Genomic DNA, 115343 nt, shown 5'->3' on the forward strand with positions numbered 1-115343 from the left:
TTGTCGAAAAGAATGTCCGCGGCATCATCGAGCCCTATTGGGACAACGCGCCGGTGACCTGCGAGACGATCTGGAACGCGCTCGCCAAACCCATCCGCGTGCCTGCCTCCCATGCGATGTTCGCTGGTCCCGAGATCATGACCGGCCTGCCGAAGGAAGCGCAGAACTTCGACCCGCGCGGTGTTCCCGCCGAGAACCAGACCTGCTTCCCTATCGCGGGCGAATGCTTGTGGTTCTATCAAGCGCCTAACCTGATGAAGGGCCTGACCGACGAGTTCTGGGAAATCGGTATGTTCTATGACAACGGGGGCCGCATTTTCGGACCGCTCGGCTGGACGCCCTGCAATATCTTCGGCCGCATGACCGAGGGCCTCGAGGAAGTTGCCGAGGCTTGCCGCTCGATCCGTGTGGAAGGCATCAAGACCGTCGAGATAGGCCGTCTCGAAGGCTGAGGCTGACAACTGCATCTGGAAGCCGGGAGCGACGAGATTTCGCTCCCGAGCCATCTGAAGACCTTCCGATCCCAACACCGAGCGATTTTCCTGTTGGGGTGGCTCCACGCCATGCACATCTTGCCTGAACGATAAACGAGAGGGGATCTCATCGATGTCAAAGATTGTAGCGACGAGACGGGTTGTCCTGAATGTGGGCCTGGGCCTCACCATGGCATTGGCTGTGAGCGGTGTGATTTCTCCGGCCGCGGCGCGCGAGAAACTCGTCATCAACTCATACGGGGGCGCCTACGAGCAGATCCATCGCAAGCTCGTGATCGAGCCGTTCTCGAAGAAATACGACGTCGACGTCCAGGTCATCACGGCCTACTCGGCCGACGCCTTGGCGCAGTTGCGAGCCCAGAAGGCCGCGCCGCAGTTCGATGTCATCCATTTTTCCGGCGGTCAGGAAGTCGTCGCGGCGCGTGAAGGCCTGATCGCGCCGATCAAGCCGGACGAACTCACGAACGCCAAGGACCTTTATCCCTTCGCCATCGAAGGGCTGTCCCGTGGCGAAGGCCCGGTCCATGCGGTGGCCGCCATCGGCCTTCTCTACAACAAGGAAAAGGCCAAGAAACCGGAGAAATGGGCCGACCTCTGGAACGCGGATTACAAGGACCACGTCGTCCTGACGGACCTGTCGAACAGCTACGGCCTCCTTGGCTTCCTGATGATCAACAAGGTCAAAGGCGGTGACCTGACCAAGGTTGACCCGGGCTTCGATGCCGTGAAGACGCTGCTCGACAGCGCGGTTGTCGTCGCGACTTCGCCGGAGATGCAACAGAACTTCGCGCAGAACGACGCGTGGATCGCGCCTTACGCACAGGACTATGCCTATACGCTCCGCAAGGCAGGCCTGCCGATCGAATTCGTGCAAGGCGCGGAAGGAACGCCGGCGGTCTATCTCACCGCCAATCTGGTCGCCAACCGCCCGAACCAGGACCTTGCGAAAAAATTTATTGATTTCTCCCTGTCGGCGGAAGTCCAGGCGGGTTGGGCGCAGGAATTGCGCTACTCACCGACCAATAAAGCCACGAAGCTCGACGAGACAGTGTCTAAGGAAGTGGTCTATGGGCCGGACGCGGTCGCCGGTCTCGTCCGCTTCGATCCCGTCGCGGTGGATGCGAACCGCGCGGCCTTGGTCGAGCGCTGGAAGAAGTTGATTGCGAAGTAATGTGGACCGCCGCGTGAGTCCGTCCACAGACAACGGAGTTGTCGACACGCCGCCCCTCCCCCCTCAAGGCGTGTCGACACGCGTCCTCGGCGGTATCGCCGAGGACGCTACTCTCTCCGCGCCAGGTGTCTTCCTCATCCTCCTCGCCTTCATCCTGCCCATCGGGCAGATGCTGCTGTTGAGCCTTGAGAATACCACCGGCGGCCTGACGGTGGAGCATTTCACCCGTTTCCTGGGCGATGGCTATTATCTCGGCATCGTCTGGCGCACCCTGCGCCTGTCGCTTCTCATCACCGTCATTGCCGCCGTCATCGGCTTTCCGCTCGCCTATGTCATGGCGCATGTCGGGCCGCGACTGAGACTGTGGCTCATTATCCTCGTCATCCTGCCGCTGATGACCAGCGTCGTGGTCCGCACTTTCGGCTGGATGGTGCTGCTCGGGCGCGGTGGGCTCATCCCCTTCACGCTCTGGAAGCTCGGCTTCGTCAATCGCAATTTCACCCTGATGCAGACGGAGAGCGCAATCGTCATCGGCATGGTTCAGGTCCTCCTGCCCTTCATGACGCTCTCCGTGCTCGGCGTCGTCATGAAGGTCGACCGGCGGCTGGAAGAAGCGGCGCGCACCATGGGCGCGAGCTTCCTCGCGACGCTGCGCACGGTGGTTCTGCCTCTCGCGATGCCCGGCATTGTCGCCGGCTCCCTGCTCGTCTTCACCCTGTCGGTCAGTTCCTTCATCACGCCCTCGCTGCTGGGCGGCGTGCGCCTGCCGGTTGTAGCCGGCTCGATCTACGAGGCCGCGACGAAGACGCTGGAATGGAACTTCGCAGCCGCGCAGTCGGTCATCCTCCTCATTGGCGTGTTCCTCGTGCTCCTGCCTTATCTCAAGCTGACGGGACGCCGGCATGGTTAGAGCCGTCCCGACCACCGTGCGCATCACGGCGTTTCTCTTCGTCGTGCTGACGCTCGTCTTCGTGCTTGCGCCGCTCGTGGTGGTGGCCGGGGTATCAGTGTCGGAGAGCCAGTTCATCGCTTTTCCGCCAGCCGGCTTCAGCCTGCGCTGGTACAGCGCCATCCTGACCTCGGGCGCCTATCTCGGCGCCGCCTGGACCAGCCTGAAGCTTGCTGTTCTCGTGACGATCTGCGCCACCGTCATCGGCGCGGGCGCCGCGATCACGCTGCATCGCCGGCGTCTGCCCGGTGCGGCCTTGCTCGCCGGCCTTTTCCTGTCGCCGCTCATCCTGCCGACCATCATCTTTGCCATCGGCCTCTTGATGCTCTGGAGCGCGACCTTCGGGCCGGTGTCGTTCACGGCGCTGTGGATCGGCCACACGGTGGTCGCCTTGCCCTATGTGGTGCGGACCACGCTCGCCGTGCTCGCCGAGTCCGACCCCTTTCTGGAGGAGGCGGCCGCGACGATGGGCGCGCGGCGCTGGCAGCGACTCGTGTTCGTGGTGCTGCCCCAGTGCCTGCCGGGGCTCGCCGCCGGCGCCTTCTTCGCGTTCAACATCTCCTTCGACGAGGCCGTCGTGGCGCTCTTCCTGCGCACCCCTGACCTCGTGACACTCCCCATCCAGATCTACAACCAGCTCGAGTTCAGTCCCGATCCATCGGTCGCGGCCGTATCGACCCTCATGATCGGCGTGACCATTCTGCTGATCGTCGTGATCGACCGCCTGCTCGGCATTCAACGTTTTACTGGCGCCTGAGATGACCCCGACAGCCTCCCCCGCGGTAAGCCTTGCCGGCATCGAGAAGACATTCGGCCGCACCAAGATCCTGCACGGCATCTCGCTCGATATCCCGAAGGGCACGTTCCTCAGCCTGCTCGGCCCCTCCGGCTGCGGCAAGACCACGCTCCTGCGCATCGTCGCGGGCCTGGAAAGCGCGACTGTCGGACAGGTCACCATCGCCGGCCGCGATGTGACCCGGCTGCCGCCGGAAGACCGGGACATCGCCATGATGTTCCAGTCCTACGCGCTGATGCCGCATATGAACGTGCGCGAGAACGTGCGCTTCCCGCTCAGAATGCGCCGTCGGGGCTCGCGCGAGGAACAGGAGGCGCGTGCCACCGCGGCGCTGGAAACCGTGCAGCTCGGCCATCTCGCCGACCGCATGCCCCGCCAGCTCTCCGGCGGCCAGCAGCAGCGCGTGGCGCTCGCCCGCGCCATCGTCTCCGACCCCGCCGTGCTCCTGCTCGACGAGCCCCTGTCCAATCTCGACGCGCGCCTGCGCGAGGACATGCAGGTGGAACTCATCGAGCTGCACCGCCGGCTCGGCCTCACCACCATCTTCGTCACCCACGACCAGGAGGAGGCGCTCAGCCTCTCCGACCACGTGGTCCTGATGAACGCCGGCCGCATCGAGGAACAGGGGCCACCACTCGCCATCTACGAGACGGCTGGCTCGCGCTTCGCGGCGAGCTTCATCGGCTCGGCCAATGTGGTGCCGGTCGAGGTCGAGACGGCAGGCGGCGTGGTGACGGCGCGACTGCCCGACGGCAGCAGGCTTGCCGTGGAGACGCCTGCCCCTCAAGGCGCCAACCACCTAGCCCTACGCCAGGAGGACCTGACGCTCGCTGCGGATGATGCCCCCCGCGCCGAGGGCCGCTCCTTCGCGGCAACGGTCGAGACCCGCGTCTTTCTTGGCGCCCGTGTACGCTACGTCCTGAAGGTCGGCGACCTCAGCCTGAAGGCGCTGGCGGAGCCGGGCCGCCTCTATCAGGCCGGCGACCGGGTCCTAGTGACCGTCCCGCCCGGCAAGGCACGTCTGGTGGCATGAGGCGCGGTGCCTCTAACGGTTGAGGAGCAGAGCCTCGGCCGTCATCCCGGAAACCGCAAAGCGGCTGTCCGGGATCCATGAGCCCGCATCAACTTTAACACACTGATAAATCTTCTACATTCATAGCGCCAAGGCTCACATCGCCTCACGCGGCGCGGTGCAGCTCGCCGCCAGGCATGGGATGCGACACGCCGGTCGTGGTGGGCAGGCTGAGCGGCAATCCGCGGCGCGCCCGCACGGCGAGATAGGCGAACGCCTCGGCCTCCAGAAAATCACCATGCCAGCCGACCGCTTCGACCGGCTCGACGGCGACGCCGAGACGCTGTTGCAGCCGGTGCATGAGATGCGTGTTATGGCGACCGCCGCCGGTGACGAGCCAGCGCGCCGGCGGCGTCGGAACATGGCGGAGGCTCGCAACCACGGATTCCACCGTGAACGCCGCGAGCGTCGCCGCCCCATCGGCGTCGGACAGCGCCTCCACTCCGGCCGCGCGACGGTGAAAGTCGTTCCGATCCAGGGATTTCGGCGGCCTGCGGGAGAAGAAAGGATTATCCATGAAGGCCGCGAGGAGGGCCTCGTCGACTCGGCCGGAAGCGGCAAGCGCGCCATCCGCATCATAACTCAGGCCGCGCCGGCGCATCACGAAATCATCGAGGAGTGCGCTCGCCGGGCCGGTGTCGAAGGCGATCGCCGTGTCGCCATCGAGATAGGTCACATTGGCGACACCGCCCAGATTCAGCACCATCAGCGGCTGCGCAAGCCCCGACGCAAGAGCGCGGTGGTAGAGCGGCGCGAAAGGTGCGCCCTCGCCGCCCGCCTCTACATCCGCATGGCGAAAGCGATTGACGGTGTCGATGCCGAGCCGGCGCGCCACCTCGGCGCCGAAGCCGAGCTGGCGCGTAAACTTGAGGTCCGGTCGGTGATAGACGGTCTGGCCGTGGAGGCCGATCAGCGACACGGTGTGGCAATCGATGCCGGCATGGGCCATGAACGTCTCGATCGCCGCGATATGCGCGTCCGTCACCGCCTGTTCGAGGTCGTCGAGGGGCTCTTTCAAAGCGCGCTCGGCTTCTGCCACGATACCGATCAAGGCGCTGCGCACGTCATCGGGATAAGGGACGGTCAGCCCGGCGCCCGGCTCAACCTTGAGATCGCCATCAGTGCGAACCACGGCAACGTCGATGCCATCCATCGAGGTGCCGCTGATGACGCCGATTGCCGTGACCACGTCCGGTCCGCCCAACTCCGTTCCATCCATATTCGCGCTCCAGCCGATGGGTAGCCTTCTGGCCGTGGCCGTTCTCCGTGGAGAGCGAATCACGCACCGTCCGCGCCGCCCCAATCCGCCTCAGGCGTAGCGCAAGCCATGAGGCTGGCCAACGGCAATCAGCGTGATTGGCATATCCGCTCTGGCAAGACGTGCACCAAGCCCCCGAATCTGGGCATAATCCAGCCGGAAGACGACTCAGCGTGTGCCGTCCCTCAGCCGCGACAGCTTGAGAATGTTCGGCACGCGCTGCATGGGACGGCAAAGACCGCAGTGCCGTTTGGACCATGATCGCCACGCGCCGGTCAGGCTCCGATGAAAGGACCGGATGGAGCGCGATCTGTTGAGTAGGACATAGCGATGACCGCAGTTTCGCCGAAGATCCAACAACCCTCGCCGCCGCCTTCCATCGAGACAATCGTGCAGAGGCTGTCGCTGCAGGCCGCGCGCCGCGCCGAGGATCTCGACGACGACGAGACCTTTCCCGCCGAAGACATCGCGGGCCTCGTCGCCGGCGGGATGATCGCGGCGCCCCTGCCGGAGGCGTTAGGCGGACGCGACCTCGGCTTCGGGCGCGCCGGCGTGCAGCAACTCGCCACCGTCCTCAGCGTGCTCGGGCGGGGCAATCTTTCGGTCGGCCGTCTCTATGAGGGCCATGTCCACGCGCTGAAGCTCACCCTCACCTATGGCACGAAGGCGCAGCGCGAGGCCGCCGCCGCGGACGCGCATGCCGGCCATCTGTTCAGCCTGTGGACGGTAGACGGCAGGGAGCCCTTGCGTCTCGGCGATCCCGCGACCGGCGGCAAGCTCACTGGCGCCAAGCTGACCGGTTCCAAGACCCAGGCACCGGGGGCTGGCTATGTCACGCGGCCGCTCGTTACCGCCCTGCGCAGCGATGGCAGGACGCAGCTCGTTCTGGCCCGGCTGCCGCTCGGCGCCCGGGCCAGCCTTGCCAGCTGGCGCCCCCACGGCATGCGGGCCTCTGCCAGCGGAACGGTCGACTTCACCGGTTTCGAGATCGACCGCACGGCCCTCATCGGCGAGCCTGGTGCCTTCGGCCGCGAGCCTCTGTTCTCCACCTCCTCCTGGCGCGTCGCGGCCGTGCAACTCGGCGGAATCGAGGCCTTGTTCGACGCGATGCGCCTGAACACGAGGGGGACTGACGACGCCCTCCAGCTGGCGCGTATCGGCGAAACCGCGATCGCGGTGGAAACCGCGCGCCTGTGGGTACAGCGCGCCGCGCTGACGGCCGAAAATCCCGAAGGAGACGCCGAGACGAAGGCCGCCTATGTCCGGCTCGCCCGCCTCGCTGTGGAAAGAGCCGGCCTCGACGTCATCGAAAGAGCCCACCGCGCGGTCGGTCTTGCCGGCTTCATGCGGCCTCATGTGGTGGAGCGCCTGACCCGCGACCTCGAAACCTACCTCCGTCAACCCGATCCCGATGGTGCTTTGATACGGGCAGCTGCCCATATCGTCGCCAAGGACACCACTCCGGCAGCAGGCTTGTGGCGGTAGGGGGCATATACCACAACCGGTACGGTTCATTCGGGGCGCTGCGAGACAGTGAACCCGGAATACATGGACGACGACGACAGTACTTATCCGGCATCGGCGTGTTCGTGGATTCCCTCCCGTCGCTGCGCGACGCCGGGGATGACACGAGGCGTGGACGGCTGACGCCGATCCGTCCCCTGAGGGGAGAGGTCGAAACCATAGCGTCCACAGAAACCCGGTTCAGCGACCTGTCCTAAACGCGCTTGTCCCGGAGGTAATCGACCAATCCGACATGTGTGTATTGGTCGAGTTCCTCAGCGGCCCTGGTGAAGCGGTCCTGCATCGCGAGGAGCGCCCGCACGAGCTGGGCCGATTCCTGCGGGACACCGAGGCGCATCCAGGCATCGATGGTGCGGATCGGCAGCCCCACCGCGTGGCCGAAGGCATAAACCGAGGAGTAGCCGAGCGCGAGCGCCGCCGCTTCGAGTTCCGCCGGAGCCATGCGGGGCTCCAGCGCGTGGGCGTGAATGCGATCGAGCACATGACGGATGTCGCGCGGCTGAAAACCGAAAGCACGGTCGACGATCCGTCCGAGATCAGGCGGAAAATGGCTGGGCATCGGTGGCTCCTTCCGCGTCGGGTCGTCTACTCTTGAGCGGAGCAAAGTCCGCAACAGATGGACTTGCTCCAGCCCTGGCTGAGTTTAGCGGGCTCCGACCGCACGTTAAAGATTACACCGGCGCTCGGCTGCCGTCACAAGGCAATGAGATCGCCGGTACGGGGCTCGGGATCAAGCGTCGGAAGGCGGCCGGCCATGGCCACGAGGCCGGCCCGGTCGCAGGAATGGCCGAGGCTGAGCCGCGCGCCGCTTGCCGTGACGATGGCCACGTTCTCCGACCAGGTGGGATGCGTCGGCAGGCGCAGCCAGTCCGCCTGCCCCGCTTGGCGGATCGCATGCGCCGGGCTTGCCGCCGGCACATGCCCTGTGAACAGCATCGGCAGCCCATCCCGAGCAGCGCGCGGCAGATGATCCGCCGCCGGCCCACCGAGGCCCATTGCATCATGGGTCAGGAGCGGCCGGTCGGGCCAGCTCTCGCCTTCACTCCAGTCGACGGCTTCTTCGAGCTTGCCGGCTAGCCCGGCCTGCAGACCCGGCCAGAGCCATCGCGCGTCGCCGATCTGCGCCTTAAGCGCATCACGCAGGCCCGGCGCCAAGGCGAGCGGCGGGAGCAGTGCCAGAAGCTCGAGCGAGCGGCCGGACAGCGGCACGGGCAGGAGGCAGCGTGGATGCGCGGCAACCCAGTCCACGACCGCCGCGGCCCGAGCGGCCGGCGGTACATCGTCATCGCCGTAGGACGCATCGAAGAGCACCACGTCGGCAGGCGGTGGCGCGTTATAGGCGAAAACGCTGCTCTTCGGTACGACGTCGCCGCAATAGAGCACCCGCTGTCCTTCCCCGTTGACGAGGCACCAGACCCCGCCGACCACATGGCCATTGCGCCCCGTGGTGATGGTGAGATCGCCGATCGTCAACGCCTCGCCCGGCGCGATGAGCGAGATCGGCGCGGCCAGGGCGAGGGCCGCGTCAGTAGGTTGGGCATAGTCCCTCAGACAGGCCGGCATATCGGCGCGCGTTTCCGCCGTCATCAGGATGCGGCCGCGAAAGCCGTGGCGGAGGCACCAGCCGAGAGCCCCGAGGTGATCCTCATGGGCGTGAGTGATAAGGAGGGCATCGGCAGTGACCAGATCCGCCGGGCTGATGACAGGATGGTAAGCGCGCTCCCAATCGACGTCGCGCGGGGCATTGGTGTTGATGCCGACGTCGATGATCAGGCTTGTCGACGCACTCTCGATGCCAAAGCTGGTGCGCCCTTTCTCACCGAAACCTCCATAGAGCCTGAGCTTCATGCGGCGACCCTCGCCCCTGCCGTCGGTATTGCCCAGCCCTGTCCCGGCTTCACCGTGATGGTCACGGCATCGCCCACCTCGACGGTGGCCGGCTCCGGCACGTCGAGCGAAAGGATCCGATCGTCTGCGGCGTCCACCGCCGCCTCGACACGGAACAGGCCGCCGCGATAGACGACGCGGGTGACGCGGCAGGCGAGGCCTTCGCCGCCTGCATCAGCCAGAGCGAGATCACCGGCGCGCACGCAGAGCTCGCCCTGCCCGGCCGCGCGTTGGTCCCTGGCGCAGCGGAGCATCAGCTCGCGGCCGAAGAGGCGTGCCCGCGCCCGCCCCTCCCCCTCGGGGAGGATATTGGTGAGCGGCAGCACCATGCCGTGGCCGATAAAGGAGGCCACCATGGCATTGGCCGGCTCGCGGTAGAGTTCGCTCGGCGTAGCGAGCTGCATCAGGCGCCCGTGGTCGATCACCGCGATGCGGTCGGCGAGTGCCATTGCCTCCGCCTGATCATGGGTGATGTAGATCATCGTGTTGCCCGTGCGGCGGTGGAAGGCCGCGAACTCGTCCTCCATGGCCGCCCGCAGGTGGACATCGAGGTTGGCGAGCGGCTCGTCGAGCAGGACGAGCGACGGCGCCGCGACGAGGCAGCGCGCGAGCGCCACACGTTGGCGCTGGCCGCCGGAGAGGTTCGCAGGCCGGCGGTCGCCGAAGCCCACGAGATCGACCAGCGCCAGGGCCTCCTCCACGCGTCGGCTCCTCTCGGCCGGGGGCACACCGGCGACGCGCAGGCTGTAGCCGACATTCTCCGCAACGCTCATATGCGGCCACAGCGCATAGTTCTGGAAGACGATGCCGACGCGGCGCAGCTCCGTCGCGACATGGGCGGCGGCTGAGGAGACCAGGCGATCCCCGATGCGGATCGTCCCGCCGGTCACCTCGTCAAAGCCGGCGATCAGCCGCAGCAGCGTGGTCTTGCCGCAGCCCGAGGGTCCCAGGACGGCGATGAACTCGCCGTCGGCCGCGTCGAGGCTGACGCGATCGAGCGCCTTGAACGGCCCGAAATCCTTCGTGACGGTGTCTATGGTCAGTCGCGCCACGGCAGGACTCCAGGAGGAATGCGCTTAGCAAAGGCGAGCGTCGCCAGCATCAGGACCAGCGTGACCAGCACCGTGAGCACAGCGACCGCCGCCGCATAGTTGGAATCGCCGGCCTGCTCGAAGGAAAAGACGATGACACCCAGGGTTTCCGAGCCCGATGACCACAGCAGGGCGGAGACCGTGAGCTCGTTGAAGGCCGTGAGGAAGACCAGCAACGCGCCCGCCGTCGCCGCCGGCGCCACGAGCGGGAAGATCACGGTGCGAAGCCTATAGACGAGGCCGGCACCCGCCACCTGCGCAGCCTCCTCCAGCGCCCGGTCCACCTGATGATAGCCTGACATCGCGGGGCGCAGGCCGAGCACCAGGAACCGCGCGAGATAGGCGAAGAGGATGATCCAGATGGTGCCGTAGAGGCTCACGCCGAGGATGGGCAGCGGCTTGAGGAAGATGAGGATTGCCGCGATGGCCAGCACCACGCCCGGCAAGGCATAGGGCAGTTCCACGAGGACGTTCAGTGCCCGCAGGAGAGGCGAGCGCCGCCACACCAGGAAATAGCCGAGCGGCACGGACAGGAACATGATGACGACAGCCGCGACGGCCGACAGCGAGAAGCTGTTGAAGAAGGCGCGCTTGGCCGCCGCATGCTCGAACAGCACGAAGGCATAGTTGCCAAGCGTGGCGGTGGTCGCATTGAGCGGCACACCGAACGCCGGCACCAGCGAGGTGAGGAACAGCCCGACCATCGGCAGGACGAGGACGATGAGGGCGATCCCCCAGAGCGCCGCCTCGACGGGAAGCCGCCACCTCCCCATGGTGAAAGGCCGTGCGGTGATGGACGTCGTTGTGACGGAAGTCGCGCCGGCGCAGCATGACGTCCTGCAGAATGATGCCAGCCATGGCGATGACGCCGATGAGCATGGACAAAACCGCCACCTCCGACAGGACGGACGGCCCCAGGCCTGAGAGCCGCTGGTAGATCAGCGTCGGCAAAACGACATAGCGGCCAGGAATTCCGAGAAAGGCTGGGATGCCGAAGTTACCGATCGAGGAGACGAAGGCGAGCGCCGTGCCCGCGACCAGGCCCGGCGTCATCAGGGGCAGGATGATCGTGCGCAGGATGAAGAAGCGGCCGGCGCCGGCCGCCCGCGCGGCCTCCGTGAGTTCGCGCGGCAGACTGCGCAGGCCGGCGCGCAGCGTCAGGAAGACGAGCGGCGCATATTGGATGCCGAGGAGCAGAATGATGCCCTCGCGCGAATAGAGAGGGTTGCGCGCGCCGATAGGCGGGGCAAGGCCAAGGAGCTTGAGCAGCGGACTCGCCGGCCCGACCACCTGCAGCCAGGCAAGCGCGGTCACCTGCGGCGCGATCATCAGCGGGAGCACGAAGCACAGCACGAAGGCGTTGCGGCCGCGTATGTCGGTGAGCGCAACCACCAGGGCCACAACGGTCCCCAGGACGACGGCGATCACAGTGCCGCCGATGGCGGTTTCGAGGCTGTGGAGGGTGGCCGTCCAGGTGTTGGCGTTGGCGAGAGTGGCGGTCAACGCCCTCAGGGACGGCGCGCCGCCCGGCGCGAAGGCCTCAAACAGAAGCCGCGCCAGCGGCATCAGGGACAAGAGCCCGATGACAACGCAGAGCACCGCGAAGAGAATGCGATCCTGGCGACGTCCCGAATTGTCCGCAACCAGGCTCATGAAACGAAAGCGCCTCTACTGCTGCTGATCAGCCGCCGAACATCTCGGCGAAGCGCTTCTTATCGGCTTCGGTCGCAGAGAGCACGGCCTGAATATCGATCGGCATCAGCTTGATCTCGGTGCCCTCAGGCAACCAAGCGGGGTTAGGAATGCCTTCCTTGGCCGGGATGTAGCCTTGCGACACGGCGAGCTTCTGGCCGTCGTCGGACAGGATGAAGTCGATGAAAGCCTTGGCGGCCTCGGGGTTCTTGGTGGCCTTGAGAATGGCGACAGGCTCGGTGACCGCAGGCGCGCCTTCCTTGGGGAAGACGAACTCCACCGGCGAACCCTTGGCCTTTGCATTCAAGGCCATGAAGTCGACGAGCACGCCATAGGCCTTTTCGCCGCCAGCGACGGACTTCAGCACGGCGCCATTGCCGCGGACGGTGACGGCGTCGTTGGTCTTCAGCGCGTCGAAGAACTTCCAGCCGAGATCGGGACGGGCGGCGAAAGCCGACAGCATGATGGCGGCAGCGCCCGAATAGAGCGGGCTCGGCGCGACGATCTGGCCCTTCAGCGCCGGATCGGCGAGATCGGTCCAGGAGGTCGGCTTCTTGGCGGCAGCCGTGTTGTAGGCGATGCCGGTCGTGATCAGCTTGGAGCCGAAATAGGTCTTGTCCTTGTCGAAGGAGCCCGCGCGCAGGCCGTCGACCTTGGCCGCGTCATATTTCATGAGGCGGTCATCGCGCTTCAGGGCTTCCATGGAAACAGCATCGGCGATGAGCAGTACGTCTGCCCCCGGCTGGCCGCCTGCGAACTCAGCGGCAAGCTTGGACATCACCTCGACGGTCCCGGAGCGGAAAATGTCGACCTCGACATTCGGGTAAGCCTTCTTGAAGGCTTCAACCGTCTTGGCCGCGTCGGCATCCGGCTGTGACGTATAGAGCGTGATCTTGCCCGACTGGGCCGAGGCGGTTCCAGGGCCCAACGCCAGGGCACAGGCAGCGACGGCCGCGAACAGGGCCGAAAATCTCAGCGACATGGATATCTCCCGTCATGATCGTGCCGCCTTATACGGCGTTTCGCATTACAGTTTGGCGACAGTCATCAACCTGTCATTCAGCCAAGGTGAGCGTGGGGATTGGCGCTGAAGCAGCCCGGTGATTGCCAACAACTAGCGGGTTTGCACAGCAGCCTCCAGACCAATCGAGCGCAAAACCCGCATTGACGCGGACCGAATAGGCGGATGAGTGAGGCGGCCTTTGCGTTGCCCTGCCCGTCGTGCCATGGCAGAGCTAAACACGCAGGCCAACAAAGCATGTCGGTCCAACCGGTGCGGATCACGGCGTGCATGTACAAGGTGTAGACGCATGGGAAGCGCCATGGGGAGTGCCATGACCACGGGCAAAGCTGATAAGCAAGGCGTCAACGCGGACCTCACGACGGATTTGGCGAAACGCCAGGCGGAGGGGCGGCCGGTACGTGTCGGCCTGATCGGTGCGGGCGAAATGGGGACGGATATCGTGACCCAGGTTTCGCTGATGCCCGGCATCGAGATCGCCGTTCTTGCCGAGATGCGGACCGACCATGCCTGGCATGCGCTCGATGTCGCGGGCCTGTCCCACGACACGGCACGCGCCGCCGACAGCAAAGGCGCCGTGGAAGATGCCATCCGCGCCGGCCGTATGGCCATCACAGGGGACGGCTCGCTCGCCTGCACCGCCGACCAGGTTGACGTGATCATCGACGCAACCGGCAATCCCGGCGTCGGGGCCGAGCTCGCGATGACCGCCATGCGCCACGGCAAGCATGTCGTGATGATGAATGTGGAGGCCGACGTCACCGTGGGCGCGTCCCTGCGGCGCGCGGCCGAAGAGGCCGGCGTCCTCTATTCGCTCGGCGCCGGTGATGAACCCTCCGCCGCCATGGAACTCATCCGCTTCGCGCAGAGCCTCGGCTATCCCATCATCGCGGCGGGCAAGGGCAAGAACAATCCGCTCAAGTTCGACGCGAAGCCCGCCGAGTACATCGAGGAGGCCACACGCCGCAACATGAACCCGCGCATGCTCGTCGAATTCGTCGACGGCTCCAAGACGATGATCGAGATGGCGGCCATCGCCAATGCCACCGGTCTTGTGCCCGACAAGCCGGGCATGCACGGTCCGGCAGCGACCGTGCCGGAACTTGCCAAGACACTGATCCCCATTGAGGACGGCGGTGTCCTGTCGCGCACGGGCGTCGTCGACTACTCCGTCGGCAAGGGCGTCGCCCCCGGGGTGTTCGTCGTGGTGAAGGCTCCGCATCCGCGTATCCATGAGCGGATGCGGGACCTGAAGATGGGGGACGGTCCCTATTTCACCTTCATGCGCCCCTATCATCTCACGAGCCTCGAGGTGCCGCTGACGGCCGCCTCGCTGGTGCTGCATCATCAGCCCCACATGGTGCCGCTGGAGCGGCCAGTCGCGGAAGTCGGGGCGCTCGCCAAGGAGAACCTCGCCCCGGGCGTCACGCTCGGCAAGATCGGCGAGGATCACTACCGCGGCTGGATCACCACGGTCGCGGCCGCGCGCGAAGCCCGCCTTCTGCCTGTCGGGCTCGCAGAGCGCGCAGTCGTGACGCGGCCGATCCAGGCCGGAGACTATCTGACGTATGACAATTGCCGGCCGGACGAGACTATGGAGATCGTGAAGCTCCGCCGCCGTCAGGATGAGCTGCTCGGCACGGGTTGACCCCCCTTCCGCGTCCCATCGCAAAAAAATCTCAGGTCCATGGGATTAAGGGGCGAGGGCGCTTCGTATATGGGACATGACGCGCGATACCAACCGCATGAATGTCCTCGGTCTCCTCCCGGCGCTCCGGCGCTACGCCCGCGCTCTCACGCGCGACGCGGCGAGCGCCGAAGACCTCGTGCACGACACGTTGGTCAAGGCCTACGAAAAGAAGAGCAGCTTCCGCGCCGGTCGCAACCTGCGTACGTGGCTGTTCGCTATCCTGCACAACCATTTCGTCGACGGCGTCCGCAAGACCCGCGCCGACACCCTGCGCATCACCAGCGCCACCGAAGCGGCCGAGACAATCATGCCGCCAGTGCAGGAGCATTCCGTCCGTCTTGCGCAGGTCCGCCAAGCCTTCATGGCTTTGCCGGACGAGCAACGCATGGCGCTTCACCTCGTCGCCATCGAGGGCATGAGCTACCAGGAGGCCGCCACGACGCTCGGCATCCCTGTCGGCACGCTGATGTCGCGCCTCGGCCGAGCCCGAGCCACCCTGCGCGGTTTTGAGGAAGGCGAGCAGGCGGCTGACAAGACCGTCCATTCGGAAGGCAAGGGCCCCACGGCTCCGGCAACGCCGGGACGCCCTGATCATCTGCGCGTAGTGGGAGGAACAGATGATTCGACCCATTGACCCGATCACGACCTACGACCTTAACGCTTATGTGGACGGTCAGCTCGATATGCACCGCCGCATCGAGGTGGAGGATCATCTGGCGCGGCATCCGGAGGCTGCTGCGCGTGTGATGGCTGACATGCGCACCCGTGACGAGCTGCGTCTGGCCTTCGCGGAACATTCATCCCTTGCGCGGCCCCAAACCATGGAGACGGCTCGGCGGCTGGAGCGTGGCCTGGCGAGAGCGCGAGCACTGAGCCGCCTGCGTCGCTTCGCGACCGCGGCAGTGATCGCGGCCGCCGGCTGGATTGCTCACGCCGAGGTCACAGGCTCTTCGAGCACCGCCGCCCCCATACCCGCGGCCTTTGTGGATGATGCGGTCAAGGCCCATCGGATCGAAGCCGCGCGGATGGCTATGACGGTCGCTCCGCCGACCGCGACCTATGATCCAGCCGCGATCCGCGCCTCGACGGCGCTCGCCATGCCTGTCCTGCCGGCTGGCTGGCGCGTGCTCGATATCCAGATCCTTCCCGCCGCTGCCGGCTCGAGCGTCGAGATCGTTTTCGATGCCGAGGACCTCGGGCGTGTCTCACTCTTCGCGGCGCGTGCGGACAGCTTTGCCGTGGTCTCGCCGGCCGCGACACGGCGCAATGCGGAAACCGTCGCCTATTGGCAGATGGGCGACATGGCTTACGCGCTAACCGGCCCCGCCGACCGCGAGCTCGTCGCGGCGGCGCGGACGCTCGCCAACGCCCTTTATTGATTGGTTACCAGGAGACAACCGGAATGAACCCCAATCCCGCATGGCAGACTGGCGCAGCCCGCGCCGGTGGTGCGATTTTCGACGAGGGCCTTCGGCAGCACATGCTGCGGGTCTACAACTACATGTGCCTCGGGCTCGTTCTCACGGGCATCGTGTCCTATGTGGTCGGGACAACACCCGCGCTCTACGTGCCGATCTTCCAGACCCCGCTCAAGTGGGTGGTGATGTTGGCACCGCTCGCCTTCGTGTTCTTCTTCTCCTTCCGCATCGAGAAGATGTCGGCAGCCTCAGCGCAAATGGCCTTCTGGGCCTTCTGCGCGGTGATGGGCCTGTCGCTGGCGTCAGTGTTCCTCGTGTTCACCGGCACGAGCATCGCCCGCACCTTCTTCATCACCGCCGCGATGTTCGGCGCGACGAGCCTCTATGGCTACACGACGAAGCGGGATCTCTCGCAGTTCGGTTCGTTCATGATCATGGGCCTTATCGGCGTGATCATCGCAAGCCTCGTGAACCTTTTCCTTGCGTCGAGCGCTCTGCAGTTCGCCATCTCGGTGATTGGCGTGATCGTCTTCATAGGCCTGACCGCCTGGGACACGCAGTCGATCAAGGAGCGTTACGCCGAACATTTCAGCGATGAATCGCGGCAGAAGATGGCCGTTTTCGGCGCTTTCTCGCTCTACCTGAACTTCGTGAACCTCTTCCAGCTTCTGCTGCAGTTCACCGGGCAGCGTGAGGAATAACGACAGGATCCCTGTGCGATGCCTCGGGATCGTCAAGATCCCGGGCTATCGTCGGGACTGCTTATCCAAATAGTGTCCTTCGGGATGTTGGGAGGCACCGCAAGTCCGGTGCCTTTTTTGTGGGCGCGCCACCGGCCGCGCCGGAGCACCCTTTTAGATGCATGACCTAAGTCAGGTACCTCGCGACGAGCCCCGCCATCTGGGAAGACTGATCCCCGTTCCGACCGCCGCCAACGCGACCGCAGAACACGAACCTGTCCGCCTATCGGCTATCCTCAAGGATATCGCCGAGGATGCGTCGCGTGATCGCATTTCCCTGCGCGATCTTCTGACCATCGGACGAGATCGGGCCTTTGGTGCGCTGCTCTTCATCTTCGCCGTACCCAATGTCATGCCGGCACCGCCAGGCATGTCCGCGATCCTCGGCCTCCCGCTGCTGTTCCTCGCCGCGCAGCTCATGGTCGGCTATCCCCACCCCTGGCTGCCGAAGATCATCGCGGACAGGTCCATGAGGCGACAGGATTTCGCAACCCTCATCAACAAGCTCGCGCCCTGGATCGCCCGTTCCGAGCGCTTGCTCAAGCCGCGCCTCAGCCTTCTTGCGATCACCGAACGCTTCATCGGCCTTGTCGCGCTCTGCCTTGCGATCATCCTGTTTCTGCCAATTCCGCTCGGAAACATGCTGCCCGCTCTGGCGATCTGCTTCTTTGCGCTCGGCATTCTGGAGCGTGACGGCATCGCCGTTCTGCTCGGCTATGCGACCACCATCGTGTCGGCCGTTGTGGTATCGGGGGTGCTCTATGCGCTCATCAAGAGCGCGCTCTTCATCCTGAGCAATGCGTTCTAAAGCAAATCCGATATGAGCGAACTCCGTCCAAGCTGCCTCTATCCGGCTCACCCAGGCAGGCATAAGAAAACGGCGACCCGATGTGCCGGATCGCCGTAATGTGTATCGGAGGCCGCTCTGAGAAGCCTGACGCTTCCCAGACTTCGCTCAGGTTGCCGCCCCGTTGACCAGCGGCCAGACTTCGAGGGCACCGCGATAGATCATCTCGATCGCGACATAGAGGATGACGGCAAGGCCGACATAAGCGATCCAGCGGAAACGCTGCAGCAGATTGGCGATGAAGCTCGCGGCAATGCCCATCAGGGCGATCGACAGCGCAAGGCCAAAGACCAGCACGCCCGGATGCTCGCGGGCGGCGCCCGCCACGGCCAGCACGTTGTCAAGCGACATGGAGACGTCAGCGATGACGATCTGCCAAGCGGCCTGAGCGAATGTCTTGCGCGGCGCTCCGCCGGCGATGGCGCCGTCGGCGTTGAGATCTTTGTCGGCAAGCGCCTCGGCGGCAGCTTCCTCCTCAGCATGAGGGGTGCGAAGCTCGCGCCACATCTTCCAACAGACCCAGAGCAGCAGGATGCCGCCCGCCAGGAGAAGGCCAACGATCTGCAGGAGCTGAGTTGTCAAAGCCGCGAAGATGATACGCAAGACGGTCGCGGCGGCGATTCCGATAAGGATCGCCTTGGCACGCTGATCCTTGGGAAGGCCGGCGGCAGCCAGGCCGATCACGATGGCATTGTCGCCGGCCAGCACCAGGTCGATCATGATAACCTGGAGCAGTGCGGTAAGAGCTTCGCCCGTAAAGAACTCACTCATCAATGGTTGTCCTCTTTCGCCTCGCTGGAAAGAGTAGCCAAGGATGATGACGGCATCGCCAGCCTGCGATCCTCAAAGCCGGGATGGGACAACCCAGCCCTCACTGCTTGATACGTCGCATGAGCTGATGACGAATGTCTCAGGCCACTCCGTTCCGATGTCCAGTCCGACATCACAGTCCGTTGACGAACTGCCAGAGGGGCCCGGCCTGGTCGCGAAGCTTTAGCGCACCATGTGCCGACTCTCAAGGCCCGGGGACGCTGATCCCGGAGCCGAACTACCGGTTTTGACGCAAGGCATCCGCAGGCGCTTTGGTGAGAAGATCGCCGGTCGATTTCGTGGTATCGGCGAGGTTGTCGCCGAGCGATTGCATGTGGTTGCCGTAGTTGTCGCGTGTGTTGGGGTCGAGAATGGCAACCGGGGCTGAGATCACAAGCCCCGCCGCCGTCCCGACAGTCGCCGCCGCGCCCGCCGTCATGCCGATAATGTGGTCGCCGAGCCCGGAACGGGAATCGGTGATCGTCTGACCCGACGCGAGACGCTGGCCGATAAGCTGCACAACCTCCGGGCTTTCGGCGAATTTTCCGTGATTGAGGCTATCGCCGCCTTTCAACTTCGTCAGGTCGAGCACGGTGAACTTATAGTCAGCGAATTCTTGCTTATAGGGGTCAACCTCCGGATTGACCGCGCCCAGGCGGTTGACATTGCCCCATACACGCCGGGAAACGGCAAGAGCCCTGTCGTCCTGCGAGACGAACAGGGTGAAATTGGGCCGGGGCTTGCCCATGTCCACCATCTGACTGCGGAAGACGTCGACATCGACGTCAGGCGCGGCCAGCATCACATTGCGGATCTTCGACGGGATATGCCCGTTGCGAATGGCCATCTGCCTCAGTGCTTCAAGCGTGACCCAGTTGCCCATCGAATGCGCGAGGATCGATATTTCCCCGACGGCCGGATCCCGCGCCAACCATTGCAGCAGATTTTCGAGCGCGTTACGCGAATAGTTGCTGCTCTCGCGGTCATAGCCGTAAGCGAGAATGCTGCCACGCGAAGGCCAGGTGAACAGGACCGGCGTCACGTCCATGTTGGAATCATGGATGATCTGGGCAAAGCGATACACCGCGTCTTCAAAACGGTTGTTGAAGCCGTGAATGAAGACGAGAACGCGCCGCTTGGGGGTCTTCTTCACCGCACGGCTGAACCAGGCGATGGCTTCTTTCTGCGTCAGCTGCTCAGCCTGCAGGGTCACGAAATCCGTGGCGGGATTCCCGGGCAGGCTGCGAGGCCACTGCACCTCACCCACCTTGCGGGCGTTCTCCGGCGGGATTGACACGGTGATTTCAGCGAAGGAGGCCATCGTGCCCCGTTCACCCGTGAACATGGTGCCCGGATCATTGGCGGCCTGACGAGTCGTGGCAACGATCATCGAGACTTTGGAAGCGCCCGGCACCGTTTCAGCCACAGGCGCAAGCACGCCTCTCGGGGTCCCGCAGCCAGCCAGAATGACGGCGAGGCCAGCTGCGACGCACAGGCCTCGCAACACAGTGAATGCGTCCCGCCGTAGATGCATCGGTGCAGGCTGTCCGCCAACCTTTGCGCAAAGGAAGTCAGCTCGCTTCCGGGTCGACACGATGTTGGCAAGCCACATGACGGATCGCACTCCACTCGTCGCCGAACAACTCGCAGGTTGAGCTGTCGAGATCAAGCCGCAAAGCGGTGTGGCCTGCGTATCTTCGGAGATGTAGCATACATGCTGCAGGGAGAACGCGGGCGGACGCGACATGAAGCACCAGCCCATAAAGCACAACCCCGCATTGGAGATGGCCTCATGAATTTTCAGCCTCATGCCAAAGACACGCCGATGCCGGTGGTCGATCTCGCCATCGTGGAGGCCAATCTGAAGCGCATGCAGGCCTACTGTGACAAGCATGGACTGAAGCTCAGGCCGCATATCAAGACCCACAAGATGCCAGGCCTCGCCAAATGGCAGATGGAGCTCGGCGCTGTGGGCATCACCTGCCAGAAACTCGGCGAAGCCGAAATCATGATCGATGCCGGCATCACCGAGATCCTGATTTCCTATCCGCTGATCGGCCCGGTCAAAGCCGCGCGCCTTGCAGCCTTGGCGCGGAAGGCGAAGCTCGCGGTCGTGGCGGACAATCCGCTCGCCATCGACACTGCCGCTGAGGCAGCGCGGGCCACTGGCGCGCCGATCGGTGTCCTCATCGAGTTCGAGAGCGGAGGGCAGCGCGCCGGCGTGAGCTCCCCCTCCGATGCGCTCGTTCTCGCGAAAAGGATCTCGGACGCGCCGGGCCTCACCTTCGGAGGCCTGATGACCTATCCGCTCGGCCCTGAGGCGGCCGGGTTCATCGCGAGCGCCAAATCGCTGTTTGCAGCCGAGGGCCTCGCGATCCCGGCCGTTTCAGCGGGCGGCACGCCGCGGGCCTTCCATGCCCATGAGGTGCCGGGGGTCACGGAACTCCGGGTCGGCACATACATCTACAATGATCGCAACACCATGGACCAGGGGGCGGCGACTTTGGATGACTGCGCCCTCCATATCGAGGCAACCGTGGTGAGCCGACCCACCGCCGATCGCGCCATCATTGATGCGGGCTCCAAGACCCTCTCCAGTGACCTGACGCCGGGAGGGGCGGCGCGCGGCTATGGCCTGATGCGAGACTATCCCGAGGCTGTCATCGTCAAGCTCAACGAAGAACACGGTATCGTTGATCTCTCGGCGTGCACCGGACGTCCCGAGATTGGCGAGACGGTGCGTATTATTCCAAACCACGTCTGCGTGGTGGTGAACCTGCACGACGAGATTCTCATGACGCGGCCCGGAGCACCGGACGTCCTCATGCCGGTGGACGCACGGGGTCGGTCACGCTGATCGCTTGCCATTCCCCCGCTGTGGTGTCGCAGTCATTCTGATCGACCCCGGAAGCCATGTCCCTACCGATGAACCCTCACCCTAATGGGAGAGGGAACGCTCACCATTCACTTCATGGCAAATTCACCTTTCCTCGCCGGGGTGAGGTCGGGCGCGCAGCGCCCGGGTGAGGGCGCCGGGATCACAAGCCGAAAACCACGTGCCATCCTCGGCGGCGCGCAGCCGGGAAGAGGATCCATGAACACCGACAATCTTCAATGTTCACGGCCGGTTAGCGTCTCGCTCCCCTCCCGTCATTTCGCCTTGGTCAAGCGCGTGATCAGGCTCGAGGTATCCCAGCGGCTGCCGCCGTTCTTCTGAACCTCGCCGTAGAACTGGTCGACGAGCGCGGTCACGGGCAGCGTCGCGCCGTTGCGCCGAGCCTCGGACAGGCAGATCGACAGGTCCTTGCGCATCCAGTCCACGGCGAAGCCAAAATCGAACTTCCCCTGGTTCATGGTCTTGCCGCGATTTTCCATCTGCCAGGAACCGGCAGCGCCCTTGGAGATGACATCGAGCACCGCCTCGACATCAAGGCCAGCGTTCTGGGCGAAATGAACCCCTTCGGAGAGGGCCTGCACAAGGCCGGCGATGCATATCTGGTTGACCATCTTGGTCAATTGCCCGGAGCCCACCGGCCCCATCAGCCGCGAGGCGCGCGCGAAGCTGAGGATCGCCGGTTCGGCCCGCGCATAGGTCTCGCCGTCGCCGCCGCACATGACGGTCAAAACCCCGTTCTCGGCGCCAGCCTGGCCGCCGGAAACCGGCGCGTCGATGAAGCCGACGCCCTTTTCCGCCGCCTCGGCCCCGATCTCACGGGCGACATCCGCTGATGCTGTCGTGTGATCGACGAGGATCGCGCCCTCCTGCATGGCCGAGAGGGCGCCGTCGGCCCCGAGGATTACGGCGCGCAGGTCGTTGTCATTGCCGACGCAGCTCATGACGATGTCCTGGCCGGCAGCAGCCTCCGCCGGGGTCCGGCCCAGACGTCCGCCATTGTCGGCCACCCAGGCCTCGGCCTTTGCGAGCGTGCGGTTATAGACGGTGACCTCATGGCCCTTCGCGGCCAAATGGCGCGCCATAGGCGAACCCATCACGCCGAGCCCCAAGAACGCGATCTTCATGCTGCACTCCCTCGCTATGGCGGCCGGCGGCATCGCGATGCGCGCGACCATCGTTGCCCATCACTCGACCATAGACATGCGTCAGGTCAAGCCATGGTTGCGCGGAGTGGCTCGGGCCACGGTGTTCAGGCGATGTCGGCCTGCCCCCAGAACGGGAAGGGATCGCGCAGTTGCCGATAGGCGGCGGGATCGAAGCGAATGGGATTGGCGGGCCCGACGAGGCAATCGTCCAGGGCGGCGCGAATGGCCGCTTCATCCATTCCCGTTCCGATGAAAACGAGCTCCTGCCGGCGATCGCCCCATACCGGGCTCCAGTGGCGCGCGAGCAGCTTCTGCCAGTCCGGATGGTCCGGCCAATGCCGCTTGGGAATGGCCGCCCACCAGTGGCCCATGCCGGTCACGCGGGCGATGGCTCCCGCGAGCGAGAAATCTCCGACCCATTGGGGCCGTGTGGCAAGCCAGAAATGGCCTTTGGCGCGGATCAGCCCCGGCCAGGTGCGATTGATGAAGGCGCTGAACTTCGCGGGATCGAACGGCCGGCGGGCCCGATAGGCGAAGGTCTGGATGCCGTATTCCTCCGTTTCCGGCACATGCGTCGCGAAGCCGTAGAGCTCCTTGTACCAGAGCGGATGCTGCTTCGCCTTCTCCTCATCGAACAGACCGGTATTCAGGACGGCATCGAGCGGCACCTGGCCGAAATCGGCCTCGACGATGCGCGCATCAGCGTTCAGCGCCGTCACGACCTTGCGCACCAGGGCCAGCTGGTCCCGCGAGACCTCGGACTTCTTGTTGATGACCACGACATCGGCAAATTCGATCTGCTCGACGAGAAGGTCGACGATCGTCCGGTCGTCATCCTCGCCGGCCGTCTCCCCGCGATCGCGCAGGAAGGCGTTGGAGCCGTAGTCCTTCAGGAGGTGCGCGGCGTCGACGACGGTGACCATGGTGTCGAGCCGGGCCACGTCCGAGAGGCTCTGCCCGTCTTCGTCGCGGAAGGAGAAGGTGCTGGCGACCGGGAGCGGCTCGGCGATCCCCGTGCCCTCGATGAGGAGATAATCGAAACGGCCCTCCTCGCTCAGGCGGCGCACCTCCGCGAGCAGGTCGTCGCGCAGCGTGCAGCAGATGCAGCCGTTGGTTATCTCCACCAGCTTCTCGTTGGTGCGCGAGAGGTCGGCGCCCCCGTCGCGGACGAGGTCGGCGTCGATGTTCACTTCCGACATGTCATTGACGATGACCGCGACTTTCCGCCCTTCGCGATTGTTGAGGACGTGATTGAGAAGCGTGGTCTTGCCCGCCCCGAGGAAACCGGACAGCACGGTAACGGGGAGGCGTTGGTCGTTCTGGGCAATCATTCTCATGGGTTCGATCTTGGTTTCGATCTTGGCTGGGATCTGCAGGGATCCGACAGGGATGCCAGCTAAGAAGAAATGTAACGTTATATCGTATCAATCATTAGCAAGGCGCCCCTTGAGAGGTCAACGCGGGATCCGCCGATGCATTTGGTCGCGCCCCCACGTCAACTCTGATCAACAGGCGGGGATCGAGCCGGAAATCGACGCTGGGAACGGCCATTGGCCCCCCTGGAACCACCGCGCCCAACACCGGCCCAAAATGCCCGCATTGACAATTTTGTTATGTTATAGTGTTACATTGTCGTCCATGGACAGAGGCATTCCCCTACAGGAGACAATGGTGATCCGACCTGATCTTTCCGCTCTGCTAGCGTCTACCGCCCTGGCCGCCGCCTTCGCCTGCGCAATGCTCACGGGCGCAATGGCCCACGATCATGTCGTCAACCGGGGACGACTCGTTTTTGCCGACCATGAAAAGCCGGTTGTCCGCGTGCTTGATCTGGACACGGGTGAGGTCACGCACAGCTTCGATGTGCCGAAGCCCAATCCCATCTTCGCGACGGCCGAAGACCGCCGCCACGTGGTCATCAAGACAGGCGACGATGCGGGCACCGTCCGCATTCTCGATAATGGCCTCACCTTCGAATCCCACGGCGACCACGAGGACGTGGAGAAGGGCGAGGTCAAGCTGCTCGACCTGACCTTCAAGGGGGATCGCCCCGCCCATGTGGTCTCGGAGAACGACTGGCTCGCCGTGTTCTACGACGGCTTGCGTCCGTGGGAGGCGAAGAGCAACGCCAAGGCCTATCTCGTGCCCCTGGATGAGCTTGGCAAGGCGAAGCCCGCGGTCACCGAGTGGCAGGGCCCGGCGCCCCAGCACGGCATCGCGATCCCGCTCGACGAGAAGCAATGGCTCATCTCGGTGACGAAGCCGGCCTATGCCAAGGGCGACAACCAGAAGGTGTCCTCACGCCCGGACGGCTACGAGATTCTGGATCGCACGAAGAACTGGGCGCCCATCGCCTCGTTCAACGACACGAGCGACCCGGCGAAGTCCTGCAAGGAATTCCACGGACATGCCTCGCTCGCCAATACCCACGTCTTCGGGTGCAACCAGACGATCGCCGGGGATGAGCGCGGCGACGGCGGCGTTCTGGTCATCGGCCAGGCCGCGGACGGCACATGGGGCTCGCGCAAGATCGCCTATCCCGACGAGCGGCGCTCCAGCACCATCAAGGCGCGCGCGGGCGGGCAATACATGGTCGCCAACTACGGCCTGAAGTCCCCCTACGACGCGTTCCTGCGCATCGACCCCAAGGCCGCCTCGCTCTCCAAGGCCGACGTCTTCGCCGTCCCCGACGGCCAGCCGACCTGCCAGTATGAAATCAGCCCGGACGGGCGCCGGGTGGTCAACCTGACCCAGGATGGCAAACTCAGGATCTATGCCATCGCGCCGGAGTGGAAGGAGGTCGCCACCTTCGAGGCCGTCGGCAATTTCGACTGCGCCTATGGCGCGAAAACGCCCGTGCCGAGCCTCGCCATCGTCGGCGACAGCGCCTTCGTCAGCGATCCCGAGAACGGCCGTATCCGCGAGTACCTCCTGAACACGCTGAAACAGGGCCTCGACATTCCCGTCAATGGCAAGCCCGCCAATCTCGCGGGCGGTGGCGACGCCGGCTAAGGCACATCACCCCGCAGGGACGGCAAATGGACGAACCGGCGTTCTCCGGTTCGTCTGTCGCCCGTAGCATACCTCGGTTCAGTTGATCGTTGGGTATGGAATGAAGGTGGTCTGACCCGCCTCATTATCGTAGGCCGCGCCATAGAGCCGGCCTCCGATAAGCCGCAGCGCGAGCTTGCCCGGGGTAGCTTTCGCCGTGCTGAACAACGCGTCGAGAGAAGGCCCGATCTCGCGCGGCGCAAGCGTCGGCTCCAGCGTCGCGACAACCGCACGCAGATAAGGCGCGACCTTCGCGCTGTCATCGGAACAGGAGTCCGGCACTGTCAGCGAGAAGGTCAGCAACACGCCGCGGCGGGTCGTATGCCCCTGCCCCTTCACGCAGTTCCCGCCCGTGAAGAAAACGAGCGAGGAGCCATCGGGGGCTGCCATGGTCTTGTCTACCGTGAAGGCGAGCTTCGCCTCGGTCATCGCCGGCTGGGAGTTCAGCGCCTTGAGGAACGCTTCCGCCTTCAGGTTGAAGCCATCGTCCGCCTGCGCAACAGACGCCAGCAGGGTGGCCAGCGCGAGCCCCGCTGCGAAGGTCGCTGCGCGGCAGAAACCGGTCCACTGACCAAGCACACGATAAGACGACGCCATTACGCAACCTCTTGGGAAAATCGCGGGAAAATCTCGCACAAACCTTGGCCCGGACTGGGGAAAGTCGTGCCGGTCAAGTGGTATCCGGCACGAGCACAATACAGATCTAGCGATCCTTGAAAACAGCCGCCCGCTTCTCCACGAAGGCGGCGCAGCCTTCCGCCGCGTCCTGGGTCGAAGAGACGAGGCCAAAGAGCTCGGCTTCGATGCGCAACCCCTCGTCAAGCGCGACGGAGGCTCCCCGTTCCACGGCCGCCCGTGCCAAGCTCTGGGAGGACAGGCTGAACCCTGTGAATTCGCTGGCGAAGGCAAGCGCGGCGGCGACGACATCGTCGCTGGCGACACGGTTGACGAGGCCGAACTTCTCGGCTTCCGCGGCATCGATGAACCGGCCGCTCATGATCAGCTCGAGGGCGCGGGCTTCCCCGATCAGACGCGGCAGGCGCTGCGTGCCGCCGAAGCCGGGCAGGAGCCCGAGCTTGACTTCCGGCAGACCCATCTTGGCCGACGCCAACGCCACGCGGAATGTACAGGCCAAAGCCAGCTCGAACCCGCCGCCGAATGCGAAGCCATTGATTGCCGCGATGGAGGGGACGCGCAGGCGGCCGAGCCTGGCGAAGGTCGACTGGCCCAGTTCGGCCCGCTCCTTCATCGCAATGGGCGACTGGGCAATGAATTCCTTGATATCGGCACCCGCGCAGAAGGCCTTGGGGCCTGCGCCCGTGACGATGAGCGCACGCACCGCCTCATCCTTTGCCACCGCGTCGATCGCTTCGCCGAGGGCATGGAGGACTTCGGCATTCAATGCGTTGAGAGCTTCAGGCCTGTTCAGCCGCAGGATAGCGCAGGATCCCTGATTGTCGCGTTCAACTACTGCCACACCGGCCTCCGTATTGTCTTGCATCTGGTGCCCACGTCCTATCACGGTCGGCATGTAACGTCTCGATCTGACGTATCGACAATCCCGACGCGGAAGCCCGTGAGGCGTGCTCTGCCGAAGCATAGGCATCGGCCGTGAAAAAATCATCACGTCGGGCAACAATCCCACAGCACGGCTGATCAATCGCAAAGCAATGGAACAGACATGAGCCACGCATCATTGCTGTTCGTTATGAACGAGCGCCACCACACGGAGATGTTGACGCATTGACAGGGATCGCGCATCCACAGGTTGTTAACGATCGCGGAGCCATGACCCATGATGGACGTCCCAACGCGTTTTGCACTCTCGGGCGCTGACGTTTTCGACGGCCGAACCCGCCACCGCAAACACGCGGTGATCATCGATGAAGGCCGCATCCGGGCGATCGTGCCGTCACGGGAACTGCCGGCGAATATCGAGGTCGTCAATGCCGACGGTGGCCTCATTACCGCCGGCTTCATCGATCTGCAGGTCAATGGCGGCGGCGGCGTGCTGTTCAACAGCCAGCCGACCGTCGACGGAATTCGAGACATCGTGGCCGCCCATGCCCGCATGGGCACGACCGCTCTGCTGCCGACCGTCATCACTGATCATCCCGAAGTGACGTACGGCGCCATAACCGCCGTGCGTCAGGCGATTGCGCAGGGAATCGAAGGATGCCTCGGCATCCATATCGAGGGCCCCTTCATCTCGCCCGCGAAGAAAGGTGCCCATGACCCTGAGCTGATCCGTGATCTGAGTGATGGGGAATTGCTCCGCCTCACCCACACCGGCCTGCGCCATATCATGATCACCGTCGCACCCGAGGCCGTGAACAGCCAACAAATTGCCGCGCTTATCAAAGCCGGCGTAACGGTCTCGATCGGCCATAGCGACGCTACCTATGATCAGGCTATGGCCCTGTTTCAGGCGGGCGCGCGCTGCGTCACCCATCTGTTCAACGCTATGAGCCAATTCGGCAGCCGCGATCCCGGCATCGTCGGCGCTGCGCTCGCGAGCGAGCAGGTGTGGTGCGGGCTCATTGCCGACGGACATCACGTCCATCCCGCGACCTTGAACACAGCGATGCAGGCCAAGCGCGGCCTACCCTTCTTCCTCGTCAGCGACGCCATGCCGACTGCCGGCTGGTCCGAAGACAGCTTTCTCCTGAACGACCGGGAGGTCAAGCGCGTGGGCAACCGCCTGACGCTGGAGGACGGCACGCTCGCCGGCTCCGATCTCGTCCTTGTGGACGCTGTGCGCTTCATGGCGGACACCGTCGGCGTCGCGCTGGAGGAAGCATTGCGAATGGCTTCGCTCTATCCGGCAATGGCGCTCGGTGTAACGGCGGATTACGGGCGTCTCGTGCCGGGCCGACGCGCTGATATCGTCCATCTGACGGAAGATCTGAGCGTCGAGGGCGTCTGGGTCGGTGGCAAGCCCGTGGACACGGAGGAGCACGAGCCTTCGCCTAACGCTGACGTCAGCTCGGCCGCGTAAAATCCCGGCAATTAATGATACAGGCGTAATTCTGTTTATCGCGGCGACGGTTTGTATAACGTGCCATCACCTTCTCATGATGGGCCCCCGCGATGCAGACAACGATTACCGGCACGACGCTCCCCGTTCTGCAAATCAATCTCGAGGCTGGCGAGAAAATCATCGCCGGGCCTGACCAGCTCTCGTGGCTCGCTGGCCCGGTCAAGCTCACGACCACTACGGCAACGGCCGGCTCAAGTGGTTTCTGGGGCACCATGGGGCGCGCCTTGACGGGTGGCGGCCTTTTCATGACCGAATTCGAGGCGGAGGGAGGCTCGGGCCTGGTCGCCTTCACAGCCCAGATCCCCGGCAGCCTCCACGAGGTACAGGTGGGCGGCGGCCGTTCCTATTTCATCCACCATCACGGCTTCCTCTGCGCCACGGCCGGCGTCGAGCTCGGCATCGGTTTCCAGCAATCGCTGGGCGCCGGCATCTTCGGGGGAGACGGCTTCACACTGCAGAAGCTCTCCGGCACCTGCACAGCCTGGGTCGAGCTAGGTGGCGAGACCGTGATCTACGACTTGAAGGAAGGCGAGGGCCTGCAGGTCCACCCCGGTCATGTCGGAATGTTCGAGGATACGGTCAGTTTCCAGCTGACGACCATTCGAGGCGTCAAGAACGTTCTGTTCGGTGGTGACGGGCTGTTTCTGGCGCAACTCACCGGGCCGGGCAAGGTCTGGCTGCAAACGCTGACAGCACCGAAACTGGCGCACGCGCTGGCCCGCTACTTGCCGAAGACGGAACGCTGATGCGCCTGCCACAACTGGGCTTCGCCGCCCTGATGGCGGCCGTTTCGTTGCCGGCGACGGGTATGGCCGAGCCGCGCTATGCTGACGAAGGCCGGGGGACATTCCTGCGGTTTCTGGATGCGCCGGCTCCGGATGAGCCCATGCGCCGTTCGCCGACGCTGCATCTTTCCTTCGGCGGGCCCAACTATCGTGCCGTCATGGATACCGGCTCGACCGGCGTCGTGGTCTCGGCGAGCCTCATTCCCGATGTAGACACCCTGCCAGTGGTCGCGCCGGGGGAGCTAACCTACACGAGTTCCGGCCGTATCATGCGCGGCGACTGGGTCATGACACCCGTGACGGTCAGCGGCGTTGATGGGGATGCCATCACCACCCGCCCCCTGCCTGTTCTCGCCGTGCGCCAGATCGACTGTTTTGAGAATGCGCGTGATTGCCAGCCAACGGATGATCCCCGCCACGTGGTGATGCTTGGCGTGGGTTTTTCGCGCGAAGGCGATCGGCAGAGCCAAAGCACGCCAGACAAGAATCCCTTCCTCAACCTGCCTGAAATGGGCGACGCCAATAAACCAGGCCGCCTTCGGCGCGGCTATGTGGTGACGCGAGCCGGCGTCCACGTGGGCCTCACCCGGGCCAACACGGACGGTGAATTCCGCTTTGTGAAGCTCGCCAGGAAAGATGACGGCAGTGACTGGGCGCCCATTCCCGGGTGCATCAGCATGGGTGGAGGCGGAGCTTCTTGCGGCACCGCCCTCATCGACACCGGCGTTTCAGAGATGTATCTGACCGTGCCTCAGGATCAGGAGGCTGGCTTTGTCGCCCAAGGCGACCACGGCCGAACGATCGTGCCAGGCACTCAGGTCACCATTACCTTCGCCGGGCGCCCGTCCAACGAGGCACCCGGCTACGTCTTCACAGCAGGGATGGGCAGCGATCCGCTCGCGCCATCGCGAATCGTCCTGGTCGGCGGCAGGGATCGCCCCACTTTCGTGAACACGAGCGTCCACGCCCTCAATGGCTTCGATTATCTCTATGATGCCGATGAAGGCTATGTCGGTTTCCGCAGGCTGGGACGCTAGGGCAAGTTCCGCCTATGCGGACTTGCTTCACCTAGTGGCGGACCTGCACCTTCATCGTCTTGCACCGCCTCATCCTTCCCTGCAAGTCCGACCTGCGACTGGGCAGGTGGAAGTCAACGGTCGCATGATCAGCGCAGGAGCGCTTTCAGCAAGAAAAAACGAAGTGATAGCAGGGCCATCCGCACGTGTGCCGCTCTACCCGCGGCTAATTCAATGATGACCCTCCGATCCGGATTTCCAACGTCCAGGTTCCGAAGGCCAATGTGATCGCTCGCGTGCGCGGTAAGCCACCACGTGGGATAAGCCAAAGGTCGAAGTGCATAATCCGTCAATCTGTATAGATAGATTGAGAGGGAGTTATAAAATCGATCATTATGGTTGAACCTAGCTGTCGTAGCACGGATAGTGTGGACATCAGTTCGCTCGATAGAAGCACGACTGGGAAGCGATCCAACCCGGGGGGAAAATGGCTCAGCACGAGGAACGCCCAGCAGCAGGAGCCGCGCGCCACCTCATTCGTGGCCCTCAGAATTTCGCAGCTGGCCTGAGCCTCATAGGCATCGCAATCCTCGCATTCTGGGCCTCGAGTGACCTTACGCAGGGATCGTTGAGGGCCATGGGGCCCGGCATGCTGCCGCGCACCATCGCGACCCTTCTGGCACTTTGCGGCTTCATCCTCATCGCAATCTCCTTCCTCAAGGACGGGGAAACGCTGGAGCGCTGGCATCTTCGCGGCCCGCTCTTCGTCTGTCTCGGGTTGCTGGCCTTCGCAGCGACCGTAAGAACCGTCGGCCTCGCGGTCGCCGGGCCGTTGCTAGCGATTATTTCCGGCTTCGCCTCACCGGAGACGCGAATCAAAGAACTGATCATCTTTGGGATCGCGATGACCGCCTTTTCGATCGGCTTGTTCAAATACGGGCTCAACCTGCCGATCCCCGTCTTCATCATTCCCGGCGTCATATATTACTGAGGGCGCCGTTCATGGACATCATCGCTCATCTCGCGCTCGGATTCTCAACTGCGCTGACCTTCCAGAACATAGGGCTGTGCCTGCTTGGCTGCCTCATCGGCACGCTGGTCGGCGTGCTGCCCGGCGTCGGGCCGATCGCAACCATCACGATGCTGCTGCCGATCACCTTCGGCATTGATCCCGTCGGCGCGCTCATCATGCTCGCCGGCATCTACTACGGCGCGCAATACGGCGGGTCGACGACCGCCATTCTCGTCAACATCCCGGGCGAGGCGACCGCCGTCGTCACCACGCTCGACGGCCATGAAATGGCCAAGCAGGGCCGTGCCGGCACGGCGCTCGGCATCGCCGCCATCGGCTCCTTCTTCGCGGGCACGGTCGCGACGCTGGTAATCGCGGCCGTCGCCTTGCCGCTGACCAAGCTCGCGCTCCTGTTCGGCCCGGCTGAATATTTTTCGCTCATGGTCATGGGCCTCGTCTTCGCGGTGGTGCTGGCACGCGGCTCGGTGCTCAAAGCCATCGCGATGATTCTTGCGGGGCTGCTGCTCGCCACCGTTGGCACGGACCTCGAGACCGGCGAGGAGCGGATGACCTTCGGCTATAGCCCGCTTGCAGACGGCATCGACTTCGCCATCCTCGCCATGGGTATCTTCGGTTTCGCCGAGGTGCTGCGCAATCTGGAAGTGACGGAGCACCGCGATGTCGTCCGCAAGGCGATCGGCCGCCTGCTGCCGTCGCTGGCGGAACTCAGGCAATCTGCCCCCGCCATCCTGCGGGGCACCGTGATCGGCGGCACCTTGGGAATATTGCCCGGCAATGGCGCCGTGCTCGGCCCCTTTGCCTCCTATTCGCTGGAAAAGAAGATCGCCAAGGAGCCGCGCCGCTTCGGCCATGGCGCCATCGAGGGCGTGGCCGGCCCCGAATCCGCGAACAACGCAGGCGCGCAGACATCCTTCATTCCGCTACTGACCCTTGGCATTCCGCCAAATGCCGTGATGGCACTGATGGTCGGCGCCATGACCATACATGGTATCGTGCCCGGCCCTCAGGTGATGACCCGCAACCCCAATATGTTCTGGGGCATGATCGCATCCATGTGGATGGGCAACCTCATGCTGCTCATCATCAACCTGCCCCTGATTGGCCTGTGGGTAAAGCTCCTCAAGGTGCCATACCGGCTGATGTTTCCGGCGATCCTGATCTTCTCGAGCATAGGCGTCTATTCCATCAACAACTCGCCGGCTGACGTGGTCTTCACGGCTGTCTTCGCCATCATCGGCTACGGAATTCTCAAGCTGGGCTTCGAACCCGCTCCCCTGCTGCTCGGTTATGTCCTTGGCAAGCTCATGGAGGAGAACCTGCGGCGAGCGCTGATCATTTCGCGGGGCGACTTGATGATCTTCGTGGAACGCCCGGTGAGTGCGGCTCTTCTTCTGGTCGCCGTGGCCTTGCTCGTCATCGCCGTACTGCCCTCGATCCGCAAGAGTCGCGACGAGGTCTTCACGGAGTAACGCGTCCGCCATCTATTTGAATGCATTGCACTTGGGAGGATCATTCAATGAACAACACCATTTCGAGGCGCCTTGTGACGGGCCTCGCGGCCGCAGCGACCGTCGCCGCAGGCCTCGGTCTTTCGCTGGGAAGCGCCGCCGCGGCTTATCCGGAGCGGCCCATCACCATGATCGTCCCGTTCGCGGCGGGTGGGCCGACGGATGTCATCGCGCGGATTGTTGCCGAGAACATGTCGAAGACGCTCGGCCAGCAGATCATCGTGGAGAACGTGGCGGGGGCCGGTGGCACAACGGGCAGCACCCGCGCCGCTCAGGCGGCACCTGACGGCTACACCCTGGTGATGGGCCATATGGGCACGCATGGGGCGGCACCCGCACTCTATCCCAACCTGAAGTATGATCCGGCCAAGGATTTTGCGCCCGTCGGCCTGGCGGCCGGAACGCCGATCCTGATCGTCGCGAAGAAGGATTTCCCGGCGAAGGATCTCAAGGAATTCGTGGCCTATGTGAAAGCCAACGCCGATAAGGTGAACCAGGCCCATGCCGGTGTCGGCTCGGTGTCTCACAGCACTTGCACGCTGCTCGACGCTCAGCTCGGCATCAAGCCGACGCTGGTGCCTTATGGCGGCACCGGACCCGCCCTGAACGACCTCGTCTCTGGTCAGGTCGATTTCATGTGCGACCAGATCGTGAACCTGGTTCCGCAGATTCAGGCCGGCACGATCAAGGCCTTTGCCGTAGCCACTCCCGAGCGCTCCCCTTCGCTGCCCGACGTTCCCACAACCAAGGAAGCCGGTCTGCCCGACTATCAGGTGAGCGCCTGGAACGCGATTTTCGCGCCGAAGGGAACGCCCGAAGACGTCATCGCGAAGCTGAACAACGCGCTTGTCGTGGCGCTCGATGATGAGAACACCCGCAAGCGTCTGCTCGAGCTCGGCGGCGTCATCGCCGATAAGCCTGGCCGGTCGCCGCAGGCCCTCCAGGACCTCGTCGTCAGCGAAGTGGCACGGTGGACGCCTGTGCTGAAGGGCGCTAACGCCAAGTAATGTGCTCTCTGTACCTCTTTAATTTCCGGGCAACAGAAGCTTAGCCCTGTTGCCCGGAGAATATGCCCAAATTTAAACAAAACTCTCTATTCGCAGCATCATCTATTAAGCCCGCTACATCCAATCTCCTCGTGAACTCACAGACAAATCCTGCTTTGGCGCACGCGTTGTTCGCCACACGATCTACATAATAGACACGACCGTTTATCTATCGACGACCGGTAGCTTCACCTATCGAGAGGCTCGCACCCTGTTCAAGAGTGGGAGACGACGGATGAGTGGAGCCCGGAATGGCGAGCAGGCCTATGCGCGAGGTCTCAAGCCGCGCCATATCAAGCTGATCTCCCTAGGAGGCGTGATCGGCGTCGGCCTCTTCCTCGGCTCTGGCCGTGCTATCGCAAAGAACGGCCCCGGCCTCCTTGCCGCCTATGCTGTCGCCGGTTGTGCCATCTATTTCATCATGCGCGCACTTGGCGAGCTCATCATGCATCGGCCGGTCTCCGGTGCATTCGCAAGTCACGCCAACGAATTTGTCGGCCGATGGGCCGGCTTCGTCACGGGCTGGTCCTATTGGTTCGTCTGGGTAACGATGGGGATGGCGGAGATCACCGCCATCGCCTTGTTCGTGCGCTATTGGTATCCAGACCTGCCGCAATGGCTACCCGCGCTCATCACGCTCGGCGTGTTATACGCTGCCAACCGCCTCACAGTCCGGACGTTCGGCGAATTCGAATTTTGGTTCGCGATCATCAAGATCGTCACCATCCTCGCGTTGATCGCCATTGGTATCGCAGCGCTTTTCTTCGGTGTCGGGCCCCTGGCGCATCAAGCCCGGCTGGCTAATCTGTGGGCGGACGGAGGTTTCTTTCCCCAGGGCCTGCTGGGCTTTGCGGTCACGCTGCAGCTCGTCGTCTTCGCGTTTCAGGGCATCGAAATCATCGGCGTGACCTCAGGTGAGGCGGCCGAGCCTCAACGCACGTTGCCCCGTGCGGTGAACAGCGTCATCTGGCGGATCCTGTTCTTTTATATCGGATCGCTCGCGATCATCATGATCCTCATCCCCTGGACGGAATTCGCTCCGGACCAAAGCCCCTTCGTCGAAGTCTTCGCCCGGAGCGGCATCCCGTCGGCCACGACGATCGTCTACCTCGTGGTCATCAGCTCGGCGGCCTCGTCCTGCAACAGCGGCTTGTTTTCCTCGGGCCGCATGCTGCACGCGCTCGCCCAGAGCGGTCAGGCGCCGGCAGCATTCGGACGGTTGAGCACCAAGCATGTTCCTGCCGCTGCCATCACGTTCTCCGCGTCGATCATGTTGATCGGCGTCTTGCTCAATTACCTCGTGCCGGGCCGCGTGTTCGTGTGGATCACCAGCATCAGCACCATTGGCGGCATCTGGACGTGGGGGATGATCATGTGGACGCATCTGCGCTGGCGCCAGGCGGTCGCGGATGGCCGTGTACGCGGAGTTGCTTTTCGCATGCCCGGCGCGCCCTATGCGAACTGGGCCGTGCTCGCCTTTCTGGGGCTCGTGACGATGTTCCTCGCCCTCGACGAGGATACGCGGGTGGCGCTGTACGTCCTGCCGTTCTGGGCTTTAGCCTTGTGGCTGGGCCACAACGCCACAAGTGCCGTGCGGCCGATCGCGGAGCCTGACGCCCCGGCGCGGGGAACCACTTAGGACGCGCCACAAAATACCGTTCGACCGCTTGCGTCACGCACGGTCGAGCCAACGCCGCGATAAACTCAATCCGTCTCCGATCCGCGGGCCTGGCGGACCAGCAATTGTCCGGCCGAAGTGCCGAGGAAATCCTCCAGGCGCGCATCTTCCTGTTTCAGGAACCCGCGCGGCGGCAGCCGGCCGGTCAGGAACAGCTCGATCATTGCGACACAGCCGGCGGCGGTGGTGAGCTGGATCGCTCCAAGCTCAGCCGTGCTCTCATAGCGGAGGATTATGCTGTCTTCCTCGATTCGGCCTCGGCGCTCGCCTATCCCCGTCACGAAGATGATCACCACGTCATTGGGCGTGAACGGAGCGGCACGTTCGAGGATACGGCGCAGCGTCGGCCTGTCCTCCGCGAGCGCCAGCCCCTGCAGCAAAAGCCGCATGATCTCGGCATGACCGGGGTAGCGCAGCGTTTTATAGGACATATCCCCGACCTGTCCGGCCAGGGTCTCGGTGAGGGTGCCGAGCCCGCCGGATGTATTGAACGCTTCGTAGGCCACGCCATCGATCAATACGTTTTCAAGTCCATCGAGCGCGGGGACGCGCGTGACCTGCCCCCCGTGAATGATCTCGCATGGATTGCAGTATTCGTTGATGAGGCCATCGATCGACCAGGTCACGTTATAGCGAAGGGCGTTGGTAGGATAGCGCGGCAGCGCGCCTACACGCATGCGCAGGCTGTGCGGACGCTCGAAACGCCGGGCCATCTCCGCGCCGAGTACACAGATGAACCCGGGTGCAAGACCGCATTGAGGCATCATCGCGACAGGCGCCCCGGCCGCAAGCGTGCGGATGAAGGCGGTGGTCGCCACGTCCTCGGTGAGGTCGAAGTAATGTGTGCCGGTCTCCACAGCGGCCTGGGCAATGCCTCGATTGAGAGTGTAGGGCAATGCGCTGACCACGATGTCCCGGTCCTTCAGATGGCGCAGCAGCACGCTTCTGTCGGCCGCGTCGATGCATGTGCGCTTGATGCTCCTGCCCTGCACCAGAGCAAGCTGCGCCTCGCTGGCATCGGCGAGCGTCACAGTATGGCCGGCCCCGGCAAGCATCGTCGCGATCGTCGTGCCGATGTGGCCCGCGCCCAGCACCGTGATTCGCCGCGACGGGGACACCGTGAGCTGCGCCGGCATCGAACGCACAAGCGATCGGACAGGCTGGGATCGGACAGGCTGTTGGATAGTCATGGGCGCCCTCTCCACATCGGAGGGAACTGCCCAGAGCCCTTAGCGCGAGCGCCAGGTAACCCATTCTTCGCGATCATTCGCCCGTGCACTGTACGCATCCTCCTTACACGCAGGGTGAAAGAAGTTGCCTTGTGACCGGGCTGCGGAATGGAACGTGCCAAACAGCCGACAACCGGCCCAAAGCATAACCGCGACCATGCTCACTTAAGTCCTGCGTGCAGAACCGCTGAAAGCATGCGCTACAGGCATAAGGAATAAGCGGAGACCGTAAAGGAACCCTGTTGGCTCTCCAACGCAATTCGGCTTATGGGCGACAACCGGCCGTCATCGCCTGCGCCCGTTCTTTTATCCAGCGCCGCGCGCGTCGGCGAGGCGGACGCGGTTGGCCTACTTCTGGGCGAAGGCCTTTTCAATCACATACTGCCCGGGCTCGCCGTGATTGCCTTCGATGAAGCCCCGCCCGTCGAGGAATCTCTTGAGATCCGACAGCATCTCAGGGCTGCCGCAGATCATGACGCGGTCATGCTCCGGGTCGAGCGGCGCCAAGCCGAGATCGGCCTCAAGCTTACCGGCTTCGAGCAGCGCCGTGATACGCCCCTGATTGCGGAAAGGCTCGCGTGTCACAGTCGGGTAATAGAGCAGTTTCGCCGTCACGTCCTCGCCGAGGAATTCGTCACCCGGCAGCTCATTCAAAATGCGATCTTGAAATGCGAGCTCCGCCACATAGCGGCAACCATGCACGAGCACCACGCGCTCGAAACGCTGGTAGCTTTCCGGATCCTTGATAACGCTGAGGAACGGCGCGAGTCCCGTGCCCGTGGCCAGAAGATAGAGGTTGCGGCCAGGCAGCAGATTGTCCTGAACCAGCGTGCCCGTCGGCTTGCGGCCGACGATGATGCGATCACCCGGCTTCAGATGCTGGAGCCGCGAGGTGAGCGGGCCGTCCGGCACCTTGATCGAGTAGAACTCGAGGCTTTCCTCGTAATTGGCGCTGGCGATGGAATAGGCGCGCAGCAGCGGCTTGCCGTTGACCGGCAGACCGATCATCACGAATTGGCCGTTGAGGAAACGGAAACCGGAGTCCCGCGTCGTCGTGAAGCTGAACAGCGTCGGTGTCCAATGCTGAACCGAAAGAACCTCTTCCTCAAAGAAATTGCTCATCGTCTCCGTCGCATCCCGTCATGCCACACTGCGTGAGATAGGCATCCCATTGCCCGTTCTCAATCATCCTTCGACCCGATCCCGTGGTGCGACAACAGATCGCCACTGGACCGCACACCGCTACCTGACCGCGCCACCTTCTCTCCGGCGGCGCGCCTCTCCATAAACCGAGCAACCGAGGGAACGAGTAAGGCAAAATCTGCCAGACCCTTTGCCGTTCGCTGGTCGCCGGTCGCCGCCAGCTCGCCCGAGGTGGCGAGAAAGCGGTCCTAATTCACATAAACCAGAACATAAAAATAAAAAATCACATAATAAATTCGTATTTCGAGCTTTTTTTCCCATGGTGGCGGGCTACCGTCGCCAACCTAGGTTGATCACGAAAGACGAAAAAGCGTCCTGCGGGATGTGCGCGTTTCCGCAGAGCGACGTCAATAATCCAGATAGACGCGGGGGGAAAGTGGAAATGCTCCGATCGCATCGCGCGACGGTGCTATTGTATTCGCGCGGCCGATCGGGCAAGGCGAATAGACAGATAAAATGCAATTTTGTGGATGATGACAGAGTACCCGGATGCTCAAGATCGAATTGTTACAATAAAAGACTTGTCCGGGAAAGCGCCGCCTTGCTTAGCCGCCGCGAGCAGAGGTATCAATTTTCTCGGAATTTGACGCCCTTGTGATAATCGCGCCCGCTAGCGGGCACGCAGCCTCATCACACCATTTGGGCGAAACCACCCGGTAGCGCGTTGCCGCCGCGCCGGATCCACTCGGCAGCGCGTAGCCCACCTGTCTGCAACCGCACGATGGGTTCCGGCCCGAGCGCGCTGAGAAGGATGCCCATATGCCCGGGCCGAGGCGCCTGGCGCGGCCACACCGTCAGCCCGGCATCGGCAAAGGCGGCCCGGTCGATATCACCCCAGAACTGTGCGATGCACGCTTCCGGTGCGAGTTCCGCCAGGTGGCGCGCATCATGCTCATCAAGCCGCATTGAAGCAGATGGCCGCAGTGCAACGACGACGGCATCCCAGTCGGCTGCGAACATATCTCGCACGTCCGGAAACAGCCACGCGAAACTATCGACGTCCGCCAGCCCTTGCAGAAGGTAGAGTCCGAACGGATTATCGCAGATGACGGCGATCCGGCTGCCCGCCAGTGTCACGCCTGCGTCGCGCAGCAAGGCTGCCGCGAGCGGCCCCAGAAAGGCGAAGACATCGACAGCCGGGTGCCGCTCGTTGACACCGACAATCGGGATGCCGCGGGATCGACAGGCCTCGCGCGCGATGTCGTCCGGCCGAAACTCCCAGGCCTCGAACATCAGGGCGATCACCGCCGTCGGCGGCAGCCGTTCAATGAGGCTTGCGCCCAAGGGACGGAGATGGCCGCTGTTGGTCACGATATCGACCGAGCCAAGACGATCCTCGGGCACATGATCGAGCAGTGAAATCCTTGCGGAAACGCCAGCGGCCTGGGCAAGCGCTTCGACGGCCGCGTGGGCAACGCCGACAGACCCATGGCGGCTGGAGCGCGCCACAGCATTGACCTCACGCGCTCCAGCCATGGCCGCGATAACCGGTGTTACCGCATAGGCCCCCGTTGCGGCCTCTGTGAGGACCGAGAGGCCTGTCAGGTCGAGGCCAGTCGTCGTGATAGCTTGCCGCATCAGCGTCACTAGACGCGACGGGAGAAACTCGGCCGCAGTCTTGGCCGAGGATGGTATAGCAGGCTGCGGAGGCGTCGTGTCCACCAGCAGCGCGGCGTCGGTCGCACAGGCAGATCTCTGCGAGTGAATGCCGTTCATGACAACACCTCCCTGAGTGAGGCGGTAACTTCCTCCTGCATCTCTGCCGTCATCTGCGGAAACAGGGGCAGCAGCACGCATTGATCGCGGGCCTGTTCCGACACAGGCAGCGGCACGCGTCGCGGCAGGTCGGCGTAGGCCGGCTCCATGTGGATGCACATGATCCCACGACGCGTGGCGATCTGGCGATCAAGCATCGCCTGCATGACGTCGCGCTGCCTGACACGGGCCGGCAGCCGGACGCAGTAGCTTTGCCAATTCGAGCGTGCCCAGTGCGGCTCGGCTGGCGGGCGCAGTCCGGCAATATCCTGGAGAAGCTGACGATAGTTGTCCGCGAGTTCCCGACGCCGTTGGATGATCCAGGGCAGGCGCTTCAATTGCTGGCGGCCGATCGCGGCCTGCACGTCGGTCAGGCGATAGTTGAAGCCGATCGTCGGATAGTCCTCGACGACCACCCGCGCGCTCTGGTGGCGCGCGGCGTCCGGGATGCTCATGCCATGTTGGCGCCAAAGCCTGAACAGCCGGTCCCATTCCGGGTTACGCGTCGTGATGACACCTCCGTCGCCCACGGTCAGGACCTTGCGCGGGTGAAGCGAGAAGCAGGCAATATCCCCGTGGGGCGCGCCGATCGGGTGCCAACGATCGCCGGACCGGATCTCTGAGCCGATAGCGCAGGCCGCGTCCTCAATCAGTGGCAATCCATAGGCCCGGGCGATCGGGAGAAGCTCCGCGAGATCGCACGGCATGCCCATCTGGTGCACGCAGAGAATGGCGCGCGTGCGCGAGGTGATGGCCGCGGCCACGGCGCTCGGGTCCATCGTGAAGGTCTCGGGGAGAATATCCACGAAAACGGGCGTCGCGCCGCATTGCCTGATCGCGTTGGCTGAGGCGATGAAGGTGTGACTGACGGTGACGACCTCATCCCCCTCCCCCACGCCGAGCGCCATGAGCGCAAGATGCAGCGCAACCGTGCAGTTGGAGACTGCACAGGCGTGCGGGGCATCGACAAGCGCTGCGAATTCCGCCTCAAAGGCCGCGACTTCGGGTCCCTGCGTGAGCCACCCAGACAGCACGACCTCGGCCGCGGCTTCCGCTTCCGCGGGGCCCACCATAGGGATGACGAGTGGGATCATGATAAGGTCTCCGCCCTCCACGCCGGCATAGCGGACATGGCGATATTGGCCCGGGCGGCAGCAAGCGACACGCACTCCGGCTGCTCTTGCCACCAGTTCACCAGTTCGCGCATGCCCTGCGCCAGCGGCACATGGGCGGAGAAGCCAATCGCCTCGCGTGCTGCGGTGGTGTCGGCCAGTCGGCGCGGCACGGGGTTGACGGAGCGCTCTGCCTCATGGACAGCCGAGAGGTCGGATTGCCGCATCACCGCTGCCAGAACCGCGGCGAGTTCAAGCAGGGATGTCTCCCGGCCGGTTCCGACATTCAAGGCGATGTCCGTCGCATCCGAGGCAGCCGCCAGGAGATTGGCGCGGGCGACATCGCGGACATGGACCATGTCCATCGTCTGCAGGCCTGAGCCGAAGATGACGGGCGGCTCGCCCGCCGCCAACCGCTCCATCCAGCGGATCAGCACCTCCGTGTAACGCCCGTGGATATCCATGCGGGGCCCATAGACATTGAAATAGCGCAGGGCGACATAATCGAGGCCATACATGTCGTGGTAGGAACGAAGCATTCCTTCGCCAAAGGCCTTGGCGGCGCCATAAAGCGTGCGATTGCCATAGGGGTGCTGCCGCTCGGTCGTGGGGAAACTCTCTGCCAAGCCATAAACCGAGGCGGAGGATGCCATGACGATCTTGCGCGTGCCCATCTGCCGGCATCGGTCGAGAAGGTCGAAGGTCGCGTCGACCATCACTTCCATCGCAAGCCGCGGTTCGGCAGCGCAGTGGGTTATGCGTAGGGCAGCCTGGTGAAAGACGGTGTCCACACCGGACAGGAGGCTCGCCATCAGGGCGCGATCGCGAATGTCTCCCTCGACCAGCCGCACGCGGCCTGACGCGAGCGCCGGCGCGAGGTTCTCGGGACGCCCCCGGATCATGTTGTCGATGACGACGACTTCACCGCAACCGACCTTTAGAAGGCCATCGACGATGTGAGAGCCGACGAAACCGGCGCCCCCGGTGACGAGCATGCGACGACCGGCCAAGGCCTTGCAGGCTTCGGAGAGGCAATGGGTCGTGCCGTTTGGCGTGTCATGCAGAACGTCGTGCATCGCGAACCTCATCGATTGCCGGAACGCAATCCGGAAAGCCGGTTGGGATAAAAGCGGCGGTTGCATCAGAGCGGGCATCTTCATGCTTCTCGCCACCGCATCTGTGGTCCTCTTGCCCTGACCGCCGCAGTGCCGCACAGGCGCGAGCGACCGCCGATACGACATGGTCGATCTGGTCGGGCGTGAGCTCGGGATAGATCGGCAGCGAGAGGGTCTCCCGCGCGACCGCCTCGGCCATTGGGAAATCCCCTTCGCGGTACCCCAGATCGCCATAGGCGGGCTGCAGATGGACAGGGCGGGGATAGTGGATGCCTGTCGCTACACCTTCCTTTTGGAGGGCGGCCGCGAGCGCATCGCGCGTCGCCGAACGGATCGCGAAGACATGATGGACATGATCGAGCCCAGCCTTGGCTGGTAGTGTAACATCCGCGGCAGCGAGCCCCAGCCGATAGGCGTCAGCGACCCGGCGGCGGCCCTCCGTCCAGCCTGGAAGATGGCGGAGCTTCACGTCGAGCAGTGCGGCCTGGATCGCATCGAGACGCAGGTTGTAGCCCTTGCGGATGTGGTTGTACTTGCCCGCTTGCCCCCAGTCGCGCAGGCAACGTGCGGTGTTCGCAAGGTCAGTGCGGTTGGTGACGATGGCGCCGCCTTCGCCGCAGGCACCGAGATTCTTGCCGGGATAGAAGCTGAAGCAGCCAATATCCCCGAAAGCCCCGGCGCGGCGCCCGTCCCGTTCGGCACCATGGGCCTGCGCTGCATCCTCAATGACGACGAGACGATGCCGCCGGGCAATGGCGAGAATGGCATCCATGTCTGCAAGCCGTCCATGCAGGTGCACGGGCATGATGGCACGCGTGCGAGACGTGATCGCGCTCTCGATCTGCGCGGGATCTAGCGTGAGGCTCGCCGGGTCGACATCGACGAGCACGGGCCGTGCGCCGCAATATTGGATGGCGGCGACCGTCGCGACGAAGGTGAGAGGCGTTGTGATCACCTCGTCACCTGCACCTACACCGGCCGCTTCCAGCGCGAGATGGAGCGCCGCGGTGCCACTGCTGACCCCAACAGCTTCGGAGACGCCGCAATAGGCAGCGAAATTCCGTTCGAACGCTTCAACAGCAGGGCCAAGCACATAGCTGCCGCTTCGCAGCACGGCAACGGCGGCGCTTTCCAGCTCCGCGGCAATTGTTGCGTACTGGGCCTTAAGATCGAGGAGCGGAATCATGACACCCTCCTCAGCGGCACGAGATCGACGGGATGCCCGCGCTGGTTGAGGGATTGGGTCGCATATTCGAGATAGGAGACGATATTGAGCCCGACCGCGCCGCTGGTGAGCGGGACGCGATTGTTGACGACGCAATCAACGAAATGCTCGATCTCGGTGACGAGCGCCTCCTTCACGGAGGTCTGCGGCGCCCACATGTCGCCGATGCGGTAGGACACGCGTGCGTCGTAAACCCGCTGTTGCTCGGCGCTGATATCGACGCCGCGATCATAGACCTTCACCTTCTCGCTCGGCTCCAGGTCGTCATAGACGATCATCCGCTGGCTGCCGCCGATGAGTGTGCGCCGTACCTTGACCGGCGCGAGCCAGTTGACGTTCAGATGGGCGATCGTACCGCGCGAGAAATAAAGCACGATATGTGCCATGTTCTCGCGGTTACCGCGCAGGTGATCAGCGCCGCAAGCCGAGATGGCCACGGGAACGTCATCAAGCAGAAAATCGATGATCGAAAGATCATGAACTGCGAGATCCCAAATCACATTGACGTCTCTCTGGAAGAGACCAAGATTGATGCGGGTCGAATCGTAGTAATACACATCACCGACGATGCCTTGCACCACCAGATCGCGGATCTTCTGGACAGCGCCTGTATAGACGAAGGTGTGATCAACCATCAGCACGAGATTGCGCCGCTCGGCCTCATCGATGAGCGCCGCGCCCTGCGCCGAGCTCTCGGCCATCGGCTTCTCCACCAGCACATGCTTGCCCGCTCGCAAGGCGGCGAGCGCCATCTCATAGTGCTGGCGGACAGGCGTAACGACCGCGACCGCGTCGACCGCCGGGTCGGCGATAACATCGCGCCAGTTCTTCCATAGATTGGCGCCGGGATACATGCGGCCGGCACGGGTGAGCGCCTCATCCGAGGCATCGCCGATGGCGGCAACGTGGCAGCCATCGGTCGCCCCTATGCAGCGCGCGATATTCGGCCCCCAGTACCCATAGCCGATAACACCGATGCCGATACTCCCGCCATGCGCCGGCCCGGTGAAGCGCGGATGATGACCCTTCATGCGTGCCTCCCGGCGGCAAGTGGAGCGTGAATTCCGCGGCGCTCGACATCACTGCCGCCCCTCTCCTTCTCCCGAGCATCCCCGATGACGCGCGCGGGAACCCCCACGACAATCGCATAGTCGGGGACATCGCGGGTCACCACCGCGCCAGCGCCGACGAGAGCGCCCTCCCCGATGGTAACCCCGCAGACGATTGTGGCGTTGGAGCCAATAGATGCGCGCCGGCGCACCAGCGTCCGCACGAGTTCCCAGTCATCCTCAGTTTGAAGGACGCCGGCTTCAGTTGTTGCACGGGGGTAAAGGCCGTTGGTGAACATGACGCCATGGCCAATCATGACTTCATCTTCAATCGTCACCCCCTCGCAGATGAAGGAGTGAGATGAAATCTTGCAGCGAGATCCGATCACACTGCCCTTCTGGATTTCCACGAAGGGACCGATCCGGGTTCCGGGTCCGATATCGCAACCATAGAGATTGACGAGATCCGGCTGGAATATCGTTACACCATCTCCGAGCTCGACATTGACAATAGCCATCAGCCAGTCTCCCCTCGGCGCCGACTTTGCCGCAGCGCCCGGTGACACACGCTAGGCCGAACGTCACCGCGATGGAGCCTCCGAAAGCGGCGGATCCGGCACCGGGGAAAAGCGTTAGAGGCAATGATGGCTATGAGGCTGAACCGCTACCCTTGAGACGTAGTGGGCTGTGGTAGCGCGCTGCACGCCGTACCTCTTTTGCACGCCTTGCCGGCAGGCCTCGCTGCCGTGGACAATCAACGGGACCCGGCCGCGCGCTCATCCGTGCCCAGCTGGCAAGACCCGCGCAGCGCGGAGGTATCGCGATGCAGATCATCCTGGCCAACCGCTATTTCTTCCCCGACGAGTCCGCAACAAGCCGTATCGCAACCAGCCTCGCCCAGGGCCTTGCCGAACGATCCGCCGGGGCCGCTAAGGACTGCGTGCTTGCGGTGGCGAGCCAGCGCGTCCATAACGACGTAAGCCAGACATTGCTCCCGCAGGGGGAGATCGGGCCCGTCCGCATCCATCGTATCGCTACCACGCGCTTTGGCCGCGACAGGCTGATCGGGCGTGTGCTCGACTATGCGACGTTCCATGTGAGCGTGTTTGCCGCCCTCCTGAGACATGTCCAGCGCGGCGATATCGCTATCATATGCACGGACCCGCCGATGCTGTCCGTCACCGCGATGGCGGCGGTGCGCCTGAAGGGCGGGATCATGGTCAACTGGATCCTCGACCTCTTCCCCGAAATTGCCATGGATCTCGGCGTGCTCGGCCGCGAGGGCCTCGCCACGCGCGCCGCGCTATGGCTGCGGGACCTTTCGCTGAAGGCTGCCCATCGCAACGTGGTCCCGATCGAGCGGATGGCCATGCATCTCGCCGATCGCGGCATCCCCCTATCAAGCCTCGCCATCATCCACCATTGGTCCGATGGCGAGGCAATCCGGCCGATCACGCCCGGAGATGGCGCCCTCAGGCAGGAATGGGGCCTCACCGGCAAATGCGTCGTCGGCTATTCCGGCAATCTCGGCCGCGCGCATGAATTCGACACCGTTCTCGCCACCGCGGAACGGCTCAAAGCGCGCGATGATATCGCATTCCTGTTCGTCGGTGGAGGCTACCGGCGTGCTGCCGTAGAGGCGGAGGTCGTCCGCCGGGGTCTGACCAATGTGCTGTTCAAGCCCTTGCAGCCACGTGAGCGGCTCACGGAGTGCCTCGGCTTGCCCGACGTCCATCTCGTCACCCTGCTGCCGTCGATGGAGCCCTATATCGTACCCAGCAAGTTCTACGGCATAGCCGCGGCAGGCAGGCCCACGCTGTTCGTCGGAGATCCCGACGGAGAGATCGCCCGCGTTCTTGCGAGCGCGGACTGCGGTGCTTCGGTCGCCATCGGAGACGTCGATGGGCTCGAGCGCGCCGTGCTCGATCTCGCGCAATCGCCCGAACGCAGGCGGGAATGGGGTGCCAATGCGCGCCGCGCCTATGACGAGCGCTTCAGCGAAGCGCGCGGAATAGCGGAGTGGCGCCATCTCGTGGATGCGCTGGCGCCCGCGCAGACGCACACGGATGCGCCGGCATTGTCACGCGGGTTGCCGACATGAAAGCGTTCTCGGCGCATGTCCTGTCAGCGTCCGGGGAAAGCCACGGAATCGGCGAATGGGCCTCGATGCAGCGTCTGCAGGAGAGCCTCAATGCGGGACGACAGGCCAACCCGCACGAGCGGGTCGGCCCTGTGGCCGTCGTCCAGCTCGGCGCACGCATGCACTACGCCGTGCCGCGCATGCTCGCTGCGCAAGGTGAACTCGAGCGGCTCTATACCGACGTCACCGCGGTTCAGGGTTGGCCGCGCATCGTTGGCCGCCTGCCACGCCGCCTCCTGCCGGGGGCGGTGCGGCGCCTTGCAGGGCGGGTGCCGGACGGTATCGATCCTCACCGGCTGACCACCTTTCCGGGCTTCGGCCTCGCCCTGGCACTCCGGCGCCTTGGCGCGCGAACGCCCGAGCGCGAGACGGCAGCGGCCCTCTGGGGCGGTCGCCTCCTGGCGCGCCGCGTTGTGGCCCATGGCTTCGGCGACGCGGCCGGGCTTTATACGTTCTCCGGCGAAAGTCTCGATGTTCTCAAGGCCGCCCGCGCGGCCGGCCTCTGGACCGCCGTCGAACAGATCATCGCGCCGCGCGGCATCGTGGAGCAGTTGGTCGGCGAAGAAGAAGCGCGCTTTCCAGACTGGCAACGGCCCAGCGCGACGAACCGCTTCGTCCCGCAATTCGCCGTCCAGGAAATCGCGGAATGGCGGGCAGCAGACCTGGTGATCTGCGGCTCTGCCTTCGTGCGCGACGGCGTGATCGCCGCCGGGGGCGACGGTGCACGGACTGTCGTCGTGCCATACGGCGTTGATCAACGCTTTGCCCTGCCGCCGCGCACGCCTCACGGCGGCCCCCTACGCGTGCTGACGGTCGGCGGAATCGGGCTGAGAAAAGGCTCCCCCTATGTGCTCGAAGCCGCAAAGCAGCTCAAAGGACGCATGACATTTCGCATGGTCGGCCCCTGCCCGCTCGCGCCTGCGTCCAGACTGGCGCTCGCCCGCGAGGTCGAATTGGTAGGTGCCGTTCCGCGCGCCGAAATCCAGCGCCACTACGCTTGGGCGGATGTATTCCTACTTCCCTCGATCTGCGAGGGCTCCGCCACGGCTATCTACGAGGCGCTCGCGGCGGGGTTGCCCGTTGTGACAACTCCGAATGCTGGAAGTGTCGTGCGCAACGGGCAGGACGGCTTTGTCGTGCCCATCCGTGACGTCGACGCGATCGTAACCTCGCTGCTAAGCCTCGCCGGCAACCCACGGCTGAGGCAGGAGATGGCCCGCGAGGCGAGCCTTCGGGCCGCCGAGCACGATCTCGCTCATTACGGACAACGCCTTCGATCGGCTCTCTCCCAGGCCCGCGCCCTTCGCGACGCGCCCTCCACATCCTGAGATCGGCCATGACCATGACATCCATCGGCGCGCTGACAGTCGCTCCCCATCGCCGAGCCGGCCCGTGGTCTGGCCCTTCCCCGCTGAAGGTGGGCATGTTGCTCGGCTCCATTGCGCCGACGGCGGGTGGCGTCGCGGCTTGCGTTCAAGCGCTTGGCTTGGCCCTACAAGCCCCAACCGTCTCCCACCGGATCGAGGTCTTCTCCCTCGCCGATCGCGACAGGAGCCATGATCTCAACGGTTGGGGCGCGTTGCCTGTCCAGCTGTCCAAGACGACGGGGCCGCGCGGTTTCGGCTACGCGCCCGGGTTGTCCGCGGCGATGGCCGCCGCTGACCTTGATGTTCTCCATGTCCATGGCTTGTGGATGTACCCCTCTGTCGCTGCGCGCAGGTGGGGGGCCGCGCGGTGCGCGCCCTACATCGTGAGCCCGCATGGCATGCTGGACCCCTGGGCACTCGCCAACAGCGGCTGGAAAAAGGAAATCGCGACGCGTCTTTACGAGCGAGCCCATCTCACCAACGCCGCTTGTATCCACGCGCTCTGCGACGCGGAACTGGAGGCGATCCGTGCCTTTGGCCTGCGTAATCCCGTCTGTGTCATCCGGAATGGCGTCACCGCGCCAACGAGCCGCCCGGCGGAGCGCCCGGCTTGGCGCGCCGCGCTGCCGGCCGATGCACACGTGCTTCTTTTTCTCGGGCGACTGACGCCGAAGAAGGGCTTGACGAACCTCATCCGCGCCTGGAGCGCCTTCAAGGAACGCGCAGGCACGCGCGCCTCGTCCTGGCATCTGGCGCTCGCCGGCTGGGGCGCCGACAGCTATGTCACCGGCCTACGGTCTCTGGCGGCCCATCTCGGTCTCGACGCCAGTGTGCATTTCATCGGGCCGCAGCATGACGCGGCGAAAGAGGCGACTTTCTATGCCTGCGATGCCTTTGTTCTGCCCTCGGTGAGCGAGGGGTTGCCGATGGCGATCCTGGAAGCCTGGCAACACGGCCTGCCGGTGCTCATGACGCCGCAATGCAACCTGCCGGAAGGCGTTTCCCACGGCGCAGCCATCGCGGTGATGCCCGACGTCGACAGCTTGACCGCGAGCCTTGTCGATCTTGCCGCATGGCCGCCGGCGCGGCTCGCGGCCATGGGCGACGCTGGTCGCAAGCTGGCCGTTGAACATTTCAGCTGGCCAGCGGTGGCCAAGGAATTTTCTGCCGTTTATCGGTGGATCTGCACGGATGGCGACAGACCAGACTGCATCGATGTCTGGTGATCGCTCGGCCCAACGGGCCAAACTCCATCCCTCAAGACTTCATCCCACCGCTGCCGCGCATAGAGCAAGGCTGGCAGGAGAAAGATCGCCAGTTGCACCCAGGCGGACAATATCCATTGTGTGAAATGGGAGAACGTGTGCATCGCCGGCACAACCGACAGAAGATAGACGATTTCCGCCCCAGTGCTGCCCCCGATCGCGGCGCGATAGATTGCGCGCATGGCAAAGGCAATCAGGAAGAACTTGAAGGCGCCGAAGTACCAGAAGGATGAAAAGGCGTCCGCCATGCCTGTCTCGGTACTTCCAAGCTGTGGATCATACTCCCGATCATAACGCTGATCCATGTCGATCATCAGCGCGCTCTTCAAGACCGGCCCGACAACCTGGGCGGGAACGAAGGTATAGACCAGCGTGTTCCAGTGAAACGCGCCGTAGTCAAAGTCACCACTGCGATCCGTGGCTGCAATGCGCAGGATCGCGTTGTGCATCTCCGGTCCGCCCTTTTCCAGAATCTGTTCGAAATTCTCGACGATATCGATCTGGGCGAGAGATGTGACACCTGGCAGGCCTTCGCTTCGCGTCAGCTCGCGATAATCATGTGTCGATCCCAGCAGCAGGGTTCCCGCGACCAGCCCCGTCAGCATCAGGAAACGGGGCGCCGCCCAGCCTCGGCGGAACCACAACGCCAATGCGATGAGCATGAGGAACTCCATGGCCTCACCGCGTTTGCCGGTGATGATGATGCGATCGAGATAAAGAAGGCTTCCGCCGAGCACGATGGCCCATGCCAAAGCCGAGGGGCGTCGCGCGAGACAGATGAGGCCCAGCGCCAGGCCATAGGTCAGCATCCGCGAGAAGAACAGATACACGACGGGCAATCCGCTGATCGTCGTGCCGACCGTTACATCGCGCGGGAGGCGGCTTAGCTGAATGTAGAAGGACGCGCCGATCAGGGATAGCACGCCAGCCGCTATCAGCAGACGGCGCTCGTCGAAGGTCCAGTCGAGAAGACGCATGGGCTTTCGGCATGCCCACCAGCCGATCTGACACATGGCAAGACAGAGGCCCGTGAAGGCAATTGCCTTCGCATAGCCGCCGGCCGGCAGAAAGCGGTCTACGGCGAGCCCTGGCAGCTGCGGGAGAATAAAGGCGAAGGTTATCGCCGCCGCCAGGAACGGGAACTCGTAAATCTTGCCCGGCCGCGTCATTGCAGCGGACAGCATGGAAATGGTAATAACCGAGACAATGGCGGTCCACATCCAGTTATCCCATATCCATCCAGCCTCTCTATATGGGATCATGACATCAATTCCCGCGTATTGACTTTTCTCAACCCTGCGACATCAACTCCATAACGCAACATGTACCAAGCGACCTTGACATACTCGAGGAGGATACGGCCGCTGTCAGGATCTTCGACAAGGCGCCAGGATGGCCATTCCGGCTCAACAGGCGACGAGGCAAACGCAATCTGTGGCGCCACCGCCCGAAAGCAGGCGAGTGCGCGCCTGCTGTGAAACCAGCTCGTGACGATCACGGCCCGGCGCACCTTGGCTTGAACCAGCATGGGGACGGAGAAGAGAGCGTTTTCCCAAGTATTGCGGGATTGACATTCCACCTGGATCGCGCTGGCGGGAACACCGCGATCGATCATCATCTGGCGAATGAACCCGCAATCACCATCGCCGGCGATCATTACCTGTGGTGCAACGCCAGCACGGTAGAGCGCTGCTGCACGATAGGCGCGTCGTGGACCGTCCCCGCCCAGCACCACGATGGCATCAACGCGGTCGGCATTCGAACGCACCGTCAGCAATCGCTCAGCCGCGAGCAGTCCGAAAGCCGGCAGCATGATCATCGCGGTCACGACAAGCGCGGCGAGAAGAAGCAGGCCTGCGCCCTGCGACAAGTCTGAACGATACGGCGAGGTCACTCGATCCGTACACGTCGAGCGCGGGCGACTGAGGATCTTGCAGCGCGGAGGCAGCAGATTTCCCCACCTCGAAGCATGCCTCCGGGCTGATCCGGGAAGCGGCAGCACTTCACATTGGCAATTCCTCACATCCGGGATCCTTCATACAGGCAAGTTCTGGCGCCGACGGCGGATCTCTGCGATCTTGATCACAATCATGTATTCATAGGCCACGAGAAGGCGGCAGTAGACATAACCTGCCCATCCATCCAGGAATCCGCGCCTTAGAAAGTACATATAGAGAAATCGTAGCGTCGGTCGGCAGGGCAAACGAAAGGACAGTTCTTTCATCGCACGACGGCGGCGCGGCGCTTCTCTGCTGAAGAGATCACTCATCCTGAAGCTACCTCGTTCAAGGCTTATCAGAGACTCGCGCGCTTCATGCCAGGAGTAGCGATTGTGCTTCTCGTACCAAGCGTTGAGCCCCTTGTTGAAGCTGTAGTGGGTGAAGTGCCCCTGCAGCCGGCCGACCGGCCCATCGACGACGCAGACCGAGTTGATCTCGCGCTCGAAATGCGCCTTCTCCGGCCTGACAAGGCGCATGACCCAGGTCGGATACAGGCTGCTGTGCTTGAGCCACTGACCCATGAAGATGACCTTGAAGCGGACGCGGAAGCCCGCTTCCGGCCGGTTCGGATCCGCGACGACCGCGAGCATCTCGTCGCGCAGCTCGGGCGGGGTGATTTCATCCGCGTCGGGAATGTAAACCCAGCGGTGTTTGAAGGGTATTTCCTTCAATCCGTAAGTATGCTGCGTGTGTTCATTGTCGTAGACACGCTGATAGACGCGCGCACCTGCCGCCTTCGCGATCTCGACGGTGCGATCGGTACTGAAGGAATCGAGTACCACGATGTCATCACTCCATGCGACCGAGGCAAGACATGACGGCAGGATGTTTTCCTCGTTCAAGGTCAGGATGAGAACGGAAATGCTCATGTCGCTTGTCCCTTGCGCTGGGCGTGCCACCCTGCCGCGTCGGCGGCTGCGACGGCGGGCCGGCGCATGCGGATGGCCCGCGCCGGATTGCCGGCCACCACGGTCCATGGAGGCACCGGGCGGAAGGCCGAAGCGCGCGCTCCCACCACCGCGCCCTCCCCGATCGTGACGCCCGGGCCCACGAAAGCATCCGCCGCGATCCAGGCGTGGGCCCCGATGACGATGGGCGCCGTCACGAGCGGCATGTCTGGCGCATCGATGTCGTGACTTGCCGCGCACAGGAAGCTGTACTGGCTCACGGTGGCATAGTCGCCGACGACGATGAGATCGACCGCATAGCAGTCGACACGATGGCTGAGGCTGGCGCAGGTACCCATGGTCAGGTTCCAGGGCGCCCAGATGCGCGCGGAGGCATGGATCACGGCCCCTGGGCCGATTTCGGCGCCGAACAACCGTAACAGCATCCGCCGCCAGGCATGAAAGGGCTTGGGGCTTGGCCGGAACAGCAAGGCCCATACACAGCCCCAGGCCACCCGGGCGATCTTGTTGGCGCGACTGTGCGGGCTTGGCCGGTAGGCGCCGATCGTTCCGAGCGGGTGGGAGCCTTCACTTTGAAGGGCGTGCCGCGCGCTGATCATGACACGGCCCTCTCGCGAAGGACGCGGAGGGCATTTTTGATCGGCGCAGGCAGATAGCTGCGCAAGCTGGGCCTTAGACCCCCGGCCATGCGCCAATGATCGAACGACAGCGGCTTGGCGATGGGGGGGCGGTCATGGGCCAGCCGGCGGATCAGTGTGTGATAGCGGGACGCCATCAGATCGGCCCGAAACCGTTCATGCGCCGTCCAACATCCCGCGGCGGCAAGCCGATGCATGAGCGGCCGGTCGCCGTCAAGGCACAGGACCGCCGCAGCAGCGGCGCGCCAGTCCCCCACCGGGAACAGCAAGCCATCGGCACCGTCTGTCACGATGGAATCGGTAACCCCATGGATCCGCGCGATTACGGGGACGCAGCCACGCGCCATGGCTTCGACGGCGGTGATCATGAAGCCCTCGAACCGCGATGGCGCAAGGAAAATGTCGTGGGTCTTCATTAACCCGTCCACCGCGTCGGGCCCGACTTCACCCGTGAACCGGACGCGCTCTCGCAGCGGCGCGCAAAGCGCACGCAGGCGCTCGGCATCGGGGCCGGTGCCGGCGATCGTCAAAGTGATGTCCGGCGGGAGCGCCTCAAGGATCTGCGGCAGCCAGAACACCCCCTTGGCGATATCCTCGATCCGCCCGAGCGACAAAAGCCGCAGCGGCCCATGGGGCACAAACGGCCTTGCAGCAGGCAGATGCTCTGCGAGATCCGTGCCGTTGGAGATGACCATTGTGTGCTTGGCATCGAACCCATAAGACTTCACAAGGTCGTCCCGAATGCGGGGCGATACACCGACCGTTGCATGCACATGATCGCGGATGGCGCGCGCGGCGGCGTAAGTTGCCGGGGTGATGTTATGCACGATCATGATGCGAAGCATCGGGGCCGCGAGGTACCGCACCGCGTTGGTTTGCGCCCTGTCCGCGAGCACACTGACAATCACCCCGTCAAAGCCGCCGGTCTCCAAGGCCGCCACCAGGGCCCGCGCCTGTGCCTGCTCACCATCCGCGGGCATGCCCGTGACGAAGCCATGAGCGAGCTCTGGCGCGAAAGCCCTGTCGCAGATCGCCCGATGTGCCGCCTCGCCCGTACCGATCCAGATGAGCTCGGTGCCGGATGGCGCGAGCTCGTCGCGCAGAAGCCGGTAAACCGTGTAGGTGCCGCCGCGATGCGGGAAGCCGAAATAAGCAAGTTTCATGACAAGCGCTTTCGCACTGGCCGCGATGACATCATCGGATCAGCCGCGGCGGTGGTCGCATCGGCGTTGCGCCGCGCCACGCGATGCTCGTGGTGGCCGACGAAGAACACGTGCAAGCCCACCACCAGGAGGAGCCCGAGAACCATCACATGCGTGGAGATACCGAGCCACACACCCAGCATGCCGATGCCGCCGAGCAGGAATGAGACCATCACAATGGTGGTGGTGGCGGCGCGCGCCGACAGTCCCGTCTCCAGGAGAAGGTGATGGAGATGGCGGCGATCACTCGCCATGGGGCTCTGCCCGACCATGAGGCGCCGAACAATCAGGCTCAACGTATCGATAGCCGGCAAAGCACAGAGCCAGAGCCAAGCCGGCAAAGGCGCCAGGCGCGCCGGGCCCGTGGCAGCATCGATCGTCAGAAATGCGATACTCGCGCCGAGCATGGTCGAGCCGGCGTCGCCCATGAAGACCCGCGCCCGGAGCTGCCAGGGATGACGCAGATTGAACAGCAGAAAGCCTGCGGTTACGCACAAGAGCAGGAGCGGAAGCGTAGGATCGCCTGTATTGGAGAAGTAACCAGCGACTGCTAGCCAGAAGAACGCCGACGCCGCGACGCCGCCGGCGAGCCCGTCCAAGCCGTCGATCATGTTGACCGCGTTGATCACGCCGACCATGAAGATCAGCGTGAACGGCATGGCGAAGATGCCGAGCTCCAGCGCGTTCTCGCCCCCGGTGCCTGCTCCGAACCCGAAGCCGACGACATCGCCAAGGTCTGTGACGACATGGCTGCCTGGCGTCACGATAATGAGCGCCGCTATGATCTGCACCGCGAGGCGAAGCGGCGCGCGCAGATTGAACCGATCATCCATCACGCCGAGGCCGACGAGGATCGCCAGCCCCAGGAGCAGGTTCCAGCGCGTTTCTATGAGACCGTCAACAAGACAGGCCGTGAGAAGCAATGCGAGGAACATCGCGATGCCACCAACGACTGGGACACCGCCCTGGTGCCGCTTGCGGCTGTCTGGCTTGTCGATCAGCCCGAGCGGCCATGCGATGCCCCTGAGCATCAGGATGAGCACGATCGCCAGGAGAAACGCGTTCATGAGATGTGTGGCGTGCAGCGGCATAGCGAACTCCGCAGCCCGATTGTTTCGGGCGTGCCCGTTATATCCAGACGTACCCGGAGGCGACTCGATCGGCGCCGATCTGGCATTCATCCAATGTTAACGAACGCCCGGATCGCGGCGATTCAGGATTTCAGATGACACGCCAAGCCGGCACGGCGGCCGTCGGAGGTAATGCCTCACCAAAGGGCAGCGGCCGTCGTCACTCCCGTCGCTCCCCATCCCTCCTTTTTCGTAGCCTCGGCTCCACCTTCGGATGAGGTCAGCGTGCGGGAGACATGGCGTAGGCTGCGGTACCGCATTCTTACCTCGGGTGGTCGATGACAGGGCTGCGCCGCTCATTCGCGTTCTCGTTCGTCGAGCGCTATGCCACCAGCCTGATCAATCTAGGCATGACGGCAGCGTTGGCCCGACTCGTAAGCCCTGACGAGATCGGCGTTTTCGTCATCGGAGGCACCATCATTCTGCTTGGTGAAATCCTGCGCGATTTCGGAGCGAGCTCCTATCTCATCCAAGCCCAAGGGATCACGACAGAGGGAGTGCGAACGACATTCACCGTGACCTTCGCCCTCTCGGCATTCATCGTCGGGCTTGTCCTGGGAACGGCTGAGCCGATAGCCGCATTCTACGGTGACGCGCGGCTGGCCATCGTGCTGCGGATTGCCACGGCCGGCTTCATGCTGGGCGCATTCATCAACCCTATCCTGTCCCTCCTGCGCCGCGAGATGGCTTTCGACAGGATTGCGCTCATCAACATCATCGGGGGATGCACGAACGGTGCCACCGCCATCGGCCTTGCCATGGCGGGCTTCGGTTACCGCAGCCTCGCCTTGGCCTATGTGGCGTCGACGATCGCGGTTCTGGGGGTGGCGCTGGCGTTCCGCCCTGCAATGACGACGTTTTGGCCCGGCTTTGCCGACTGGCGGAACGTCTTTGCTTTTGGGGGATATGCCAGCGCCACCGCAGTCATCAACAATCTCTACCTGGCGTGGCCGCAATTGGTGCTTGCCCGCATTCTCGGCTTCGACGCTGTGGGCATTTTCAGCCGCGCGACCATGCTGGTGCAGATGCCGGAACGTTCGCTGCTGTCGGCGCTTCAGCCGGTGTTACTGCCGGCCTTTGCCCGCGAAGTCCGGGCGGGAGGCGACCTCTCGGGCGCCTATCTCCACGGCATCTCCCTGGCGACTGCCGTGCAATGGCCTTTCCTAACGAGCCTGGCGATTCTGGCTGAGCCGGTCGTTGCCATCGTGCTCGGCCCTGCGTGGATGGAAGCAGCACCGATCGTCCGGCTGCTGGCGCTCGGTTCCATGTCGTTGTTCGGGGCCTTCCTGACCTATCCCGTTCTGGTTGCCCTCGGACGCATCAAGGACACGCTGACTGCAAGCCTCATCGTGCTGCCGCCGTCGGCGCTCATCGTCACCGTGGCTGCATTTCATAGTCTCGAAGCGGTTGCAGCGAGCCTCTTTGTAACCGCCCCGCTGCAGATGATCGTCAGTTTCATAGTCATCCGCCGACATATGCCCTTTTCCTGGGGTGCGCTCGTTGAGCGGCTCGCGCGGAGCGCCTTCGTGACGGCGGGCGCAAGCGCCGCCCCTCTCGCGCTCTCGATCGTCGGCGGTTTCACGCCGCATCCAGGCGCCCTCGCCTTGGCCGGCGCTGTCGCCGGCAGCGCGATCGGCTGGCTGGCCGCGCTGTCGGCCACGCGGCATCCATTGCTGGAACTGCTGTCCGCACCCAAGAGCATCCTGAACCTGGTACGCACTCGCTTGGAGCGACTTCCCATCAGGCTAAACCAGCTCACGGACTAGAATCCGTTCTGTATTGAAAACGCGAAGCACAAGTTTCGGCGTTCTGTTCCCAAGGAGATGTCATGTGACAGCGCTGGTCGAGCCTTTTCCGACAATAACTATCGATCGGACACGTCAGCTCGCGCATTTCCCCGAAGGGCGATCTATGGCCGAAAGCCTGGAAGGCTATCTCCGAAAGATGGAGGCGACCATCGCAGCCCGGACGGTGGCTGAGATGGTGACAGCCATCGTGCCGGTCTACAATACCGATCCCGCTATGCTGCATGTCGCGCTGGATTCGCTTCTGGCGCAGACATGCCGGCCTGCCTACATCCTCGTCATCGATGACGGGAGCGACCGCTCGGACACGCGCGCCTATCTGACATCGATCGAAGACAGCCTGCTGATCGACGTGCTCTACAACCCGCGCAATCTCTCGCTCGGTCCAACGATGAACCGGGCGCTGGAGGCCTGCCCCACGCCCTTCGCGCTCAAGCTCGACTCCGATGACGTGGCCGATCCGGGCCTCCTGGCGGCGTTCCACGATCACCTCGACGGGCATCCCGTCCCCGACGTACTCGGCTGCCAGTTCACAGCCTTCGGGGAGAGCGACTTCACGACTTCTCACCCTCCAACGGTCACCCGGGCGCATGTCGTGCATTCTCCCGGCTACTGGTTCATGAATCACACGGGCGTGCTTCTGAACCGGAACAGCGTGCGGTCCGTTGGAGGATATCGCGCCATGCGCGGCCTGCCGGAGGACTATGATCTCTGGATCCGCATGATGCGCGCGGGATACAACCGCTTCGTCAACCTCGAGCAAAGCCTTGTCGCGTACCGCGACAGCCCCTCTGCGCTGCATCGCAACTTCCGGCGCGGCATCGGCCGCTTGCGGCTCATTACGGCGAAGGCGAGCGCCCGGCTTTTACCGCCGTTCTGAACGGCAGCGCCCTCGCCCATTCACTCTCGCTGAAAAGTGCCGCCAACCGCCGGCTGGCCTGCGGTGAACGCAGGAGGTGACCCACAGGCGGTGCCACCAACAGTGATGGCCTCAGGCGGCAAGCAAAGCGCACGAGGTCTCGCCCGCTCGCCGGGTTGCCACGCCCGCGCTGCGCCTGGCCCGTCCAGTACGCCTGCTCGGCGAGGTGGCGCAAGGCGAGCGCCCGTAAGCGCGCAGCATCCGGAAGGGAAGCGCCCGGCCCCGCGAAAAAAATCTGGAAAGCGAGCTCTCTTTGCTCGCAGTCGCGCAACAGGACATCATCGGCGTGCAGCGACATGTTTTCGCCATGGACGCCGCGAATGCCCTGAATCGCATGCGTTTCAGCGACATCACCACACATGGCGAACCGCAACCACATTTCCATGTCGCCGGAATGCGTCAGGTCTGCTCGATACCGGCCAACAGTCCTTTGCGCTGCGCTGCGCAGGATCGCCGTGACCGTCACGACAGGGTTGAGCGCGGTCGAGCAAGCTCTCCGGATGAAGCGCTCTCCGGACTCGACGCGCCAGCCCTGGGTCCGGCCTGTTCCCCGGCCCTCAAGCGCCGACCACACCGGCCGATGGTCCGCGCCAGCAGGGAGCTCACACCAGCCTCCGAAGGTCAAAACCACCTTGGGGTTGCTTTCCATGATCGAGATTGCGCGCTTCAGCGCGCCAGGGGCGAGAAGATCATCCGCACTGAGGAGCAGCATATAGGGCGATTCGACCCAATCGATGCCCTCGTTATAGGTGGCGATATGCCCCTGGTTCACCGGATGAATGATGACGGTGACGCGACGGTCGCGCCAAGCGATGGCCTCGGCGATAGCGGCGCTGTCGTCCGGTGAAGCATCGTCAATGATGAGGATACGAATATCGTCCAATCCCTGATCGACAATACTCGCGATGCACCGCTCCAAGAAGTTGCCGTAGCGATAGCAAGGCACGATGATATCGACGATCGCCATGGTCGAGTTCCTCCTCATGCCGCTTTGAGCGGACAATACTGGCGGCGGCCGCGTGCCGCCCCTGCCATCATCAACCGGCCGCCGGTTTCGGCCGAGTTGGTCTTTCGGAGAGCGGATGATCCCGCAGATACCGCCTTTCGGCGGTGACCTGATCCACCGTCCAGCAACGGCTTGCTCCTCACGCACGCCCTTGGCGGGAGGGGTGGCAATTGGCCTGAAGCTTGTTGCCACCTTCGGGCAAGGTGAAGCGAACCATGCCGCGCCGTAAGCTGTGCAAAGATGATTGCGCGAAACACCTGAAGTAGCAGCGCACCATCGCAGCCTGGGTATCATGCCACGGAGGCAGCGCAATGACCGCAGCAGACAGCGGCTTTCCGCATAGAGACACACCAAGTGACGTCATGCATCCCCACGGTGATGCCATGGCGCTATCTGGCCGGCGCATCTTTGTCGCCGGTCACAGGGGAATGGTCGGATCCGCGTTGACGCGGCGTCTCGCCCGTGAGGATTGCAAGCTCCTGACCATCGACCGCACGGACCTTGATCTCACCCGCCAGGCTGATGTGGAAGCATGGATGCTGAAGAGGCGTCCGGACATCGTTCTCGTCGCGGCCGCGCGCGTGGGTGGGATCGTCGCAAATGCGACATTCCCCGCCGAGTTTCTCTACGACAACCTCATGATCGGTGCGAATGTCATATCCGCCGCCCGGCGCGCTGGCGTCACCAAGCTGCTTTATCTTGGTTCGAGCTGCATCTACCCAAAGCTCGCCACGCAGCCGATCGAGGAAGCTGCCCTGCTCACTGGCGCTCTCGAGCCCACCAACGAAGCCTATGCCGTTGCCAAGATCGCTGGCCTGAAGCTCGCCGAGGCCTACGCACGCGAGCACGGCTGCCGCTTCATCACCGCCATGCCGACGAACCTCTATGGCCCGAACGACAATTTCGACCTGACGAGTTCGCATGTCATCCCCGCATTGATGCGCAAGATCCATGAAGCGAAGGAAGCGGGCAAGCGCGTGGTCGACATCTGGGGCTCGGGTACGCCGCGACGCGAATTTCTTCACGTTGATGATCTCGCCGATGCCTGCATCTTCCTGCTGAAGGCCTATGAGGCGCCTGAACCGATCAATGTCGGCTCAGGCATGGAGGTCACCATCCGGCAGCTCGCCGAGGCCATCGCCGAGGTCATCGGCTACGCCGGCGAATTCGCCTTCGATACGTCGAAGCCGGATGGCGCGCCGCGCAAATTGCTCGACACGACACGCCTGAGGGATCTCGGCTGGACGCCACGCATCGGCCTGCGCGCCGGTCTGGCGGACGCCTACGGCCATTGGCGCGCCCGCGAGGAGGCTCTCGCCTTCAGCCTGCCACCACTCTCCGCAGGGGCCGCGCAGGCAGCTGCGCGGTGATCGGTGGACCTCGATCGATCGAATGGGCCTGACCGCACAAGCGGCCAGGCCCATCCTCGTCGCGGGGGCTGCTTGGCCGCCGCCCCCTTCCCCTCATCGGACCCCTGGAATCGTAACCCGGATTGCCTGCGGCTATCGCGCCGCAAGATCTCGCGTCGGGACCTGCGGCAACCGCATGTCTTCCGTGACCCGTCCCGGGCCTGGAACATCGATGCGAAGGATATCGCGCGGCGCGATGGCGTCGAGCTCACCTATCGGCCGCGTGACATAGCGCCCATCCTCCTGGCGCGTCACGCTGTAATTCGCCGTGCGCCTTTCGGCATCCCTCATGCTGCTCGCCTGACCGCGCAATTCACCCAGCGCAGCCACGAGGGAGCCGATCCTCTCGTCACGGCGGGCGGTGCTGACATCGAGCTCCGCGAGCATCGTCGCATTGTCGCGCATCCACTGATCGCGCAATTCTCCGATTTTCTGATCGACTTCAAGCTGGCGCTGATGCGCTCTCGCCAGAAAAGAGCGTAGCTCCAGCGCGTTGCGGCGCGTAGCCGACAGCTCACGCTTCACCGCGAGAAGCCGCGGCTGGACAGCGAGGCCCTTATCGTACAGGCCTTGTTGCGTTCCAACCTCCTGCTCCAGCAAGCGCAATTCCTCATCGTGCAGCTTGATGCCTTCTTCAAGAGACACGATTTCCTGATCATAGCTCGCGCGCTGAGCGGCAAGCGCCTTGTTCTGCTCGGCGAGAATCGAGCGCCTGACACGAAACAGGGACACCTCGTTGTCGAGGACAGCTTGACGTGTGCCGGCCGCAACGAGCTCTCCGCCGGCGATCATCGCCTTGCCGTCGAAGTCCTGCCCGGCGATCTCAGCGCGCACGCGTGTCTTGCGGACCATCTCCGACCAGCGCGCGATTCTCAGATCGACGAGTTCCTGCTCGGTCGAGATAATCTGCAACATCACCGTTTCGCTGCTGGCGACGCGCCGCTCGCCGCCCCCGAGAGCGACGAGTTCCAGCACCGTCATGCCTGGCCTGAACTGATACGGTCCGGGCTTATCGACATTGCCGACCACGAAGACGGGCGCGTATTCGGCGATCTCCACGCTGGGCAGGCCGCTCGCCGGTATGCGCTCCGCGAGTGCCGCCGCAATCTTCCGGCCGATGTCGATCGTCGACAAATCCGCCACTGCCACCTCGCCGACAAGCGGGTAACTGATGGTGCCTGTCGGGCTCACGCGAAAGCGCCCGGATAGTTTGTCCTCCCCATAAACAACCACATTGAGCGTATCGCCCGCACCCGCACGATAGCCCCCATCGTCGGCGGCAAAGGCTGCGAAACCCACCTGCAGGCCGATGCTCGCGATCCCGATCGCCATAAGCCACGTGATCCGCCGGGTCATGATCTGTCGCTCCCAACCTTGACAACAGCCGGGACCACGGCCGCCGCACGGGCGGCCGCGGGAGAAGGCCGTGCCACGAGCCCCGGCTGCAGGCGGCCGTTGCGCGTTCGAAGGCCGGCTCCGCTCTCGCCCCCATCGGCCGCGGCGGTACCGTATTGGGGAAGAAGGCGTGGGTCGACGCCCCCCAGGACAAGGCTCACACGATCAAGCCCGCAAAGACTGAGCTCGCGCAGACCAGCCACCACCTCGCGCATTCCCGTCCTGCCCCAACGGACAATGAAGAGAGTGGCATCCGCGAAACGGCCAACCAAGGCCGCTTCCGCTGAACTGAGAACGGGGGGCGTGTCGATGAGAACGATGTCGTAGCGTTGCCTGAGCTGCGCGATGCAGGCGCCGACTGCCTCCGAGCCAAGCGCCGATTGAGGTAACCCCACGGTAGAGCCGGGCGCTATGAAATGGACGCCCGACTGACGATCGATCTGTGTGCAATCGGCCAGGGTCGTGCCACCGCGCACGAGATCGGCCAGGCCCGGCCCCGGCGTGCCCCGCAGCATGGCAGCGACCGCCGGGCGGTGCCAGTCGGCGTCGATGACGACGACCTGCTCGCCGCCACGGGCGATGGATCGCGCCAGCGATACGCAAGTGGTCGTCTTACCATCGCCGGTCGACGCCGACGTCACCATGATGACCTTCGCGCTCCCTGTCTGCGGGGACAGGCGCAATGTTGCCTGCAACTTGGCGAAGGCCCTGTCATAGGCTGATCCCGGCGGCATGATGGGCGACATCGCCGTTCTCCGGCCCATGGCTGGCACAAGAGGAACTTGCGCGAGCACCTTCGTGTCAGTCGCCTGTTCGAGTGCGACCGCCGTTCGCACGCGATCGTCGAGATGTTCCATCATCATAGCCAGCCCGAGGCCGATACCTAGCCCGCCAACCAATCCGAAAACCAGTACGGGCAAGCGCGCCGTCGATGGCCGCCGTGGCGGCTCAGCGCGGGAGACCAGGCGCGCCTCCGGCGCTGCCAGCCCGTCCTGCTCAAGCGTCTGCTTGTAGCGATTGAGAAAGCTCTCATACACGGTACGATTGGCATCAGCTTCCCGCTCGAGCTGCTTTACATGGATGAGCGCGTCGCTGGACGCCGCGTAGCTCGCCTGCGAAGCCTTGAACTCGGACGCGAGCGCTTCCTCCTTGCGGCGCGCCACATCCACCTCGTTGGCAAGACTGAGCAACACGCGTTCTGTCTCGGTCGCGATCTGCTGCTGAAGGGCGTCGAGCTGCGACTTGAGTGCGGGAATCTGGGCACTCTTCGACGCGCCGGCATTTTCAAGGCTGACCAAGTCGCGGCTGAACTGCGCCTGATCTTTGCGCAACAATTGAATAACCGGCGAATTCAACACCTCCGGGAAGGTCGCCGCACTCGCCCCAGCATCCTCCTGTGCCAGCCGGCGCGCCGTGGCCAAACGGGCCTCGGCGCCCGCGCGGTTGGCACGAGCGATCACGAGCTCGCGGTTGAGGGCGTCGAGGCGCTGGACCTGGAGCGGCGTGCCATTCGCCTCCACAAGCCCAGACTTGCGCCGCACGTCTTCAACCGCCATCTCGGAGCTTTGCAATGTGGACCGCAAGTCATCGAGCTTCTTGCCCAGCCAGGCGCTGGCCTGACGCGTCGCGCCAGCCTGCAGGCCCGTCTGCTGATCGAGATAAGCTTCAGCGAAAGCATTGGCCACTCGGGCCGCGTATATTGGGTCCTTGTCAGTATAGGCGATGAAAATCGTGTAAGAACGGCCGTCGTTGCTGACCCTCAATCCGCTGAGAAGTCTATCGATATCTGCCCTGCGGCTGTTCACAGCCGCTGGTTCCGACTCGCTCGTGCGCGACCAGGATAAGTACCGCCAAGGGCTCAAGGATTGCAAAAGGCCGGCGTCGGCTCCGGCCGACACCTTGGTGTCCGTGCTGGTGCCATCAACGGCGGATCTCGCTTCTCCAAGCTTCTCCAGGGCCTGTTCCGCTAGCGAGCGCGAGCTGATGACATCGAGCTCGGTGCGCAGGACGGGACTGTCCTGCGGCAGGCGCGAGACGACGGCATCCTGAAGAATGACCTGGACCTTGCGGGCCTCGAGCACCAGACTGGCCTCGGCGGTATAGCGGGCAGGCGTCAGGTAGAGAATGACGACAGCGAACGCCAATCCCGCGCCAAGAGCTGAGAAGATGATGAGCCACCACCGTCGGAGAAGACCGCGCCAATCGACTGCGCGATCACCGGGTTCTCGGGACGATGCAGGACTTACGATCATCGCAATCTCCCACTCTATACTTCGGGATGTCACAGCAGGCGTCAGCCATCGTCGCCTTTTAGGAAGAGCTCGTGAGTCAGAACCGCGACCTCGGTCCTGTTCTTGGCCTTCAACTTTCGCATGATGTTGCGGACGTGCACCTTGACCGTGCTTTCCTGCATGTTGAGCTCATAGGCGATACGTTTGTTCGCCTTGCCCTGCCGCAAGGCGCCAACAACAGCCGCCTGGCGCACGGTGAACAGACTATTACCGTTGTTCTTCGCCGTCTGCGCGTGTTCTTCGATGGAACGCCGCGACGAGATAAGACTGCTCGCCGGTACGAACACCCCCCCAGCCTTGACGAGATGCAAAGCCTCGACAGCCACGTCGAGCGACATGCTTGTCGGAATATAACCCCGCGCTCCATGATCCAGAGCATCGAGTATCTGTTCCGCCTCTTCGATATCCGAGAGCAGCACGACGGGCATGTGTTTGCAGCCATCCGGCAGTACACCGATCTCTTCGTCGATCTCCTTAGCCTTCCTGCCCACCGGACAAAGCAAAATAATGGTATTTGGAGCGGGCTGAGGGTCCGCCACCCGCCAATCTTCGACGGACGGGAAGGCGAGCACCGTATCGCCACTAGTGAGCGCCCGGAGACTTTGCAGCAGGCAGTCGCGGATCAATGTCCGCGGCTCTATGATGACAATCGTCGTGGCTGACGGTCGCGCCGATAGCGACGCGGGGAGCATGGCATCCATTGTACTCACTCTATCAAGTGCGGCCGGTGAGAAGTCCCCTCCCAAGGCCCCGGCACCATGCGCCACCGGCGATAAGATCTCAGCTGTCATGATGTATTTCCCCTATGGATGGCGGAAGTATCGGCGCAAATCCTCATTCTGGCCGATACATCCTTATCAACGCACCTCCTTGAGTGTTTTATTCGCGATAGCCGCGTTTTTCGCGGTCTATATTATGCTTTCACTCCAGACGCAGTTGCTAGTTTGCCTTTTCTATTCAGATATTTCTGAAACGGCCGCTATTATTGTCGCGAGAATGCACGGCTTGACAATCACGTACATTTGGCCTCGAACCTCATCTTTCCGAGGCGCTCTCGGCCATTTGCTTCTGGCAGGCGACAGTGAGCAGAAAGCGCTCTCACGATAACGCGGCGCCTTTCAGCGGTTCTTTTGCCGCCTTTGATCGGGGCAGCCTCTCAGTCGCGTTGTCGAGCGCAGGGCTTCCCCGAAAGCCTTATAAGGTCTTTCGGCCCGATGATAGATCGGCGTCGCGGCACATTCCGTGTCGCTCCCGAGTGCCAGCCAGCCCCACGCGCTGGCACCCCGGTCATGGATGAGAAGCAGGCTCCGCGGGCTCTGTTGCCATCGCAGCAGCCGACGGCACATTCACAAGCCCGTCACGTAAGAGAGTCCGCTGTTCCCGCGCGAGGTCACGCCAGGCCCGGCCGACCATTGCGGGCGAAAGGCCCGTTTCCTTCGCGACTGTCCGGACGCTCCAAGAAAGCCGTCCAGGACAATCCTTTGACAACGTCTCGTTGATCAACGCGATCAGCTCGTGACGTGAGAAACGCCTCGGCTTGCCGGAACGGGGGCGGTCGTAAAGCCCGTTGATTCCCTCTAGCTCGTAGCGTCGCGACCACTTCGCGATCGTCTGGCTTGCGACGCCCAACTCTCGCGCCACATCCCGGCGGGGATTGTTCTCGCTATCGAGAACTATTCGCGCCCGCAACACCGTCATCGACGTCGGATCGCCTCGTTCGACGATATCAAGTAGGCGCCGCCTATCTTCCTCAGTCAACGTCAACCGCATTTGCCGCATGTTTACCTCCGGCAAACTTTCGACACGCAAAACAAGCTTGTATTTTTACGAACTTTAGAGACGCAGCCCCTAGACACGCCAACCCCCAACGAAACAGACCCACACATTACCACAACAAACCGTGCAGTAAACTATATATTAGAATGGGCACGAACGCTTGAAATCACCATAACTTGATAAAATCAATACGAGTAAATATTCAGGTTATCCCGCATCTCAGATCGGCGTTGCGCGTATATAGACGAATGACGCGGCCACTCGTGCCAATTTAGAAAGCATCAAAATATGGTTAACGAGAATTCCCTTATAGTTTCCTGATCGTTAAGGACGGCGGGACCTTTCCTCGTTGCCGAACGGACGCCGCGACAGTGCTGCGTTATTTTCTTTCGTGAGCCAGGAGCCTGCGGACTTCATGGGCGGCGACAACACTATCCGATAGTGAAACTCCATTACCAAGACCCCTCAAACAGCCACCTATGACTCTTTTGTAAGAGGATAACACCTAAGTGGTATAGGCTATCCTGTGGGACAGGCCTGCATAGACCTCAGATGGTATCAGCATACAGCGTAATCTAGACAGTATGTGGTGCAGTTTTACCTGGTAATACCCGTACCCCTCACGTCCTGATGCTATACGACTTTAGTAAGCGCTTCCTGACCACTCGGCGTCACCTGAAAGGTTTCCACTTCACCTTCCCCTTCCCCCTTTAGAGTCCGCGCAACCAAGCCGCTCCGCGCCAATCTGCGCAGTGTCGTCGTTACCCAGTTGCCACGAGGCCAAGAGACGCCGATACGACGCCCCAAAACTTCTGCTGTATCCCCATCATGCAAATGTCGGAGCACGGCTATCTCAGCCTTTGTCAAATCTCGCACGCATTGGCCCCCATACAATCGCACCAGGCAACGGTGAGACCGATCGCTCCGCACTCGGTAACTGCGGTGCCGTCCGGGCGCTTCGGAGAGTGGGCTAGCCGCCGCCGACAACAACTCGCAGCTCACCGGCCTACCACCACGCAACCACACGCCCGGCGCCTCCCAACTCGTTGCGAACAATGGAAATGGCGGGCCTCGCGCCTACCATTCCTTGCCTTCAGCAAACAGGCGAAGGCTGTGCCAGAGGGGCAGTGCCGAGATGTAGATCGCACAAACAGCGGTGAGTGAGGCTGGTCAATTGCGCTTGGTCGTCGCGGCCTAGAACGGGGGCCCTATATCTTGTCGGTTGTTCGAAAATGAACCTAAGCTTAACAACGCGCTTGATCGACCGCTTGCTGTAAATACCTGCAAATGGGCGCAAAAACTCCTGCCGCAGGCATAGCGAAAATCAAACAAAGTTGCGCGGGAGAGTATTTGCGCGTATTCAACGCCTTGTTGCCAAGATAAAGACTCGAGGACCTTCTGCCGCCTGATGAAGGTAGAGCCGCAGCGCCTACTCTGTAGGTATCCCCGCCTGAGTAGCGCCTTACCCTACGGGACAGGCTCGCCAATGCGGCGCAATTTTGTTTCACTATGGGACATGCTTCAGAATGAAACAACCATTTTGGCACAACTGCGTCATCAAAACCGCGACTCCAGAGGACTCCAGCATACCGAATAACGTCCCTCCTTACCGGCGTCTCCAATCCTCTGTCGCTTGACAGCTGCATTATGCAATAACCGTGAGCAGGCCATGTGGCATCAAAGGCAAAGTCAAGTCATGGGGATGGTATGCGGCGAATCGGCTTGAGAAACGGCGACCAGGTACCTGTCCTTGGGCAGGGAACTTGGATGATTGGCGAGCGTGGCGGCGATCTTCGCAGGGAAAAGGAAACGCTGATCGCCGGTATCGACCTTGGCCTGACATTGATCGACACGGCGGAGATGTATGGTGACGGGGCGGCGGAGGAACTCGTCGGCGCCGCGATCAAAGGGCGGCGGCAAGACGTTTTCCTTGTCAGCAAGGTCTTGCCGAGCAACGCCTCGCGAGCAGGTACCCTCGCTGCCTGTGAGGCAAGTCTGAGGCGGCTCGGCACGGACGTGATCGATCTGTACCTCTTGCATTGGCGCGGCGGCGTTCCACTGACAGAGACCGTCGCCGCCTTCGAGGATTTGAAGGCCGCGGGCAAGATCCGGCATTGGGGCGTGTCGAATTTCGATACCAACGACATGGAGGAGTTGCTGGAGATCGCACCCGCCGGCGCCTGCGCCGTCAATCAGGTGCTCTACAATCCGGACTATCGCGGTATCGAATACGATCTCCTCCCATGGCAAATGACGCACGGCATTCCCCTCATGGCCTATTCGCCCCTAGGCCAGGGTGGTGAACTGCTCCAATCAAGACCTCTCATCGACATCGCGACCCGCCACCGCGCGACACCCGCGCAGGTGACGCTGGCGTGGGCGCTGCGACAGCCGGAGTTGATCGCGATTCCCAAGGCAGGCCGCAAGGCCCACGTAGAGGCCAACGCGCGGGCCGCAGAACTCCAGCTGACGCCGGAGGATCTCGCTGCGATCGATGCCGCTTTTCCGCCGCCGCGCCGCAAGCGTCCATTGGCGATGATCTAAGCGATCCGTCCACCGGAGCTCATCGCAGCGGGAGGGCTTCCGAGCGCTTGACCTGTCCGAGCGCAAAACTCGTCTCGATGGAGGCGACGCCGTCGAGGCGTGTGAGCTTGTCCTTGAGGAATTGCTCATACGCCTTGAGATCTTTCACAACGATGCGCAGGAGGTAATCGCGCTGACCGGTCATGAGGTAGCAATCGGCGACCTCCGGCCAGAGCGCGACTGCCTTGGCGAAACGATCCAGGCTTTCCTCGCGCTGGCGTTCCAGTTTGATCGAGGCGAAGGCGCTGACCGGCAGTCCGACCTTGGTCTGATCGATGATCGCCGTATAGCCCTTGATCACACCTGCGTCCTCGAGCAGCCGCAACCGCCTGGCACAGGGGGACGGCGACAGGCCGACCCGCTCCGCGAGTTCATGCGTCGTTATGCGACCATCGCTCTGTACAGCGGCAATGATTTTCCGGTCGATATCATCAAGCGTACGCATTTAGCACATAGACCCTGATTTTTGACCTATCCTGGCTGATATCGCCATACGGATGGCGCAAAGCAAGGGAGATTAGCTACTTTCGGCGACCGCTGCCGGTTATCATCATTGAAATTCCTGTGGGGTAACTTTCATGACCGACGCCCGCCTGCCTGTTCTCGCCGAGCTCGAACGCAAGATTCTGTGGCTTGCCACCTGGACTATCCACAACGCCAACCACCTTCGTGCCAACACGGATGGCTTGAAGGTAGGTGGTCACCAAGCATCATCGGCATCGCTCGCGACGATCATGACGGCGCTTTATGGCGCGGTGCTGCGGCCGGAAGACCGGGTCGCGGTCAAGCCGCACGCGAGCCCCATCTTTCACGCCATTCAGTACCTCCTCGGCAACCAGACCCGCGAGAAGCTCGAGAACTTCCGCGGCTACAAGGGCGTGCAGTCCTATCCCTCGCGCACCAAGGACACGGACGACGTGGATTTTTCCACCGGCTCTGTCGGCCTCGGCGTGGCGCAGACGCTCTTTTCTTCGCTGGTGCAGGACTATGTCCGCGCCAAGGGCTGGGGCACGGAAAGGCCCGAGGGCCGCATGGTGGCACTCGTCGGCGACGCCGAGATGGACGAGGGCAATATCTTCGAGGCCTTGCTGGAGGGTTGGAAGCACGGCCTGCGCAATACGTGGTGGATTGTCGACTACAACAGGCAGAGCCTCGATGCCGTCGTGCGCGAGGGGCTGTGGTCGCGCTTCGAGGCGATCTTCCGCAATTTCGGCTGGGACGTCGTCATCCTGAAGTATGGCACGCTGCAGCAGGAAGCCTTCGCCGAGCCCGGTGGCGAGGCGCTGCGGCGCTGGATCGACGACTGCCCCAACCAGCTCTATTCCGCCCTCACCTTCCAGGGCGGCGGCGCTTGGCGCAAGCGCCTGACCGATGACCTCGGCGACCAGGGTGACGTCTCGCGGCTGATCGACCGGCGCAGCGATGAGGAACTGGCCGCGCTCATGGCCAACCTTGGCGGGCATGACCTGCCCTCGCTGCTCGCCGCCTTTGAAGAGGCCCGCAGCCACGACCGGCCGGTGTGTTTCATAGCCTATACCATCAAGGGTTTCGGCTTGCCGCTCGCCGGCCACAAGGATAACCACGCGGGCCTCATGACGCCGACCCAGGTGGAGACGCTGCGGCAATCCATGAACGTCCGGGAAGGCCATGAATGGGACCCCTTCGAAGGCCTCAGCCTACCTGCGAAGACGCTGAAGAGCTTCCTCGCCGCGGTGCCCTTCGCGGCGAAGGGCCGTCGCCGCTATCAGGCGCCCGAGGTGGGCGTGCCGACGGCGCTCACCGTTCCCGCGCAGCCCGCGATGTCGACACAGCAGGGCTTCGGCTTGATCCTGCACGAGATCGCAAAGGGCGACACCGAACTCGCCCGCCGCATCGTCACGACGTCGCCAGACGTGACAGTCTCGACCAATCTCGGCGCCTGGGTGAACCGGCGCGGGCTCTTCGCGCGCGAAGAGATGGCCGACACCTTCAAGGCCGAGCGTATTCCCTCCACGTTCAACTGGAATTTCTCGCCCAGCGGCCAGCATATGGAGCTCGGCATCGCCGAGATGAACCTGTTCATCATGCTCTCGGCGCTCGGCCTGTCCCATTCCATCTTCGGGGAGAGGCTGCTGCCGATCGGCACCCTCTATGATCCCTTCATCGAGCGTGGCCTCGATGCCCTGAACTACGCCTGCTACCAGGATGCGCGCTTCATCGTGGCGGCAACCCCGTCCGGCGTGACGCTGGCGCCTGAGGGCGGCGCCCATCAGTCGATCGCCACGCCGCTGATCGGCATGGCACAGGACGGGCTCGCCAGCTTCGAGCCCGCCTTCGTGGATGAACTCGCGACCGTCCTCAACTGGTCCTTTAGCTATCTCCAGCGTTCCGGCGAGGCGGAGCCCGACGAGACCACATGGCTGCGCGATGCGGTCGGCGGATCGGTTTACCTGCGCCTTTCCACCCGCAGCATCGAGCAGCCGCAACGCGCGATGACACCCGCGTTGGCCGAGGACATCATCAACGGCGCCTACTGGCTGCGCCGGCCCGGCCCCAACGCGCAGGTGGTCGTCGCCTATAGCGGCGCGGTCGCCCCGGAGGCGATCGCCGCCGTCGGCTTGATGGGCGAGGACCGCCGCGATATCGGCCTGCTCGCCATTACATCGGCTGACCGCCTCAACGCCGGCTGGACGGCAGCAAGCCGCGCTCGCGAGCGCGGCCTCGTCCATGCCCGCAGCCATGTGGAACGGCTACTGGCCGAGGTGCCCTCCCATTGCGGGCTGGTGACGGTGCTCGATGGTCATCCGGCGACGCTCGCCTGGCTCGGCTCCGTCAATGGCCACCGCACGCGCTCGCTGGGCGTCGAGCATTTCGGACAGACAGGCACCATCGCCGATCTTTACCGGCACCATGGCATCGACACCGACGCGATCGTCCAGGCGGCCTCCGCCCTCGTTCCCGGCCGGCCGATCCGGCATCTGCGTTCGGCCTGACGCGAGAACCGACGCAAGAAGCACGGCACTGTTCAATGGGCGCGGCCCTGCGCTATGGAGGGAGGCCCTTGGGCGCCTCCCATCCTCCAGCCCAGCCGCGCCCTGATGCACCAGCCAACTTCCGCCGATCTCACCGCACTTGCGCCGCAGACACGTATCATCTGCCTAGGCCATTGCGCGCTCGACCAGACTTGGCAGGTCGACAGCCTCCTCACCCGTGGCAATCAGAAGATGCCGGCGCAGGGCTATCACGTCGTCGGTGGCGGCATGGCCGCGACGGCGGCCGTCGCCGTGGCGCGGCTCGGCGGGAAAGCGGCCTTCTGGGGCCGCGCCGGCCAGGACCTCGCCGGCGAGGCCATGAAGCGCGAACTCGTGGCGGAGGGGGTCGATGCGAGCAGCCTCCGACTCATCGACGGCGCGCTGTCGTCACTGTCCGCCATCATCATCGACGCCGCCGGCGAGCGGCAGCTCGTCAACTTCCGTGGCGACCTGCCCGATGACGCGGATTGGCTGCCCCTGCACGAGATCGCCAGCGCCTCAGCGGTGCTTGTCGATCCGCGCTGGCCGGCGGGAGCGCTTGCGCTGTTCCAGGCAGCGCGCAGAGCCGGAGTGCCGACCGTGCTTGACGGCGATGTCACCGAGACGGACGCCTTCCAGCATCTCCTGCCGCTGACCGATCATGCGATCTTCTCGGAAAATGGACTTGCTCAGTTCACGGGGCTCGACGTCGAAAAGGGCCTCGCCCGTGCCGCCACCTACGGCTGCCGCATTACCGCGGTAACCCGGGGCGAAGCAGGAGTCACATGGCTTGAGGAAGGCCGCCTGCACCATCTGCCGGCCTTTCCCGTTGTCGCCGTCAACACCAACGGCGCCGGCGACACTTTCCACGGCGCCTATGCGCTGGCCATCGGCGCTGGTCTTGGCTCCCGCCCAGCTTTCTCCTTCGCCGCGGCGGCGGCCGCGCTGAAATGTACCCGCCCTGGGACCCGCGCAGGCATTCCAGGCCTCAGCGAATGCCTGGCTTTTGAGGCAGCCCGGTCAAGTTAACCGCGCTAGTTTGTCCGCTTACGTTGGTCACTCTGGGGCGCCGCGTCAGCGTCGACCGCTGGATCCATGACCATTGTCAGTAATTTACATAGGACTGTCGTGTTCATGGATCCCCTTCCCGCCGCTGCGCGACGCCGGGGATGACATGACGGGGAACGGCCGGCGCAGATCCTCCCCCGAAGCGGAGGGATCAACGTGGGGGAGGACAAAAACGTGGGTTGGCGCACTCGATTGATTTTGTGACGGATGTGGCGCGCTGCGCCCTTACCTCAAATACATCCATTCAATTCGACCGCGCCACCCGCACGAATACTTTGCTCAATGGCCAGACACAGTCCAACCGCGTCGCGAGCGTCGCGGGCGGGCATCACGCTCTCGCCGGTCCGGAAGCCGTGCAGGGCTTGGCGCATGTTTTCCTCCAGCTCGAAGATCTCACCGGATTGCGGCACAGCGATCGTTTCGACCTCGGTTGAACCGCGCCGCTGCACCTCGAGCGCAAAAGTGGGATGGGCCGTGCGGTCATAGGCGCCCGCCCACCACGTTCTGATAGCGCCCGCATCGCCGGCGATCTCAAGGAGGGTGTGATGCTGGAAGCCCGCCAGGCATTGCGTCACGAGCGCCGTCGAACCATCGGCCCAAGTCATGAGCACGGATACGGTGTCCGAGAGACCTGACGGCGATGTGGATTGGGCGAGGAGACGGACCGGCGGCCCGTTCTCCCGCGCGTACCACAGCACGAGATCGACGAAATGAACGAGTTCCTCGAGGATCCAGGAGCCGACCCGTGCGGGATCACGCCGCCAGCCGCCAGACCCGGGCCGAAAGGCATGACGGAACAGCGAAAAATGCTGGTGCTTCAGCTGGCCGATGTCGCCAGCGGCGATGATCTCACGCACCTTGCCCCATTGATGGGAGACGCGCAGTTCATGGTTGACCGCCACGGCCTTGCCCGCGGCTTCTGCCGCTTCGAGCACCGCATCGCATTCCTCGAGCGACAGGCCGAGGGGCTTTTCAAGAAAGACATGATGCCCCGCCTTCAGCGCGGCCATGGCGAAAGCCGCGTGCTGATCGTTCGGCACGGCAATATTGACGACACCCGGCTCGATCGAGGCGAGGAGGTCATCATAGCGACGAAAGACCGGAACACCGGGCGCGAGTTCGGCTGCGGCCATGGCAGATGTATCGCCATGGCAATAGATAGCCACCAGGTCGGCTTCGGGGATTGCGGCAAGCGCGCGGGCATGCATCTGCCCCCAGGCACCGAAGCCGGCCAGTGCAACACGGCTGCGCCGCGCGCCCACCGGTTGAGGTCGCGGTATCGCGTCAGGCATGGACGGCTCCCGCTATGGCGGCTCCCGGCTGCCTTTTGTCCGCACGGGTATGTGGAGCCCCGATGGCGCGGCCTGATTCCGCGTCGAACAGATGCAGCCGACGGAGATTGCAGCGAAGCTTGACCGTCTCGCCGGGCGCGGGGCGCACCTCCGGCCGCACCCGCGAAGCGACCGCGTGATCGGCGACGCTGGTGAAGACGAGCGTGTCGGCGCCAAGCGGCTCGACAACCTCGACCACCGCCGCAAGATCGAAGAAGCCGGGAGGCGCAGGTCCTTCTTCCACAACCTCCACATCTTCCGGGCGCAGGCCAAACACCAACCGCGCCCCCTCCTGGAGATCCCTATTCAAGGGAAAGAGCGCATCGGTGCCGTCGAGCTTCAAACCACCGTTCTCAGCGCGTGCCGGAAGGAGGTTCATAGTCGGCGCGCCGATGAAGCCAGCAACGAACAGGCTGGCCGGGGCGTGATAGACTTCGTCCGGCGTACCGATCTGCTCTATATGGCCGCCGTTCATCACCACGACCCGATCAGCGAGCGTCATCGCCTCGACCTGATCGTGGGTGACGTAGACGGTTGTTACGCCGAGGCGCTGGTGGAGCTTCTTCATCTCGATGCGCATGGAGCCGCGCAGCTTGGCGTCGAGATTGGACAAAGGTTCGTCGAACAGGAAGACCTGTGGCTTGCGCACGATGGCGCGTCCCATCGCTACGCGCTGGCGTTGCCCGCCCGAGAGTTGCTTCGGCCGTCGGTTGAGATAAGGCTCAAGGCCGAGCACGGCCGCAGCCTCACGCACCCGCTTGTCGATCTCCCGTTTCGGCACCTTCCGATACTGCAACGAGAAAGCCATGTTCTCATAAACACTCATATGCGGGTAGAGCGCGTAGTCCTGGAACACCATGGCGATGTCGCGATCGCGCGGCTCGACCTCGTTCACAACCCGACCGTCGATGCGAATTTCCCCTTCGGACACATCCTCAAGGCCCGCCAGCATTCTCAGCGAGGTGGACTTTCCGCAACCGGACGGCCCGACAAGAACAATGAATTCGCCGTCCTGGATCGCAAGATCAATGGCATGGACAACTTCAATCGCCCCATAGCGCTTGACGAGCTTGACAAACTCGACAGTCGCCATCGCTTAGTTCCTTCCGCTCGACTGTTGAACGACTTCGCGGAAATGGGCAGCGGCCGCATCGGCTCGTTGCACAAGCATCACGAAATCATTCGCCACGGATATGAAATCGAAGCCCGAACGAATATGCCGCTCAGCAACCACGTCGTTCGGCGCCAACACACCAACGGCCTTGCCCGACGGGCGGCAACGCCTCAGCCCCTCCTCGATGGCGGCCGTGACATCGGGATGGGCTGCCTGGCCAGGTAACCCCATGCTGGCGGCGAGGTCGCCCGGTCCGAAAAAGACCGCATCCACGCCGTCCACGGCCGCAATCGCCTCGCAATTGTCCAGCGCCTCCTTCGTCTCGATCTGAACAATGAGGAAGAGTGTCTCATCGGCGCGCCGCGCATAGTCCTTGATGCGTGAATAGCGACTGCCACGATGCATATTGGCGATGCCGCGCGCGCCACGCGGTGGATAGCGCATGGCCCTTACCGCCTCTGCGGCCTCGTCGGCAGACTGCACATAGGGCAGCATGATGGTGCCGATGCCAGCATCGAGATGGCTCTTGAGCAGGAGCGGATCGTTCCACAGAAGTCGGACGATCGGGATCGTCGGCGTGCCCGCGACTGTCCGGCAGTGGGTCATTACGTCATGCAATGAAATCGGGGCATGCTCTCCGTCGATGAGAATCCAGTCGTATCCGGACCAGCAGAGCGCCTCCGTTGCGTCGACGGAATTCAACATCGACCATATGCCGATAAGGGGCTCGCCGCGCGCGAGCGCGGTGCGGAAAGGATTGGCGGGAAACGCATCAGATTCCAGCACGCCGGCAACCGACATCGGCCAATTCTCCCTATACTTCTTGGCAGGCGGAGCTTCGCCGTCCGCTTCTGGGATGATAGGGTCCCGCCTGCAATCTGCAACTAGAATTTCATTAGCAAATACCTTGTATCGCCCAGTGAAACATCGGGCCGGCAGTCACGCTGCTTCCGGCTCGAAGGGACGTGGTGCAACGGCTTCGGGCTTGCCAGCTACATAGAGGGCATGTGGCTTCAAGAGCTTCATGCCTTCGCGGCGATGCCCCACCACATCGACGAAGGGCACGGCGACCTCCACGAGATCCAGGACGCTGATATCGGCGGCGGCTCCTGCACCGAGGTGACCGATCTCGTCTCGATTCATGGCTTTGGCCGGGGCGTCCGTCACCATGGCGATCACATCGGTAACGCCAACGCCGCAGCACATCAGCTTGCTCATGGTGTGCAGGAGATCATAAGCGGGCCCTTTGATGGACATGACATGCACATCGCTGGAGATCATGTCCGGCGGAAAACCGTCAGCGAGGGCAGCCTCCGCGCTGTCGAAGCCGAAGGCGCCCATGCCGTGGCCGATATCAAACAGCACGCCGCGTGCCCGCGCCTCGCGCAGCGCGGGGAGCACCAGCCTCTCACCGTCCACCGGCGCATTCGGTGCCGGGCGGAAGCAATGGGTCAGGATATCGCCAGGTCGCATGCGTGCGAGGATGTCCTCATAGGACGGTGGAGGTCCGCCGATATGCGTCATCACCGGCAGCCCGGTGCGTTCGGCAGCCGCGATCGCGCGATCCAGCGCCTCTAGCCCCACCTCGCCGGATGTCTTGTCGCCGATACGCACCTTGATGCCCACGACGAAGTCCTTGTGGGCTTCCACAGCCTCGACGCAGCGCGCGACATTGAGGAGGTCGCGCACTGTCGCCTCACCAACCGAGAACGCCTTGTCGAAGGCGAAGATGCCGGGGAAAGAAATATTGACATAGGCGAGCAGGTTGAAGGCGGACCGCGCGGCCACGAAATCCTTGAGGCCTTCGAGATTGCCCGCACCCGCGCTGCCCGCGTCGACCAATGTCGTCACCGCCGATCGTCTCGCGACCGGATCAGGATCCACGCTGAGAGAGGTCGCCTTGTGATAGACATGGGTGTGAATGTCGATGAGGCCCGGCGCAATGATGTGGCCGGCCATGTTGTCGACCGGCGCGGCGCCAGCGTCGAGCTGTTCCGCCACTGCCGCGATCCGGCCATCTCTGATACCGACGTCCATCACGGCGTCGATGCCGTTGCGCGGATCGATAACGCGCCCCCCTCTGAGGACACGATCGAACGTCCCCTCACCCCTGTCCGCACGCGGCATGCCTGATCCCGACGTTTCAACCACGCAATCTCTCCCCGTCATTGCCTACGCTCTCTGGCGCGGACACGCTGTTATCTTTGGAGCAGCGACGCGGCGATGCAATCGGCATTGCTGCCGGATACTCACTTTAGGCACCGAATGTCCCCGGAAACGCATCGGCGTAACGCATGGAAGCGGCACATTTCACACGCCAGCGGCTTTTGAACTCTACTCGCCGCGAGCGGCTAATCAGCACGGCTGCGGAATTCCTCATCACCGCGACGTCTGGCTATGCCATCCCAGCAATTCGGCGATCCGCGCCGCCGTGTCCCGCGCGACGGAAATCAGTTCCGCGAAGCGTGGGGCGTTCGCTGTCTGTCCCAGGCTGGAGATGCTTAACGCCGCGACAACCGTGCCCTCGCCGTTGCGGATCGGCGCAGCGACGCAGGATACGAGATCATTGTATTCGCGGTCATCCACCGCGTATCCATCTGCGCGGACTTGGCCGAGGGCCTGATGCAACGCCTCGCTGGTGGTGAGCGTGCGAGCCGTGAACGCCGGCATGCCGGCCTCCTTGAGGATGCTATCCACTTCGGCCGGATCACGGTAGGCCGCGATTGCCTTGCCAAGGGCGGTGCAATGGATGGGCCGGCGCGCCCCGATCTGGGTGTTGAGTTTCAGCGGCGGATCGAGTGGTTCCACCTTCGCGAGATAGACGATGCTGCTGTCGGGCAGTATGGCCAGTTGGACGGTCTCGCCGGTTTGGCTGCATGCCTCTTCCATCAGCGGCCGCGCGAGCCCCGCCAGATCGTGCCGCGCGATACTGCGCGACCGTATATCCAGAAAGACGGGCCCAGGGCGCCAGCCCCTACCGTTCTGGCCGGGGGCAACGAAGCCCCCTTTCTCCAGTGTTTTGAGAAACCGCAATACTGTGGATTTATGGAGATCAACGCGCTGACTGAGTTCCGTCAGGGTCATCGAATCCGTGCTGTCAGCCAGAACACGCAGGATACGCATGGTCCGGTCGATCACCCGCACGGACGACGAAGCTCCCCCATCCGCCCCGACGCCATCGGACGCCCCCATGCCCGCCCGCATATCTCCCAACGTGTCGTTTTCGGGAACGAGGCTGTTCAAGATCGCTGGCTCCGATGGCCGAACTTGTTTTATGCTCCCGCATGATGAAACAGAATTTCATCTCGCGCAACATTTTGCGTGCATTTCCGGGGGATCGAATGAGCGCGGACATTATCACGATCACGCAGATCGAGGCCGTTGCGGTGCGTGCGCCCATCGACACGCCGGTCCGCACCTCGTTTGGGACCATGACCGACCGGCCGGCTGTGTTCATCGAGGTTCGTGACAATGACGGCCACCGTGGGCTCGGCGAGGTCTGGTGCAACTTTCCATCCGTGGGCGCCGAGCATCGCGCACGCCTTGCTCTGGCAACGGTCGGGCCGCTGCTCAAACGACTATCGCCTCTGGTGGTGGGCGAGGTTTTCACGCGCCTCATGGAGGCCCTGCACGTTCTGGCGCTGCAATCGGGCGAATGGGGGCCTCTGCGCCAAGTCTCGGCGGGGTTCGACATTGCTTGCCATGATCTTGCCGCGCGCCGTGCTGGCCTGCCGCTGCACGCGTATCTCAGAAGCGCGTACGCGCTCGGCTCCCCTGACGGGCGCCGGGTACGCGCCTATGCCAGCGGCATCGGCCCGGAACGACCGGCCGAGGTCGCCGCCACTGAGCAGGCGCGGGGTCATCGCGCCTTCAAGCTCAAGGTCGGCTTCGGCGAGGAGGTTGACCGCCGCTCGCTGGATGCCGTCCGCGCCGCCATTGGCGATGAACCGACGCTGATGATCGATGCCAACCAGGGCTGGACGCGCGACGAGGCAATCCTGCTCGGCCGCGCCTTCGCGCCCTATGAGCTTGCCTGGCTGGAGGAGCCACTTGCTGCCGACAGGCCGCGGACGGAATGGCAGGCGGTGGCGGAAGCCATACCCATTCCGCTTGCAGCCGGCGAGAACATGAACGCGACCGCCGAATTCGAGACAGCGATCGAAAGCGGTACCCTGCACTTCATTCAGCCTGACGCGGCCAAATGGGGCGGGCTCTCGGGCTGCCTCGACGTGGCTCGCAAGGGAGCCGCCGCCGGCATGACTTACTCCCCGCATTATCTCGGCGGGGGGATCGGGCTCCTCGCCTCGGCGCATCTCCTGGCCGCGGCCGGTGGCGATGGCCTGCTCGAGATCGACACCAATCCCAACCCCTGGCGGGATTGCCTTGTCGGTGGATTGTTGCCCCTCGCGGACGGCTACGTCCAGCTGAGCGACGCACCAGGCCTTGGTCTTGCGCATGATCTCGAGGCGCTGACCAAGCTCGCCTGACACCTGATCCGTGCGGATCAGGTCGAACCACGGGCCACGAGCTCGAAACCGAGATCGAAGATCGTCTGCCCGGCAGGCTTGCCTCCGAGCCGCGATAGCAAGACATCGACGACCTTCGTGCCGATCGCGCCCCGCGGCGGGCGTACGGTGGTGAGCGTCGGCTCGCTAGCCGCGGCGAATTCGAGATCACCAAACCCGCAGATGCGCAAGTGCTTGGGGACTTCCCATCCCTGCCGCTGCGCCTCGAACAACCCGCCCAAAGCGAGAATGTCATTGGTGCAGAACACCGCATCCACGTCGGGATGCAGCGCGACCAGGCCGCGCAGCGCCTCACTGCCGCCCAGCGCGCTCGCCCTTTTCTCGAGGCGGTACTCCACGGGGGGCGCAAAGCCGGCCTCCGCAGCGGCCTCGACGAAACCCGCGTAGCGATCCACCGCGCGATAGTCACGATCGAGCATCGCGCCGATGAAGCCGAGCTTGCGCGCGCCGCGCTCGGCGAAATGTCGCACGACCACCCGGCCGGCAGCACGTTGGGAGAAGCCGACGATGGTATCAATGGGATGATCAGAGAGTTCCCACATCTCGACGATCGGAATGTCCGCGTCGAGGAGCATCCTGATGGTCTCACGGCTATGACGGCGCCCCGTGAGCACGATGGCTGCGGGAGACCAGGCCATCACAGATGCGACGAGTTGTTCCTCGACGTCCATGGAATGGCGGCTGTTGCCGATGAGCAATTGATATCCGCTGCCCTCCAGTCCCTCTTCCATGGCTTCGACGGTCGCCGAGAAAAACGAGTTGATCATTGAAGGAATGATGACACCGATCGTCATGCTGCGGGCACTCGCCAGCGCTCCCGCCATAAGATTGCGTCGATAGGACAGCCGTTCGACGGCCTCGTCCACGCGCGCCCGGACGGGAGGCGAAACCCGGTCCGGCTGACGAAGCGCCCGGGAAACAGTCGCGGTCGACACGCCAGCCAGTCGCGCAACATCTTCCATGCGGGAGCGAGCCGTACCGAGCCGTTCCCGCGGTGCGGGACGAAGGACGGTGGGCAGCATATCGTCCGGCGGGACCTTAGCCATGCGATCCAACTTCCTGGGGCTGATAGGGCCCGGCACACTTCCAGCGGATCGTGCCGGATCAGAAGATCTCGGGTTCGGGCGTGGCTTCTCCGGCCTCGAGGAAATCGAAGTCGCAGCCCTTATCGGCCTGCGTGATATGGCTTTCCACGATCACGCCGTAGCCGCGACTGAAGCGGCGCGGCGGCGGCTGCCAGTTTTCCCGCCGACGCGCCAGCTCCTCATCGCTGACGAGCATCTCAAGCCGCCGGCCCGGCACGTCGAGCAGAATCTCATCACCCGTTCTGACCAGCGCGAGCGGGCCGCCCACATGGGACTCCGGCGCGACGTGCAGCACGCAGGTGCCGTAATGCGTGCCGCTCATCCGCGCATCCGAGATGCGCACGAGGTCGCGGATGCCTTGATCGAGCAGGCGCTTCGGCAAGGGCAGCGCACCCCACTCCGGCATGCCCGGCGCCCCCACCGGCCCGGCGCCACGCAAGATGAGCACGCTGTTCTCGTCGATCGCAAGCTCCGGATCATCGATACGGGCGTTGAGTTCGGCATGGCTGTCGAACACGACGGCCGGTCCGCGATGTACGAGCAGATGCTCGCTCGCCGCCGAGGGCTTGATGACAGCGCCATCCGGGGCGAGATTGCCGCGCAGCACGGCGATGGCGGGCCGGCCAACCACCGGCCTGTCGAGCGGCCGGATCACCTCGTCGTCGTCAACCCGCGCCTTCCTCAACACGTCGCGCCACGTGACCCCGGCGGCCGTCGCCGCGTCGAGATCAAGCCTGTCAGTCAGACGCGACATCAAGCCGAGAAGTCCACCGGCGAAGAAAAAATCCTCCATCAGGGCATCGCCTGCCGGAAAGATATTCGCCAGAACCGGCGTCTGGCGGGCCGCGGCATCGAAGTCCTCTAGAGCTATGGCAAGGCCCGCGCGCCGGGCGATGGCCACCAAGTGGACAGCTGCATTCGTCGAGCCGCCGAGCGCCACATCGACGTGCAGCGCATTACGGACCGCGCCCGGCGTCAGGATGTCGAGCGGCTTCAGATCGCTCCACACCATCTCGACGATGCGCTCGCCACAGGCAGACGCCATGCGCGGATGCGCTGCGTCCATCGCGGGTATGCTCGACGCGCCTGGCAACATCAGGCCAAGGGCATCGGCGATCGACGTCATGGTCGATGCCGTGCCCATGGTATTGCAGGTACCAGGCGACCGCGTCGATATGCCTTCGATCTCGATCATCTCCGCTTCACCAATGTGGCCGGCGCGATACTCGTCCCAATACTTGCGCGTATGCGTGCCCGCACCGACCTTGGTTCCGCGCCAACGGCCATTCAGCATCGGTCCGGCCGGGCAGTAGATGGCCGGTATGTTCATGCTGATGGCACCCATCAAGAGGCCGGGAGTCGTCTTGTCGCAACCGCCAAGCAGCACGGCCCCGTCGATGGGGTGCTGGCGCAGCAGTTCCTCGACCTCCATCGCCAGAAAATTGCGATAAAGCATGGTTGTCGGCTTCACCATGACTTCGCCTAGGGACAAGGCGGGAAGTTCCACAGGAAAGCCGCCTGCGCGCAAGACGCCCCGCTTCACGGCCTCCGCTCGCTCGCGCAGATGCGCGTGGCAGGGGCTCAGGTCGCTCCAGGTATTGACGATGGCGATGACCGGCCGCCCCATGAACTCATCGCGCCGAAAGCCCATCTGCTGCATGCGCTGCCGATGGGCGAAAGCCCGCATCCCTCCCGCCGAATACCAGCGGGCACTCCGTAGATCGCCGGGCCGGCGACGCGACCTCGGGCCCTCTCCACTCATCGACGTCCTCCGCTGCGGATTCCCGCCGAGGCAGTAATTCCGCGATATGTTGCACTAGATGAAATGTTGCACCAGATGAAATCGCTTGCATCTGCGCCGATCACAGCGAGCGGACTGTGCTCGCAAGCCTGACAACTACATGAAAACAAGGACTCTCGTAATAAGCATCGGACCGCTACGGCTGAGCGCTTGACCGCACGCTTGCAAACGCTATCATCATCCGAACAATGGGCGTTGGCAACCAGAAGAACACGTCATACGCTCTTGCAAAGGGGATGGAAGCAAACCCGGTCGATCGAGCGGCCGTTGTGGATGTTTGCATATCGGTTGCGTAACACGTTGCAGCGGAGATGCGGTCTCGCGCCTTGAAGGCGCGTATTGCCACAGCAAAGCCGGATAACAAAGTTCGAGGGAGGACGGGATGGATCGCAGGACAGTGATCAAAGGCGGACTGGCGATGGCGGGCGTGTTGGCGGCCCCCGCCTATCTCAGAGCGCAGTCCAACAAGAAAATCAGCATGCTGACCTGGAATATCGCGGACCAGGAAGCGTTCTTCAAAGAACAGTTCGCCGACTTTACCAAGGATAATCCCGGCGTCGAGATCGAATGGCTCGACAAGAAGGGCCCTGAGCTTCCAGCCTTCTACCAGACGCAGCTGGTTGCCGGCACCGCGCCCGATATTGTCGATCTCCAAGGCATGATCTGGGTGGAATGGGCCGCCAACGGCGCGCTCCTCGATATGTCCCCCATGCTCGAGAAAGAGCCAGCCGTCGCGAAGCTCTATAACCCCGACTACCTCTCCGGCTTTGTCTACGACAAAAAGCAATTTGCCATTCCGTTCTATGTCGCAAAGACGCTGCTCTATTATAACAAGACGATGTTCAAGGAGGCTGGACTATCGGCGCCCCCGCAATCGTTCGACGAGATCATCAAGTTCTCGGAAGCCATGGCAAAGGGCGAGAAGACAGGCTTCTTGACGCTGAATTTCGATTGGCTCTACTGGCCGCTGATGCGGATGAACGGTGTCGAGCTCCTGAAGCCGGACATGCGCACACCAGCCTTCAACACGCCTGAAACTGCAGCCGTGCTGGAGAAGCTTGCCAAGGCGACGGCTTCCGGAGGCATCAACAAGATTGCCTGGACGGGGCGTTGGGTCGAGCCAAACGGCGCATTCGCCGCAGGCAACGTGGGTATGCTCCAGGCGCATTCGGCTTCCTACTTTTTCGTCAAGGGTCAGGGTCCATGGGTCAACCCGGACACGCTTGGCGCGACGCAGGCGCCGGGCAATTGGTCCACGCCGACCAATCACGCTTTCGTCATCTCCAAGTCCTCGAAGAACCCGGAATTGGCATGGTCGCTTATCAAGCACATGACGGGTAATAAGTGGGCTACGAAGTTTGCGTTGAGCCGACGCATTCTGACCGGCAATATCGAGGCCGACAATTCCGTCCTTGCCAGGATGAAGACCGAAGATCCGCTGGCCCATGCTGTCCTCCAGACGCAAATCGAGCATACGGACAAGATGACCGGCAACTGGCCGTTGCCCAATGATGCGCAGGTCAAGGATGCATTCTGGCCCGAAATCCAGAACGCGGTGCTCGGCCGGAAGGATCCGAAAACGGCCCTGGCGGACGCCGAGCGCGCGGTCACACGCGTGATGCGACGTTCCTGAGAGGACATCGCGCTCAGCGCACTTTCCGCTGGGCGGGAAACACGCGGCCGCGTCGGGTCGAGACGGCATGAACATCGGAAAGACGTAATGGCTACAGCTGTTGCAGAAGCGGGGCGGGACTACGGTTCATTCTTCATTGCTCGCAAGAACACGCGGCAAGCTGTGCTGATCTGGTGTTTTCTCGCCCCGTCGTTATTGATCTTTCTGCTGTACCGTATCCTCCCCCTCGCCTGGAACGTCATCCTGTCCTTTCAGGCATGGTCACCATTGCGGCCCGCTGTCTGGATCGGCTTTGACAATTACGATGAAATGCTGACCGATGACGTGTTCTGGCAGTCGCTCTGGAACACGCTCTACATCATCGGATCGGCGCCCATCGGTATCGCGATCGCTTTGGCGCTGGCGCTTCTCGTCAATGCTGACATCCGCGGCAGGGATGCCTATCGGACAGCGATCTTCGTATCCTACCCGCTGATGACCGTGGCTGTTGCCATTATCTGGCGGTGGATGTTCGACGAGCGTGTCGGCCTGATCAACTATGTTGCGCGCTCGCTCCATCTCATCGAATCGCCGATCCAGTTCCTCAACTCTTTCACCTGGGCGCTGCCATCCGTCATTGCCGCCAATATCTGGCAGATGCTCGGCTTCTATATGATCATTCTACTTACGGGATTGCAGAACATCCCAAGCAACCTTTATGAGGCTGCCGAGATCGACGGTGCCAATGCCTTCCGTCGCTTCCTGCGCATCACCCTGCCCTTGCTGAAGCCCTCGATTTTCCTGTGCTTCGTTATCGGCATGCTCAACTCCGTCACGAGCTTCGACCTGGTCTATGTCATGACCGGTGGCGGTCCGGGACGCGCTACGGAGATCCTCGTCACCTATATTTATAAGCTCGGTTTCGTGCAGACGCGATTTGACTATGCGGCCGCGGTGACGGTGGTCTTCTTTGTCATGCTCATTGCCATTGCCTGGGCGGCCAACCGCTTCTCAGGCGGCAATGCAGGCGCGGTGGAGCGGGACTAATGCATCACTACCCGCGTTGGCCAATCCACCTCATCCTGCTAGCCACGAGCTTCATCATGCTCGTGCCGTTTTACTGGGTGTTCAAGACGTCCATATCTGGTGAGAACATCTTCACCTACCCACCGAACATTATTCCGCGTAATCCGCACATCTTCTATTACGTGGATGTCTGGTATGCGATTCCCTTCGCACGCTATTTCCTCAACAGCGTCATCGTCTCCGTGCTTACGATTGCCGCCAATGTCATCTTCAATGCGATGGCAGGCTATGCGTTGACACGAGGCTTTCGCGGCAAGAACCTCGTTCTGATGCTGTTTCTCTCCTGCATGATGGTGCCATTCCAGGCCACGATCATTCCCGCCTATCTCATCACCGGAAAGCTCGGCTTGCTGGATTCCTATGTGGGCTTAGCGTTGCCGCAATTTTCGACGATCATCTGCATCTTCGTCTTCAAGGCGAGCTTTGACGCGGTGCCAAAGTCATTGATTGATGCAGCCAAGATCGATGGTCTATCCGAGTGGCGCATCATCTGGAAAGTTATGATGCCACTCGCCAAATCCGCCATGGCGACCAATATCATTCTGTCATTCATCTGGTCTTGGAACAATTTTCTATGGCCATTGATCATGACGCGCTCTGCCGACATGCAGACTTTGCCGCTGGGTCTATCGCGCTTCCTGTCCTATCAGGAGGATACGACGGGAGCACTCTATGCATTCTGCGTCATGGTCCTCGCACCGGGCATCCTGCTTTTCCTCCTGGCTCAGAAGGAATTCATCCAAGGGCTTACATCCGGCGCTACGAAGGGATGAGGTCGCATCGTGCAAGATGAGGATTTTCAACGCCCGCGCTGGCACAAGTGGTTGCTTAACCGCTTCGTGCTCACGCCACTGATCATCGCTCTCATCGCCGGCGCGTGGGATCTCTACGCGAATATGCACAACAACGGCCTGGTGGAAGGCACGGTGGTGGATGCGGCCGGCAACCCCGTTGCCGGCGCGGACGTGACGCTCTGGACCTTCAATTTCACGACGTTCAGTGAGAAAAGCCACACCAAGAGCGGGCCTGACGGGCGCTTTGCCTTTACCGACAATCCTTCGCACCACATTCAAGTCAGCGCGACAAAGCCCGGCGTTGGTACGTCTCAGCGCAAGCCGATCCGGCTCCTGTTCCAATCTCAGGACACACAACTGCAGGAACCGCTCATCCTCTCGGGTGGCGCCTGAATCAGCCCGCGAACTTCGGCTCCGGGAGACCGCGCACGCCCAAGTCATGGAGCGCAAAGACCGCACCGGCATGGGCAACGCTCGCACGCTCGGTTTCCGGGATCATCGATGCAGCGCTCGTGACATAAAGGATATCGAGGTCCGGCCCCCCAAAGGCGCACATGGTGGGATGCCTGACGGGCAAGTCGATCAGGCGATCGAAACGGCCCTTGGGATCGACCCGCGCAATCTGCCCACCGTGAACGAGCGCGCACCAATAGAACCCATCGCTGTCGACTGTGGCGCCATCACAGCGGCCTGGAATGTCCTTGGTCGAGAAAAACAGGCGGCGGTTCGAGATAACGCCTTCCTCGAGATCAAAGTCATACGCAAATACAGACTCAGCACGACTGTCCGCGAAGTAGAAGGTGCGATCATCCGGTGAAAAGGCGATCCCATTGGAGACGATAAAGCCTCGATCCATGCAGGAGACATTGGCGCAATCGTCCAAGCGATAAAGCGCGCCTGTCGGATGCGCGAGATCCGCATCACGCGAGCCGCACCAGAAGCGGCCGCGCCTATCACATTTGCCATCGTTGAGGATATTGAGCGGCCTCTCCGGCTCCGGATCGACGAGTCGCTTGACGAAACTCGTGCCACGGTCGTCCACGAGCTCGACGAGCGCGAAGCCCGTTTGCAGCGCGGCCACGATGCCGCCCTTGTCGCGAAAACCAAAGGAGCCGATTACGGACGGCATTTGCCAGGACGAAATCTTGCCATCGGCATCCATTCTATGCAGCGCCGGACGCAACGCATCCACCCAGTAGAGCGCGCCTTCCTCCACATGCCAGCATGGGCATTCTCCTAACTGATTGCGGCAGTCGGCGACGACTTCAATGTCAGGAGCGTCGGACATGGCCTCACCAGGGCAAAGGTTGGTCGTGATAGGTCTGGAAGATGCCGGTATGGTGCCGGCCTGCTCGATGCAGCACGCCGCGCATTCCGGCAACGCTTTCGGTCACCGGGACGCGCCCACCGGGTTCGGTCGCGGCCCAGCCCGGGTGGAGGGCGATCACGCTGATATGACGCGGCGCAAGGTCCACGGCGAGCGTCTTGACGACCATGTTGAGGCCTGCCTTGCTGGACCGATAAGCATAGGAGCCCCCCGAATTGTTGAGCGTGATCGATCCCATGCGGCTCGATACGAAGGCCATCGTCTTGAGTTCGCTAGCCGCGACGTTCTCGACCAGGCATTCCGCCAACTTCATCGGGCCGATCAGGTTCGTTTCGAGGATACGCCGCCAGTTTGGGTAGTCAGTGTGGCCGAACGGGGGATGTGGCCGGCCGATCCCTGCATTGCTCAGGAGAATATCGACAGGTGCTTTGCCCAGACCCTCTGCGAAAGCTTCGATCGCAGCGTGATCAGTGACGTCAAGCTTCGACACTGTGATATCGCCTGTGATCGCCCGTGTCTCCTCGGCAGACTGCGGGTCAAGACATGTGGCAAGGACGCGATAGCCGTCGGCCGCGTATTGCCTCGCGAATTCAACACCTAGACCAGTATCGCAGCCGGTAATGACGATCGTTGCCATAGGAGAACCCAGAAGCTGTGAAAACTTGAAACCTCGGCCCGTTGTTCCGGCCAAACCCGGGTTGCACGACAATTCCCGGATGGGTGCCAAGCGAGGAGGATGGAAATAAACCAATATCCCTGTCAGGGGGAGCGAGCACTCCGGACCAGGAGTACGTGGACAAGCGCGACTTGCGGCATCCCGGCACGGTCGACACGGTAGATGCCTGAGGCGGAATCAATGATAGCCTTTACACTACGAAACGCAACGTGGCAGTCGCCATTCAATAAGCAGAGGAAGCGAGGACAATCATGACATCGAACACAACGACACCGGCCACGCACGAGCTTTCACTCACCCGCACGCTCGCAGCACCCCGCCATGCCGTTTTTCGTGCCTGGACCGATCCCGCCCTCCTGAAGGAGTGGTTCGCACCAAGACCGTGGAGCGTCAGCAAAGCTGAACTCGACGTTCGTCCTGGCGGCTCGAACTTCATCGTCATGCGCAGCCCGGACGGCGAGGATTATCCGAACCGCGGCGTTTATCTCGAAGTGGTGGAAAACGAGCGGCTCGTCATAACCGATGCCTACACTGAAGCTTGGGTTCCTTCCGAAAAGCCTTTCATCACGATCATCTTGACTTTTGAGGACGAAGCCGGCGCCGCTGGGAAAACCCGTTATACTGCACGCGTCCGCCACTGGACTGCAGAAGATCGGGAAACCCATGAAGGGATGGGATTTCACGAGGGCTGGGGCCGCTGCACCGACCAATTGGAGGAGATCGCGGCGCGGCTGTGAGGCGAGCCGCCGATCTTGCAGCGAACCGGTCACGTCTCAAAGACCAACCGATGACGCAATTGGTGGTTACCCCCAGGCGTGAGAATCAGGCATAGGGCGCATGGCAGCCGCTGCCCGAGAACCGGCGTCCTCGCGTCGGGCGGGTTGCGGCACGACCGCTTCCGACTGTTTCGCAACCTTGAGGAAAAGCCATGTCCCTCCTGAAGACCATCGCCACCTCGGCGCTCGGCGACGGTGTCGTGTCGAAGATCGCACCGGATCGACTACTGGAAGGCGATCCGACATGCACGACCTGGGAGCAGGACGCGATCGAGGGCAAAGTGGAGACCGGCGTCTGGCAGATGACGCCGGGCAAGAACATCTCGGTCAAGAGCAACATCTATGAATTCTGCCACATCCTCGAAGGTGTCATCGAATTGACGGAAGACGGCAAGGAGCCTGTCACTTACCGAGCCGGCGACAGCTTTGTGATGAAGCCAGGCTTCGTCGGTACGTGGAAAACAGTCGAGACCGTCCGTAAGATCTACGTGATCATCGACTGATCGGTCCGCTTCATAAGAGGTCCACGGCCCCTAATCACATGGGGCCGTGGACTTTCAGACCCCCTCGTGCATCCAAACGGGCTACCCCTTCCTTTAGCCTCACCGTCTTTCGAGGTAGTTCTTGAGGGCGACGGCGTTATTGTGAGCCGCCTCCCGCGATGCATAGAGAAGCGTGACAGGTCCCTTCGCGACGAGTTCTTCCAAAGGCTTCAAGGCTTCGGGGCTTGCATCGAGTTCCTGCGCATAGCGTTCGCAGAACTCGTCCCAGAGCTCAGGTTTGCTATGGAACAGCTCGCGGAGTTCGTTGCTCGGCGCTATATCGCGAAGCCAACCGGTAAGCTGGGCAGCGTCGCGACTGACGCCGCGTGGCCATAGTCGATCAACGAGCACCCGCGCGCCATCGGAAGGTGCCGGCGCCTCATAGATTCTCTTGGTCATGATGTTGGTCATGTCAGCCCGCCGGCCTTTTTTGCCGCCCTGCTCCCCACGCGATCGTCTCAGGAGAATATCTCCCGGCCCAAGCCCGATCAGCCCAAGGTCGAACTATGCTGCCGAACGGAGGCACTCTGCAACCCCACGGAGCTGATCAGATGACGCTGGCGGTGAAGACATTGGTGAACCCGCCCGGGCGCGCAGGCCAAGACGAGGGTTCGGCGACTCAACAGTGGACGTCTGCCATTTGGCTTGATTAGCGCATCGCACCGCCCTCGCGCCGCATGACGGACGACGGTGGCATGTTTCCAGGGCAGTTGCTCACACCGAGGCTTGGCGTAACACTGCGCCGGGAAACATCCCACGGATCTCGCCGCCGTAACGGCGTCGTCCCATTCGTCACCGAGGAAAGCATTTCATGTCCGATCTTTCCACGTTCGCCATCACCGCACGCTGGCCAGCGCAGCATCCCGACCGGATCCAGCTTTATTCCCTACCGACGCCGAACGGCGTCAAAGCCTCGATCATGCTGGAGGAAACTGGCCTGCCGTACGAGGCGCATACGATCAATATCGGCCAGAACGAGACATGGACTCCGGAGTTCCTGTCGCTCAATCCCAACGGCAAAATCCCGGCGATCATTGATCCCAATGGGCCGGACGGTAAGCCACTTGGCCTGTTCGAATCCGGCGCCATACTGCTCTATCTCGCCGAGAAGACCGGCCGCTTCCTGCCCACGGACGCGGCCGCGCGCTACGAAACCATTCAATGGGTCTTCTTCCAGATGGCCGCGGTGGGCCCGATGTTCGGTCAGCTGGGTTTCTTCCATAAATTTGCCGGCCGCGAAATCGAGGATAAGCGTCCGCTCGAGCGCTACCGGGCAGAATCGAAGCGCCTTCTCGGCGTTCTGGAGACGCGTCTTGCCGGCCGGGCGTGGATCATGGGAAGCGAATATACGATCGCGGACATATCGCTCCTTGGCTGGGTACGCAATCTCATTGGCTTCTACGGCGCGGGTGAACTCGTCGACTACGCCAGCTTGAAGAACGTGCCGCAGTGGCTCGAGCGTGGCCTCGCCCGCCCCGCCGTCCAGCGCGGCCTGGAAATTCCGGCGCGCCCCTGAGGAAACAGCAGCGGCCGCCGACGCGATCGCAGAACGACCAAGATCCCGGATGTTGCGATCCGGGATCCTTTCTTCAAAACAACTTTGGAGGGGATCACAGCTTCTTGTAGCGGCCGTAGACCTCCTCCGCGTCATTCGCCGGATCGGCAAAATCCGCGCGGGCGCGTGTTTCGGTCGCGGCGTGCTCCTCTGCGAGCCGCAGCACCTCGATGGCCCGTTCCTTCGGGATCACGAGGACGCCATCAATGTCACCGAACATGAAGTCGCCTGGATTGACCGTGACGGTCGCGCTCAGGTTCCCCCGCAAGGTAATTGGCTGCTGCCAGCGGTAGTAGCTCCAGCGCGCAACAGCTTCGACCGGCGAGTGGTAGCGGCGGAAGCATGGAAAATCCATCTTGAGGATAAGCCCGCTATCGCGAATTCCACCGTCGATGACAGCGCCGGTCACGCCCTTGGCACGCCCGAGCACGGCATTCATCTCGCCGTAATGCGCTACCCTGGCGTCGAAGCCGCAATCGCGGACATCGACGCAGGGATGGCGCATATCGCCGAACATCTTGATGCGCCGCTCGCGAAGCCCAGGATCACCGGTCGGGTCGGCAATCCCCTGCACGGTGAAGGCCGGCCCTGCGATGACCATGTCATCCCGGAGCGGCCGGATATCCGTGGCGAGCGACTGGTTGGGCAGGCCCATCTCATCCATGATGTCATAGACAAGCCCCGTATAAAGCCGCCTATATCGCTCGATGACATCGAGAATATCCAGCGTTCCTGGCAAGACATTGAACGTCATTATGCTACTCATACCTTGTGGATTGGAGTGCATGATATCTAAGTGGGAACATGGTCAGCTCTTGGCGACCCACGCTTCCGCCAACTGCCAGGCACCACCGGAATCCAAGATGATATTCTGGAGTTCTTTGCGTGCAACATGGCGCGCCTCGCGGAAGAACAGCCATGAGTAGTAGTTATTGGTGTTCAGCACCGTTTGCAGCTGCTTATAGATTGCTTTGCGCTTAACCTGATCTGTCTCCTCCCGCCCCTGATCCACCAGCTTGAAGACCTCCTCGTCGCTGATACCAGACCAGTTTTGGGCGGCGGTGCGTCCAAAGAAGGGCCCGAAAACCTGATCCGGATCAGCCCGTGGCACGTTAACGCGGCCGATGGCGATCTCATGCTGGTGATCGAGCACCTTCGGCACCCAGGCTTGCCGCTCGAGAATCTCGATTTCCAGATTGATCTTAAAGGGCTTGAGCTGTGCCTGAACGATCTGCGCAACCTGGGTGTCGGGATCGCGCTGGATGATCGAGAGCTTGGCACTGAATCCGTTGGGCTGACCGCCCTCCTTGAGAAGCTCCTGCACCTTGGCCGGATTAAGGCTCGGCGCGGGCACACTCGCGTCGAAGGCCCAATCCGTTGGAGGCACCCACGTGGGAGTGACCGCACCGAAGCCACGCGTGATGCCCTTCATCAAGACATTGCGATCAACGCCATAATTGATAGCGGCGCGCAGAGCCGGGTTCGTAAATATTCCCTTCGTGACGTTGAAGGTCATCCATTGCGCTATGCCTGGCGGAACGGCAATAAGCTTCAACGCGGGATTTGCTTGAACTTCCTCAAAATCGCGCGGGGTCACGCCATCCACCAGCTGCACGCCGCCCGACTTGACCTCGACCATCTTGACGGCCGTCGTCGGAATGATGCGCAAGACCACCGCGTCTGAATAGGGAAGCTTCTTCCCGTCCGCGCCATCACGCCAGTAGCGCTCGTTGCGGACGAAGCGAATGTGGCTGCCGCCAACCCACTCGGCAAATTTGTAGGGTCCCGTGCCGACAGGCTGCCTGCCGAAGTCCTGTCCCAACTTCTTCAATGCGGCAGGCGAACACATCATGCCGGCTTCGACCGCCAGGGACGCGAGGGCGGCACCCGATGGTTTCTTGAGCTTCACACGAACCGTCATGGGATCGATCGCCTCGGCGCCGGCGAGATCCGCGAGATCTGGCGTGCGCGGTGCCGTCGACCCTGGGGCAATGACGCGGGAAATATTCGCAACGACGGCGGCCGCGTCGAAAGGCTCCCCGTCATGAAAAACGACGTTCTCTCGCAATTTGAATACGATCGACTGCTTATCTTCGGACCACTCCCAGCTTTTAGCAAGCGAGGGCTGCAGATTACCTTGCTCATCGAACTTGAGAAGTCCCTCGAACATTTGAATCAACGCATAGCGGTCGGAGGTCGGCGCGTCTCCCATGATGGGATCAAGGCTCTTGGGCTGGAGGTCCATGGAAGCCGTAATGGTACCTCCGCGGACCGGCGCGCCCTGGGCCAAAGCCGGAAAACCGGAAAGGCCAGCGACCAAACCAGCGCCCGAGGCGCCGATCAATAACCCGCGACGTGAAATGATGGTCATGAAAGGTCTCCTCCAAACGGGCACGCGCGGCATCCGCGGCGCCTCATTGCGACCTACATATCAGATATGTTTGCGGACGAGCAATAGGGTTTACAGGTAGGCATGCAGGGCACGCCAACATCTGCGAACCACAGTAGGCAATTCCCGATTGATCGCTCTATTCTTAATTATTCTATTATGTCAGCCGCATAAGCGAAGGAAGGGGAGCCGGTAATCCCTGAGGGAAATTCCAGCCTATCAGGTAGGCCGTCGATTGACCGAGTGCAACTATTAAGATATCTGTTAGGTATGTTGGACACGCCCGCAACAACGAACGACAAACAGCGCCTGACCGAAACGGTCACCCAATTCATTATCGACAGGGTGAGCCAAAAGGTTTTTCGCCCCGGGGATTCCCTGCCTTCCGAGGCTGAGCTCGCACGCCAGCTCAATGTCTCGAAACCGGTCGTGCGCGAGGCGCTGGGCCGGCTCGCGGCCCTTGGCATCGTCCAGATTCAGCAAGGCAAGCCCACCACCATCCAGGGGCTGACCGTGGCGCCGCTGGACCAGTTTCTGCGGCTTGCCGTGCGCACCATCGACAACGGGCTGCGCGAGGCCATTGAGCTACGGCGCGCCGTCGAAACCGAGATCGCCGCTCTGGCAGCGGAAAGGGCAACGCCACTGCAGATCGAGCAAGTTGAGAACGCTCTCGACAAGTTGAAACGCAATATCGATGGCAGCCTGGAACGATGGCTGCAGGCAGATTTTTCATTTCATGTCGCTCTTGCTCGCTGTTCCGATAATACGCTGTTTGAACACTTCATGGAGGCGCTTGGCGATACGATCCGCTTTACGCAGCGCGCGCTCGGTCTTCAGCGTGACCTGCGCGATCCGGCCGCCACCTTCGCTCGACACAAAGCAATCGTCGACGCCTTGAAGGCGAAAGATCCGGCGGCCGCCCGCGCGGCGATGATCACGCATTTTGCCTTTACTGACGCTGTCGTGGCAGAGATCGCGCGCGACCATCGCCGTCTTGATCGGTTCTGAGTCATGTTCAACTATTTCTCCCGAAAGTTGGTACAGATGCTACCTGTGGCGTTTTTCGTCACAGTTATCGTCTTCGCATTGACCAACCTGTTGCCTGGTGACCCCACCGTGACCATTCTGGGCGAGCAGGCGACAGCCGAGCAGCGCGCGGCGGTGCGCGTGGAATACGGGCTCGACCAGCCAGCGCCGGTCCGCTACGTGACATGGCTCGGCCGAGTCGTCCAAGGCGATTTCGGCCGCTCATTACGCACGCGCGAGGACGTGGGGGACATGCTCAGTGCGCGCATACCGGTGACGCTGGAACTTGCCTTTCTGTCCATACTGATTGCTGTTGCCATCGGCGTACCGGCCGGGATCATCGCGGCGCGTTTTCGTGGCACGGTGATCGATGTGATGACCAGCTTTCTTGCTATGTCTTCGGTTGCCATCCCTTATTTCTGGATGGGTGTACTACTCATTATGCTATTTTCGTTGAAGCTCGGCTGGCTTCCGGCATCCGGCTACATCCGCTTCGTCGACGATCCGGCGGAAAACCTCCGCCTCATGATCCTGCCTGCCCTGACCATCGGCACCGCCTTCGCCGCGCTGGTCATGCGGCAGACCCGCGCCTCAATGCTGCAGATCCTCTCGCTCGACTATATCCGCACCGCCCGCGCCAAAGGCCTCAGCGAGCTCATCGTGGTGCTCCGGCACGGCCTGCGCAACGCGCTGATCCCGGTGATCACCGTGATTGGGCTGCAAATCGGTGCGCTGCTCGGCGGTGCGGTCGTGACCGAGACCGTTTTCGCGCTGCCGGGGCTCGGCCGCATGCTGGTAGATGGCATCTTCCAGCGGGATTTCCCGGTCATTCAGGGCGCTATCCTATTCATCGTCATCGCTGTCTTCGCGGTTAATCTTTTTACCGACTTCATTTACCGCGTACTCGATCCGCGAGTTCAGGTATAGGCCGTCCGAGCGTAGGCTTTTAAAGGTAACTCTGACCATACGCGCTCACCAACTCTTTCGGCCCAAGCACTGCCGACTGGACCCTCTGGCCACAGTCAAGGGGCGCCACAACGAGCGCATCAAATGAAGGTAGCACCGTGACCCACGTGAGCTCCATGGCCGAGATTCCATCGTCGGGCCGCCTGCGCGCGTCCCGGTCACCCGGCGCGATCTTTCTGCGGCGTGTCCTCACATCATGGCAGGGCGCATTCGGTGTGACAGCTCTCGTCATCATCGCGCTGCTTGGGCTGCTCGCACCCTGGATCTCGCCCTATTCGCCGATCGAGATCGACCCTGAAGCCTTCATGGAGCCGCCAAATGCGGCCCATTGGTTCGGCACGGACGAAATCGGGCGAGACGTGCTTTCTCGCGTGCTCCATGGCGCGACTGTCTCGTTACAGGTCGTCGTCTTTGCAATCGCCATTGCGCTCGCTGCCGGCTCCCTGCTCGGGCTGATTTCCGGCTGGCTGGGCGGCCGCTGGGATGCGCTGATCATGCGCATCATGGACGCTTTCCTCGCCTTTCCGCTCCTGGTCCTGGCGCTCGCCATCGTAGCCGTGCTCGGCCCTGATCTCATGAACGCGATGCTGGCGATCGCCATCACGAAGACGCCGGGCTTCGCGAGGCTGGTCCGCAGCGAGGTCCTCGCCTTGCGCGAGATCGACTATGTCAAGGCTGCGGAATCGGTCGGTGTCAGCAACACGCGCATTCTTCTGCGCCATGTTTGGCCCAACGTCTCCGGCAACGTCATCGTTTACGGCTCCCTGTCCGCCTCCCAGGCCCTGATCACGGAAAGCGCATTGTCGTTCCTCGGCCTCGGGGTGCAGCCGCCTACGCCGAGCTGGGGCTACATGGTGGCCACCGGCATTCAGTTCTACCAGTCCTGGTGGATGAGCTTCTTTCCGGGCTTGGCCATCTTCATAACTGTACTCGCCTTCAACTTCCTGGGCGACGCCGTTCGCGACGCACTCGACGCTCGACTCGGCGGACGCCGCGACTAGGGGGTCAACCCGCCCGTGACGGAGATGCTTCTGTCCAGGGCCGGACATCTGCCCGACCATTTCAATGCGGAGCAGGTCCCCAACGGAGCCTGCTTGAGACGCTACCTGCCGCCGTCGATCGCTGACGACGGAGTTCAGCGGATGACGCTCATTTCAACAGGAAAATCGTCGACATGAAGGTGCGCTACGAGGCGATACGCTGCGCGCCGAGAAAATCTCTCTAATGAACATTGGCGACAAGCTTGGGGTTGCATCCGCGCACGGGGCAGCCCCTTGGCCAACGTGCACGACATATTCACGCCGCCGCACCCTGGCTTCTACCACGTGTGAAAGCAAGCCGACCTAAGGCGCTCAGCAAATCGGTCTGGGAGATCAGTCCAACGACTTTCCGTCCGTTGGTGACGATGACGGCATGCGTCCGCCCGTCTGTCAGAACAGGCAGGAGGGCAACCGCTGGCGTATCGGGGGAAGCGGTTCGCGCCGGCACGACAATTTCGGCGATGCGTTCGCCTGGCTTGGACAACTCCCGCAACCCAACCGTGCCCAGCAAGCCGCCATCATTGTCCATCACCGGCAAAACGCGGATATTGTGTCGAAGTAGCAATGCGCGGGCCTGTTCGCGCGTTGCTTCGCGTCGGATGGCGATCACATCGCGGGACATGATGTCGGCACATGTAAGATCGCCATGGGAGCGAATGATCGTTTGGCGTTCGATTTCCCGCAGGATACGCCCGAGATCTGTGGGGTCGATATCGAAGGCCTCATCGAGCGAGGCCAGGGCAGCGTCCACATCTTCCTCGCGAAAGCCAACCCTCACGGATGCCGGCAGATCAGCGGTGCCATGAGGATTGGACAGTTGCAGAGGCGTCCGGTGAGGATAGCTGCGCCGGGCAAGGCGGTGGAAAAGCAGACCGACACCGATCAAAATGCAGGAGTTCAATCCGACAGGAACGAGCGGAAACAGGAGCCCCCATTTCGCCACAGCCGGCCCACCGAGGACCGCAGTCAGGGCAGCGGCACCGCCAGGTGGATGAAGCGAACGCGTCAGGGACATGGCCGCGATCGCAGACGCCACACCCACGCCCGCGGCGAGTGCTGGATCCGGAATGGCTCGAGCGACGAGCAAGCCAACGAGCGCGGAAATCACGTTGCCGCCAAGGATCGGCCATGGCTGCGCCAGCGGGCTGGCCGGCACAGCGAAAAGGAGAACCGCTGACGCGCCAATGGGCGCAACCAGCAATGGAAGATGATCTCCAAACCCCAGGATAAAGCCGCACAAGGTCCCAGTCAGGACGATGCTGATCAGCGCGCCGACACACGCAATCATCCGCTCGCGCAGACTTGCTCCAGCGAGAATGGGGGCAAAAAGGCGAAATCGACGGCTTGGCTTCGGATTATATGCCAATTCAGAATCGAGCATGCGTAACCTAGCGGCTTCCAGTCACAAACTGCGGGCGCACGTGCGATGTATTCTGAATGCGGCATCGTCTGCGCGCTTCAATCAACCGGCGGGCACTTCACAAGCGGCCAATATTCCTGATCTTCGAGTCGGGCAAGAGAGCAAGACCCATAAACCGCGAGACGAGGGCCTCGATGGCCTCTGCGAAACCGGACGAGGGCGCTTTCGGATCGGGGACTATATCTCGGCCCACCTTGCAACCACGCGATTGGACCTTGCACGGAAGGTCCGAGGCTGCCACTTCCTAAACTGGCAGTGCGGACAAGGGATAAGGCAAGCGATGTTCGAGACGCGTGTCATGGACAGCGACGACAAGGGCGAGTTCTATCGTGAGCTCGGCACCCAGCTGCAGGCGTTGCTGGACGGCGAGAGAGATGCGACGGCTAATGCCGCCAATACATCGGCGCTTCTCTTCCAGATGATGCCTGATCTCAACTGGGCGGGCTTCTATTTCATGCGCGGCGGCGAACTCGTGCTGGGTCCGTTTCAAGGCAAGCCCGCCTGCGTTCGTATTCCCGTCGGTCGAGGCGTATGCGGCGCAGCGGTCGAGCGCCGGCAATCAGTCCTTGTCGAGGATGTCCACACCTTCCCTGGCCACATTGCTTGTGATGCGGCCTCGCGGTCGGAACTCGTCGTTCCGTTGATCAAGGACGGCGCGGTCATCGGCGTGATCGATCTCGACAGCCCCCATGAGGGGCGTTTCGATGCCTTGGATCAAAGCGGCATCGAAGTCATCGCGACGATCTACCTGTCAGCGAGCGAAACCAATCAGTTGCAGCAGCTTTAGGCTATTTCGCGCGCGCCAGAGCGTTGAGCGATGCCGACACGTGGAGGATATGCGACGTCAGAAGTCTCGCAGCTGCTGTAAACTGTCGTTCCTCGCAAAGCCGGAGGATTTCGCGATGCTCCTCCTCCGCGCGGCTCCTGGCGCCAGTCATGGATAGCTGTACCCGCGTGTGACGATCGCACTCTTGCAGCAGATTGACGACGAGGCTCATCGATCGGGGTCTGTCCGCGTGCTGATAGAGAAGGCGGTGGAACTCGGCATTGAGCTCGCCCCAGCGCCTGACGTTGGCGTCATCGAGCTCCCGGTCGTATTCGTCGAGCAACGCACGTATGCGAGCAAAGTCCTCGCGACTGAGCTTTGGTGCGGAACGCTTCAGCAGCATCGGTTCTATGGCGGCGCGCAGGTCGAACAGCTCATCGATTTCCTCGCTCGTGAGCTCGCTCACGACCGCACCCCTGTGCGCGTTGATCCTGACGAGGCCTTCGGCCTCCAGCTGCACTAGCGCTTCCCGCAGCGGGATACGGCTGATGCCGAGCTCCTCCGCCAACGCGGCCTGGCGCAACTGCTCCCCCGAACGCAGCTCGCCATCCAGTATTCGGCGGCGCAATTCCTCGGTGGCACCTTGCGCCATCGTGCGATGATTCAAGACATTGCCCGGACGCAGAGAACCGATCGTCATACGCAGATTACCTATGAGTGAGGGCCGGATCGCTTCTGTCTTACATGGCTTTCGGGCGAAAGGAACGAAAGGGCCGGTCCTGCAGCGAGCAGCGTGAGGGATCTGTCCGCCGGCCGCCGCGCGCATTCAGATAACTTGAAAGCCATGGGCATAGGGGTCCCGATCGTCGATGAAGATGGTGTTGTAGCCCGTCGTCCGCGCCCATCCTGCAATGGAGGGAACGATCGCCGCTATGTCACCGACTGTCGTGGTGCGTTCAACCCTGCCATGAAAGAGCGAGCCGATAATGCTCTCGTGGATGAATGTGTCCCCTTCCCTCAGCCGTCCCGTTGCCGCCCAATGGGCCATGCGCGCTGACGTGCCGGTGCCGCAAGGCGAACGATCGATTGCCTTATCGCCATAGAACACCGCGTTGCGCGCGGTCGCCTCGGCGCGGGTCGGCGCGCCTGTCCAGAGCACATGGCTCAGGCCCTGGATCTCCGGCTTTTCGGGATGGGTGAAGCTATAGCGTGCGTTGAGGGACTGGCGCAGCCCCCTGCTCATCTGGACAAGATCGGACGCCGTGAAATCCGCCATATCACGATAGCGCTCCTGCGGTTCGACGATCGCATAGAAGTTGCCGCCATAAGCCACATCGACGGTGATTTCGCCGAGAACTGGGCAATCGGCTGTGAGCCCCTGCGAATGCAGGAACGCGGGAACATTCGTGAGCCGGACCTCCTCCACATGGGCGCCCTCCTGCCGGAATTCTGCCACGACCAGGCCGGCTGGCGTATCGAGGCGCAGCACGCCGGGCTCGCGGGGGGTGACGAGCCCATGCTCAATCGCCATCGTGACCGTACCAATGGTGCCATGCCCGCACATCGGCAGACATCCCGAGGTCTCGATGAACAGGATCGCGACGTCGCAGTCGTCGCGTGTTGGCGGATAAAGGATCGACCCGGACATCATGTCATGCCCCCGCGGCTCAAACATCAAGCCGGTGCGGATCCAGTCGTAGTCGCGCAGAAAATGGGCGCGCTTCTCGATCATCGTAGCGCCCTTGAGATTTGGCCCGCCCCCCGACACGAGGCGAACCGGATTGCCGCAAGTGTGACCGTCGATACAGAAGAAGCTGTGGCGAGCCATTGGGGTCTCCGCTCTATTTCTTAGAAACGTTGCGGTGAGAAGGGAGAGATATCGAGCGGCGGGGCCCGACCCGCGACGAGGTCCGCCACCAACCGCCCCGTTCCGGCTGATTGCGTCAGACCGAGGTGGCCGTGGCCGAAGGCATAGACGATTGTCCGCCCCGCGCGAGACAGCCCGATGACCGGCAGGCTATCCGGCAGAGAGGGGCGGAAGCCCATCCATTGACGCCCGGCACCAGTCTTCAATCCGGGCAGAAAATCGGCGGCCTTGCGCAGCATCGCCTCCGAGCGGGCGAAATTGGGGGCTCGTTTGAGCCCGCCGAGCTCAACGGCTCCACCTACGCGGATGCCGGACGACAATGGTGTAATGACGAAGCCATGGCCCCCAAAAATGAGCTGCCGCCGGATATTGAAGGCGTCCGTCGGTAGAGTGGTGTTGTAACCACGCTCGGTCTCCAGCGGCACGTCATCGCCCAGAGCTCTCGCCAGCGGTTTCGACCAGGCACCGCAGGCGATGACAGCCTGTCGCGCCATGATGGAACTGCCATCCCTGCAATCGAGAACGACACCACTCTCGACGGGTCGCACCGCAGTGACATCCTGGCGCGTGATGCGCCCTCCCCTCCGGACGACGCGTGTGGCAAGGGCACTGGCAAAATCGTAGGGGTCGGACACGGTCTTCCAGCCGGGAACGAATGTGCCCGCCACGAAGCGCGGCGAGAGCCCGGGCTGGAGCTCAGCCATATCGGCGCCGCGGACATGCTTGAAGGCGATGCCCTGCTTCTCACGGGCAATCCACCCGGAGAGTGACGCCGCGAGTTCCGCTTCACTTTCGTAGAGTTCGAGCGATCCATCCGAACGCACCATGTCCGCGAGATCAGCGGATACGACCAGCCTGGCCATTTCCTGTGCGGCAAGGCGCATCATCGCCGCCTGCGCCACCATCGCGCTACGCACGCGGTCGGGCCAGCTCGCTCGCCAGAAACGGATGAGCCAAGGCAGGATGTGCGGCAGATAGGCCGGTGGGATCGTAAGCGGGCCCAGCGGATCGAGAAGCCAGCGAGGCGCCTTGCGCATGATGCCGGGAGAGGCAAGCGGCAGGACATCCGAGAACGCGAAGGCGCCCGCATTGCCGAAGCTCGCGCCGTGCGCCGGCTCGCCCCGGTCGATAAGCAGGACGTTGCGCCCATCGTCCTGCAGAAAGGACGCCGCCGCTATACCGATGATGCCGGCACCGACGACCGCAACATCCACTTCGCCTACGACTGTGGTGTGCGTCACGTCTTGATCTCCGCCTCTGCGCTCAGCCCCAGACCGGCAGCGCCGGACGGACGTCTAGCGCATTCCTGATAATGGATTCCACACGCTTGCGTGTCTCGCCGGACAGCGGCTGGCGCGGCGCGCGCACGCGTTCGTTCGAGCCGATGGCAAGCATCTCCGCCAGCTTGATATTTTGGACGAGATAGGTGCTCACATCGAGATCGAGGAGAGAGCGGAACCAGCGGTAGAGCGCCAGCGCCTCAGCATGACGCCCCTCCTTCATCAGGCGATAGATCGCGACCGTCTCCTTGGGAAAGGCACAAACCAGGCCTGCGACCCAGCCGACCGCGCCAACGGCGAGTGCCTCAAAGGCGAGATTGTCCACACCCGTGAGCACCGCATAGCGGTCACCGAGACGATTGAAGATCTCCGTCGTGCGACGGATGTCGTCGGACGATTCTTTGATGGCGACGAAACGCTTGTCTGAAGCCAGATCCTCCATAAGAGCCGGAGTGACATCGATACGGTAAGCGATCTTGTTGGAATAGATCATGATCGGGAGATCGCCGGCCTCTGCCACCGCTCGCAGCGCCGAGACGGTCTCGGCCTCGTTCGCCTGGTAGACGAGGCTCGGCACTACCATCAACCCATCGGCTCCCGCCTTGGCGGCGCGCTGCGCAATCTCGCAGCTCTCGCGGGTGGAAGCCGCGGCCACCGTCATCAAAACAGGCTTGCCACCGCTGACGGACTTCGCCGTGCGCATGACAGCGATGCGCTCATCCAGCGTCATCATCGGTCCCTCGCCCAGCGAGCCGCAAACGATGAGGCCGTCACAGCCGGCATCCATCTGCAGGCCGAAGCACCGGGCCATCTCGTCGTGATCGAGAGAACCGTCTTCCGTGAACTTTGATGTGACCGCAGGAAGAACACCAGACCACATGCCTTTTCCCTCCAATACCAGAACAGACCCACGCCACTGGCGACATCAGGACGACCGGCCTGTTGCATGGGCTCCGGCCGGAACCGGTGCCCGGTCACCCGGTGACTGGCGGGCGGATGCCGCACCACTCGCGTGGGAGTAAAATATACAATATTCAATCCGGAGCAATAGCACCCCTTTGCAGGGCGCTGGTGCGTCGGCTGAAAACGAAGGCCCCTTCAGCCACGCAAGACAGCGACTGGCCATGTCTGATCGGTGCAAAGACAACGCGCTCCAGTCTTCTCGGGCGCGAGCTTCAGGCCAGATGCGGTTTTTGAATGTCCGGCGCGGGCAAGGCGATATTTTGCTGGCGCGCCATTGTTTTGATGCCTGACATCGGCTTGGCCGCTCCGGGACGACACAGAGTGCCAAGCGCCGCTTTTGACGGAACGCTGAGCGCGGATTGATCCTGGTCAGGCCTCATGAAGGTTCTACGCGGGCTTTTGCGAGTGCCCGCGCGCTCAGCGCGTCTTAGGCTTGCGTAGGAGATAGGTGTCCATGATCCAGCCATTGGCATCGCGTGCCTCGCGGCGCAAGCGATCGATCTCCTCGGCAACATCATCGAGCGGACCGGAAAGGAGAATTTCCTCTGGCGTGCCGAGGTAGGCGCCCCAATAGATCTGCAGATCCTGACCGAGAAGGCGCCTGAACGCCTGTTCACCGTCGAGCATGACAACCGTATCAGCGCCCTCGGCCGAGATTTCGCCGAGTCTCCGGCCGGTGGTTATATGCACCGGCTCACCGATACGGTTGAGCGCGATGCGATGCCGCGCGGCCAGCGCCTGCACGCTGCTAATTCCGGGAATGACAGTATAGTCGAACGGAAATGATGCTTTCGCATCGATGGCCTGGATAATGCGCAGCGTGCTGTCGTACAGGGCGGGATCGCCCCACACCAGGAATGCGCCGGTCTCATCTTCGGCCAGCTCATTCTGGAGAAGAGCCGTATAGCGCGCCTCGATCGCTGCATGCCACGCCGCGACATCGGCCTTGTAGTCGTCGCTCTTGCCGCGCGGCGGGATCTCGATGCCCACGAAGCGGTAGTCAGGCTGACGGACGAACCGTGCGCAGATCTCCTCCCGCAGCTCACGCAGGGCGGCCTTTTCTTCCCCCTTGTCTGGAATGAAGAAGACATCCGCCTGATTGAGCGCCTCGATCGCTTGAACGGTGAGATAATCCGGATTCCCGGCGCCAATGCCTATGATGAGAATCTTGCGCATCAGAACCCCGCTTCATCCTGAGCATTTTCCAGCGAACTCCGGTTCACCGAATTGCTCCGGATCTGTGTGTCTACCGATTTTCTTCACGCGAACCCGTGTCCACTGCGCTCGAAAATGCACTCGCCGCTCATGCAACGACATACAGCATGCTGAGGAAAGCCCGATCAAGGGCAGCGAATGGGAGACGGAGCGAAAAAGAATGCTACTGTCACCCCCTTGCTGTCCGCCGGGACGACTGGGAGCTCTTCATGCGTATTGTCGACGTCCGTGAAATGACCGCGTCGATCGCCTCGCCGATCGCCAACGCCTATATCGACTTCTCGAAAATGACTTGCTCGGTCGTGGCTGTTGTTACGGATGTGGTGCGCAACGGTAAGCCCGTGATCGGCTACGGGTTCAACTCCAACGGCCGCTACGGCGCCGGCGGCCTCCTGCGCGAGCGCTTCCTGCCGCGCCTCAAGGAAGCGCGCCCGGAAGCCCTCATCACCGATGCCGGCGATAATCTCGACCCCTTCAAGATCTGGTCGACCCTGATGACCAACGAGAAGCCCGGTGGCCATGGCGAGCGCTCGGTGGCTGTCGGAACCATCGACATGGCCGTCTGGGATGCCGTTGCCAAGATCGAGGATCGCCCGCTCTATCGCGTGCTCGCCGATCGCTATCGCGGTGGCGTCGCCGACGACAAGGTCTGGGTCTATGCCGCCGGCGGCTACTACTATCCCGGCAAGGATCTCGGCGCCCTGCAGGACGAGATGAAGAGCTATGTCGACCGCGGCTATCACGTCGTCAAGATGAAGATCGGCGCCGCCCCGCTCGACGAGGATCTCGCCCGCATAGACGCCGTGCTGGAGATCGTCGGTGAAGGCGCCCGGCTCTGCGTCGATGCCAACGGCCGCTTCGACGCTGAGACCGCCCTCGCCTATGGCGAGGCGCTGAAGCCCTATGGCCTGTTCTGGTACGAGGAGGCGGGCGATCCGCTCGACTATGCCATCCAGGCCGAGCTCGCGGACCATTACGAGGGATCACTCGCCACCGGCGAGAACCTGTTCTCGCACCAGGATGCGCGCAATCTCATCCGCTACGGCGGCATGCGGCCCGAGCGGGACTTTCTGCAATTCGACTGCGCCTTGAGCTACGGGCTCGTGGAATACCTCAGGACGCTCGACGTTCTGGCGGAGCACGGCTGGTCGAGCCGGCGAGTGGTCCCGCACGGCGGCCATCAGATGTCCCTCAACATCGCGGCCGGGCTTCATCTCGGCGGCAATGAGTCTTATCCGGATGTGTTCCGGCCGTTCTGCGGCTTCGCCGACGGCATCCGCGTCGAGGACGGCTATGTCGGCCTCCCTGACGCTCCCGGCATTGGCTTCGAGACCAAGGCGGAGCTTTTCGCTGTCATGAGCAAGCTCGCTGGCTGATGTAAGTCTCGACGTCGCGAGCGCGGCCGCACACATTATATATAGGGACAAGCTAGAGCTGGATCACACCGGCAGCCGGCCCGAGCGCGCGGGCGGCAGCAGCAACCACATGCTCGTGATGGGTGAAGACGATGACCTGCGTGGTCTCACCGAGTTCCCCGAGCAGCCGGAAGCCTGCCTCCGTCCGTCCCTCGTCGAAAGTAACGAAGAGGTCGTCGGCGAGGAATGGGAGAGGAGTGGCCCGGCCCGCATGGTCGATGATTGCGGCGATCCGCAGCGCCAGGAATAGCTGGTCCGCGGTTCCCTCAGACAAGGCGTCAATGCCGAGCAAGCGCCCGTCCCGCAAGGCGCCCAGCCGCGGCGGATCCTCGTCGTAGTCTACGGCGATACCGCCCCAGCGGCCGCCTGTGAGCACCGCAAAGGCCTTTGAAGCCCGCTCGATGATAGGGCTTTGATGGCGCTGGCGGTAGCGCTCGATGGCGGCAGTCAACAGCCGCGCTGCGACATAGTCGTGGGTGAAACGTTCCATCGCATCCGCGATTTCGGCCACGGCGTCCTGCTCCTCCTGCGCAGCACCGGCCGCCCCCACCCGCCGTTCCAGAGTTTCGACTGCGGCGCGGGCCTGCGTATCACGCTCAACGGCGAGGTCTCGCGCACCGCGCGCTTCCTCGTGCGTCGCGGCCGCCTCGGCGATAATGCGGGCGAGGCTCTCATCATCCTGATCGGCAATGGCGGCGCGCATCTCATTCTCGCCTGGAGCACCACGGATATTGGCGAGGCGCGCCCTGGCATCCGCGAGACGCGCGGAGGAAGCCTCGGCAGCCTCCAACGCATCAAGAAGACCGGTCAACATCTCGGGATCCGACAGTCCAGCGAGCGCAATCTGCTCGTCCAGCGCCAGCTGCGCGCGCTCCCGAGCGACCTCGGCCGCAGCGACCGCCCTGCGCCGCACCTCTAGCGCTTCCCTGGCCGCGTCCGCTTTCGTCCGCGCCTGCCGTGCCGCGTCGAGCCGGATTCGCAGAGATTTGGCAACGGCGAAGGCATCGTCCTGGCCCACCGTTACACCTGCCTGCGTGGCAAGTGCCTTCACGCCGTTCACGAACGCCTCCCGATCGCGCACAATCCCCGCGACGCGGTACTCCGCCGTTCCCAGCGCCTCCGCGAGGGTCAGCGCGCGCCGCCACAGATCAAGCGCGGCCCGAGCCTCATCAACGGAGGCCTCATTGCGGATAGCCAGCAACGGAAAGACGACAGCCGCCTCTTTCTCCAGAGCCTGCCGCTCACACGCCAGCTCTTCGCTCCGATGGGCGATATCGGCGGCTGTCTCGCCGAGCCTTTGCAGATCGCGCTCGTGATCACGTGCCCCGAGAAAGCGCTGCTCCAGTTCGGCAACCGCGTGGCGCAGTTCCGCCATGCCGCGTGCAACGGCACCTGGCTGTCCGTCAACCAGTGGAGCAAGACCAAGATCTTGGCGCAGTTGCTCGAGCTCGGCGCGATCGGCGCGCGCCGATTCTCGGATCGCTTCGCCATCCGCCGCCTCGCGGCGCAACGCGGCATGAGCCTGGCGGATAGCTATGATCTCCCGCAGGAGCGCGAGCGCGCGATCGTCCGGCGCTAGCTCCAGCGTCGCGGGAGCCCACAGCGCTCGCCATTCTGCGAGCCGTATCGTCTCCTCGCGCACCGCGTCCTGAAGGCGTCCCTCAGCCGCGCTGCATCCAGCCCGCAATTCGGCGATATCAAGTTCGGCCCGGGCGAGATCAGCAAGCCGCTTGGCCTCGGTCAGCCGCTCATCGGCCAGTTGGTCCGCTCCCGACATGGCCCGCTCGAAAGCCCCCGCGGCGTCGAGATCTGAGGCTATAACACCGCGCTGTCCGGAGGTGAGCGGCCGAAGGCTTGCCCAGAGATTATCCCTTTCGCGCCGAGCAGCGGCGATAGCCCCCTCCGTCGGCGCTGGGCGCCCCGCCAGAAGCAGCGCTAGGCGCGCTTCGGATTTTGCCAACTGTTCATCAAGATCAGCCAGAGCCTGACGGTGCCGCATCACACGGTCCGCCGCGCCGTTCGCGGCGCGCTGTGCCACCTCCGCCACCGCCAGTTCGGGAAAGGGCATGAAAGCCAGCGAATCCACATCCGTGACGCCAATGCCAAGGCGAGACAAGCGCTCCCTGAGTTCAAGCTGCCCGGCCTTGAGGCGCAAGCCGAGCGACTGCACCGCCCGCTCACGTTCCTCCGCGCCATCGAGTGCCGTCACCCGGCGCTTGAAGGCTGCGGGATCGGCGACATGGCCGAGCTCCGACCGGGCGTCCTCAACCCTGCGGCGGAGATCGACCATTTTTGCCTTGTCTTTTTCAAGAGCGCCGGCCAACGCGCTCCAGGCACGCAATCCATCGACCAACTTGTCGGCCCGTGCCAAGAGCGGCGGCGCGGGCTTCAAGGCAAGCAGCGCCTCATGGTTGTCCAGGCCAAGACCGAGCGCCAGCGTCTTCAGCGCGGCCTGAGCCTCCAGTACCTCGGCGCTTCGTTTCGGCAGACTGGCTAGCTCGCGCTGGACGGCGGCGCGCTCCTCGTCGCAGGTTGTCACCGCCTCTGCCAAGGCCAGAATGTCATCATCCAGCGTGATCGCGTCCAAGGCAGCCTGAGCCGCGCGCTTTTCATCTGCGGCTCGATCCGCGACAGCCCGGGCTTCGTCGAAGGCCGCAAGCAAGCCGCGTGTTCGCCTGACGAAGCCGGCGGGCACCACCGGAACCTCGCCCATGCCGGCACGCAACGCGAGCTCGGCATCGATGATCCGCAGCTCCCGGGCACCACGGCCGAGCGCCTCGGCACGCTGGAGGGCCAAGGCCGCGTCGATCTCCGCTGTCACCGCTTGCTCGCGCAAGCGGGCGCTGTGTTCGGCCTCCTCCCGGATCTTCTTGACTTCGTCGACCCGCACTTCTTCTTCCCGCAAGCGCCGCTGGGCCTGAGTCCGCTTGTCCATGGCGCGGTAAAAGGCTTGCGAGGCGCTGCGACGATCCGGGTTGAAGATCTGGGCCGCGTTGCTCCTCATGCGGTCTCGCAGCGCCGTGACATGGCTGAGGCCCGGCGCCGCCGCAAGCAGCGTTTCGGCCAGATCGCCACCACCAGCGAGCAACTTGCGCCCACCCTCGCGCAGGCGCGCCTGATCCAGACCAAAGATCTCCAGAAACGCGCGTCGATCATGGGCTCCAAGAAAGGGAGCAAGGCATTCGCCAGCGAGCACCACATCGCTCTCAGGATCAACCAATGTCTTGTCGCGCCGCTTCAATCGCGCGAACGACAATCGTTGTCCGTCGATGCCCTCAACGGTCGCCGATAACCTCATCATCTTATATTCATGGAGGAAATTGAAGCGTGAGCGTTCCTCAATACCGAACAGGACGTCGGCAACGGCCGAGAGCGCCGTTGTCTTGCCCGCCTCGTTGGCGCCCTGCACGACGACAACCCGCGCCAGGGGATCGAACTCGAGAACGCGATTCGTAAAGCGGCCGTATCTCTCAAGCCCCAGCGACAACAGCTTCATGATAGCTCTCCGCCGTGGAGCACGACGCCGCTGAGGCTGGAAAGAATAGTTTCCTCCGCTGCCTCAATGGCGCGCGCACCGATGACCTGCTCCTCCTGATCGGTCCAGCCGACAAGAGCCGCGGCGTCGACCGGCGCCTTCATGCGCAAGTCTGCCAGCATCTTCGCGATCTCGGCGCGGAAGGAGGGGTCGGCAGCCGCGGCGGACAGCATCTCAGCAAAATCCCCGAGAGCGGCGCGACCGGCGGCGCCCTGCGGGCCTGATGTCTCGACCCGGACTTTCTCAATAAGAATGTCAGGTCCGATCTCCCAGGCGACCGCCTGCATATCCTCGTCGACCTGATTGGCCTGTGCGTGAAGAAGAGCATTAAGCGGCGTCTGGCCGGAAAGGAGGAGGCGCAATGCGAGCGGGCGCCCACCGGCACGCGCGTGTGCGCGGGCGATTGCCTCTCGAGCTGTCGCCATGAACGCAGGCATGTCGGTGATGCCCCCTAGATCGATACTCTCGTGATCAAAGCGCGCGGCATCGAGCGTCAGCGCCTCGAGTGCCGTGACCCGCCCCTCGGTCACAGTGACGAGTGTCGCACCCTTCTCACCAGTCTCGCGTGCATGCCGGCCCTGGAGATTGCCGGGAAAGACAACGAAAGGATGCTCCGATACCACCTCGCGTCTATGGATGTGGCCGAGGGCCCAATAATCGTAGCCTGCCCGCTGAAGATCCTCGATAGAACAAGGTGCATATACATCATGGCCATCCCGCCCGGTCAGCGAGGTATGCAGTACACCAATATTGAAGTATCCGGCGAGCGCCGGCGGGTAGGTCAACGCGACGTTGTCAGGCACATGGCGATTGGCAAATCCGCGCCCATGCAGCGCAACGCGCAGAGGCTCGATTGTCGTCGTCGCCACAGAACGCACCGAGAACAAATAGACATTCGTTGGCAGGGGCAAATTCCGGGTGATGACCGAATCAGCATCGTGGTTGCCACGAATCAGAAACGCCGGAATATTCGCCTGCGCCAGACGCCCCATCTGTCTGACGAAGAATTGACCGGTGGCGTAGTCCCGCCAGTCGCCATCATAGATATCGCCGGCAATAATGAGGAAGGCTACCTGTTCCGAGATCGCGGCAGTAACTAGATTGTCGAGGGCTTGCCGCGAGGCATCAACGAAGGCGCCAGCTAATTCCCCACGCCGTGAAAGTCCACGCAAGGGGCTATCGAGGTGCAGATCGGCTGCATGGAGGAATTGAAAGGATGGCACTGACATGTTGTTATGATTAGGATTGTTTTGCGTCATTTTGCAATCTGCTGTCGCGTATCGTCGCAGGCGCCTTCATTCTTGTATGGCTCGACCCAATCTGATCACGATCAATGCATTTTGGCATGGGGGAGAAGAAAAAACATGCTGGGGGCAATCTAATGTTTGAAATTTTCATAAAATCGGCGAAATAGTCCCTATATCCATCCTAGCGGACCACCCGTTAAATATCGAAGAGGATAGAACTTTGACCACGCCTACGGAGCAGACGGACACGAGCGATCTGGTGACGCTCTCCGCCGATGTCGTTTCGGCCTATGTTTCGAATAATCTCGTCCCGGCCGAGGAGCTGCCGAAGTTGATCGGCGAGATTTATTCTGCGCTGACGGCCCTGAACGCACCAGTTGCCGCTGCCAGCGAGCCAAAGCCTGAGCCCGCCGTGCCGGTGCGCAAGTCCATCACGCCAGATTTCATTATCTGCCTTGAGGACGGCAAGAAGTTCAAGTCGCTGAAGCGCCACCTTCAGGCTCACTACGGCTTGACGCCGGCTGAGTACCGGCAGAAGTGGGGTCTCCCCGCAGACTATCCGATGGTCGCGCCAAACTATGCGGCCACCCGCTCTGCGCTGGCGCGGGCCTCCGGCCTGGGCCAGATCCGCGGCGGCCGTGGCGCGGAGCCGGAAGTCGAGACCGTCGAGCCTGTCGCGGAAGCCGCGCCCAAGCGGGGTTCGCGCAAGGCCAAGGCCGAGCCGGCAGCGGCTCCTGCCCCGGCGAAGCGCTCGCGGAAGACCAAGTCCGCTTCGTGACGACCGGCGGCCTCGCCAAGATCAAGACCGGCTGCGCAATCGTCGGAGCCGGCCCCGCAGGTCTTATGCTGGGGCTTCTCTTGGCCAGGGCTGGAATTGACGTTGTTGTCGCGGAAAAGCACACAGATTTCCTGCGTGATTTCCGCGGCGATACCATTCATCCTTCCACTTTGGAAGTGATGCATGAACTTGGCCTCCTGGAAGGCCTGCTCGCCCTGCCGCATACGAAAGCGGCCTCGCTTCATGCAGAGATCGGTGGCAGCAACGTCACGATTGCTGACTTCTCCCGCTTGCCGACCCAGTGCCGCTTCATTGCCTTCATGCCGCAGTGGGAGTTTCTCAGCTACATCGCCGCCCAAGCTGCGAGATCCGGCAATTTCCGCCTCTTGATGAATACCGCTGTGGAAGCTTTATGCGAGGCGGACGGCAAAGTCACGGGTATCCGCGCCAAAACAAGCGACGGCGATGTCGAGATTTCGGCTGAGCTCGTCATCGGCGCCGACGGACGTAATTCCCGGATACGCGCGTGTGCCGGGCTCGAAGTCGAGAACTTCGGCAGCCCGAGTGAAGTCCTCTGGATGCGGTTGTCACGCCACCCTGGCGATCCCGCACAAGTCATGGGGCATGCCGGCCCGCGCCAGGGTTTCGTCATGATCGATCGCGGTGACTACTGGCAGTGTGGCTATGTCATCAGGAAGGGAAACTTCGCGGACCTGCGCGAACGCGGTCTCGATGCCTTCCGCCAGGAGGTCGCAGCTGTATCGCCGCTTCCCGCCAATCGCCTCACCGAGATCACTTCCTGGGACGATGTTCACCTTCTCAGCGTGCGTATCGACCGGCTGAAGCGCTGGTGGCGGCCCGGTCTGCTCTGTATCGGCGATGCAGCCCACGCCATGTCGCCAATCGGCGGCGTGGGCGTCAATCTTGCGATCCAGGACGCTGTGGCGGCCGCCAACATTCTCGGGCGACCATTGCGCGAGGGAAAACTAACGAATAAGGATCTCGCCGCCGTCGAGGCCCGTCGCCGCTTTCCCACCCGCGCTACTCAAAAGCTCCAACTGATGATGCGACGTGACAAGCGCAAGCGTCAGAATGATGTGAACCGCCGTTCAGGGCCGCCGGCATTCATGCGCGGCATCGCCCGCTGGCCCGCACTCGCACATCTCGCGGGGCGGCTGATCGGACTTGGCTTCCGGCCAGAACACATCAAATCCATGCGCTAGACCGCATAACTGGGGATCACCCCGGTCGCATTTTTGTCAATGCGGCGCGTTTGCGCTAAGCAATGGCAATATGCAAATTCGCGGTTCAAGAAGCTCTACGGAATACAATGAAGTTCGGGACGGATATCGCCACGCTCTGTCGAGACAATGGACTTCGACTGACGCGCCCCCGTCGGATCATCATGAAGGTTTTGTCGGAGACGACAGGACATCCGGACGTCGTTGAGCTGCATCGCCAGGTCAACGCCATCGATCCTGGCATTTCGATCGCTACCGTTTATCGGACCGTCAGCCTCTTGCAAGACAAAGGGCTCCTTGAGCGCCACACTTTCAACGACGGGCGCGCCCGCTACGAGGCTGCAGATCACGGTCACCACGACCATCTCATCAACGTCGAAACTGGTGACGTGATCGAGTTTCATTCAGACGAGATCGAGCGTCTTCAGGAAGACATCGCGCGCCGGCACGGCTACGCCATCGTAAGTCACCGGCTCGAAATCTATGTGAAGCCGCTTCCACGCAAGAAGACGAGCCGCAGCGAGCCGACGTGAGGCCGCTCTAGGCGTTCGCTTCGCTGGTCTCGTTGCGCGCGGCCCTCCGGGTCGCGATCAGGAAGGCGCCTATGAACAATATGGTCATGATAAGGACGATTGTCGGCGCGGGCGCGCTATCGATGAAGAACGACAGGTAGACACCGCTGGACGAGGCCAGCACCGCCAGGGCGACGGCAAGCATCAGCATATGGCTGAACCGACGTGTCAGCAGGAAGGCGATCGCGCCGGGTGCGATCAGCATGGCAATGGCGAGGATGATACCGACGGCCTTGAGCGCGCCGACGATCGTCAGCGAAATCAGGCACAACAAACCATAGTGCAGCAGCCGCACCCGCAAGCCCACCGCGCGCGCCTGGGCCGGATCAAAGGCATGCAGCAGGAAGTCTCGCCATTTCACCGCGATGATGCCAGCAGTCACGGCCGCGATCACGGCCGTTTCCGCGATATCGCGCCAGCTGACCCCAAGCATGTCGCCGAAGAGAATATGGTCGAGATGGACGTCGGACTGGATCTTGACATACATCACCAATCCGAGGCCGAACATGCCGGAGAAGACCACGCCCATCACGGTATCCTGCTTGATCCGGCTGTTATCTTTAAGAAAGCCTGTCGCAACCGCACAGAGCATGCCAGCGGCAAAGGCGCCGACGGCATAGGGAAAACCGACGATATAGGCGATCACAACCCCTGGGAATACGGCGTGGGAGATCGCGTCCCCCATCAGCGACCACCCCTTGAGCACCAGAAAGCAGGAGAGCAGTGCGGCCGGCACCGCGACCAGCGCGGAAATCACCAGCGCATTGACCATGAATTCGAACTGGAACGGTGCGGCCAGCGCGGCAAGGACGCTCATGGGCTGGCCTCCGCCGCCTGCGCGGCCCGCCTGCGGGCGGCGAGCATGCCGTGCTTGGGCGCGAAAACAAAGGCCACCAGAAAGATCAGGGTCTGCAGCACCACGATGATGCCGCCGGTCGCCCCGTCCAGGTAGTAGCTCGCGTAGGCCCCGCAAAAACTTGTCAACGCGCCGATCACGACGGCGATGAGAAGCAGACGCGGGAAACGGTCCGTCAGCAGAAAGGCCGTGGCCCCCGGGGTCACGACCATACAGATCACGAGGAATGCACCGACCGTTTGCAGCGCGGCAACCGTCGATGCCGCAAGCAGCGTAAAGAACATCACCTTAAGAATGGTGGTATTGATGCCGATGGAACGCGCGTGCGTCTCATCGAAGAAGACGACCATCAGGTCCTTCCATTTCAGGAGCAGAAGCGCGAATGAGACGAAGCCGATGATGGCGAGTTGCAGCGTGTCCTCGGGCGTGATCGCCAGGATATTGCCGAGCACGATCGTCTGGATGTTCACGGCGGTGGGCGACAGCGAGACCATGAACAGGCCAAGGCCGAAGAACGATGAGAAGATGAGGCCGATGATGGCATCTTCCTTGAGCTTGGTTCGCTGGTTGAGGAAGAGCATCACGGCGGCTGCCAGCCCCCCTGAGAAGAAGGCGCCTATCGAAAACGGCAGGCCCAGCATATAGGCGCCCGCAACTCCGGGCACGATGGAATGCGACAGGGCATCACCGATCAGCGACCACCCCTTCAGCATGAGATAGCAGGACAGAAAGGCACAGACGCCGCCAACGAGCGCCGAGACCCACATGGCGTTGACCATGTAGCTATAGGTGAAGGGCTCCAGCAAGATGTCCATTCGCGCTAGTCCCCATTGCGCTCGGCACGTTTGCGCGGAACAAGCTGGCCATCGCGCAGCACCAGCGGCCGCTCGTCATCGGTCAGCACACCAACTGGCTTCTGTTTGCCGTTGCCGGCCTCGTGCAAGACGAAATGGCGCAACACGCCGCCGAACGTCCGTTCCAAATTGGCTTGGGTGAAGGTTTCCGCGGTCGGGCCGTAAGCAAGAACGGTGCGGTTGAGCAGAACCGTGCGATCGCAGAATTCCGGAACACTGCCGAGGTTGTGCGTGGATACCAGCATCACCCGTCCCTCTTCCCGCAGCGAGCGCAAGAGGGATACGATGGCATCCTCGGTCTTCACATCAACTCCGGTGAAGGGCTCGTCGAGCAGAATGACTTGGCCATCCTGTGCAAGTGCGCGCGCCAGAAAGACCCGCTTCTTCTGCCCGCCCGAGAGTTCGCCTATCTGCCGCTTGCGGAAGTCACTCATGTTGACGCGCGCCAACGCCGCGGATACCGCCTCGCGGTCTGCCGCTTTGGGGATGCGCATGAAACCCATATGGCCATAGCGTCCCATCATGACGACGTCTTCCACCAGGACGGGAAAGTTCCAATCCACCTCCTCGCTCTGCGGGACATAGGCGACGAGATTCTTCTTGAGCGCGGCATCGACCGGCTGGCCGAGGATGGAAATATTGCCCTTCGCGAGACGAACAAACCCCATGATCGCTTTGAAAAGGGTTGATTTTCCCGAGCCGTTCACACCCACAAGCGCGGTAATGGTGCCGGTCGGGATCGCGAATGTCGCGTCGCGCAAAGCGGTGTGGCCGTTTCGATAGGTCACTGTCGCGCCCGTCACGGCTAGCCCCTCGCCCGCGGCAGACGCCGCCTCGACAACCACGCGTTGGGCTGGCACGTTCACTGGGTGAGCCCCCTGGCGATCGTGTCGGACGTGACCCGCAACAGATCGATGTAGGTCGGCACCGGTCCATCCGCCTCAGTCAGCGAATCCACATAGAGTACACCACCGTACTTCGCACCCGTCTCGCGCGCCACCTGCCGCGCTGGCTTGTCCGAGATCGTGCTCTCGGAGAAGACAACCGTGATGCCGTTTTTCCGGACCGCATCGATGACTTTGCGAACCTGCTGCGGCGTGCCCTGCTGGTCGGCATTGATCGGCCACAAATAGAGTTCCTTCAGGCCGAAATCGCGCGCGAGATAGGAAAACGCCCCTTCACTCGATACCAGCCAGCGCTTGTTCTCGGGGATAGCCGCAAGCTCGGCCTTGATGGGATCGATGGCGGCTTTGATCTTGGTTTTGTAGGCTTCAGCATTTGCGCGGTAGGTCTCGGCGTTCTTTGGATCATATTTGACGAAGGCATCGCGAATGTTGTCGACATAGATGAGCGCGGCCGACGGCGACATCCAGGCATGAGGATTAGGCTTGCCGGAATAGGGGCCTTCCTTGATACCCATTGGCTCCACGCCCTCCGAGACCACAACGCC

General features: G+C 62.8%; 98 protein-coding genes and 3 pseudogenes (2 of these 101 cut by a window edge). 45 read left to right on the top strand and 56 right to left on the bottom strand.

Features of this window, described 5'->3' with window-relative positions; translation table 11 throughout:
• The 5 genes from KIO76_RS01260 to KIO76_RS01280 all read left to right on the top strand — a co-directional run.
• Positions 1 to 452: the 3' portion of a DUF3830 family protein gene (locus tag KIO76_RS01260; RefSeq protein WP_213321109.1), read on the top strand. 28 nt of this gene lie to the left of the window's left edge; the window shows 452 of its 480 coding nt (coding positions 29-480); the start codon falls outside the window, past its left edge; its stop codon occupies positions 450 to 452.
• A 154-nt stretch (positions 453 to 606) separates the two neighbouring features.
• Complete coding sequence (locus KIO76_RS01265) at positions 607 to 1665, top strand: ABC transporter substrate-binding protein (protein ID WP_249729432.1); 1059 nt, start codon at positions 607 to 609, stop codon at positions 1663 to 1665.
• Between the two features lie 13 nt (positions 1666 to 1678).
• A complete protein-coding gene (locus KIO76_RS01270; RefSeq protein WP_291976078.1) occupies positions 1679 to 2575 on the top strand; it encodes an ABC transporter permease in 897 nt (298 codons plus the stop codon).
• Positions 2568 to 3371 carry an ABC transporter permease gene (locus KIO76_RS01275; RefSeq protein WP_213321110.1) on the top strand — a complete coding sequence of 268 codons (804 nt, stop codon included), beginning with the start codon at positions 2568 to 2570 and terminating at the stop codon, positions 3369 to 3371. The genes KIO76_RS01270 and KIO76_RS01275 overlap by 8 nt, the downstream gene beginning before the upstream one ends.
• A gap of 1 nt (position 3372) precedes the next feature.
• Entirely contained in the window at positions 3373 to 4443 is a 1071-nt protein-coding gene (locus KIO76_RS01280) for an ABC transporter ATP-binding protein (protein WP_213321111.1), read from the top strand.
• A 145-nt stretch (positions 4444 to 4588) separates the two neighbouring features.
• Here the strand turns inward: KIO76_RS01280 and KIO76_RS01285 are convergent, their stop codons facing one another.
• On the bottom strand, positions 4589 to 5701 hold the full coding sequence (locus KIO76_RS01285; protein ID WP_213321112.1) for an anhydro-N-acetylmuramic acid kinase: 1113 nt from the start codon (positions 5699 to 5701) through the stop codon (positions 4589 to 4591).
• A gap of 369 nt (positions 5702 to 6070) precedes the next feature.
• Between KIO76_RS01285 and KIO76_RS01290 the strand changes: the two genes are divergently transcribed.
• Positions 6071 to 7225 carry an acyl-CoA dehydrogenase family protein gene (locus tag KIO76_RS01290; protein ID WP_213321113.1) on the top strand — a complete coding sequence of 385 codons (1155 nt, stop codon included), beginning with the start codon at positions 6071 to 6073 and terminating at the stop codon, positions 7223 to 7225.
• Positions 7226 to 7457: 232 nt separating this feature from the next.
• Here KIO76_RS01290 and KIO76_RS01295 read toward each other — a convergent pair whose 3' ends face one another.
• The 5 genes and pseudogenes from KIO76_RS01295 to KIO76_RS01315 all read right to left on the bottom strand — a co-directional run bounded on the left by KIO76_RS01295 (position 7458) and on the right by KIO76_RS01315 (position 12916).
• The gene (locus tag KIO76_RS01295) at positions 7458 to 7823 is read right to left on the bottom strand and encodes a hypothetical protein (protein WP_213321114.1); all 366 of its coding nucleotides are present in this window, start codon (positions 7821 to 7823) and stop codon (positions 7458 to 7460) included.
• Positions 7824 to 7957: 134 nt separating this feature from the next.
• Positions 7958 to 9112 (bottom strand): MBL fold metallo-hydrolase, encoded by a 1155-nt coding sequence (locus KIO76_RS01300; protein ID WP_213321115.1) that lies wholly within the window; start codon positions 9110 to 9112, stop codon positions 7958 to 7960.
• Complete coding sequence (locus KIO76_RS01305) at positions 9109 to 10203, bottom strand: ABC transporter ATP-binding protein (RefSeq protein ID WP_213321116.1); 1095 nt, start codon at positions 10201 to 10203, stop codon at positions 9109 to 9111. The genes KIO76_RS01300 and KIO76_RS01305 overlap by 4 nt, the downstream gene beginning before the upstream one ends.
• A pseudogene (locus KIO76_RS01310) lies at positions 10191 to 11895 on the bottom strand (ABC transporter permease). The gene KIO76_RS01305 and the pseudogene KIO76_RS01310 overlap by 13 nt, the downstream one beginning before the upstream one ends.
• A gap of 28 nt (positions 11896 to 11923) precedes the next feature.
• Positions 11924 to 12916, bottom strand: a complete 993-nt coding sequence (locus KIO76_RS01315) for an ABC transporter substrate-binding protein (protein ID WP_213321117.1) — start codon at positions 12914 to 12916, stop codon at positions 11924 to 11926.
• Between the two features lie 352 nt (positions 12917 to 13268).
• Between KIO76_RS01315 and KIO76_RS01320 the strand changes: the two genes are divergently transcribed.
• The 5 genes from KIO76_RS01320 to KIO76_RS01340 all read left to right on the top strand — a co-directional run bounded on the left by KIO76_RS01320 (position 13269) and on the right by KIO76_RS01340 (position 17611).
• Positions 13269 to 14603 (top strand): NAD(P)H-dependent oxidoreductase, encoded by a 1335-nt coding sequence (locus KIO76_RS01320; RefSeq protein ID WP_213321118.1) that lies wholly within the window; start codon positions 13269 to 13271, stop codon positions 14601 to 14603.
• A gap of 76 nt (positions 14604 to 14679) precedes the next feature.
• On the top strand, positions 14680 to 15279 hold the full coding sequence (locus KIO76_RS01325) for a sigma-70 family RNA polymerase sigma factor (RefSeq protein ID WP_213321119.1): 600 nt from the start codon (positions 14680 to 14682) through the stop codon (positions 15277 to 15279).
• Positions 15263 to 16024: an anti-sigma factor family protein gene (locus KIO76_RS01330; protein WP_213321120.1), complete on the top strand. Its 762-nt coding sequence runs from the start codon at positions 15263 to 15265 to the stop codon at positions 16022 to 16024. The genes KIO76_RS01325 and KIO76_RS01330 overlap by 17 nt, the downstream gene beginning before the upstream one ends.
• Positions 16025 to 16047: 23 nt before the next feature.
• Positions 16048 to 16764, top strand: coding sequence for a Bax inhibitor-1/YccA family protein (locus KIO76_RS01335; RefSeq protein ID WP_213321121.1), 717 nt, complete (start codon positions 16048 to 16050; stop codon positions 16762 to 16764).
• A 157-nt stretch (positions 16765 to 16921) separates the two neighbouring features.
• A complete protein-coding gene (locus tag KIO76_RS01340; RefSeq protein ID WP_213321122.1) occupies positions 16922 to 17611 on the top strand; it encodes an exopolysaccharide biosynthesis protein in 690 nt (229 codons plus the stop codon).
• 147 nt (positions 17612 to 17758) lie between these two features.
• Here KIO76_RS01340 and KIO76_RS01345 read toward each other — a convergent pair whose 3' ends face one another.
• Together KIO76_RS01345 and KIO76_RS01350 are read right to left on the bottom strand one after the other, a co-directional pair.
• The gene (locus KIO76_RS01345) at positions 17759 to 18421 is read right to left on the bottom strand and encodes a TerC family protein (RefSeq protein ID WP_213321123.1); all 663 of its coding nucleotides are present in this window, start codon (positions 18419 to 18421) and stop codon (positions 17759 to 17761) included.
• A 277-nt stretch (positions 18422 to 18698) separates the two neighbouring features.
• Positions 18699 to 19994: an alpha/beta hydrolase gene (locus KIO76_RS01350; protein WP_213324932.1), complete on the bottom strand. Its 1296-nt coding sequence runs from the start codon at positions 19992 to 19994 to the stop codon at positions 18699 to 18701.
• 258 nt (positions 19995 to 20252) lie between these two features.
• On the opposite strand from KIO76_RS01350, the gene KIO76_RS01355 reads away from it, so the two are divergent.
• The gene (locus KIO76_RS01355) at positions 20253 to 21317 is read left to right on the top strand and encodes an alanine racemase (protein ID WP_213321124.1); all 1065 of its coding nucleotides are present in this window, start codon (positions 20253 to 20255) and stop codon (positions 21315 to 21317) included.
• A 293-nt stretch (positions 21318 to 21610) separates the two neighbouring features.
• Here the strand turns inward: KIO76_RS01355 and KIO76_RS01360 are convergent, their stop codons facing one another.
• Together KIO76_RS01360 and zigA are read right to left on the bottom strand one after the other, a co-directional pair.
• A complete protein-coding gene (locus KIO76_RS01360) occupies positions 21611 to 22480 on the bottom strand; it encodes an NAD(P)-dependent oxidoreductase (RefSeq protein ID WP_213321125.1) in 870 nt (289 codons plus the stop codon).
• A 125-nt stretch (positions 22481 to 22605) separates the two neighbouring features.
• The gene (gene zigA, locus KIO76_RS01365; protein WP_249729433.1) at positions 22606 to 23838 is read right to left on the bottom strand and encodes a zinc metallochaperone GTPase ZigA; all 1233 of its coding nucleotides are present in this window, start codon (positions 23836 to 23838) and stop codon (positions 22606 to 22608) included.
• 334 nt (positions 23839 to 24172) lie between these two features.
• On the opposite strand from zigA, the gene KIO76_RS01370 reads away from it, so the two are divergent.
• Positions 24173 to 25513, top strand: coding sequence for a hypothetical protein (locus KIO76_RS01370; protein ID WP_502761825.1), 1341 nt, complete (start codon positions 24173 to 24175; stop codon positions 25511 to 25513).
• A gap of 78 nt (positions 25514 to 25591) precedes the next feature.
• Here KIO76_RS01370 and KIO76_RS01375 read toward each other — a convergent pair whose 3' ends face one another.
• Both KIO76_RS01375 and KIO76_RS01380 read right to left on the bottom strand, forming a co-directional pair.
• Complete coding sequence (locus KIO76_RS01375; RefSeq protein WP_213321127.1) at positions 25592 to 26149, bottom strand: hypothetical protein; 558 nt, start codon at positions 26147 to 26149, stop codon at positions 25592 to 25594.
• A gap of 106 nt (positions 26150 to 26255) precedes the next feature.
• On the bottom strand, positions 26256 to 27053 hold the full coding sequence (locus KIO76_RS01380) for an enoyl-CoA hydratase/isomerase family protein (protein WP_213321128.1): 798 nt from the start codon (positions 27051 to 27053) through the stop codon (positions 26256 to 26258).
• 294 nt (positions 27054 to 27347) lie between these two features.
• Here KIO76_RS01380 and nagA point away from each other — a divergent pair, with 294 nt between their 5' ends.
• The 7 genes from nagA to KIO76_RS01415 all read left to right on the top strand — a co-directional run bounded on the left by nagA (position 27348) and on the right by KIO76_RS01415 (position 35619).
• Positions 27348 to 28550, top strand: coding sequence for an N-acetylglucosamine-6-phosphate deacetylase (gene nagA / locus KIO76_RS01385; protein ID WP_502761826.1), 1203 nt, complete (start codon positions 27348 to 27350; stop codon positions 28548 to 28550).
• A gap of 92 nt (positions 28551 to 28642) precedes the next feature.
• Positions 28643 to 29338, top strand: a complete 696-nt coding sequence (locus tag KIO76_RS01390; protein WP_213321129.1) for an AIM24 family protein — start codon at positions 28643 to 28645, stop codon at positions 29336 to 29338.
• Positions 29338 to 30414 carry a hypothetical protein gene (locus tag KIO76_RS30835; RefSeq protein WP_249729435.1) on the top strand — a complete coding sequence of 359 codons (1077 nt, stop codon included), beginning with the start codon at positions 29338 to 29340 and terminating at the stop codon, positions 30412 to 30414. Before KIO76_RS01390 ends, KIO76_RS30835 begins: the two co-directional genes overlap by 1 nt.
• Before the next feature lie 466 nt (positions 30415 to 30880).
• Positions 30881 to 31384 carry a tripartite tricarboxylate transporter TctB family protein gene (locus KIO76_RS01400; protein WP_213321130.1) on the top strand — a complete coding sequence of 168 codons (504 nt, stop codon included), beginning with the start codon at positions 30881 to 30883 and terminating at the stop codon, positions 31382 to 31384.
• A gap of 11 nt (positions 31385 to 31395) precedes the next feature.
• The gene (locus tag KIO76_RS01405) at positions 31396 to 32895 is read left to right on the top strand and encodes a tripartite tricarboxylate transporter permease (protein ID WP_213321131.1); all 1500 of its coding nucleotides are present in this window, start codon (positions 31396 to 31398) and stop codon (positions 32893 to 32895) included.
• 47 nt (positions 32896 to 32942) lie between these two features.
• Complete coding sequence (locus KIO76_RS01410) at positions 32943 to 33941, top strand: tripartite tricarboxylate transporter substrate binding protein BugD (protein WP_213321132.1); 999 nt, start codon at positions 32943 to 32945, stop codon at positions 33939 to 33941.
• 274 nt (positions 33942 to 34215) lie between these two features.
• The gene (locus KIO76_RS01415; protein ID WP_213321133.1) at positions 34216 to 35619 is read left to right on the top strand and encodes an amino acid permease; all 1404 of its coding nucleotides are present in this window, start codon (positions 34216 to 34218) and stop codon (positions 35617 to 35619) included.
• Positions 35620 to 35684: 65 nt separating this feature from the next.
• Here the strand turns inward: KIO76_RS01415 and KIO76_RS01420 are convergent, their stop codons facing one another.
• The 8 genes and pseudogenes from KIO76_RS01420 to KIO76_RS01455 form a co-directional block, all read right to left on the bottom strand.
• Positions 35685 to 36848, bottom strand: coding sequence for a saccharopine dehydrogenase family protein (locus KIO76_RS01420; protein WP_249729436.1), 1164 nt, complete (start codon positions 36846 to 36848; stop codon positions 35685 to 35687).
• 387 nt (positions 36849 to 37235) lie between these two features.
• Complete coding sequence (locus KIO76_RS01425; RefSeq protein ID WP_213321134.1) at positions 37236 to 38009, bottom strand: ferredoxin--NADP reductase; 774 nt, start codon at positions 38007 to 38009, stop codon at positions 37236 to 37238.
• Positions 38010 to 38720: 711 nt separating this feature from the next.
• Positions 38721 to 39806, bottom strand: coding sequence for a hypothetical protein (locus KIO76_RS01430; protein ID WP_213321135.1), 1086 nt, complete (start codon positions 39804 to 39806; stop codon positions 38721 to 38723).
• Entirely contained in the window at positions 39803 to 40939 is a 1137-nt protein-coding gene (locus KIO76_RS01435) for a DegT/DnrJ/EryC1/StrS family aminotransferase (RefSeq protein WP_213321136.1), read from the bottom strand. The genes KIO76_RS01430 and KIO76_RS01435 overlap by 4 nt, the downstream gene beginning before the upstream one ends.
• Complete coding sequence (locus KIO76_RS01440) at positions 40936 to 41967, bottom strand: NAD-dependent epimerase/dehydratase family protein (protein WP_213324937.1); 1032 nt, start codon at positions 41965 to 41967, stop codon at positions 40936 to 40938. The genes KIO76_RS01435 and KIO76_RS01440 overlap by 4 nt, the downstream gene beginning before the upstream one ends.
• 205 nt (positions 41968 to 42172) lie before the next feature.
• A pseudogene (locus KIO76_RS01445) lies at positions 42173 to 43258 on the bottom strand (DegT/DnrJ/EryC1/StrS family aminotransferase); the annotation flags it as partial.
• Positions 43255 to 44328, bottom strand: a complete 1074-nt coding sequence (locus tag KIO76_RS01450) for a Gfo/Idh/MocA family protein (protein ID WP_213321138.1) — start codon at positions 44326 to 44328, stop codon at positions 43255 to 43257. The gene KIO76_RS01450 and the pseudogene KIO76_RS01445, both read right to left, overlap by 4 nt.
• Positions 44325 to 44864, bottom strand: coding sequence for an acyltransferase (locus KIO76_RS01455; protein WP_213321139.1), 540 nt, complete (start codon positions 44862 to 44864; stop codon positions 44325 to 44327). Before KIO76_RS01455 ends, KIO76_RS01450 begins: the two co-directional genes overlap by 4 nt.
• A gap of 305 nt (positions 44865 to 45169) precedes the next feature.
• On the opposite strand from KIO76_RS01455, the gene KIO76_RS01460 reads away from it, so the two are divergent.
• The 3 genes from KIO76_RS01460 to KIO76_RS01470 all read left to right on the top strand — a co-directional run bounded on the left by KIO76_RS01460 (position 45170) and on the right by KIO76_RS01470 (position 49079).
• The gene (locus KIO76_RS01460) at positions 45170 to 46447 is read left to right on the top strand and encodes a glycosyltransferase family 4 protein (protein ID WP_213321140.1); all 1278 of its coding nucleotides are present in this window, start codon (positions 45170 to 45172) and stop codon (positions 46445 to 46447) included.
• 158 nt (positions 46448 to 46605) lie between these two features.
• Positions 46606 to 47814 carry a glycosyltransferase family 4 protein gene (locus KIO76_RS01465; protein ID WP_213324938.1) on the top strand — a complete coding sequence of 403 codons (1209 nt, stop codon included), beginning with the start codon at positions 46606 to 46608 and terminating at the stop codon, positions 47812 to 47814.
• Between the two features lie 8 nt (positions 47815 to 47822).
• Entirely contained in the window at positions 47823 to 49079 is a 1257-nt protein-coding gene (locus KIO76_RS01470) for a glycosyltransferase (protein WP_213321141.1), read from the top strand.
• On the opposite strand, the gene KIO76_RS01475 is transcribed toward KIO76_RS01470, so the two are convergent.
• The 6 genes from KIO76_RS01475 to KIO76_RS01500 all read right to left on the bottom strand — a co-directional run bounded on the left by KIO76_RS01475 (position 49025) and on the right by KIO76_RS01500 (position 54957).
• Positions 49025 to 50338: an O-antigen polymerase gene (locus tag KIO76_RS01475; RefSeq protein WP_213321142.1), complete on the bottom strand. Its 1314-nt coding sequence runs from the start codon at positions 50336 to 50338 to the stop codon at positions 49025 to 49027. The genes KIO76_RS01470 and KIO76_RS01475 overlap by 55 nt on opposite strands.
• 38 nt (positions 50339 to 50376) lie before the next feature.
• The gene (locus tag KIO76_RS01480) at positions 50377 to 51012 is read right to left on the bottom strand and encodes a YdcF family protein (RefSeq protein WP_213321143.1); all 636 of its coding nucleotides are present in this window, start codon (positions 51010 to 51012) and stop codon (positions 50377 to 50379) included.
• Positions 51013 to 51153: 141 nt separating this feature from the next.
• Positions 51154 to 51987 carry a glycosyltransferase family 2 protein gene (locus tag KIO76_RS01485; protein ID WP_213321144.1) on the bottom strand — a complete coding sequence of 278 codons (834 nt, stop codon included), beginning with the start codon at positions 51985 to 51987 and terminating at the stop codon, positions 51154 to 51156.
• A complete protein-coding gene (locus KIO76_RS01490; RefSeq protein ID WP_213321145.1) occupies positions 51984 to 52625 on the bottom strand; it encodes an LbetaH domain-containing protein in 642 nt (213 codons plus the stop codon). Before KIO76_RS01490 ends, KIO76_RS01485 begins: the two co-directional genes overlap by 4 nt.
• The gene (locus tag KIO76_RS01495; RefSeq protein ID WP_213321146.1) at positions 52622 to 53827 is read right to left on the bottom strand and encodes a glycosyltransferase family 4 protein; all 1206 of its coding nucleotides are present in this window, start codon (positions 53825 to 53827) and stop codon (positions 52622 to 52624) included. Before KIO76_RS01495 ends, KIO76_RS01490 begins: the two co-directional genes overlap by 4 nt.
• Entirely contained in the window at positions 53824 to 54957 is a 1134-nt protein-coding gene (locus KIO76_RS01500) for an MraY family glycosyltransferase (protein ID WP_213321147.1), read from the bottom strand. Before KIO76_RS01500 ends, KIO76_RS01495 begins: the two co-directional genes overlap by 4 nt.
• Before the next feature lie 317 nt (positions 54958 to 55274).
• Here KIO76_RS01500 and KIO76_RS01505 point away from each other — a divergent pair, with 317 nt between their 5' ends.
• Positions 55275 to 56762, top strand: coding sequence for a lipopolysaccharide biosynthesis protein (locus KIO76_RS01505; RefSeq protein WP_213321148.1), 1488 nt, complete (start codon positions 55275 to 55277; stop codon positions 56760 to 56762).
• A gap of 64 nt (positions 56763 to 56826) precedes the next feature.
• The gene (locus KIO76_RS01510; RefSeq protein ID WP_213321149.1) at positions 56827 to 57681 is read left to right on the top strand and encodes a glycosyltransferase; all 855 of its coding nucleotides are present in this window, start codon (positions 56827 to 56829) and stop codon (positions 57679 to 57681) included.
• On the opposite strand, the gene KIO76_RS01515 is transcribed toward KIO76_RS01510, so the two are convergent.
• The gene (locus KIO76_RS01515; RefSeq protein WP_213321150.1) at positions 57641 to 58687 is read right to left on the bottom strand and encodes a glycosyltransferase family 2 protein; all 1047 of its coding nucleotides are present in this window, start codon (positions 58685 to 58687) and stop codon (positions 57641 to 57643) included. The genes KIO76_RS01510 and KIO76_RS01515 overlap by 41 nt on opposite strands.
• A gap of 422 nt (positions 58688 to 59109) precedes the next feature.
• Between KIO76_RS01515 and KIO76_RS01520 the strand changes: the two genes are divergently transcribed.
• On the top strand, positions 59110 to 60096 hold the full coding sequence (locus KIO76_RS01520) for a GDP-L-fucose synthase family protein (protein WP_213324939.1): 987 nt from the start codon (positions 59110 to 59112) through the stop codon (positions 60094 to 60096).
• A gap of 132 nt (positions 60097 to 60228) precedes the next feature.
• On the opposite strand, the gene KIO76_RS01525 is transcribed toward KIO76_RS01520, so the two are convergent.
• The 4 genes from KIO76_RS01525 to KIO76_RS01540 form a co-directional block, all read right to left on the bottom strand.
• A complete protein-coding gene (locus KIO76_RS01525; RefSeq protein WP_213321151.1) occupies positions 60229 to 61491 on the bottom strand; it encodes a polysaccharide biosynthesis/export family protein in 1263 nt (420 codons plus the stop codon).
• A complete protein-coding gene (locus KIO76_RS01530; protein ID WP_213321152.1) occupies positions 61488 to 63782 on the bottom strand; it encodes a GumC family protein in 2295 nt (764 codons plus the stop codon). Before KIO76_RS01530 ends, KIO76_RS01525 begins: the two co-directional genes overlap by 4 nt.
• Positions 63783 to 63823: 41 nt before the next feature.
• The gene (locus KIO76_RS01535) at positions 63824 to 64447 is read right to left on the bottom strand and encodes a LuxR C-terminal-related transcriptional regulator (protein WP_213321153.1); all 624 of its coding nucleotides are present in this window, start codon (positions 64445 to 64447) and stop codon (positions 63824 to 63826) included.
• A 661-nt stretch (positions 64448 to 65108) separates the two neighbouring features.
• Positions 65109 to 65600: a helix-turn-helix domain-containing protein gene (locus KIO76_RS01540; protein WP_213321154.1), complete on the bottom strand. Its 492-nt coding sequence runs from the start codon at positions 65598 to 65600 to the stop codon at positions 65109 to 65111.
• 1704 nt (positions 65601 to 67304) lie between these two features.
• Between KIO76_RS01540 and KIO76_RS01545 the strand changes: the two genes are divergently transcribed.
• Positions 67305 to 68141 (top strand): aldo/keto reductase, encoded by an 837-nt coding sequence (locus KIO76_RS01545; RefSeq protein ID WP_213321155.1) that lies wholly within the window; start codon positions 67305 to 67307, stop codon positions 68139 to 68141.
• Positions 68142 to 68160: 19 nt separating this feature from the next.
• Here the strand turns inward: KIO76_RS01545 and KIO76_RS01550 are convergent, their stop codons facing one another.
• Complete coding sequence (locus KIO76_RS01550; protein ID WP_213321156.1) at positions 68161 to 68625, bottom strand: Lrp/AsnC family transcriptional regulator; 465 nt, start codon at positions 68623 to 68625, stop codon at positions 68161 to 68163.
• A gap of 133 nt (positions 68626 to 68758) precedes the next feature.
• Here KIO76_RS01550 and KIO76_RS01555 point away from each other — a divergent pair, with 133 nt between their 5' ends.
• Positions 68759 to 71152, top strand: coding sequence for a thiamine pyrophosphate-binding protein (locus KIO76_RS01555; RefSeq protein WP_213321157.1), 2394 nt, complete (start codon positions 68759 to 68761; stop codon positions 71150 to 71152).
• Positions 71153 to 71257: 105 nt separating this feature from the next.
• Positions 71258 to 72199, top strand: a complete 942-nt coding sequence (locus KIO76_RS01560; protein WP_213321158.1) for a PfkB family carbohydrate kinase — start codon at positions 71258 to 71260, stop codon at positions 72197 to 72199.
• Positions 72200 to 72468: 269 nt separating this feature from the next.
• Here KIO76_RS01560 and KIO76_RS01565 read toward each other — a convergent pair whose 3' ends face one another.
• From KIO76_RS01565 to KIO76_RS01585, 5 genes and pseudogenes are all read right to left on the bottom strand, one after another.
• Positions 72469 to 73530 carry a Gfo/Idh/MocA family protein gene (locus KIO76_RS01565; RefSeq protein ID WP_213321159.1) on the bottom strand — a complete coding sequence of 354 codons (1062 nt, stop codon included), beginning with the start codon at positions 73528 to 73530 and terminating at the stop codon, positions 72469 to 72471.
• 55 nt (positions 73531 to 73585) lie between these two features.
• A pseudogene (locus tag KIO76_RS01570) lies at positions 73586 to 74662 on the bottom strand (ABC transporter ATP-binding protein); the annotation flags it as partial.
• 3 nt (positions 74663 to 74665) lie between these two features.
• On the bottom strand, positions 74666 to 75484 hold the full coding sequence (locus KIO76_RS01575) for an HpcH/HpaI aldolase family protein (RefSeq protein WP_213321161.1): 819 nt from the start codon (positions 75482 to 75484) through the stop codon (positions 74666 to 74668).
• A 138-nt stretch (positions 75485 to 75622) separates the two neighbouring features.
• The gene (locus KIO76_RS01580) at positions 75623 to 76834 is read right to left on the bottom strand and encodes an amidohydrolase/deacetylase family metallohydrolase (RefSeq protein WP_213321162.1); all 1212 of its coding nucleotides are present in this window, start codon (positions 76832 to 76834) and stop codon (positions 75623 to 75625) included.
• Positions 76835 to 77062: 228 nt separating this feature from the next.
• Positions 77063 to 77926 carry an IclR family transcriptional regulator gene (locus KIO76_RS01585; RefSeq protein ID WP_213321163.1) on the bottom strand — a complete coding sequence of 288 codons (864 nt, stop codon included), beginning with the start codon at positions 77924 to 77926 and terminating at the stop codon, positions 77063 to 77065.
• Between the two features lie 98 nt (positions 77927 to 78024).
• Here KIO76_RS01585 and KIO76_RS01590 point away from each other — a divergent pair, with 98 nt between their 5' ends.
• A complete protein-coding gene (locus tag KIO76_RS01590; protein ID WP_213321164.1) occupies positions 78025 to 79170 on the top strand; it encodes a mandelate racemase/muconate lactonizing enzyme family protein in 1146 nt (381 codons plus the stop codon).
• A 17-nt stretch (positions 79171 to 79187) separates the two neighbouring features.
• Here KIO76_RS01590 and KIO76_RS01595 read toward each other — a convergent pair whose 3' ends face one another.
• A complete protein-coding gene (locus KIO76_RS01595) occupies positions 79188 to 80255 on the bottom strand; it encodes a LacI family DNA-binding transcriptional regulator (protein WP_213321165.1) in 1068 nt (355 codons plus the stop codon).
• Positions 80256 to 80313: 58 nt separating this feature from the next.
• Complete coding sequence (gene araD, locus KIO76_RS01600) at positions 80314 to 82056, bottom strand: L-arabinonate dehydratase (RefSeq protein WP_213321166.1); 1743 nt, start codon at positions 82054 to 82056, stop codon at positions 80314 to 80316.
• 421 nt (positions 82057 to 82477) lie between these two features.
• Between araD and KIO76_RS01605 the strand changes: the two genes are divergently transcribed.
• The 4 genes from KIO76_RS01605 to KIO76_RS01620 all read left to right on the top strand — a co-directional run bounded on the left by KIO76_RS01605 (position 82478) and on the right by KIO76_RS01620 (position 85980).
• On the top strand, positions 82478 to 83728 hold the full coding sequence (locus tag KIO76_RS01605) for an ABC transporter substrate-binding protein (RefSeq protein WP_213321167.1): 1251 nt from the start codon (positions 82478 to 82480) through the stop codon (positions 83726 to 83728).
• Positions 83729 to 83815: 87 nt separating this feature from the next.
• Positions 83816 to 84754: a carbohydrate ABC transporter permease gene (locus tag KIO76_RS01610; protein WP_213321168.1), complete on the top strand. Its 939-nt coding sequence runs from the start codon at positions 83816 to 83818 to the stop codon at positions 84752 to 84754.
• Positions 84754 to 85566, top strand: a complete 813-nt coding sequence (locus tag KIO76_RS01615; protein ID WP_213321169.1) for a carbohydrate ABC transporter permease — start codon at positions 84754 to 84756, stop codon at positions 85564 to 85566. The genes KIO76_RS01610 and KIO76_RS01615 overlap by 1 nt, the downstream gene beginning before the upstream one ends.
• Positions 85567 to 85575: 9 nt before the next feature.
• Complete coding sequence (locus KIO76_RS01620; protein WP_213321170.1) at positions 85576 to 85980, top strand: carboxypeptidase-like regulatory domain-containing protein; 405 nt, start codon at positions 85576 to 85578, stop codon at positions 85978 to 85980.
• 1 nt (position 85981) lies between these two features.
• Here the strand turns inward: KIO76_RS01620 and KIO76_RS01625 are convergent, their stop codons facing one another.
• Entirely contained in the window at positions 85982 to 86875 is an 894-nt protein-coding gene (locus KIO76_RS01625) for an SMP-30/gluconolactonase/LRE family protein (RefSeq protein WP_213321171.1), read from the bottom strand.
• 4 nt (positions 86876 to 86879) lie between these two features.
• Positions 86880 to 87551 carry an SDR family oxidoreductase gene (locus KIO76_RS01630; protein ID WP_213321172.1) on the bottom strand — a complete coding sequence of 224 codons (672 nt, stop codon included), beginning with the start codon at positions 87549 to 87551 and terminating at the stop codon, positions 86880 to 86882.
• Positions 87552 to 87841: 290 nt separating this feature from the next.
• Here KIO76_RS01630 and KIO76_RS01635 point away from each other — a divergent pair, with 290 nt between their 5' ends.
• Positions 87842 to 88327: an SRPBCC family protein gene (locus KIO76_RS01635; RefSeq protein WP_213321173.1), complete on the top strand. Its 486-nt coding sequence runs from the start codon at positions 87842 to 87844 to the stop codon at positions 88325 to 88327.
• 191 nt (positions 88328 to 88518) lie between these two features.
• Positions 88519 to 88869, top strand: coding sequence for a cupin domain-containing protein (locus KIO76_RS01640; protein ID WP_213321174.1), 351 nt, complete (start codon positions 88519 to 88521; stop codon positions 88867 to 88869).
• Positions 88870 to 88968: 99 nt separating this feature from the next.
• Here KIO76_RS01640 and KIO76_RS01645 read toward each other — a convergent pair whose 3' ends face one another.
• On the bottom strand, positions 88969 to 89319 hold the full coding sequence (locus tag KIO76_RS01645) for a DUF488 domain-containing protein (RefSeq protein WP_213321175.1): 351 nt from the start codon (positions 89317 to 89319) through the stop codon (positions 88969 to 88971).
• 400 nt (positions 89320 to 89719) lie between these two features.
• Here KIO76_RS01645 and KIO76_RS01650 point away from each other — a divergent pair, with 400 nt between their 5' ends.
• Positions 89720 to 90424 carry a glutathione S-transferase N-terminal domain-containing protein gene (locus KIO76_RS01650; RefSeq protein ID WP_213321176.1) on the top strand — a complete coding sequence of 235 codons (705 nt, stop codon included), beginning with the start codon at positions 89720 to 89722 and terminating at the stop codon, positions 90422 to 90424.
• A gap of 94 nt (positions 90425 to 90518) precedes the next feature.
• On the opposite strand, the gene KIO76_RS01655 is transcribed toward KIO76_RS01650, so the two are convergent.
• Both KIO76_RS01655 and KIO76_RS01660 read right to left on the bottom strand, forming a co-directional pair.
• Positions 90519 to 91217 (bottom strand): RraA family protein, encoded by a 699-nt coding sequence (locus tag KIO76_RS01655; RefSeq protein ID WP_213321177.1) that lies wholly within the window; start codon positions 91215 to 91217, stop codon positions 90519 to 90521.
• A 54-nt stretch (positions 91218 to 91271) separates the two neighbouring features.
• On the bottom strand, positions 91272 to 92834 hold the full coding sequence (locus KIO76_RS01660; RefSeq protein ID WP_213321178.1) for an ABC transporter substrate-binding protein: 1563 nt from the start codon (positions 92832 to 92834) through the stop codon (positions 91272 to 91274).
• A gap of 288 nt (positions 92835 to 93122) precedes the next feature.
• Between KIO76_RS01660 and KIO76_RS01665 the strand changes: the two genes are divergently transcribed.
• From KIO76_RS01665 to KIO76_RS30840, 3 genes are all read left to right on the top strand, one after another.
• Complete coding sequence (locus KIO76_RS01665; protein ID WP_213321179.1) at positions 93123 to 93860, top strand: FadR/GntR family transcriptional regulator; 738 nt, start codon at positions 93123 to 93125, stop codon at positions 93858 to 93860.
• A 3-nt stretch (positions 93861 to 93863) separates the two neighbouring features.
• Positions 93864 to 94805 carry an ABC transporter permease gene (locus tag KIO76_RS01670; protein WP_283771398.1) on the top strand — a complete coding sequence of 314 codons (942 nt, stop codon included), beginning with the start codon at positions 93864 to 93866 and terminating at the stop codon, positions 94803 to 94805.
• Between the two features lie 137 nt (positions 94806 to 94942).
• A complete protein-coding gene (locus KIO76_RS30840) occupies positions 94943 to 95845 on the top strand; it encodes an ABC transporter permease (RefSeq protein ID WP_213321181.1) in 903 nt (300 codons plus the stop codon).
• Positions 95846 to 96140: 295 nt separating this feature from the next.
• Here KIO76_RS30840 and KIO76_RS01680 read toward each other — a convergent pair whose 3' ends face one another.
• Positions 96141 to 97265 carry an HPP family protein gene (locus KIO76_RS01680; protein ID WP_213321182.1) on the bottom strand — a complete coding sequence of 375 codons (1125 nt, stop codon included), beginning with the start codon at positions 97263 to 97265 and terminating at the stop codon, positions 96141 to 96143.
• A gap of 319 nt (positions 97266 to 97584) precedes the next feature.
• Between KIO76_RS01680 and msrC the strand changes: the two genes are divergently transcribed.
• Positions 97585 to 98091: a free L-methionine (R)-S-oxide reductase MsrC gene (gene msrC / locus KIO76_RS01685; protein WP_213321183.1), complete on the top strand. Its 507-nt coding sequence runs from the start codon at positions 97585 to 97587 to the stop codon at positions 98089 to 98091.
• 1 nt (position 98092) lies between these two features.
• Here msrC and KIO76_RS01690 read toward each other — a convergent pair whose 3' ends face one another.
• The 5 genes from KIO76_RS01690 to cobF form a co-directional block, all read right to left on the bottom strand.
• The gene (locus tag KIO76_RS01690; protein WP_213321184.1) at positions 98093 to 98770 is read right to left on the bottom strand and encodes a GntR family transcriptional regulator; all 678 of its coding nucleotides are present in this window, start codon (positions 98768 to 98770) and stop codon (positions 98093 to 98095) included.
• A gap of 126 nt (positions 98771 to 98896) precedes the next feature.
• Positions 98897 to 99898, bottom strand: coding sequence for a 4-hydroxyproline epimerase (locus tag KIO76_RS01695; RefSeq protein WP_213321185.1), 1002 nt, complete (start codon positions 99896 to 99898; stop codon positions 98897 to 98899).
• Positions 99899 to 99918: 20 nt separating this feature from the next.
• Complete coding sequence (locus KIO76_RS01700; protein ID WP_291976028.1) at positions 99919 to 101178, bottom strand: NAD(P)/FAD-dependent oxidoreductase; 1260 nt, start codon at positions 101176 to 101178, stop codon at positions 99919 to 99921.
• A 22-nt stretch (positions 101179 to 101200) separates the two neighbouring features.
• Positions 101201 to 102097, bottom strand: coding sequence for a dihydrodipicolinate synthase family protein (locus KIO76_RS01705; RefSeq protein WP_213321186.1), 897 nt, complete (start codon positions 102095 to 102097; stop codon positions 101201 to 101203).
• A 500-nt stretch (positions 102098 to 102597) separates the two neighbouring features.
• The gene (gene cobF / locus KIO76_RS01710; protein WP_213321187.1) at positions 102598 to 103356 is read right to left on the bottom strand and encodes a precorrin-6A synthase (deacetylating); all 759 of its coding nucleotides are present in this window, start codon (positions 103354 to 103356) and stop codon (positions 102598 to 102600) included.
• Between the two features lie 248 nt (positions 103357 to 103604).
• Between cobF and KIO76_RS01715 the strand changes: the two genes are divergently transcribed.
• Positions 103605 to 104771, top strand: coding sequence for a mandelate racemase/muconate lactonizing enzyme family protein (locus KIO76_RS01715; RefSeq protein WP_213321188.1), 1167 nt, complete (start codon positions 103605 to 103607; stop codon positions 104769 to 104771).
• A 52-nt stretch (positions 104772 to 104823) separates the two neighbouring features.
• Here KIO76_RS01715 and KIO76_RS01720 read toward each other — a convergent pair whose 3' ends face one another.
• Both KIO76_RS01720 and KIO76_RS01725 read right to left on the bottom strand, forming a co-directional pair.
• Entirely contained in the window at positions 104824 to 108306 is a 3483-nt protein-coding gene (locus KIO76_RS01720) for an ATP-binding protein (protein ID WP_213321189.1), read from the bottom strand.
• The gene (locus KIO76_RS01725) at positions 108303 to 109574 is read right to left on the bottom strand and encodes a metallophosphoesterase family protein (RefSeq protein ID WP_213321190.1); all 1272 of its coding nucleotides are present in this window, start codon (positions 109572 to 109574) and stop codon (positions 108303 to 108305) included. The genes KIO76_RS01720 and KIO76_RS01725 overlap by 4 nt, the downstream gene beginning before the upstream one ends.
• A gap of 238 nt (positions 109575 to 109812) precedes the next feature.
• Between KIO76_RS01725 and KIO76_RS01730 the strand changes: the two genes are divergently transcribed.
• The 3 genes from KIO76_RS01730 (at position 109813) to KIO76_RS01740 (ending at position 112144) form a co-directional block, all read left to right on the top strand.
• Positions 109813 to 110370 (top strand): Ros/MucR family transcriptional regulator, encoded by a 558-nt coding sequence (locus KIO76_RS01730; protein ID WP_213321191.1) that lies wholly within the window; start codon positions 109813 to 109815, stop codon positions 110368 to 110370.
• The gene (locus tag KIO76_RS01735; protein ID WP_213321192.1) at positions 110367 to 111593 is read left to right on the top strand and encodes an FAD-dependent oxidoreductase; all 1227 of its coding nucleotides are present in this window, start codon (positions 110367 to 110369) and stop codon (positions 111591 to 111593) included. The genes KIO76_RS01730 and KIO76_RS01735 overlap by 4 nt, the downstream gene beginning before the upstream one ends.
• Before the next feature lie 107 nt (positions 111594 to 111700).
• Complete coding sequence (locus KIO76_RS01740) at positions 111701 to 112144, top strand: Fur family transcriptional regulator (protein WP_213321193.1); 444 nt, start codon at positions 111701 to 111703, stop codon at positions 112142 to 112144.
• Between the two features lie 7 nt (positions 112145 to 112151).
• On the opposite strand, the gene KIO76_RS01745 is transcribed toward KIO76_RS01740, so the two are convergent.
• The 4 genes in view from KIO76_RS01745 to KIO76_RS01760 are tightly spaced (at most 5 nt apart) and all read right to left on the bottom strand, a layout consistent with a single transcriptional unit that may run on beyond the window.
• Complete coding sequence (locus KIO76_RS01745; RefSeq protein ID WP_213321194.1) at positions 112152 to 113000, bottom strand: metal ABC transporter permease; 849 nt, start codon at positions 112998 to 113000, stop codon at positions 112152 to 112154.
• The gene (locus KIO76_RS01750; protein ID WP_213321195.1) at positions 112997 to 113854 is read right to left on the bottom strand and encodes a metal ABC transporter permease; all 858 of its coding nucleotides are present in this window, start codon (positions 113852 to 113854) and stop codon (positions 112997 to 112999) included. Before KIO76_RS01750 ends, KIO76_RS01745 begins: the two co-directional genes overlap by 4 nt.
• Positions 113855 to 113859: 5 nt before the next feature.
• Positions 113860 to 114759 (bottom strand): manganese/iron ABC transporter ATP-binding protein, encoded by a 900-nt coding sequence (locus tag KIO76_RS01755; RefSeq protein ID WP_291976018.1) that lies wholly within the window; start codon positions 114757 to 114759, stop codon positions 113860 to 113862.
• On the bottom strand, positions 114756 to 115343 hold the 3' portion of the coding sequence (locus KIO76_RS01760; RefSeq protein ID WP_213321196.1) for a metal ABC transporter substrate-binding protein. It continues 321 nt past the right edge of the window; only the last 588 of its 909 coding nucleotides appear in the window; the start codon falls outside the window, past its right edge — the gene reads right to left on this strand; the stop codon is at positions 114756 to 114758. The genes KIO76_RS01755 and KIO76_RS01760 overlap by 4 nt, the downstream gene beginning before the upstream one ends.

This window comes from Chelatococcus sp. YT9, from assembly GCF_018398315.1.
GTDB lineage: Bacteria > Pseudomonadota > Alphaproteobacteria > Rhizobiales > Beijerinckiaceae > Chelatococcus.

Bases quoted from the DNA above. Each gene is read 5' to 3' on its own strand.
- KIO76_RS01315 (WP_213321117.1), bottom strand. From the start codon at position 12,916: ATGTCGCTGAGATTTTCGGCCCTGTTCGCGGCCGTCGCTGCCTGTGCC.
- KIO76_RS01550 (WP_213321156.1), bottom strand. From the start codon at position 68,625: ATGCGTACGCTTGATGATATCGACCGGAAAATCATTGCCGCTGTACAG.
- msrC (WP_213321183.1), top strand. From the start codon at position 97,585: ATGTTCGAGACGCGTGTCATGGACAGCGACGACAAGGGCGAGTTCTAT.
- KIO76_RS01575 (WP_213321161.1), bottom strand. From the start codon at position 75,484: ATGTCGGTTGCCGGCGTGCTGGAATCTGATGCGTTTCCCGCCAATCCT.
- KIO76_RS01415 (WP_213321133.1), top strand. From the start codon at position 34,216: ATGAGTGGAGCCCGGAATGGCGAGCAGGCCTATGCGCGAGGTCTCAAG.
- KIO76_RS01645 (WP_213321175.1), bottom strand. From the start codon at position 89,319: ATGACCAACATCATGACCAAGAGAATCTATGAGGCGCCGGCACCTTCC.
- KIO76_RS01375 (WP_213321127.1), bottom strand. From the start codon at position 26,149: ATGGCGTCGTCTTATCGTGTGCTTGGTCAGTGGACCGGTTTCTGCCGC.
- KIO76_RS01505 (WP_213321148.1), top strand. From the start codon at position 55,275: ATGACAGGGCTGCGCCGCTCATTCGCGTTCTCGTTCGTCGAGCGCTAT.
- KIO76_RS01655 (WP_213321177.1), bottom strand. From the start codon at position 91,217: ATGACGTTCAATGTCTTGCCAGGAACGCTGGATATTCTCGATGTCATC.
- KIO76_RS01430 (WP_213321135.1), bottom strand. From the start codon at position 39,806: ATGAACGGCATTCACTCGCAGAGATCTGCCTGTGCGACCGACGCCGCG.
- KIO76_RS01475 (WP_213321142.1), bottom strand. From the start codon at position 50,338: ATGTGGACCGCCATTGTCTCGGTTATTACCATTTCCATGCTGTCCGCT.
- KIO76_RS01670 (WP_283771398.1), top strand. From the start codon at position 93,864: ATGTTCAACTATTTCTCCCGAAAGTTGGTACAGATGCTACCTGTGGCG.
- KIO76_RS01450 (WP_213321138.1), bottom strand. From the start codon at position 44,328: ATGAAGGGTCATCATCCGCGCTTCACCGGGCCGGCGCATGGCGGGAGT.
- KIO76_RS01280 (WP_213321111.1), top strand. From the start codon at position 3,373: ATGACCCCGACAGCCTCCCCCGCGGTAAGCCTTGCCGGCATCGAGAAG.
- KIO76_RS01525 (WP_213321151.1), bottom strand. From the start codon at position 61,491: ATGACCCGGCGGATCACGTGGCTTATGGCGATCGGGATCGCGAGCATC.
- KIO76_RS01610 (WP_213321168.1), top strand. From the start codon at position 83,816: ATGGCTACAGCTGTTGCAGAAGCGGGGCGGGACTACGGTTCATTCTTC.
- KIO76_RS01435 (WP_213321136.1), bottom strand. From the start codon at position 40,939: ATGATCCCACTCGTCATCCCTATGGTGGGCCCCGCGGAAGCGGAAGCC.
- KIO76_RS01690 (WP_213321184.1), bottom strand. From the start codon at position 98,770: ATGACGATCGGTTCTCTGCGTCCGGGCAATGTCTTGAATCATCGCACG.
- KIO76_RS01705 (WP_213321186.1), bottom strand. From the start codon at position 102,097: ATGTGGTCTGGTGTTCTTCCTGCGGTCACATCAAAGTTCACGGAAGAC.
- KIO76_RS01695 (WP_213321185.1), bottom strand. From the start codon at position 99,898: ATGGCTCGCCACAGCTTCTTCTGTATCGACGGTCACACTTGCGGCAAT.
- KIO76_RS01340 (WP_213321122.1), top strand. From the start codon at position 16,922: ATGCATGACCTAAGTCAGGTACCTCGCGACGAGCCCCGCCATCTGGGA.
- KIO76_RS01515 (WP_213321150.1), bottom strand. From the start codon at position 58,687: ATGGCGATCGTCGATATCATCGTGCCTTGCTATCGCTACGGCAACTTC.
- KIO76_RS01520 (WP_213324939.1), top strand. From the start codon at position 59,110: ATGGCGCTATCTGGCCGGCGCATCTTTGTCGCCGGTCACAGGGGAATG.
- KIO76_RS01390 (WP_213321129.1), top strand. From the start codon at position 28,643: ATGCAGACAACGATTACCGGCACGACGCTCCCCGTTCTGCAAATCAAT.
- KIO76_RS01355 (WP_213321124.1), top strand. From the start codon at position 20,253: ATGAATTTTCAGCCTCATGCCAAAGACACGCCGATGCCGGTGGTCGAT.
- KIO76_RS01410 (WP_213321132.1), top strand. From the start codon at position 32,943: ATGAACAACACCATTTCGAGGCGCCTTGTGACGGGCCTCGCGGCCGCA.
- KIO76_RS01640 (WP_213321174.1), top strand. From the start codon at position 88,519: ATGTCCCTCCTGAAGACCATCGCCACCTCGGCGCTCGGCGACGGTGTC.
- KIO76_RS01425 (WP_213321134.1), bottom strand. From the start codon at position 38,009: ATGAGCAATTTCTTTGAGGAAGAGGTTCTTTCGGTTCAGCATTGGACA.
- KIO76_RS01380 (WP_213321128.1), bottom strand. From the start codon at position 27,053: ATGCAAGACAATACGGAGGCCGGTGTGGCAGTAGTTGAACGCGACAAT.
- KIO76_RS01715 (WP_213321188.1), top strand. From the start codon at position 103,605: ATGCGTATTGTCGACGTCCGTGAAATGACCGCGTCGATCGCCTCGCCG.
- araD (WP_213321166.1), bottom strand. From the start codon at position 82,056: ATGAGTGGAGAGGGCCCGAGGTCGCGTCGCCGGCCCGGCGATCTACGG.
- KIO76_RS01545 (WP_213321155.1), top strand. From the start codon at position 67,305: ATGCGGCGAATCGGCTTGAGAAACGGCGACCAGGTACCTGTCCTTGGG.
- KIO76_RS01725 (WP_213321190.1), bottom strand. From the start codon at position 109,574: ATGTCAGTGCCATCCTTTCAATTCCTCCATGCAGCCGATCTGCACCTC.
- KIO76_RS01330 (WP_213321120.1), top strand. From the start codon at position 15,263: ATGATTCGACCCATTGACCCGATCACGACCTACGACCTTAACGCTTAT.
- KIO76_RS01625 (WP_213321171.1), bottom strand. From the start codon at position 86,875: ATGTCCGACGCTCCTGACATTGAAGTCGTCGCCGACTGCCGCAATCAG.
- KIO76_RS01530 (WP_213321152.1), bottom strand. From the start codon at position 63,782: ATGATCGTAAGTCCTGCATCGTCCCGAGAACCCGGTGATCGCGCAGTC.
- KIO76_RS01275 (WP_213321110.1), top strand. From the start codon at position 2,568: ATGGTTAGAGCCGTCCCGACCACCGTGCGCATCACGGCGTTTCTCTTC.
- KIO76_RS01400 (WP_213321130.1), top strand. From the start codon at position 30,881: ATGGCTCAGCACGAGGAACGCCCAGCAGCAGGAGCCGCGCGCCACCTC.
- KIO76_RS01345 (WP_213321123.1), bottom strand. From the start codon at position 18,421: ATGAGTGAGTTCTTTACGGGCGAAGCTCTTACCGCACTGCTCCAGGTT.
- KIO76_RS01560 (WP_213321158.1), top strand. From the start codon at position 71,258: ATGCACCAGCCAACTTCCGCCGATCTCACCGCACTTGCGCCGCAGACA.
- KIO76_RS01615 (WP_213321169.1), top strand. From the start codon at position 84,754: ATGCATCACTACCCGCGTTGGCCAATCCACCTCATCCTGCTAGCCACG.
- zigA (WP_249729433.1), bottom strand. From the start codon at position 23,838: ATGAGAATGATTGCCCAGAACGACCAACGCCTCCCCGTTACCGTGCTG.
- KIO76_RS01420 (WP_249729436.1), bottom strand. From the start codon at position 36,848: ATGACTATCCAACAGCCTGTCCGATCCCAGCCTGTCCGATCGCTTGTG.
- KIO76_RS01335 (WP_213321121.1), top strand. From the start codon at position 16,048: ATGAACCCCAATCCCGCATGGCAGACTGGCGCAGCCCGCGCCGGTGGT.
- KIO76_RS01325 (WP_213321119.1), top strand. From the start codon at position 14,680: ATGACGCGCGATACCAACCGCATGAATGTCCTCGGTCTCCTCCCGGCG.
- KIO76_RS01285 (WP_213321112.1), bottom strand. From the start codon at position 5,701: ATGGATGGAACGGAGTTGGGCGGACCGGACGTGGTCACGGCAATCGGC.
- KIO76_RS01565 (WP_213321159.1), bottom strand. From the start codon at position 73,530: ATGCCTGACGCGATACCGCGACCTCAACCGGTGGGCGCGCGGCGCAGC.
- KIO76_RS01455 (WP_213321139.1), bottom strand. From the start codon at position 44,864: ATGGCTATTGTCAATGTCGAGCTCGGAGATGGTGTAACGATATTCCAG.
- KIO76_RS01405 (WP_213321131.1), top strand. From the start codon at position 31,396: ATGGACATCATCGCTCATCTCGCGCTCGGATTCTCAACTGCGCTGACC.
- KIO76_RS01300 (WP_213321115.1), bottom strand. From the start codon at position 9,112: ATGAAGCTCAGGCTCTATGGAGGTTTCGGTGAGAAAGGGCGCACCAGC.
- cobF (WP_213321187.1), bottom strand. From the start codon at position 103,356: ATGCGCAAGATTCTCATCATAGGCATTGGCGCCGGGAATCCGGATTAT.
- KIO76_RS01635 (WP_213321173.1), top strand. From the start codon at position 87,842: ATGACATCGAACACAACGACACCGGCCACGCACGAGCTTTCACTCACC.
- KIO76_RS01740 (WP_213321193.1), top strand. From the start codon at position 111,701: ATGAAGTTCGGGACGGATATCGCCACGCTCTGTCGAGACAATGGACTT.
- KIO76_RS01485 (WP_213321144.1), bottom strand. From the start codon at position 51,987: ATGAGCATTTCCGTTCTCATCCTGACCTTGAACGAGGAAAACATCCTG.
- KIO76_RS01350 (WP_213324932.1), bottom strand. From the start codon at position 19,994: ATGCATCTACGGCGGGACGCATTCACTGTGTTGCGAGGCCTGTGCGTC.
- KIO76_RS01360 (WP_213321125.1), bottom strand. From the start codon at position 22,480: ATGAAGATCGCGTTCTTGGGGCTCGGCGTGATGGGTTCGCCTATGGCG.
- KIO76_RS30835 (WP_249729435.1), top strand. From the start codon at position 29,338: ATGCGCCTGCCACAACTGGGCTTCGCCGCCCTGATGGCGGCCGTTTCG.
- KIO76_RS01665 (WP_213321179.1), top strand. From the start codon at position 93,123: ATGTTGGACACGCCCGCAACAACGAACGACAAACAGCGCCTGACCGAA.
- KIO76_RS01750 (WP_213321195.1), bottom strand. From the start codon at position 113,854: ATGGACATCTTGCTGGAGCCCTTCACCTATAGCTACATGGTCAACGCC.
- KIO76_RS01500 (WP_213321147.1), bottom strand. From the start codon at position 54,957: ATGCCGCTGCACGCCACACATCTCATGAACGCGTTTCTCCTGGCGATC.
- KIO76_RS01540 (WP_213321154.1), bottom strand. From the start codon at position 65,600: ATGCGGCAAATGCGGTTGACGTTGACTGAGGAAGATAGGCGGCGCCTA.
- KIO76_RS01745 (WP_213321194.1), bottom strand. From the start codon at position 113,000: ATGAGCGTCCTTGCCGCGCTGGCCGCACCGTTCCAGTTCGAATTCATG.
- KIO76_RS01660 (WP_213321178.1), bottom strand. From the start codon at position 92,834: ATGACCATCATTTCACGTCGCGGGTTATTGATCGGCGCCTCGGGCGCT.
- KIO76_RS01630 (WP_213321172.1), bottom strand. From the start codon at position 87,551: ATGGCAACGATCGTCATTACCGGCTGCGATACTGGTCTAGGTGTTGAA.
- KIO76_RS01555 (WP_213321157.1), top strand. From the start codon at position 68,759: ATGACCGACGCCCGCCTGCCTGTTCTCGCCGAGCTCGAACGCAAGATT.
- KIO76_RS01490 (WP_213321145.1), bottom strand. From the start codon at position 52,625: ATGATCAGCGCGCGGCACGCCCTTCAAAGTGAAGGCTCCCACCCGCTC.
- KIO76_RS01680 (WP_213321182.1), bottom strand. From the start codon at position 97,265: ATGCTCGATTCTGAATTGGCATATAATCCGAAGCCAAGCCGTCGATTT.
- KIO76_RS01320 (WP_213321118.1), top strand. From the start codon at position 13,269: ATGACCACGGGCAAAGCTGATAAGCAAGGCGTCAACGCGGACCTCACG.
- KIO76_RS01470 (WP_213321141.1), top strand. From the start codon at position 47,823: ATGACCATGACATCCATCGGCGCGCTGACAGTCGCTCCCCATCGCCGA.
- KIO76_RS01295 (WP_213321114.1), bottom strand. From the start codon at position 7,823: ATGCCCAGCCATTTTCCGCCTGATCTCGGACGGATCGTCGACCGTGCT.
- nagA (WP_502761826.1), top strand. From the start codon at position 27,348: ATGATGGACGTCCCAACGCGTTTTGCACTCTCGGGCGCTGACGTTTTC.
- KIO76_RS01605 (WP_213321167.1), top strand. From the start codon at position 82,478: ATGGATCGCAGGACAGTGATCAAAGGCGGACTGGCGATGGCGGGCGTG.
- KIO76_RS01590 (WP_213321164.1), top strand. From the start codon at position 78,025: ATGAGCGCGGACATTATCACGATCACGCAGATCGAGGCCGTTGCGGTG.
- KIO76_RS01290 (WP_213321113.1), top strand. From the start codon at position 6,071: ATGACCGCAGTTTCGCCGAAGATCCAACAACCCTCGCCGCCGCCTTCC.
- KIO76_RS01495 (WP_213321146.1), bottom strand. From the start codon at position 53,827: ATGAAACTTGCTTATTTCGGCTTCCCGCATCGCGGCGGCACCTACACG.
- KIO76_RS01465 (WP_213324938.1), top strand. From the start codon at position 46,606: ATGCACTACGCCGTGCCGCGCATGCTCGCTGCGCAAGGTGAACTCGAG.
- KIO76_RS01460 (WP_213321140.1), top strand. From the start codon at position 45,170: ATGCAGATCATCCTGGCCAACCGCTATTTCTTCCCCGACGAGTCCGCA.
- KIO76_RS01595 (WP_213321165.1), bottom strand. From the start codon at position 80,255: ATGGCTAAGGTCCCGCCGGACGATATGCTGCCCACCGTCCTTCGTCCC.
- KIO76_RS01650 (WP_213321176.1), top strand. From the start codon at position 89,720: ATGTCCGATCTTTCCACGTTCGCCATCACCGCACGCTGGCCAGCGCAG.
- KIO76_RS01265 (WP_249729432.1), top strand. From the start codon at position 607: ATGTCAAAGATTGTAGCGACGAGACGGGTTGTCCTGAATGTGGGCCTG.
- KIO76_RS01720 (WP_213321189.1), bottom strand. From the start codon at position 108,306: ATGAAGCTGTTGTCGCTGGGGCTTGAGAGATACGGCCGCTTTACGAAT.